Annotated in this window: 119 protein-coding genes and 1 pseudogene (2 of these 120 running past the window's edge); 82 read left to right on the top strand and 38 right to left on the bottom strand. The window is 57.8% G+C overall.

The genetic code is table 11. From position 1 onward, the window contains the following. Both ACZ445_RS18020 and ACZ445_RS18015 read left to right on the top strand, forming a co-directional pair. On the top strand, positions 1 to 1,566 hold the 3' portion of the coding sequence (locus ACZ445_RS18020) for a phage tail protein (protein WP_464707390.1). Its footprint begins 945 nt before the window's first position; the window shows 1,566 of its 2,511 coding nt (coding positions 946–2,511); the start codon falls outside the window, past its left edge; the stop codon is at positions 1,564 to 1,566. Positions 1,567 to 1,578: 12 nt separating this feature from the next. After that, the gene (locus ACZ445_RS18015; protein ID WP_464707389.1) at positions 1,579 to 3,636 is read left to right on the top strand and encodes an SGNH/GDSL hydrolase family protein; all 2,058 of its coding nucleotides are present in this window, start codon (positions 1,579 to 1,581) and stop codon (positions 3,634 to 3,636) included. Between the two features lie 157 nt (positions 3,637 to 3,793). Here the strand turns inward: ACZ445_RS18015 and ACZ445_RS18010 are convergent, their stop codons facing one another. Next, on the bottom strand, positions 3,794 to 3,976 hold the full coding sequence (locus ACZ445_RS18010) for a hypothetical protein (RefSeq protein ID WP_464707388.1): 183 nt from the start codon (positions 3,974 to 3,976) through the stop codon (positions 3,794 to 3,796). Between the two features lie 190 nt (positions 3,977 to 4,166). Here ACZ445_RS18010 and ACZ445_RS18005 point away from each other — a divergent pair, with 190 nt between their 5' ends. The 3 genes from ACZ445_RS18005 to ACZ445_RS17995 are packed head-to-tail and all read left to right on the top strand — an operon-like array spanning position 4,167 to position 5,502. Beyond that, positions 4,167 to 4,676, top strand: coding sequence for a glycoside hydrolase family 24 protein (locus ACZ445_RS18005; protein WP_464707387.1), 510 nt, complete (start codon positions 4,167 to 4,169; stop codon positions 4,674 to 4,676). Next, positions 4,673 to 4,981 (top strand): ubiquitination-like system serine protease family protein, encoded by a 309-nt coding sequence (locus ACZ445_RS18000; RefSeq protein WP_464707386.1) that lies wholly within the window; start codon positions 4,673 to 4,675, stop codon positions 4,979 to 4,981. The genes ACZ445_RS18005 and ACZ445_RS18000 overlap by 4 nt, the downstream gene beginning before the upstream one ends. A gap of 2 nt (positions 4,982 to 4,983) precedes the next feature. Next, entirely contained in the window at positions 4,984 to 5,502 is a 519-nt protein-coding gene (locus tag ACZ445_RS17995; protein ID WP_464708629.1) for a lysis system i-spanin subunit Rz, read from the top strand. Here ACZ445_RS17995 and ACZ445_RS17990 read toward each other — a convergent pair whose 3' ends face one another. Beyond that, positions 5,503 to 6,210, bottom strand: coding sequence for a hypothetical protein (locus ACZ445_RS17990; protein ID WP_464707385.1), 708 nt, complete (start codon positions 6,208 to 6,210; stop codon positions 5,503 to 5,505). It abuts the gene before it with no gap. Between the two features lie 20 nt (positions 6,211 to 6,230). Here ACZ445_RS17990 and ACZ445_RS17985 point away from each other — a divergent pair, with 20 nt between their 5' ends. Next, a complete protein-coding gene (locus tag ACZ445_RS17985; RefSeq protein ID WP_464707384.1) occupies positions 6,231 to 7,025 on the top strand; it encodes a DNA adenine methylase in 795 nt (264 codons plus the stop codon). 205 nt (positions 7,026 to 7,230) lie between these two features. Further along, positions 7,231 to 8,169, top strand: a complete 939-nt coding sequence (locus ACZ445_RS17980; protein WP_464707383.1) for a DNA cytosine methyltransferase — start codon at positions 7,231 to 7,233, stop codon at positions 8,167 to 8,169. Position 8,170: 1 nt separating this feature from the next. Here ACZ445_RS17980 and ACZ445_RS17975 read toward each other — a convergent pair whose 3' ends face one another. The 3 genes from ACZ445_RS17975 to ACZ445_RS17965 all read right to left on the bottom strand — a co-directional run bounded on the left by ACZ445_RS17975 (position 8,171) and on the right by ACZ445_RS17965 (position 11,269). Further along, positions 8,171 to 9,064 carry a hypothetical protein gene (locus ACZ445_RS17975; protein WP_464707382.1) on the bottom strand — a complete coding sequence of 298 codons (894 nt, stop codon included), beginning with the start codon at positions 9,062 to 9,064 and terminating at the stop codon, positions 8,171 to 8,173. Between the two features lie 3 nt (positions 9,065 to 9,067). Continuing rightward, positions 9,068 to 10,135: a hypothetical protein gene (locus tag ACZ445_RS17970; RefSeq protein ID WP_464707381.1), complete on the bottom strand. Its 1,068-nt coding sequence runs from the start codon at positions 10,133 to 10,135 to the stop codon at positions 9,068 to 9,070. Positions 10,136 to 10,273: 138 nt separating this feature from the next. Further along, a complete protein-coding gene (locus tag ACZ445_RS17965; protein WP_464707380.1) occupies positions 10,274 to 11,269 on the bottom strand; it encodes an HNH endonuclease in 996 nt (331 codons plus the stop codon). 388 nt (positions 11,270 to 11,657) lie between these two features. On the opposite strand from ACZ445_RS17965, the gene ACZ445_RS17960 reads away from it, so the two are divergent. Beyond that, positions 11,658 to 13,928 carry a hypothetical protein gene (locus ACZ445_RS17960; RefSeq protein ID WP_464707379.1) on the top strand — a complete coding sequence of 757 codons (2,271 nt, stop codon included), beginning with the start codon at positions 11,658 to 11,660 and terminating at the stop codon, positions 13,926 to 13,928. 404 nt (positions 13,929 to 14,332) lie between these two features. On the opposite strand, the gene ACZ445_RS17955 is transcribed toward ACZ445_RS17960, so the two are convergent. The 4 genes from ACZ445_RS17955 to ACZ445_RS17940 all read right to left on the bottom strand — a co-directional run bounded on the left by ACZ445_RS17955 (position 14,333) and on the right by ACZ445_RS17940 (position 16,860). Next, positions 14,333 to 15,397: a tyrosine-type recombinase/integrase gene (locus ACZ445_RS17955; protein ID WP_464707378.1), complete on the bottom strand. Its 1,065-nt coding sequence runs from the start codon at positions 15,395 to 15,397 to the stop codon at positions 14,333 to 14,335. A gap of 4 nt (positions 15,398 to 15,401) precedes the next feature. Beyond that, positions 15,402 to 15,638, bottom strand: a complete 237-nt coding sequence (locus ACZ445_RS17950; protein ID WP_464707377.1) for a DUF4224 domain-containing protein — start codon at positions 15,636 to 15,638, stop codon at positions 15,402 to 15,404. Between the two features lie 36 nt (positions 15,639 to 15,674). Next, a complete protein-coding gene (locus ACZ445_RS17945) occupies positions 15,675 to 15,923 on the bottom strand; it encodes a hypothetical protein (RefSeq protein WP_464707376.1) in 249 nt (82 codons plus the stop codon). A gap of 358 nt (positions 15,924 to 16,281) precedes the next feature. Next, the gene (locus tag ACZ445_RS17940; RefSeq protein ID WP_464707375.1) at positions 16,282 to 16,860 is read right to left on the bottom strand and encodes a hypothetical protein; all 579 of its coding nucleotides are present in this window, start codon (positions 16,858 to 16,860) and stop codon (positions 16,282 to 16,284) included. A 730-nt stretch (positions 16,861 to 17,590) separates the two neighbouring features. Between ACZ445_RS17940 and ACZ445_RS17935 the strand changes: the two genes are divergently transcribed. From ACZ445_RS17935 to ACZ445_RS17925, 3 genes are read left to right on the top strand one after another with little or no spacing between them, the layout of a single operon-like run. Beyond that, positions 17,591 to 17,869, top strand: coding sequence for a hypothetical protein (locus ACZ445_RS17935; protein WP_464707374.1), 279 nt, complete (start codon positions 17,591 to 17,593; stop codon positions 17,867 to 17,869). Then, positions 17,853 to 18,521: a hypothetical protein gene (locus ACZ445_RS17930; RefSeq protein ID WP_464707373.1), complete on the top strand. Its 669-nt coding sequence runs from the start codon at positions 17,853 to 17,855 to the stop codon at positions 18,519 to 18,521. The genes ACZ445_RS17935 and ACZ445_RS17930 overlap by 17 nt, the downstream gene beginning before the upstream one ends. Next, the gene (locus ACZ445_RS17925; RefSeq protein WP_464707372.1) at positions 18,514 to 19,038 is read left to right on the top strand and encodes a hypothetical protein; all 525 of its coding nucleotides are present in this window, start codon (positions 18,514 to 18,516) and stop codon (positions 19,036 to 19,038) included. The genes ACZ445_RS17930 and ACZ445_RS17925 overlap by 8 nt, the downstream gene beginning before the upstream one ends. A gap of 227 nt (positions 19,039 to 19,265) precedes the next feature. Here the strand turns inward: ACZ445_RS17925 and ACZ445_RS17920 are convergent, their stop codons facing one another. Then, a complete protein-coding gene (locus ACZ445_RS17920; RefSeq protein WP_464707371.1) occupies positions 19,266 to 19,559 on the bottom strand; it encodes a hypothetical protein in 294 nt (97 codons plus the stop codon). A gap of 22 nt (positions 19,560 to 19,581) precedes the next feature. Further along, the gene (locus ACZ445_RS17915; protein ID WP_464707370.1) at positions 19,582 to 19,962 is read right to left on the bottom strand and encodes a response regulator transcription factor; all 381 of its coding nucleotides are present in this window, start codon (positions 19,960 to 19,962) and stop codon (positions 19,582 to 19,584) included. Between the two features lie 499 nt (positions 19,963 to 20,461). On the opposite strand from ACZ445_RS17915, the gene ACZ445_RS17910 reads away from it, so the two are divergent. The 4 genes from ACZ445_RS17910 to ACZ445_RS17895 all read left to right on the top strand — a co-directional run bounded on the left by ACZ445_RS17910 (position 20,462) and on the right by ACZ445_RS17895 (position 22,428). Further along, positions 20,462 to 20,779 (top strand): DUF1654 domain-containing protein, encoded by a 318-nt coding sequence (locus tag ACZ445_RS17910; RefSeq protein ID WP_464707369.1) that lies wholly within the window; start codon positions 20,462 to 20,464, stop codon positions 20,777 to 20,779. Between the two features lie 232 nt (positions 20,780 to 21,011). Then, on the top strand, positions 21,012 to 21,194 hold the full coding sequence (locus tag ACZ445_RS17905) for a hypothetical protein (RefSeq protein ID WP_464707368.1): 183 nt from the start codon (positions 21,012 to 21,014) through the stop codon (positions 21,192 to 21,194). A gap of 1 nt (position 21,195) precedes the next feature. Further along, positions 21,196 to 21,681 (top strand): type II toxin-antitoxin system death-on-curing family toxin, encoded by a 486-nt coding sequence (locus tag ACZ445_RS17900; protein ID WP_464707367.1) that lies wholly within the window; start codon positions 21,196 to 21,198, stop codon positions 21,679 to 21,681. A gap of 18 nt (positions 21,682 to 21,699) precedes the next feature. Continuing rightward, positions 21,700 to 22,428, top strand: coding sequence for a type II toxin-antitoxin system death-on-curing family toxin (locus tag ACZ445_RS17895; RefSeq protein WP_464707366.1), 729 nt, complete (start codon positions 21,700 to 21,702; stop codon positions 22,426 to 22,428). 359 nt (positions 22,429 to 22,787) lie between these two features. On the opposite strand, the gene ACZ445_RS17890 is transcribed toward ACZ445_RS17895, so the two are convergent. Beyond that, positions 22,788 to 23,648 (bottom strand): XRE family transcriptional regulator, encoded by an 861-nt coding sequence (locus ACZ445_RS17890; RefSeq protein WP_464708627.1) that lies wholly within the window; start codon positions 23,646 to 23,648, stop codon positions 22,788 to 22,790. An 83-nt stretch (positions 23,649 to 23,731) separates the two neighbouring features. Here ACZ445_RS17890 and ACZ445_RS17885 point away from each other — a divergent pair, with 83 nt between their 5' ends. The 37 genes from ACZ445_RS17885 to ACZ445_RS17705 all read left to right on the top strand — a co-directional run bounded on the left by ACZ445_RS17885 (position 23,732) and on the right by ACZ445_RS17705 (position 55,372). Beyond that, complete coding sequence (locus ACZ445_RS17885; RefSeq protein WP_464707365.1) at positions 23,732 to 23,971, top strand: helix-turn-helix domain-containing protein; 240 nt, start codon at positions 23,732 to 23,734, stop codon at positions 23,969 to 23,971. A gap of 366 nt (positions 23,972 to 24,337) precedes the next feature. Next, a complete protein-coding gene (locus tag ACZ445_RS17880; RefSeq protein WP_464707364.1) occupies positions 24,338 to 25,045 on the top strand; it encodes a helix-turn-helix domain-containing protein in 708 nt (235 codons plus the stop codon). Further along, the gene (dnaB, locus tag ACZ445_RS17875; protein ID WP_464707363.1) at positions 25,038 to 26,405 is read left to right on the top strand and encodes a replicative DNA helicase; all 1,368 of its coding nucleotides are present in this window, start codon (positions 25,038 to 25,040) and stop codon (positions 26,403 to 26,405) included. Before ACZ445_RS17880 ends, dnaB begins: the two co-directional genes overlap by 8 nt. Further along, a complete protein-coding gene (locus tag ACZ445_RS17870) occupies positions 26,405 to 26,614 on the top strand; it encodes a hypothetical protein (RefSeq protein WP_464707362.1) in 210 nt (69 codons plus the stop codon). The genes dnaB and ACZ445_RS17870 overlap by 1 nt, the downstream gene beginning before the upstream one ends. Further along, positions 26,611 to 27,939 carry a tyrosine-type recombinase/integrase gene (locus tag ACZ445_RS17865; RefSeq protein WP_464707361.1) on the top strand — a complete coding sequence of 443 codons (1,329 nt, stop codon included), beginning with the start codon at positions 26,611 to 26,613 and terminating at the stop codon, positions 27,937 to 27,939. Before ACZ445_RS17870 ends, ACZ445_RS17865 begins: the two co-directional genes overlap by 4 nt. Before the next feature lie 296 nt (positions 27,940 to 28,235). Next, positions 28,236 to 28,625, top strand: coding sequence for an antiterminator Q family protein (locus ACZ445_RS17860; protein ID WP_464707360.1), 390 nt, complete (start codon positions 28,236 to 28,238; stop codon positions 28,623 to 28,625). Between the two features lie 536 nt (positions 28,626 to 29,161). Then, positions 29,162 to 29,986 carry a ParA family protein gene (locus ACZ445_RS17855; RefSeq protein WP_464708625.1) on the top strand — a complete coding sequence of 275 codons (825 nt, stop codon included), beginning with the start codon at positions 29,162 to 29,164 and terminating at the stop codon, positions 29,984 to 29,986. Then, positions 29,976 to 30,509 carry a hypothetical protein gene (locus tag ACZ445_RS17850; RefSeq protein WP_464707359.1) on the top strand — a complete coding sequence of 178 codons (534 nt, stop codon included), beginning with the start codon at positions 29,976 to 29,978 and terminating at the stop codon, positions 30,507 to 30,509. Before ACZ445_RS17855 ends, ACZ445_RS17850 begins: the two co-directional genes overlap by 11 nt. Continuing rightward, complete coding sequence (locus ACZ445_RS17845) at positions 30,502 to 31,221, top strand: hypothetical protein (protein WP_464707358.1); 720 nt, start codon at positions 30,502 to 30,504, stop codon at positions 31,219 to 31,221. The genes ACZ445_RS17850 and ACZ445_RS17845 overlap by 8 nt, the downstream gene beginning before the upstream one ends. 411 nt (positions 31,222 to 31,632) lie before the next feature. Further along, complete coding sequence (locus ACZ445_RS17840) at positions 31,633 to 32,019, top strand: hypothetical protein (RefSeq protein ID WP_464707357.1); 387 nt, start codon at positions 31,633 to 31,635, stop codon at positions 32,017 to 32,019. A 221-nt stretch (positions 32,020 to 32,240) separates the two neighbouring features. Beyond that, positions 32,241 to 32,585, top strand: coding sequence for a phage holin family protein (locus tag ACZ445_RS17835; protein ID WP_464707356.1), 345 nt, complete (start codon positions 32,241 to 32,243; stop codon positions 32,583 to 32,585). Between the two features lie 23 nt (positions 32,586 to 32,608). Further along, entirely contained in the window at positions 32,609 to 33,346 is a 738-nt protein-coding gene (locus tag ACZ445_RS17830) for a hypothetical protein (protein ID WP_464707355.1), read from the top strand. 198 nt (positions 33,347 to 33,544) lie between these two features. Further along, positions 33,545 to 34,099: a terminase small subunit gene (locus ACZ445_RS17825; RefSeq protein ID WP_046035594.1), complete on the top strand. Its 555-nt coding sequence runs from the start codon at positions 33,545 to 33,547 to the stop codon at positions 34,097 to 34,099. Continuing rightward, positions 34,062 to 36,125: a phage terminase large subunit family protein gene (locus ACZ445_RS17820; protein ID WP_464707354.1), complete on the top strand. Its 2,064-nt coding sequence runs from the start codon at positions 34,062 to 34,064 to the stop codon at positions 36,123 to 36,125. The genes ACZ445_RS17825 and ACZ445_RS17820 overlap by 38 nt, the downstream gene beginning before the upstream one ends. After that, a complete protein-coding gene (locus tag ACZ445_RS17815; protein ID WP_071491836.1) occupies positions 36,116 to 36,328 on the top strand; it encodes a primosomal replication protein PriB/PriC domain protein in 213 nt (70 codons plus the stop codon). Before ACZ445_RS17820 ends, ACZ445_RS17815 begins: the two co-directional genes overlap by 10 nt. Further along, positions 36,325 to 37,851 carry a phage portal protein gene (locus ACZ445_RS17810; RefSeq protein ID WP_464707353.1) on the top strand — a complete coding sequence of 509 codons (1,527 nt, stop codon included), beginning with the start codon at positions 36,325 to 36,327 and terminating at the stop codon, positions 37,849 to 37,851. The genes ACZ445_RS17815 and ACZ445_RS17810 overlap by 4 nt, the downstream gene beginning before the upstream one ends. Next, the gene (locus ACZ445_RS17805; protein ID WP_464707352.1) at positions 37,817 to 39,904 is read left to right on the top strand and encodes a ClpP-like prohead protease/major capsid protein fusion protein; all 2,088 of its coding nucleotides are present in this window, start codon (positions 37,817 to 37,819) and stop codon (positions 39,902 to 39,904) included. The genes ACZ445_RS17810 and ACZ445_RS17805 overlap by 35 nt, the downstream gene beginning before the upstream one ends. Positions 39,905 to 39,972: 68 nt before the next feature. Next, a complete protein-coding gene (locus ACZ445_RS17800; protein ID WP_464707351.1) occupies positions 39,973 to 40,287 on the top strand; it encodes a DUF2190 family protein in 315 nt (104 codons plus the stop codon). Then, positions 40,287 to 40,667 carry a head-tail joining protein gene (locus ACZ445_RS17795; protein ID WP_342307899.1) on the top strand — a complete coding sequence of 127 codons (381 nt, stop codon included), beginning with the start codon at positions 40,287 to 40,289 and terminating at the stop codon, positions 40,665 to 40,667. Before ACZ445_RS17800 ends, ACZ445_RS17795 begins: the two co-directional genes overlap by 1 nt. Then, positions 40,642 to 41,148: a hypothetical protein gene (locus tag ACZ445_RS17790; RefSeq protein WP_342307898.1), complete on the top strand. Its 507-nt coding sequence runs from the start codon at positions 40,642 to 40,644 to the stop codon at positions 41,146 to 41,148. The genes ACZ445_RS17795 and ACZ445_RS17790 overlap by 26 nt, the downstream gene beginning before the upstream one ends. Then, the gene (locus tag ACZ445_RS17785; protein ID WP_464707350.1) at positions 41,145 to 41,750 is read left to right on the top strand and encodes a phage baseplate assembly protein V; all 606 of its coding nucleotides are present in this window, start codon (positions 41,145 to 41,147) and stop codon (positions 41,748 to 41,750) included. Before ACZ445_RS17790 ends, ACZ445_RS17785 begins: the two co-directional genes overlap by 4 nt. Positions 41,751 to 41,788: 38 nt before the next feature. Beyond that, entirely contained in the window at positions 41,789 to 42,025 is a 237-nt protein-coding gene (locus ACZ445_RS17780) for a hypothetical protein (RefSeq protein ID WP_464707349.1), read from the top strand. Between the two features lie 5 nt (positions 42,026 to 42,030). Beyond that, a complete protein-coding gene (locus tag ACZ445_RS17775; protein ID WP_342307895.1) occupies positions 42,031 to 42,357 on the top strand; it encodes a GPW/gp25 family protein in 327 nt (108 codons plus the stop codon). Continuing rightward, positions 42,354 to 43,253: a baseplate assembly protein gene (locus ACZ445_RS17770; RefSeq protein ID WP_464707348.1), complete on the top strand. Its 900-nt coding sequence runs from the start codon at positions 42,354 to 42,356 to the stop codon at positions 43,251 to 43,253. The genes ACZ445_RS17775 and ACZ445_RS17770 overlap by 4 nt, the downstream gene beginning before the upstream one ends. Further along, entirely contained in the window at positions 43,231 to 43,836 is a 606-nt protein-coding gene (locus ACZ445_RS17765; RefSeq protein WP_342307893.1) for a phage tail protein I, read from the top strand. The genes ACZ445_RS17770 and ACZ445_RS17765 overlap by 23 nt, the downstream gene beginning before the upstream one ends. Further along, positions 43,833 to 45,815 (top strand): phage tail protein, encoded by a 1,983-nt coding sequence (locus tag ACZ445_RS17760; protein WP_464707347.1) that lies wholly within the window; start codon positions 43,833 to 43,835, stop codon positions 45,813 to 45,815. Before ACZ445_RS17765 ends, ACZ445_RS17760 begins: the two co-directional genes overlap by 4 nt. 3 nt (positions 45,816 to 45,818) lie before the next feature. Continuing rightward, entirely contained in the window at positions 45,819 to 46,490 is a 672-nt protein-coding gene (locus tag ACZ445_RS17755) for a tail fiber assembly protein (RefSeq protein WP_464707346.1), read from the top strand. Between the two features lie 101 nt (positions 46,491 to 46,591). Next, complete coding sequence (locus ACZ445_RS17750; protein ID WP_464707345.1) at positions 46,592 to 47,758, top strand: phage tail sheath subtilisin-like domain-containing protein; 1,167 nt, start codon at positions 46,592 to 46,594, stop codon at positions 47,756 to 47,758. 12 nt (positions 47,759 to 47,770) lie between these two features. Next, positions 47,771 to 48,274: a phage major tail tube protein gene (locus ACZ445_RS17745; RefSeq protein WP_464707344.1), complete on the top strand. Its 504-nt coding sequence runs from the start codon at positions 47,771 to 47,773 to the stop codon at positions 48,272 to 48,274. Positions 48,275 to 48,285: 11 nt separating this feature from the next. After that, positions 48,286 to 48,597 (top strand): phage tail assembly protein, encoded by a 312-nt coding sequence (locus tag ACZ445_RS17740; RefSeq protein ID WP_342307888.1) that lies wholly within the window; start codon positions 48,286 to 48,288, stop codon positions 48,595 to 48,597. A 148-nt stretch (positions 48,598 to 48,745) separates the two neighbouring features. Next, entirely contained in the window at positions 48,746 to 51,235 is a 2,490-nt protein-coding gene (locus tag ACZ445_RS17735; protein ID WP_464707343.1) for a phage tail tape measure protein, read from the top strand. Positions 51,236 to 51,244: 9 nt separating this feature from the next. Then, entirely contained in the window at positions 51,245 to 52,090 is an 846-nt protein-coding gene (locus ACZ445_RS17730) for a phage tail protein (RefSeq protein WP_464707342.1), read from the top strand. Next, positions 52,065 to 52,271, top strand: a complete 207-nt coding sequence (locus ACZ445_RS17725) for a tail protein X (RefSeq protein ID WP_017848158.1) — start codon at positions 52,065 to 52,067, stop codon at positions 52,269 to 52,271. The genes ACZ445_RS17730 and ACZ445_RS17725 overlap by 26 nt, the downstream gene beginning before the upstream one ends. Positions 52,272 to 52,365: 94 nt before the next feature. Then, entirely contained in the window at positions 52,366 to 53,415 is a 1,050-nt protein-coding gene (locus tag ACZ445_RS17720) for a phage late control D family protein (RefSeq protein WP_464707341.1), read from the top strand. A 57-nt stretch (positions 53,416 to 53,472) separates the two neighbouring features. After that, positions 53,473 to 54,006: a glycoside hydrolase family 19 protein gene (locus ACZ445_RS17715; protein WP_464707340.1), complete on the top strand. Its 534-nt coding sequence runs from the start codon at positions 53,473 to 53,475 to the stop codon at positions 54,004 to 54,006. Beyond that, on the top strand, positions 54,003 to 54,509 hold the full coding sequence (locus tag ACZ445_RS17710) for a lysis system spanin subunit (protein ID WP_464693764.1): 507 nt from the start codon (positions 54,003 to 54,005) through the stop codon (positions 54,507 to 54,509). Before ACZ445_RS17715 ends, ACZ445_RS17710 begins: the two co-directional genes overlap by 4 nt. A gap of 68 nt (positions 54,510 to 54,577) precedes the next feature. Continuing rightward, a complete protein-coding gene (locus ACZ445_RS17705) occupies positions 54,578 to 55,372 on the top strand; it encodes a DNA adenine methylase (RefSeq protein ID WP_464707339.1) in 795 nt (264 codons plus the stop codon). Here ACZ445_RS17705 and ACZ445_RS17700 read toward each other — a convergent pair. From ACZ445_RS17700 to ACZ445_RS17685, 4 genes are all read right to left on the bottom strand, one after another. Further along, positions 55,369 to 56,049, bottom strand: coding sequence for an SOS response-associated peptidase (locus ACZ445_RS17700; RefSeq protein WP_464707338.1), 681 nt, complete (start codon positions 56,047 to 56,049; stop codon positions 55,369 to 55,371). The genes ACZ445_RS17705 and ACZ445_RS17700 overlap by 4 nt on opposite strands. A gap of 25 nt (positions 56,050 to 56,074) precedes the next feature. Then, positions 56,075 to 56,413 carry a hypothetical protein gene (locus ACZ445_RS17695; protein ID WP_342307879.1) on the bottom strand — a complete coding sequence of 113 codons (339 nt, stop codon included), beginning with the start codon at positions 56,411 to 56,413 and terminating at the stop codon, positions 56,075 to 56,077. Positions 56,414 to 56,504: 91 nt separating this feature from the next. Further along, a complete protein-coding gene (locus ACZ445_RS17690) occupies positions 56,505 to 56,714 on the bottom strand; it encodes a hypothetical protein (protein ID WP_342307878.1) in 210 nt (69 codons plus the stop codon). Positions 56,715 to 57,262: 548 nt separating this feature from the next. Beyond that, complete coding sequence (locus ACZ445_RS17685; protein WP_058424033.1) at positions 57,263 to 57,463, bottom strand: hypothetical protein; 201 nt, start codon at positions 57,461 to 57,463, stop codon at positions 57,263 to 57,265. A gap of 217 nt (positions 57,464 to 57,680) precedes the next feature. On the opposite strand from ACZ445_RS17685, the gene ACZ445_RS17680 reads away from it, so the two are divergent. Further along, positions 57,681 to 58,031 carry a hypothetical protein gene (locus ACZ445_RS17680; RefSeq protein WP_179030222.1) on the top strand — a complete coding sequence of 117 codons (351 nt, stop codon included), beginning with the start codon at positions 57,681 to 57,683 and terminating at the stop codon, positions 58,029 to 58,031. Between the two features lie 68 nt (positions 58,032 to 58,099). Here the strand turns inward: ACZ445_RS17680 and ACZ445_RS17675 are convergent, their stop codons facing one another. Next, a complete protein-coding gene (locus ACZ445_RS17675) occupies positions 58,100 to 58,546 on the bottom strand; it encodes a hypothetical protein (RefSeq protein WP_058424032.1) in 447 nt (148 codons plus the stop codon). Positions 58,547 to 58,622: 76 nt separating this feature from the next. Between ACZ445_RS17675 and ACZ445_RS17670 the strand changes: the two are divergent. Both ACZ445_RS17670 and ACZ445_RS17665 read left to right on the top strand, forming a co-directional pair. Beyond that, positions 58,623 to 58,844: pseudogene (locus ACZ445_RS17670) on the top strand (putative metallopeptidase); the annotation flags it as partial. Between the two features lie 140 nt (positions 58,845 to 58,984). Then, entirely contained in the window at positions 58,985 to 59,551 is a 567-nt protein-coding gene (locus tag ACZ445_RS17665; protein WP_235594938.1) for a hypothetical protein, read from the top strand. Between the two features lie 146 nt (positions 59,552 to 59,697). On the opposite strand, the gene ACZ445_RS17660 is transcribed toward ACZ445_RS17665, so the two are convergent. After that, positions 59,698 to 60,561 (bottom strand): GGDEF domain-containing protein, encoded by an 864-nt coding sequence (locus ACZ445_RS17660; RefSeq protein WP_058424031.1) that lies wholly within the window; start codon positions 60,559 to 60,561, stop codon positions 59,698 to 59,700. A gap of 181 nt (positions 60,562 to 60,742) precedes the next feature. Between ACZ445_RS17660 and ACZ445_RS17655 the strand changes: the two genes are divergently transcribed. The 7 genes from ACZ445_RS17655 to ACZ445_RS17625 all read left to right on the top strand — a co-directional run bounded on the left by ACZ445_RS17655 (position 60,743) and on the right by ACZ445_RS17625 (position 66,763). Further along, positions 60,743 to 60,904, top strand: coding sequence for a hypothetical protein (locus tag ACZ445_RS17655; protein ID WP_179030221.1), 162 nt, complete (start codon positions 60,743 to 60,745; stop codon positions 60,902 to 60,904). A gap of 5 nt (positions 60,905 to 60,909) precedes the next feature. Continuing rightward, positions 60,910 to 61,227: a hypothetical protein gene (locus ACZ445_RS17650; protein ID WP_058424030.1), complete on the top strand. Its 318-nt coding sequence runs from the start codon at positions 60,910 to 60,912 to the stop codon at positions 61,225 to 61,227. A 420-nt stretch (positions 61,228 to 61,647) separates the two neighbouring features. Next, complete coding sequence (locus ACZ445_RS17645) at positions 61,648 to 62,397, top strand: hypothetical protein (protein WP_058424029.1); 750 nt, start codon at positions 61,648 to 61,650, stop codon at positions 62,395 to 62,397. 136 nt (positions 62,398 to 62,533) lie between these two features. Further along, positions 62,534 to 62,803, top strand: coding sequence for a hypothetical protein (locus ACZ445_RS17640; protein WP_058424028.1), 270 nt, complete (start codon positions 62,534 to 62,536; stop codon positions 62,801 to 62,803). A gap of 295 nt (positions 62,804 to 63,098) precedes the next feature. Beyond that, on the top strand, positions 63,099 to 65,210 hold the full coding sequence (locus ACZ445_RS17635) for a TonB-dependent receptor family protein (RefSeq protein ID WP_058424027.1): 2,112 nt from the start codon (positions 63,099 to 63,101) through the stop codon (positions 65,208 to 65,210). A gap of 81 nt (positions 65,211 to 65,291) precedes the next feature. Next, entirely contained in the window at positions 65,292 to 65,834 is a 543-nt protein-coding gene (locus ACZ445_RS17630; protein WP_058424026.1) for a sigma-70 family RNA polymerase sigma factor, read from the top strand. Beyond that, positions 65,831 to 66,763, top strand: a complete 933-nt coding sequence (locus ACZ445_RS17625) for a FecR family protein (RefSeq protein ID WP_058424025.1) — start codon at positions 65,831 to 65,833, stop codon at positions 66,761 to 66,763. Before ACZ445_RS17630 ends, ACZ445_RS17625 begins: the two co-directional genes overlap by 4 nt. Here ACZ445_RS17625 and ACZ445_RS17620 read toward each other — a convergent pair. Beyond that, entirely contained in the window at positions 66,760 to 68,577 is a 1,818-nt protein-coding gene (locus ACZ445_RS17620) for a sigma-54-dependent Fis family transcriptional regulator (protein ID WP_058424024.1), read from the bottom strand. The two genes, ACZ445_RS17625 and ACZ445_RS17620, sit on opposite strands and share 4 nt — an antisense overlap. A gap of 305 nt (positions 68,578 to 68,882) precedes the next feature. Here ACZ445_RS17620 and ACZ445_RS17615 point away from each other — a divergent pair, with 305 nt between their 5' ends. The 6 genes from ACZ445_RS17615 to ACZ445_RS17590 are packed head-to-tail and all read left to right on the top strand — an operon-like array spanning position 68,883 to position 74,806. Continuing rightward, complete coding sequence (locus ACZ445_RS17615; RefSeq protein ID WP_058424023.1) at positions 68,883 to 69,977, top strand: ABC transporter ATP-binding protein; 1,095 nt, start codon at positions 68,883 to 68,885, stop codon at positions 69,975 to 69,977. Then, positions 69,977 to 71,074, top strand: coding sequence for an ABC transporter ATP-binding protein (locus tag ACZ445_RS17610; protein ID WP_058424022.1), 1,098 nt, complete (start codon positions 69,977 to 69,979; stop codon positions 71,072 to 71,074). Before ACZ445_RS17615 ends, ACZ445_RS17610 begins: the two co-directional genes overlap by 1 nt. Beyond that, positions 71,071 to 71,937, top strand: coding sequence for a carbohydrate ABC transporter permease (locus ACZ445_RS17605; protein ID WP_010209674.1), 867 nt, complete (start codon positions 71,071 to 71,073; stop codon positions 71,935 to 71,937). The genes ACZ445_RS17610 and ACZ445_RS17605 overlap by 4 nt, the downstream gene beginning before the upstream one ends. Positions 71,938 to 71,947: 10 nt before the next feature. Next, on the top strand, positions 71,948 to 72,748 hold the full coding sequence (locus ACZ445_RS17600) for a carbohydrate ABC transporter permease (RefSeq protein WP_003174634.1): 801 nt from the start codon (positions 71,948 to 71,950) through the stop codon (positions 72,746 to 72,748). Positions 72,749 to 72,758: 10 nt separating this feature from the next. Continuing rightward, entirely contained in the window at positions 72,759 to 73,031 is a 273-nt protein-coding gene (locus ACZ445_RS17595) for a DUF2160 domain-containing protein (protein WP_003232363.1), read from the top strand. 32 nt (positions 73,032 to 73,063) lie between these two features. Further along, the gene (locus tag ACZ445_RS17590; RefSeq protein WP_058424021.1) at positions 73,064 to 74,806 is read left to right on the top strand and encodes an ABC transporter substrate-binding protein; all 1,743 of its coding nucleotides are present in this window, start codon (positions 73,064 to 73,066) and stop codon (positions 74,804 to 74,806) included. A 178-nt stretch (positions 74,807 to 74,984) separates the two neighbouring features. Here ACZ445_RS17590 and ACZ445_RS17585 read toward each other — a convergent pair whose 3' ends face one another. Continuing rightward, entirely contained in the window at positions 74,985 to 75,413 is a 429-nt protein-coding gene (locus tag ACZ445_RS17585; protein WP_058424020.1) for a hypothetical protein, read from the bottom strand. A 163-nt stretch (positions 75,414 to 75,576) separates the two neighbouring features. Here ACZ445_RS17585 and ACZ445_RS17580 point away from each other — a divergent pair, with 163 nt between their 5' ends. Next, entirely contained in the window at positions 75,577 to 76,578 is a 1,002-nt protein-coding gene (locus ACZ445_RS17580; RefSeq protein WP_179030403.1) for an ABC transporter substrate-binding protein, read from the top strand. Positions 76,579 to 76,580: 2 nt separating this feature from the next. Here the strand turns inward: ACZ445_RS17580 and ACZ445_RS17575 are convergent, their stop codons facing one another. Continuing rightward, entirely contained in the window at positions 76,581 to 77,369 is a 789-nt protein-coding gene (locus ACZ445_RS17575; protein ID WP_058424018.1) for an AraC family transcriptional regulator, read from the bottom strand. Between the two features lie 86 nt (positions 77,370 to 77,455). On the opposite strand from ACZ445_RS17575, the gene ACZ445_RS17570 reads away from it, so the two are divergent. The 4 genes from ACZ445_RS17570 (at position 77,456) to aqpZ (ending at position 81,029) form a co-directional block, all read left to right on the top strand. Further along, complete coding sequence (locus ACZ445_RS17570; RefSeq protein ID WP_058424017.1) at positions 77,456 to 78,454, top strand: bile acid:sodium symporter family protein; 999 nt, start codon at positions 77,456 to 77,458, stop codon at positions 78,452 to 78,454. An 86-nt stretch (positions 78,455 to 78,540) separates the two neighbouring features. After that, on the top strand, positions 78,541 to 78,900 hold the full coding sequence (locus tag ACZ445_RS17565; protein WP_310863881.1) for a type 1 fimbrial protein: 360 nt from the start codon (positions 78,541 to 78,543) through the stop codon (positions 78,898 to 78,900). A 140-nt stretch (positions 78,901 to 79,040) separates the two neighbouring features. Next, positions 79,041 to 80,225 carry a sugar transporter gene (locus tag ACZ445_RS17560; RefSeq protein WP_058424015.1) on the top strand — a complete coding sequence of 395 codons (1,185 nt, stop codon included), beginning with the start codon at positions 79,041 to 79,043 and terminating at the stop codon, positions 80,223 to 80,225. A gap of 90 nt (positions 80,226 to 80,315) precedes the next feature. Beyond that, positions 80,316 to 81,029 (top strand): aquaporin Z, encoded by a 714-nt coding sequence (gene aqpZ, locus ACZ445_RS17555; protein ID WP_058424014.1) that lies wholly within the window; start codon positions 80,316 to 80,318, stop codon positions 81,027 to 81,029. Between the two features lie 31 nt (positions 81,030 to 81,060). On the opposite strand, the gene ACZ445_RS17550 is transcribed toward aqpZ, so the two are convergent. From ACZ445_RS17550 to ACZ445_RS17510, 9 genes are all read right to left on the bottom strand, one after another. Continuing rightward, complete coding sequence (locus ACZ445_RS17550) at positions 81,061 to 82,260, bottom strand: NAD(P)/FAD-dependent oxidoreductase (protein WP_058424013.1); 1,200 nt, start codon at positions 82,258 to 82,260, stop codon at positions 81,061 to 81,063. A 125-nt stretch (positions 82,261 to 82,385) separates the two neighbouring features. Next, positions 82,386 to 83,381, bottom strand: coding sequence for a GlxA family transcriptional regulator (locus tag ACZ445_RS17545; protein WP_058424012.1), 996 nt, complete (start codon positions 83,379 to 83,381; stop codon positions 82,386 to 82,388). Then, entirely contained in the window at positions 83,378 to 84,301 is a 924-nt protein-coding gene (gene tal / locus ACZ445_RS17540; protein ID WP_310863879.1) for a transaldolase, read from the bottom strand. The genes ACZ445_RS17545 and tal overlap by 4 nt, the downstream gene beginning before the upstream one ends. Positions 84,302 to 84,323: 22 nt before the next feature. Further along, positions 84,324 to 85,277: a sugar-binding transcriptional regulator gene (locus ACZ445_RS17535; protein WP_464707337.1), complete on the bottom strand. Its 954-nt coding sequence runs from the start codon at positions 85,275 to 85,277 to the stop codon at positions 84,324 to 84,326. Positions 85,278 to 85,339: 62 nt separating this feature from the next. Then, positions 85,340 to 86,140, bottom strand: a complete 801-nt coding sequence (locus ACZ445_RS17530; RefSeq protein WP_179029440.1) for an SDR family oxidoreductase — start codon at positions 86,138 to 86,140, stop codon at positions 85,340 to 85,342. Between the two features lie 9 nt (positions 86,141 to 86,149). After that, entirely contained in the window at positions 86,150 to 86,929 is a 780-nt protein-coding gene (locus ACZ445_RS17525; RefSeq protein WP_341869319.1) for an SDR family oxidoreductase, read from the bottom strand. Between the two features lie 130 nt (positions 86,930 to 87,059). Continuing rightward, positions 87,060 to 88,571 carry a sugar ABC transporter ATP-binding protein gene (locus ACZ445_RS17520; RefSeq protein ID WP_464707336.1) on the bottom strand — a complete coding sequence of 504 codons (1,512 nt, stop codon included), beginning with the start codon at positions 88,569 to 88,571 and terminating at the stop codon, positions 87,060 to 87,062. A gap of 15 nt (positions 88,572 to 88,586) precedes the next feature. Continuing rightward, positions 88,587 to 89,519, bottom strand: a complete 933-nt coding sequence (locus ACZ445_RS17515; RefSeq protein ID WP_179029442.1) for a sugar ABC transporter substrate-binding protein — start codon at positions 89,517 to 89,519, stop codon at positions 88,587 to 88,589. A 50-nt stretch (positions 89,520 to 89,569) separates the two neighbouring features. Continuing rightward, positions 89,570 to 90,577, bottom strand: coding sequence for an ABC transporter permease (locus ACZ445_RS17510; protein WP_058424005.1), 1,008 nt, complete (start codon positions 90,575 to 90,577; stop codon positions 89,570 to 89,572). A 362-nt stretch (positions 90,578 to 90,939) separates the two neighbouring features. On the opposite strand from ACZ445_RS17510, the gene ACZ445_RS17505 reads away from it, so the two are divergent. From ACZ445_RS17505 to ACZ445_RS17495, 3 genes are read left to right on the top strand one after another with little or no spacing between them, the layout of a single operon-like run. Beyond that, on the top strand, positions 90,940 to 91,776 hold the full coding sequence (locus ACZ445_RS17505; protein ID WP_058424004.1) for a transketolase: 837 nt from the start codon (positions 90,940 to 90,942) through the stop codon (positions 91,774 to 91,776). Beyond that, positions 91,766 to 92,698: a transketolase family protein gene (locus tag ACZ445_RS17500; protein ID WP_464707335.1), complete on the top strand. Its 933-nt coding sequence runs from the start codon at positions 91,766 to 91,768 to the stop codon at positions 92,696 to 92,698. Before ACZ445_RS17505 ends, ACZ445_RS17500 begins: the two co-directional genes overlap by 11 nt. Before the next feature lie 5 nt (positions 92,699 to 92,703). Continuing rightward, positions 92,704 to 94,179 carry an FGGY family carbohydrate kinase gene (locus ACZ445_RS17495; protein WP_058424002.1) on the top strand — a complete coding sequence of 492 codons (1,476 nt, stop codon included), beginning with the start codon at positions 92,704 to 92,706 and terminating at the stop codon, positions 94,177 to 94,179. Between the two features lie 696 nt (positions 94,180 to 94,875). Here the strand turns inward: ACZ445_RS17495 and ACZ445_RS17490 are convergent. Next, complete coding sequence (locus tag ACZ445_RS17490; RefSeq protein WP_464707334.1) at positions 94,876 to 95,820, bottom strand: aliphatic sulfonate ABC transporter substrate-binding protein; 945 nt, start codon at positions 95,818 to 95,820, stop codon at positions 94,876 to 94,878. 245 nt (positions 95,821 to 96,065) lie between these two features. On the opposite strand from ACZ445_RS17490, the gene ACZ445_RS17485 reads away from it, so the two are divergent. Then, a complete protein-coding gene (locus ACZ445_RS17485) occupies positions 96,066 to 97,004 on the top strand; it encodes an aliphatic sulfonate ABC transporter substrate-binding protein (protein WP_058424000.1) in 939 nt (312 codons plus the stop codon). Next, positions 97,001 to 98,326, top strand: a complete 1,326-nt coding sequence (locus ACZ445_RS17480) for an LLM class flavin-dependent oxidoreductase (RefSeq protein WP_058423999.1) — start codon at positions 97,001 to 97,003, stop codon at positions 98,324 to 98,326. The genes ACZ445_RS17485 and ACZ445_RS17480 overlap by 4 nt, the downstream gene beginning before the upstream one ends. A gap of 42 nt (positions 98,327 to 98,368) precedes the next feature. Here ACZ445_RS17480 and ACZ445_RS17475 read toward each other — a convergent pair whose 3' ends face one another. Beyond that, positions 98,369 to 99,211, bottom strand: a complete 843-nt coding sequence (locus tag ACZ445_RS17475; protein ID WP_058423998.1) for an AraC family transcriptional regulator — start codon at positions 99,209 to 99,211, stop codon at positions 98,369 to 98,371. 110 nt (positions 99,212 to 99,321) lie between these two features. Between ACZ445_RS17475 and ACZ445_RS17470 the strand changes: the two genes are divergently transcribed. After that, positions 99,322 to 99,732 carry a hypothetical protein gene (locus ACZ445_RS17470; RefSeq protein WP_058423997.1) on the top strand — a complete coding sequence of 137 codons (411 nt, stop codon included), beginning with the start codon at positions 99,322 to 99,324 and terminating at the stop codon, positions 99,730 to 99,732. 336 nt (positions 99,733 to 100,068) lie between these two features. Continuing rightward, positions 100,069 to 100,977, top strand: coding sequence for a glutaminase B (glsB, locus tag ACZ445_RS17465; RefSeq protein ID WP_058423996.1), 909 nt, complete (start codon positions 100,069 to 100,071; stop codon positions 100,975 to 100,977). A 213-nt stretch (positions 100,978 to 101,190) separates the two neighbouring features. Here the strand turns inward: glsB and ACZ445_RS17460 are convergent, their stop codons facing one another. The 4 genes from ACZ445_RS17460 to ACZ445_RS17445 are packed head-to-tail and all read right to left on the bottom strand — an operon-like array spanning position 101,191 to position 104,652. Next, a complete protein-coding gene (locus ACZ445_RS17460) occupies positions 101,191 to 102,459 on the bottom strand; it encodes an NAD(P)/FAD-dependent oxidoreductase (protein ID WP_058423995.1) in 1,269 nt (422 codons plus the stop codon). After that, complete coding sequence (locus tag ACZ445_RS17455) at positions 102,456 to 103,208, bottom strand: amino acid ABC transporter ATP-binding protein (RefSeq protein WP_464707333.1); 753 nt, start codon at positions 103,206 to 103,208, stop codon at positions 102,456 to 102,458. Before ACZ445_RS17455 ends, ACZ445_RS17460 begins: the two co-directional genes overlap by 4 nt. Continuing rightward, positions 103,205 to 103,873 carry an ectoine/hydroxyectoine ABC transporter permease subunit EhuD gene (gene ehuD / locus ACZ445_RS17450; protein WP_464707332.1) on the bottom strand — a complete coding sequence of 223 codons (669 nt, stop codon included), beginning with the start codon at positions 103,871 to 103,873 and terminating at the stop codon, positions 103,205 to 103,207. The genes ACZ445_RS17455 and ehuD overlap by 4 nt, the downstream gene beginning before the upstream one ends. Next, positions 103,870 to 104,652 carry an ABC transporter substrate-binding protein gene (locus ACZ445_RS17445; protein ID WP_464707331.1) on the bottom strand — a complete coding sequence of 261 codons (783 nt, stop codon included), beginning with the start codon at positions 104,650 to 104,652 and terminating at the stop codon, positions 103,870 to 103,872. The genes ehuD and ACZ445_RS17445 overlap by 4 nt, the downstream gene beginning before the upstream one ends. Positions 104,653 to 104,867: 215 nt before the next feature. Between ACZ445_RS17445 and ACZ445_RS17440 the strand changes: the two genes are divergently transcribed. Beyond that, positions 104,868 to 105,647 (top strand): IclR family transcriptional regulator, encoded by a 780-nt coding sequence (locus ACZ445_RS17440; RefSeq protein WP_464707330.1) that lies wholly within the window; start codon positions 104,868 to 104,870, stop codon positions 105,645 to 105,647. 121 nt (positions 105,648 to 105,768) lie between these two features. On the opposite strand, the gene ACZ445_RS17435 is transcribed toward ACZ445_RS17440, so the two are convergent. Both ACZ445_RS17435 and ACZ445_RS17430 read right to left on the bottom strand, forming a co-directional pair. Next, entirely contained in the window at positions 105,769 to 107,013 is a 1,245-nt protein-coding gene (locus ACZ445_RS17435; protein WP_038846952.1) for a saccharopine dehydrogenase family protein, read from the bottom strand. A gap of 28 nt (positions 107,014 to 107,041) precedes the next feature. Then, the gene (locus tag ACZ445_RS17430; protein ID WP_464707329.1) at positions 107,042 to 108,139 is read right to left on the bottom strand and encodes a carboxynorspermidine decarboxylase; all 1,098 of its coding nucleotides are present in this window, start codon (positions 108,137 to 108,139) and stop codon (positions 107,042 to 107,044) included. A 356-nt stretch (positions 108,140 to 108,495) separates the two neighbouring features. Between ACZ445_RS17430 and ACZ445_RS17425 the strand changes: the two genes are divergently transcribed. Then, positions 108,496 to 109,382, top strand: the 5' portion of a protein-coding gene (locus ACZ445_RS17425) for a LacI family DNA-binding transcriptional regulator (protein WP_179040702.1). 133 nt of this gene lie beyond the right edge of the window; 887 of the gene's 1,020 nt are visible here — the first part of the coding sequence; it begins with the start codon at positions 108,496 to 108,498; its stop codon lies beyond the right edge, outside the window.

The following is a 109,382-nucleotide window of genomic DNA, read 5'->3' as shown; positions in this document are numbered from 1 at the left end:
GACGTGGTCCGTGCGCCTGACCAGGCTGCCATTGAGCAGTTTGGCTCCAAACCGATGGACACCATCAAAGCGTACGAGATCTGCAATATCGCCATCGGCGCCCATGCGGCGCAGTTGTTGGTGCAGCGCAAGCTGTACGTGCGCAACGAATATGAATTCTCCCTCGGCTGGCAGCATGTGCTCCTAGAGCCCATGGACCTGGTGACGATCACTGATCCTGGCTTGAACCTGCATCAGCGCCTGGTCCGGTTGATTTCGGTCGAGGAGGACGAAATGGGTAAGTTGGCGATCGTGGCCGAGGATGCGTTGCTGGGCGTCGGCAGCGCGCCCAACTATCCCGTGCAGAGCAAGAGCGGTTATCAGGGCAATCAAAACGTCGCGTCAGGCCCCGTCCTTCCGCCCGTCATGTTCAACCCACCCGAAAGCTTGCTGCCCGCCGGCACTTTGCAAATATGGGGAGGTGTTGCCGGCGTGGGTGAAGCCTGGGGCGGTTGTGAGATATGGATCAGCGCTGATGGTGACAGCTATCGGTTAGCGGAGACGATTTACGGCAGGGCGCGAATGGGGCAGTTGACCACGGCGCTCGCATCCGGAAGCGACCCCGATACGGTCAACACCTTGTCCATTCAGTTGGCAGCGGCGACCGAGTTGGCAGCCGCCACTACCGCTGAGGCAGATAGTGGCGCAACGCTGTGTTGGGTAGCTGGTGAATTGCTGAGTTACCGCGACGCGGTGCTCACCGGCGTCGGAGCCTATGAGCTGAGCTATCTGAGACGCGGACGCCTTAGCACTTCGGTGTCCAGCCACTCGGCTGGTTCACCCTTTGTGCGGTTGGATGATGCGGTTTGGAAGTACAGCTATACGTCGGACCAGGTCGGTAAGACCGTCTGGGTCAAGTTCCGCTCATTTAACGTGTTCGGCCGAGCGCTTGAGGATCTGGCGGATGTCACGGCCTACAGCGTCACGTTATCGCCAGCTAGGGTTGCGCCTGATACAGCGCAAAATCTCGCCCTGGTCGGTGCCTTCGAGGCGCCGTACTTCACCGTAAGCTGGGTGGCCGGAGCTCGTGCCGAGGATCGCTTGGTACGTGTTCGTCACGCGGGCAGCAATGCTCTCCTGCGAGAAGTGGCGACCACCAGCACGGCATTCACCTACCAACGTGAAGATGCGTTGGTGGATGGTGCGCTCATTCGCAGCTATCGGGTAGAAATCATCGAGCGAAACGCTGCAGGCCAGGCACCACTGGTGTCGCTGTTGGTCACCAATACGGCGCCTGTGCCTGTGACGGGAACCGCCGTCACGGTCACTGGAACCACCACAGCGGATGTCAGTTGCGCAGCCAGTGTTGAGCCAGACGCGGCCGGCTATGTGTTTGTGTATTCGACAGAGGAGGACTTTGATCCGGCAACTGCAGGAACGATCGGCTATCAAGGCGTATCACGCACCGGGCAGATCACGGGACTGACGCCAGACATCACGTATTACCTCTGCGCTGCAGCGTACGACACTTGGAGCAGTGTGCGCAGTCAACTCAACTTCGCTCCGGCGATCACCTTCATCACCTGACAGAGACTCATCATGCAACCTATTCAATTCTTTGCCGCAAGGGCTGAGGACGGCGTATTGCTGCCTGGAGCCACCGTTCACGTCTACAGCAGTGGTACCTCAATCCTTACGGCGTTGTTTAGCGACGCAGAGGCGACTGTCCCACTTGCCAATCCGACTCATGCGGATGCGAGCGCACGGGTGTTTTTTTATGCAAAAGAACGAAGGATTGACGTATCGATTGGTTACGGAGGGTATGTTGCGCCTTTGCTGAAGGACATCGTAACGACTGATCCCGAGGACATTTTAAATGTGGTGGTTGAGGCTGCAGATCGGGCTGAAATTGCGAGTAGTCAAGCTCAGCTATCTGCAGGAATCTTTGCGACTACGGCGCTCGGTTTAGCAGGTACGGTGTCGGGGAGATACTTCAGTGTGCCAACCGCCGATAACAATGAATATTTGATTCTGTACCAGAACAGTTCCGGGGTTGCGATTGAGGTCAAGCGCTACCCAAGCGCAGCGGCCGTGAGTGGTGTGACATCCCGGGTGGCAAGTATCGAGCCTCCGGTTAAGTCACTCAGTATCCAAGTCGGCAAAAACCTTTACAACAACGCCACGCAGGTTGCAGGTGGATCCTTCAATACGACAACTGGGGGAGATACGGCGCCGGGTGGGTCTTGGTATCGTAGCGAGTACATCCCAGTGGCAGCTGGCGCAACGTATAAGTTCTCTCTTGCTGCTGTCCCTGCAGCAGCGAATATGGCTTATGCCTTTTATACCGCCGCTAAAGCGTTTATTTCTGGCGCTGGAGGTGCCAACAGCGTGAGTGCTCCGGCTGGAGCTGCATACCTGCGGGTAAGCTTTAACTGGGCAGGTCCTATCACGGCAATCGTTGCTGCAGATGCGCTTCCTGGTCAGTACGTTCCATACCGGCTGGAGATGAACGGTAATAGCAGCGAGGCGGGGCTGTACATCGGTAAAGACCTGTTATCGAAAACGCTTGTTGAGACGGGGTCTGCCATAGTCGCCGGGTTGTCACCTCAATTGGATTATGTGACTGAGCGACATGCCTCTTTTATCGACACACCCTCTAATTTGTTTGATTACAGAGCACGGATAATCGGGAAAAATATTAGTTCGACAAATGGCTTAGAGGTTAACGTTGAAGGCTGGTGGGCGACCGGTTTTATTCCCGTTGCTAATGACGGGGCGACTTACCGATCAACAACAAAGTCATCAACCATCAACGTCATGCCCCAGCCGCAGTTCAGTACACAAGGTGTGACAGGGGCATGGTATGACGCCGACAAGCGTTTCTTGGCCGGAATAGTGAACTTGAACAGCATGACCGCGCCTGCAGATGCCGCTTACATACGTATCTCCTCCAACAGTGCTTCACCGGAGAAGATCATGTTTACCAAGGGCGCCGACTTGCCTATCAGGTATGAGCCCTATCATTCTTCGTTATCGCTAACACGTGTGACCAATATACTCCCACCGTTTTGGGGGAAGAAATGGTGCGCATTAGGGGACTCGTTCACTCAGCTGAATTTGTACGCGGCGAAGTTGTGTGAGGTTACTGGGTTGCAGCAAACTAAAAATCTGGGAGTTAGCGGCCAGCTGTTGCGTACGATGGCGGATAACTTGGCGGCCGGTGATTTGGACGGGATTGATGTGGTGACCACCTGGGGTGGCACGAATGACTACGGCCACGGCAACTGTCCATTGGGCACCCTGGCTGATCCGAAGGAAACGATCTCCATTCATGGCAACGTTCGGTATTTGATCGATAAGATCCTGACCATAAAGCCTACGGTTCAGCTGTTCTTCTTCACTCCAACCAATCGCGGACAGTTTGGCTCGGAGCCAGTACCGCCAACATTGAACAGCTACGGTCTGAGTATCCAGGCCATTGGCAAGGCCATGATGGACGTATGTCGGGAAATGGGCATTCCATGCTTAGACATAGGAGGTCTGTGCGGTATCAATAGCTACAATTTGTCCGTCTACACGGCTGACAACCTTCATCCAAATCAGCTCGGGGCTGACATCCTCGGCAGCCAAATGGGGAAATTTATTAATAGTCGCTAACGGAGTTTAAAGCGTTAAATAAGTTTATAGCTACTGATTAAATATTAGAGGTGCGTGGTTTTTGAAGTGTTATTAAAAAGTCGATGTTGATGGTTTAAGTGATTGGCTAAATGTTGCCTTCCATGGCGGTAAAGTGCGCGTGGCTTATAAGCGTGTGTCACTTTTTGAGGCGATACTTTTCCCATCTCGACTTGGATTCAATTCTTCCAGAATCACCGAAGACGGTATAGCGGGTGGCTCGGTAAAAAGCTGCAGTTCTAGAAAATCCAAAACCTCTCACTTTTCGATACGCCCACAACCAACCTTTTTTTTTCGGGTTTTCTACGGGGTGAGTGCTCATGCAACTGTCCTTCATGTTAATGCTAAAGTTTTCGGTGGATGATATCAAAGAGCTATAATTTGGAGTTTGACAAATAATAACCTTATTTTTTGAAGTTCCAGATTAGATGGTTGGGAGGTATAAGTTTATATATTGCAGTTTGTATAACTTCCCTGAAACTAGCCGCGTTGCGATTTTTGGAGTTAGGAAAATGTCACAACTTTCAGTTGCTCAGGCGGGCAGTTGTAACGCACTCGCCTTTCTCGACATGCTCGCTTGGTCTGAGGGGACCAGTAGATCGCCGATCACTGTATTGGATGGCTACGACGTCATTGTCACCGGAGTCGACAGGAAACCCGAGATCTTCAAGGACTTCAGTGATCATCCTTTCGCAAAAGGGCGTACGTCGAAAGTCATCAACAGCAAGGGCCTGACCTCAAATGCCTCGGGTCGGTACCAGCAAATGCTCAAGGACTGGCCGTATTACCGAACACTGTTGGCCTTGCCTGATTTCAGCCCGATCAGTCAAGACCTACTGGCTCTGCAGCACATCCGTGAATGCCGAGCGCTACCGGACGTGCATGCGGGACGGCTCGAAACCGCAATCGCAAAGTGTCGGAATATTTGGGCAAGCCTGCCTGGTGCAGGGTATGGCCAGCGTGAACACCACCTTGACGATCTGATCCAGCAGTACCGCCTGGCGGGTGGAGTGCTGCAATGACGGCATTAAGAAAAGTGTCCCGATGCTTGGCGCAGGCCGAAGAAGATCGTCTGTATTTTTTGTGCCATGGTTGCTGCATCGCCCATAGCGTTTCGCATGGGAACGGAGCGGGGCCACGCTGGGGCTGGAACGGCAATGTGGAGGCGCCGACTTTCACGTCGAGCATTTTGGTCCGATATACCTGGTCGGACGGTCCGAGGGTTTGCCATTCATTCGTGACCGGTGGTCGCGTCCAGTTTCTCCAGGACTGCACACACCATCTGGCAGGGCAGACCGTCGACCTACTGGATTGGGAGGATGAGTAATGCTGACCACATCACAAAAACTGGCAGTCTTGCTGATCGCGATGATCATTTCGTTCGGCGCGGCCTGGCAGGTGCAAGCCTGGCGTTACGCAGGGCAGCTCGCGAGTCAGATCGCGCTGCAGGTTGACGATCTAAACAATCTGACTCAGGCCGCGCTCCGCCAGCAGCAAGCCGACCAAGACAAGCGCCTGGCCACAGAGCAACAACTCGCCGTCTCCGATCAACAGCACATCCGAGAACTGTCCGATGCCAAACGTAATCAGGCTCTATTGCGTGACCGCCTTGCTACTGCTGATGTACGGCTGTCAGTCCTTATCGACGCCACGGACTCAGCCAGTGACTGCAACGTGCCTGCCACCCCCGGCGCCGGCGTCGTGGTTCATGGAGCCCATCGAGCCCAACTTGACCCAGCGCATTCTCAACGAATTATCGGGATCACCGATGCCGGCGATCAAGGACTGATTGCGCTCAAAGCTTGCCAAGCTTACGTGTTGACGATAATTCAGCAACCCCATCAATGATTATTTTAGTTTGGGACTCAGCTTAATAGCGTTTTTTAAAGATGGTCTGTTGGTATGTTCAATTAGGGTATCTTTCCCTAGGGCGAGTGCGCAATTAGCGAGGGTTAGAGAAAGTATCATGACGGTCATTGATAAGAGCTGTTTGTTGTTGATTGAAATAATCTCGGTGATCAGTCCTAATACTAAAACTCCAAAAACTGCCCCTAAACCTGTTCTCGTGATAGTAAGAAAGCCAGTTCCTATCTCTGCGATAATTTTATGGATAAAGTTAAAGGTTTCTATACTTTTGTCAGAGCTGAATCGTATTAAATATTTAATTAGGAAAACGAAGGCGTAAGGGCCAGCGAGATAGGCGGAGTATTCAATAAGCGGGCCGATAGCAAGCAATCCTTGAACTATATCATCAACATCTTTTTGGGTGGAACTGAAAAGTAAAATTGGCAGTGTTCCCAGTAGAAATGCTAAGACCCATTCACTAGGAAGTTTACTTATTAATGCAACTGTGTCCTTTTTGAAACTGCTGGGCTTTTTGTTCATTGGCATGTTCCTTGAGGGCACACGATGAATTGATATCGTTAAAAGGAGCGAGCCGGACGGATGCGCCAACATCACGTCCGGCCCTCCAAACCCGCAGACCAATCCTGCAAGTCCGGCCGTGGCTCCTGCCTTGTGCACAAAGCAAGGTGAGCCTAGCACCTGTTTATTCATACAGTAAAGGTCTTGCTCCCATGTCTATACCTATCATCCCTTGGATGGGCGGCAAACGCCGCCTGGCCGATCGCCTAATTCCGCTGTTCCCACCTCACGAGTGCTACGTCGAAGTCTTCGCCGGAGGCGCCGCACTCTATTTCATGCGTCCTCAGGCCGCCCCCGTTGAAGTCCTTAACGACATAAACGGCGACCTGGTGACGCTGTACCGTGTTGTGCAGAACCACCTAGAAGAATTCGTGCGCCAGTTCAAATGGGCGCTCAGTTCCCGCCAGGTGTTCGAGTGGCAGAAAATGACTCGTCCTGAAACCCTCACCGACATCCAACGCGCCGCTCGGTTCTTTTACCTGCAGCATCATGCCTTTGCCGGCAAGGTGACGGGCCAGACGTTTGGAACCGCGACCACTGGCCCGGCCATCAACCTGCTACGGATAGAGGAAAACCTCTCGGCCGCTTGGCAGCGACTGTCCGGAACTTACGTCGAAAACCTCCCTTGGCTTGACTGCGCTGAACGATATGACCGTGCGCATACCTTCCACTACATGGATCCTCCTTACTGGGGGACCGCTGGCTATGGGGTAGATTTTCCATTTGAGAATTACGAGCGTATGGCCGACTTTATGCGAAGGTGTAAAGGTAAGGTGATGGTCAGCATCAATGACCACCCAGACATTCGGCGCGTGTTTGAAGGTCTTTACTTCGAGACTGTCGACATCCACTACAGCACGTCTAACCAGCGGCATGGCAGAGCCGAGGTCAGCGGGGAATTAGTGATCATGAACTGGGAGCCAGTCGTGCTGGGGAGGTTGTTTTGATGTCGGAGAGCTGCGTTTCATCGGCGTTGGAGGTGGGTGAGCTTACGAGAGATTCTCGTATCTATGCCTTAATCGGCAGCAGCTAGCCAGAAATCCATCATCATGGCCCTGTTTCGTGGGCCGAATGAGCTAGGATGTCTCGAGCAAACGTAGCCGCAACCTGGGCGTATGTCTGTATAATGCGCGCGGTTAACCGGGGGTAAAAATGCCAACAGCTGTCTCGTTATTTTCAGGGTGTGGTGGATCTGATGCAGGGGTTCTACGTGCGGGATTCGAAGTCCTCATGGCTAACGACATTCTTCACTATGCTCGTGAGGTTTATTTAGCGAATCACCCTGAGACGGATTATGTAAGAGCTAGTGTCTCTACTATCGAACACTTTCCTGATGCTGATCTTCTTGTCGGGTGTTACCCGTGCCAAGGCTTCAGTCAAGGAGGGTTGAGAAATCCAGATAGAAAAATTAATACGCTATATTTAGAGTTTGCACGGGCGTTGAAAGTGATTAAGCCGAAGGCTTTTATTGTAGAAAACGTCTCTGGTATGTTTCGTAAGAATTTCCGCCATTTATTAGATGATCAGCTAAAAATCTTTAGCGAGCTTGGTTACAGAGTCAATGCGGAGATTTTAAATGCTGCTGAATTTGGAGTTGCTCAGGAGCGTAAAAGGATATTCATAGTAGGTGTACGGGAAGATTTTGGTATTGATTATGTCTTTCCCTCTCCAACCCATGGTGTTGAGGGGGGAGCTGCAAAGGTTTCAATTCGCGATGCAATTGGTGATATGCCTGAGTGGCCGGTAGGAGAGTTTTACGACCTAGACTTTCATTGGTATTACCTATCTAGAGACAGGCGTAATGGGTGGGATGAGACGTCTCGCACTATCGTGGCTAATCCCAGACATATGCCTTTGCATCCGATGAGTCCGGCGATGATTAAGCTGGAGCATAATGTCTGGAAGTTTGAAAGCGATTTGCCTGCGCGTCGATTCAGTTATAGAGAGGCGGCTCGAATACAAGGATTCGGCGACTTGATTTTTCCTGAGTCAAAAAATGGTTCACAGATGCAGCGATATACTGTAGTAGGGAACGCTGTCCCCCCGCCACTTTTTGAGAGAGTGGCTAGGGCATTGCCAGATATTTGGTGATTTAAACAAGTTCTAGTCGCTTTTCAAGGAACTCAAAAAACAATTTAGGAGGTGATATGATTTTCCAGTCTAGATCTCCTCCTATTTTTTTTATAATCCGTAATCTGTCGTAAATTATAGTGGCCGCTATTTCACCGTCTACAGCCCATCCGCCGTGATTGTTTCTAAAGCAGTGAGGGATAAATATTAGCTGCATCCAGGGATGGGTAGGATGAATCATCATGTTCAAGCGATCACGAGAGATCTCTGTTTGTTTGCTTACCCAATCAGTCCTTGAACAAGCGCATTGGCCTAACGCTGACGGTATGTTTCTGGCTTCATATTCGTCAAGTCCCATCCAAGCAACAAGATCAATTCCTCCATCGCCGCTGTCTCTGCCTCTAAACGTATCGTCATTACAAAGCCCAAAACCACCGATATCGGTTGCAAGCTTATTGATTCTCTCTGATTTTTTGCCAGTGTAAGTCGTTTCGTTTTTGCCGAAGGGCAGAATGCTCGAGTTCGATGGCCAACTTCTTTCAAGCGCAATAAGTGCGATACGTTCGAAAGCATCAGTAATAGTGCTTCGGTCATCTAAAAACGGGAGGTTTGCGCATAGCAAAAGCAGGGTGTACAGGTGGAAGCTATGATCAAGCTCTTCTGGTGCCGAAAAGGTTTTTGAGCTTTTATCGATAGAGAAAGGATAAAATCCTTCGAAACTTTTTGCTCTCCATTCAAGATGGCTGAAACAGTCGTCTAAAGCGGAGTCACTAATTTTTGAGTCGCCGACGTCTTTAATTTGATCAGCTATAGTCTCTCTTGAGCAAATACGGTCTTGAGTCAACAGGCACAAAAGTTCCGCGAAGTCGGCAAGCGTATGAATGTCTGAATCTCTCGGCTTATTCAAATTTATCATGGGCTACTCGATAGGATTCAAAAGGCCGTGTAGTGCCGCATGAAGAGCCGTGGAGGCTTTTTTAATTCTTCCCGCTTGCTCAACATCCGAGCTACTAATACCGTCCGCAACGCTAAGGGTGCTCAACGCACTTTCAACTCGTTCCTCTGTCTCACGAAGAAGATTACGCAGAGCTTCGAGAGGGCCGCTTGTATAGAGGTCTGCCATTTCAAGCGAGACTCCTCGGCGCAATTCGTTTAGCGCTTTATCATCATGTACTACGCGAGCGAGCTTTTCTAAATTACGAGATTCGCCAAGAGTTGTTGAGCCTCTGGATTTATCAAATACCCATGTGAAAAACTCGCTGAACTCTTGTTCTTTAAGGTTTTTTGCATCAACGTCTGATGCTGAGGCAATTCCAATAAACTCGCATATGTTCTTGTAGCCAATACCCGTGGTGAGAAGCGAGAATTGAATGTCGTCTTCTTCTAGCTTTATATTGGATAGTAGGCCGCTGTCACGTGCTCTTTCTACCAAAGTTAACCCTGTTAAGAGTTTTGCGACGTATGCAGCCTTACTACCAATTTCTTTTGCTAGTGCTTTATGAGCCTCCGAGTGGTCTGCGCCGTGGCGGGTACGTAGCTGTCTAAGATATCTTGCCTTTGCTAAGGCATCCCACTCTTTGATACCTGTAATATGTCGATAACCCAAGTAACTAAGGATTTCGTTTCGGTCATCAAACTGTAAGGTTGAAATTGTAGTTGGCGCATTATCCGTTATCTGGCGAGCTTCATTAACCTGAGATGGCTTCACCGGTGGAATAATATTAGGTTGCAACAGTTTAAGCGCCCCGAGACGCCTGTTGCCTTCTACAACCGTCCACCCACCTTCGGGTCTTGGTACGACCAGCAATGGCTCCCCAGCAAAAAAGCCGTGCTCACCTATTGATAGCATTAACTCAATCAGGTTGCATTCGAGCAGTAGGTAACGGATGACGTCTTCGTCACCCTTATGCTTCAAGTTATTAGGAAGTCGAGGGTTTTCAGGATCGAAATGAAGGTCGCTTAGCGGGAGGTCTGCAAATTTAGACATTTATCAATTCGCTGTAAGTGGCATTTATCGTTACCTTCACGTGGAGCCTAGACTACCGGACGCAAGCTTCATTTTGTGCGACGGGGTCCTAAGGTAGCACCCATCTTCGCAAAGCTCACTCCCGAGTCAGGGTAAAAACTACTCGTTCCTGATGGATTGAGGTGAAAATTGATCATTTTTGGCGTGTTCGCTGAAATCAGCGTCCTTCGGGGCGATCATCTCCGGTTCAAGCTTTCTGCAGCACCATTCTCGATGTGCTCGAATTGCGTCTATAGACAGACCTGGAGCACCACTCGTTCTTTCCCTAATTTTCTTGCCCGCGAGATCGGAATACTCAGAGGTTTCCAGGATCGGATTTACTTGTAGCGTGAGGTCATCGTGGAGATAGATCAAGCCCCTGTCCCATAGGGTGTGTAGGTCGCTACGCAGTAGAAGACCGTTACTAATATGGTTAGTCTTTGGCCCTAGAAAAGGGGTGACATGCGCTGCTTCCAGCACCGGCTTAACTGCGGAGCCAGTAACGGCGCAGCGCCCATCATAAGCGGTAAGCAGTCCACTTCGAAACGCTCCCTGCCCCTGACGCTTAGTAAGTTCCCTGAGTATGCGTTCGCGGCTATCCTCGACTCCTTTTGGCGAGTAGCTGGATGAGTCGACGACAAATGGGTTCGAACTGATGCCTGCTTCCGTCAGCGTGGTGCTCTCGAGAGAAAAAAAGCCGTTCTCCCATGAGATAACCTTGGCCAAACCTAACACCCGATAGGCAGTCACTTTAGGTTTTTTCGAGGTCTGCACAAGGACAGCTACAGGCACTCCGTCCTCCATGCATTTTTTAAGCCCTTGATTGGTAAACAGCCTAGCAGAGTCACCACGGGGAGTTTCCTCTTGGGCATATGTATAGTGCCAGCTTCCGTTCTCTTGATAGACAGGCGTTTGATCGCTATAGGGGCTATCCAGCCGCTGACTAATCGACAGCGCATACTTGAGCTCCTTGGGTTTGTAGATCCCTTTAGCCGATATTGCGACAATGCTCGGAGCTTTTTGCAGCTGTTTCCAGGTAAGTACTTGGCCGGTGTGTTGCTCAAACCATGCCAGCAACGCTGAATGGGCGCTGATCTGCAGAGGCGTTAGATTCATATTTAGTCGCACATAAAAGGTAATGGGAGGGCTGATTCATAGGGGTTGCAGTGTGGGCGACGGGTATCGAAATGCTGTCTGCATGACTCCGTGATCAGCCACTGTGAATCACCTCAACCTTGTGAGAAGCATCTTTCTGGATTTGCTCTCTACAGTTCGCTTGCATAATTGTCAATCATCGTCGACGAGTTTTTTTCTGGTAGCTCGGGGGAACAGAGACTCGCAGGTAGTGGCATTTTGATTGTGTTATGCATTATGGTTGCACCTCACCACCTTGGCGAACCGTTTGCCCGTACGTGGAACTGCTAGCTTTCAAGGAAGATGCTCGTAAGAGGTTATGCTGACGAGGCCTCTTGCATTATGAGAAAAGTTTAATCAAAGGATTTTCATGCAAAGCGGCGTTAAGGTTGAGGCTCAGAAAATGAAATTGGATTATGAACGTCCTCTCATTGCATATGCATACCTTGCTCAGTCTGGGGCTCAGGACGATATTTTGAGTGGCCTTATTCCCCTTGTAACTCCTATAGCGAAAGAAAAGGCTGGGAAATATTTCGATAGGGATTATTTGAGCGGCGAATTGAAGCGACTATATGGTGTTGACGTTCATCCTTGGGCGTTAGACGAATTGGTTCCAAGAATGGAAAAAGCGGGGGTACTTCTGAAAACCAGCGAGGTTAAAGCTGGATCTATTTATACCTATGCGAAATCGTTAGCAAATGAGTCTTCCGCTACAACTGAAGAAGATATTCAACAGATTCTTGAAGAATTCATAGGCTTTTCAAATGAAATTATTGATAAGTCAAAAATTGATGTGCCAGAAGAGATTTTAAGAAAGCACTTCTTTAATCAAATTGTGACTTCTGACTTCCAGACAAGATTGATACGTCCAGGGCAGCCTGTAAAAGATAATAAAAATATATTGCAGTTGCGTGAAAAGGCACCTATTGAAAAAGAGGAGGATGAAGAGGGATTGCAAGATGTAGGATTGCAAGTTTCCGAGCCCAGTCTGCAAAAACAGCTGGACCAGATGAAAATTATCTGTGCTTCATACATATTGCATACTAGTGTTAATAATCAAGATGTATTCAAACAGCTTATTAATATAGCAAGCGGCGCTATACTTGCAGAGTATATATTAAATCTTCGCGAGCCTAATAGTTCAATAACCTTGTCTGCTCTAAGATTGTATTTGGACGGACCTTTAGCTATGTCTTATTTGGATCTAAATGAGGAGAAAACCTCTCAGTATACTTCTATGCTGATAGAAAGTTTACGTGCAAAAGGCGCTAGCCTATATATATTTAAAGATCACGTAGATGAAGTCAGAGACAACCTAAGAGCTGCGTTGAATCAAGATGGGAGTGGTACTCGGCGCGCTACTCATCGTCGGATGCAAGGACCGACTTTTAAGGCTTATGCGCAAGGTATATTGTCAGACCTTGAAGGCGTTCTCCGGCGAAAGCAAATCATGATAATACCCACTCCTAAAAGTCCGTCATATTTTAACGATGAGCTTATGAGTGAGCTTACTCACGCCTTAGGCCAGTACGCATTCCACGCTCGCGAAAGAGACGCGCATGCTGTAGGTGGTGTTTTGAGGTTGAGAGCGGGGAAAATTAACTCTAGGAGTTACTTTCATGAATGTCAGCATATATTTGTTACCGAGAATAAGCGGGTTGCTTCTGCATCTTTTGAGTTTGCCATAAATAACATTGGTTACAAAGAGAATTACGTTCCGCCTGCTGTTACGGATAGATACCTGGCTGGGCTTATGTTTGTTTTGTATGGTGGTACTACTGCAAAGGAGCTAACTCATAAAAAACTTCTTGCTAATTGTGCTTCGGCGCTGGAGCCAAATCATGCTTTACTTTCTAAGGTTACGACTTTTCTTCATGATGCAAGCGAGCAGCGGGCAGGTGCGTTTGTAGAAATGATGACCAGCGCAAGATCATCACAGCATAGAGCTATATTTCTTTTAGATGAGTCTCGTGCAATATATGATTTGGCGGATGCTGAACAGGCTTTTATAGATTTTGAAGCAGAGATGACTCTTAGCTTGAGCGCTGATTTTCAGTTAGAAAGAGAAAAGCTTGATAAAGAGCATCAAGCAGAAATTGAGCGTGTACTCGCCTTGAAAATGGCGGTTGAACAAGAGAAGGAAGCAGATGCGTTATTGTTCAAGGAGCAGGTAGCGTCAAATCAGGACAGACTCAAAGACTTAGAATGCGTATTGAATGAGAAGGACGGTGATTTAAATATTTTATCTGAGCGATTAGCAAGTCAGGAAGCTGAAAGTGCAAGGCGTGAACTCAATGACCTTAAAGATTTGTTAGTTGAGAGTGTTGATGGCGCAAAACGTCATGGGAAATTATTGTCGCGCACCTGTGCCGCGCTAGGATTTATATTTGCTGCGCTCATAAATTACTGGTCGTTTGATTTGCTAGGGGACTTTCAGAAGAAGTCTTGTGCGTTGTTATTGGTTGTGGTTCCTGTTATTTTTTCAAAGTTGTCAACGGTCGTGATGAATAATGGGTTGGAACAGCGGGCCCGACACAATTTTTACTTGTTGTTAAAGAAGCGTGCAAATCTATCAAGGGTTGCAAGTAATTATTCATTTAACTTCAAAAGTGGAGAGGTTGAGCTGCTTTCTAATGAGTAACCACTAATCAGGTGGGGTCTGCTCCTCTCGGTATCAGCAGGATGATTTAGTTGACCTGGTCGACGAGTTCGTTTGGCGGGGCATGGGAGGAGCTAAAAGAGTTCCTAAACCTTGAGTTTACCCATTGTAAAATGCGGCCTGTGGCTTGGTAGACGATGTCGAGTAATGGAACGCTGACTGTTGTCAAACCCGCGCTCTGCATGAATTTGCATATCGGTCTTGAAAACCGGCGGACGTTAATAGCGTCTCCAGGGTTCGAATCCCTGGTTTCCCGCCAATATTCAAACAAAAGCCCCGCACTAGCGGGGCTTTTGCGTTTCTGGGCTTCGGCAGAGCTATCAGCGTACAGGCCGATCGTTTCCGCATCATTTCAGGCGGTTTCCGCAACTCGTTGCAAATTGGGCTCAGCGAGTCGGCTTCACGATCTCCCCGACGCGTCGATAAACGGTCTCGGTTATCCGCTTGTCCGTGTGGCCCAGGAGCCGGCTTGCATCTCCTAGGTCGAGGATCTCGCTTGCAGCCTTGGGGCGGATGTCGCGGAACTGGAACTTTCGAATGCTGGCTGCCAACACTCCATCGCCGTTTTCTCTTGCGATGGTGATCGCCTTGTCGCGAGCATCGTCGAAGCGGAGACGAAGCATGTGCTTTGTAACCTGCCTGCCGTCCTCTGTGACTATCAGGTAGGGGGTTCTGACCCCGCGCAAGCGTCTCTGCTCGATCAGTCTCGCCACCAGAGTGCCCAGGTCATTGAGCGCGCCGGCGGCGGTCAGCCGGATGCGCAGCTTCCTGGCCGTCTTGCCCTGAGCCACCTGCAGGAACTCATTGACTGCATCCACCTCACGCATCGACAGCACGTCGGCAGGGCGCTGCCCGGTGAGGTAGGCGAGGTCCATCGCGTCACGCAGTTCTGAGGCGGCAATGCCATACACAGCGTTCCAGATTTCCTCTGTCGCGTAAAAGTCCCGCGGTGCTTCCTTGTTCTTGCGCACGCCAGCGGCAGGGTTGTTTTCCGTTAATCCCCACTCCCGTGCAATGTTGTAGATGTGCGAGAGCAGTGATATCTCGCGGTTGGCTCGCACCTTGGCGGTTCGGCCGTCTCGGTACTGGGCGATGATCTGCGGCGTCACCGCATCGATAGGCGCATCGCAGAAGGCTTTGCGTAGTTTCTTCAGGCTCAGCAGGTTGTCGCTCTGCGTCTTTGGCGCCTTTCCCGGTATGATCTCCCGCTCGTACCGATCAAACACCTGGCCCAGCAGGGCGTTCTTCTTCGGCACTGGCTTGCAGTCGAGCTTTGCCCATTCAGTCTTGGCGATATCCAAATCACCCCCGAGCGGAATCTCAACCCGCTTCCCGTCTTCATTCCTCCCGTCGTAGTAGTAGCCAACCCACTGTTTTCCACATTTCAGCGTTCGTACACGCCGAATCATTCGCGGCGGCAGGTCCCTGTTTGCCGCCTTTTTCGCTCGCATCTTTTTATCCTACTCGTGACAAGTCCAGCGACCAGGCTTCGGTCGCAACGTTTTCAGCTGAAAGCTTCACGCCCGCCAGTTTCATCCGGGCGTAGACCCTGCCGACAACCGGACGGCGCGCTCGGGTTAGCACGTACTTCCAGCCGTTTCGGTTGAGCCATGCAATCTGGCCAGACGGGATCAAGTAGCCGGTGATGGCCGCCAGTTCTTCCTCCGCAAGCGTTTCGGTTTGAATTTCCATGTGGTGTCCTTACCGCGCTGGGCGGCATAAGGTGGGTTAGGAGGGGAGCAGGCCTTTAGCTTTCGCTTCTGCCAGGCACTCCGCTCGGAACTTCCGGGCAGACTCCTTGGCCTGTTGATTTGTGGATGCCTTCCAGGTGGGGCCGACTTGTACGAACTTCCCTCGCAGCTTTCCGCACCAGTAAGTGACGAAGTTGCCGTTCTCAATCTGGCTGATGATGCCCGCCGATACTTTCGGGGCGGTCGAGCAATCGACCAGTTTCTGTTCGTACGTTAATTCGGGCATGGGAATACCTCGCCCGCCGCTCACCGGCAGGCATGTAGGGGGGCATCAACGCCACCAGGCACGCCGCCGCGATTTGACGCCGCAGTTCCTGGCGTTGTTGAAGGTTGATCAAGTCGCGCCTGTATAGGCGGTTTGTCCATCTGTCGCATTCATGGAGGAAGCGATTCCTAGATTTTCGGTTGGTCACTGATGCACTGGCGATAATTGCTTGTGCGAACGCTCTCATAGGGCTCTCCTTTTTTGGTGAGCCTTAATGGTGGGCGCATTGAACTGTCGGCTTTCCGACTATTTGCAGTTGCAATTACTCATGGCCTGGGCCCCTTGTAGATGAAGACGTAGGCGAACCAGGGGGTGGCGATCACGGGGGCACTTCCTGCTGTTCCTGACGCAGCGCCTGTTGTACCGCGTGAATGATCCGCGCCAGGTAGACGTAGTCGGGGTTCGGCTCGGTGGCGTCATCGCTCACATGCCACCATTCATCACCGAACAGTTTGGTCATGAGCCCGCTGTGGGCTCCGTGGAGGTGGTCGATTGATGGCGATTCGCGCGAGTCCTCAGCGTCGGTGAACAGTTCGCGCGCCTCGTCCTGGCTGAGATCGCCGCGCCGGCGGTCTTTCAGCACGGCGATTTGCGCCTTGTTTGCAAGCGCTTCAGCACTGAACTGCCGAGGACTCATCGCCTGGTCGAAGTAGCCGATGATGTACCCGGTGTTCAGCTCGCAGAAGAATTGACCGATATTCAGGCCATCCCACATTCCGCCCCAGTAGGCCGCCCAGCTCTTGCCCCAGCAACTGACGTTGATCTTGCCCTTGTATTGGGCCAGGTCCTCGAGGAAGACCGTGATCGGGTCGAGATTCGGTGCGCCGGTGATGACCAGTTTCGTTACTGTCGAGCGCTCCACCTGCAGCGGCGTGGCGACTTTGTTTTCTGTAGGCATGGGGAGTCCTTGCCGGGCCATGCCCGGGCGGTGGAGTGCGGGGAGTCTGTGAATATCGGCTACAGTTGACCGATCAATCCGGGGGAGGTGTTTATGCTTTGTTTCATCTGTGGGACCGAGTCAGTCGACCATCACACGGCATACGACGGTCAGGATGTTGGTTGTCCTGAATGCGGGCGGCACGTTATCAGCGGGAACCTGATAGCAGCGATGGCACCAGGGTATGCAATGGGGATTCAGGAGGCTCGGGCAGAACTTAATCGAATGCGTGACCGTGATGAAGTACCGATACTTTCAGCCGCGAACATCAGGCTTCATCGGTTACCAAGTTGATCCAATAGGCCACCACCGATCCAGCGAACCACAGTGACGGCCTTGCTGTTGTCGATTGCCTTGTAGCGGAGGCCGCCTGGGCATTCGCTGGCAGGCTTGCCGCGCCAGGGAATCTGCGTGTAATCGTTGTACAACCAGATATCACGTTCCCGAGGCAACGATAAAAACCGTAAAATCATCATGTATGCGCAAAGCGGGGAAGGTAATTCGTCGTTTTTTTGACTAATACGGGCCTAAGGCTGCACCAATGCCTACGTAGGTCTCCAGGCCAATTTTGCTGCCAACATCCACACAGCAAACTTGAGATAGCAATTAATTATCGAATATCAAACATTGATAGGCCAAAGTTTTAAAGCTAAGCTTCAATTCTCATAAACGAATGGATGGATGGGTATCAATGGCTAAGCTGCCGGCAACCAGACAACGATCCAAGCAGTCGACTGCGACAGCACAAGTCTCGGGTTTCAAGAACCGTGCTAACCCTCCTATGTTGGCAAACGGTTTTGCTATCAGCATATTGAACGATGATGTGGTGGTATTCAGCTTTGCTGATGTCGAAAATGGAAGCGAGAACGTCTTCTCCAGCGTTGCGCTATCGAAGAAAACGAGTGTTCAATTTTTGCGTAACCTTGCCGAAGCTTTGGATTTGGAAGTAAGCGATGAGCAAGAAAACTAAGATTTTTAATGCGCAGGTTTATATAAACTATATAAACTACGCTACGCAATTAGAAAGCTCATCTAAGAAAGTAATAGATTCTGGAAGAAGCATGCGTGCTCACGGACACTATTACACTGATGTTTACAGTTCTTCCAAAAGTCCTGATCTAGAATTACAGAGTCGCGATGAGCTACTGCAAATATGGCAAAGATATATAGAAGGCTTAGTTGCGGCGCCATACGATCCTGAAGAGGTTCTCTGTAAATTTGCAAATCAAACAGCGACAAAATTCGACCGAGAGGATTGGATTTACCTTGTCCAGTCGACACGCCAGGCGACGTTAGCGTATTTAGCTGAAATGTCTTCTAATAAATCAACTATGGCGGCACCATCCTCATACTCATTACAGTACTTTCTTAGATATATACCCACATTGGCACCCCATAACTTGGAAATTTATATTGAGAATACAAGCGGGTTTTTTGGGGCAGTTATCAAGCATAAAAAAACAATTCTAAATTTTCAGATAAGTGATAATTCTGACGTTATTTTTTCTGTGGTAAATCCGGGCAAAAATAATCAGTTTCCTTCATTTACGGGGGAGGCAATTATTGTAGATGCGGCTGACACAGGGATGATGGAGAAAATTATAAGGATGGTCTATGACTGAGGTTAGCTGTCAGGAAAGTATTAGCGGCAATTCCGATATTAATTACTTGTTCCGTTTTATCAATCCTGATTTGCCTCAGGGAACATGGTTTGACTTGAAAGATGGTAAGCCACCGGAAACATATGTCTCGTTTTTCTCCGGGATTGGCACTGAGCGATCTAATCGCGTCTGTGACGCTATTCATAAGGCTATAGGGAGATATACGCCAAGCGCTTCAGGGAACGCCGCAGAAATGTTCGTACCTAAAGTGTTAGAGACTGTCAATCGCCGAAAGCTAATCATTGATTTTCATGCCGCCGGCGAGCCACACTATGGAATGACGTATGTCTCGCAGGAACTGAGAGATATAGTCTTCGCTAAGACGCTTTTGTGCTCTATGGCGGAAAGCAATATTACTAATTATGGTCATTGCGAGTCTCTCACTGCATCACTTGAGCATAAAAAAGCTATGCGAAAAAAACTCAAGCTAAAAAAGATGAATCAGAACAAAAGTGGAAATTCAGGATCAGAAAATTAAGCAGGTTCAAGCAGCCCTGTGCTCGTATAGGAAAAGCTAGAGCTTGTAGGATAAAAACAAAACTGGTAGCGCCTTGTAAGGTTGATAGTGTATCTGCCTAGATGGCTTAAATATTGAGAAATATGGCATCTAACAAGTTTCAAACAAGCTGCCGCAACCGAGCGGCAAATTGAATGTTTCATTTCACTCACCACTGACTATTGCAATGTGTCGTTTTTGCCACCGGCTTATCGTGCGTCTTCCAACCAGCCTTCGATGTTGATTTTCTTACCATCGGCGCGAGCCTCCAACACCTGGGCGCGATTGATCGCGGCTTTCCAGGTGAAGCATATGCCCAGCACCTTGCCGGTGGAGCGCTCTACTATGTGATAGGCGCCGCGGCCCTTATTGACCACCTGGAAGCGAACCTCTTGCACGGGCTGCTCTTTGCCGATCGAGGCATACATCGTGCTGGTGGCAATAGTTGCGCGGACACGGAGGACCGCGAGCCCTTCGGCAAGCTCTTGAATTGATGGGGTCATTTCTTTTCTCTCTGCGTTTGAGTTAGGCGAGGAGCATCGGTTGTTCGGCGCGGCGCACCATCCTGACCTCTGCTGTACGGCGTTCTGGCACCCGGCGATCACGACGCATTGACTCATCACCAATAATTGCGTGGATGGCTATTAAGGCCGCTAGGGCGAAGCACATCGGCGAGATGATCTGGCGGCGCATAGCTTCAGCAATCATGGCGGTCTGGCGGCTCACCCCTAGCTTGAACATGGCGCAGGAAAGGCGCTTGGCCACAGTGCAGGCTGCCACGTCGAACTGGCGGGCGATCTCTTTGGCCGTCATGCCCTGGGCCGCCGCCAGTAGGTACTGAAGCTCTTTGGGCGCAAGTCCTCTACCGAGGTGGCCCTTCCATGCGCCGTTGATGATTTCGTTCATCGCTGTGACTCCCGGTTGTTTTCCCGCTGCACCCGTCACCAGGTGCAGAAGTGAAATCTTCTGGTGTCGCTTGCCGGCTTCCCGCTACTGGCGTCGGTAGCCGGCCCCATTAAATTGTCTGTCCAGCCGCGGGCCTTTCGGCTTGTTCTCCCGCTGGATAACTCGTCTTGACGCTTTACGCTGCGCGCCCGGGTCAGTTGCCAACCCTCTGAACCGTTAAGGCCGGTTCATCGCTGCCTTTGAATCTGGGCCGGTGGTGATCCGGCAGGAGGTGAAACGAAAGAAAAGTGCGCGTAGGCCCTCCGCAGCTGTGTGTCCCTGCGATGGGTTCAATATGAACTATCGGTTCATATTTGGTCAAGTACCAAAAGTACGCAAATTATTGGTCCACGTTTGGATGGCACAAAACGGCGGATGAAATGTGATTTACGTTGAACCAACGGTTCGCTATGCTGGGTGTATTCCTGTATGTATATACAGTATTTGATTGGGGGATTTCATGATGAAAAAGCAGGCGGCACCGGCACCGGCGGCAGGGCAAGAGATGAGTGGCATGGAGCGCCTTGCGCTGCGCTTCTCATCGATGATCAATCACCCGGTGGCGCAGGCGCAGCGTTGGGTGACGATTCATCGCTTGGACACGGATGGAGATCGGGAGTGGGAAGAGGTGCTGGGCGTGATCGCCGAGACGGATGAGCTTGAATTGACGATCAATGACGACGGCAGCGCGACGGTGAGGTGGGAGCAGCAGGAAGCGGAGTCGGTGGGTCATGGGGGGCTGGAGTTTGAGCTTCAGAAAGAGGCAGCACCTTTCTGAGTAAATTTCAATTTCAGCCTAGGCAGCATGCGAGGCTGGATATGCGTACATGGGAAATGAAGCTTGTAAAGAATTTTAGGCTGTGCTGAGGATAAATTGCTGTCCAGATCTCGCGGTAAAGGATATAACACGGGCATACGGGCGCACGCGCGGCTCCCCGTAGACGCATGTCCGTGAAGCCAGGCAACCAGGCCAAGATCGGCCAAAGCTGTAAACTTATGGAGGAGCTCACATGCTGGAGATAGCTATGGCACACACTAATCGAGATGTTAAGCGTCCGAATGTGTCTAAAGGCGGACAAACGCTTGCTGCCAACCGGAGAAGCTATTCGGCGCGCTCAAAACAGGTGAATAACGCCTTCCTGATCATTTTTGATCAGTATGAGCGCGCATTTGAAGAATTGGCGAAAGTTTGAAATGATTCAGTCGACAACGCAGATTAAGTGGTTGAGTGAGTCAGATATAGCATCACTGAACGAAAGTCTAATAGATGCGCAAACTCCTATGGAGCCGGTGGGAGTCTTGAATCACTCAGGACTCTCATCCGCTCAACACAGGGCAATGCAGTATCAGAGCTATGCCTACGCTGACGATATATTCGTTCTAGGTGCGGTTTTCTCAGAAGCATTAGTACAAAACCATCCTTTTTTTAATGCCAACAAACGCACGGCCGCTGCGGCGGTAATGGTGTTTCTGTTGATAAATGGCGTTCGGCTAACTGCGCCATGGCAACAGGTTGTTGATATGTTCGAGGGGCTTGCGAAACATACCTATGATCTTGATGATTTTGGTTGCTGGTTAAAGCATTGGGGCGTGAAGTTTGATGTCGAGAGCATTGATGACTTGGCTTCTGACGCTTACGAAAATAACAATATTTTACAATCGAAATTTTTAAAGCTATAAACTTGGCTGGGGAGCCCGATGGACAGGGAGTTAGTTGAAAGTATTCATCAATATTTGGTTGATCATTTTGCTGGTTCTGAAGATCCGCTCGAACCTTCCGGTGTGAAGGATGGGCATTTGTTAGAGTCAGCCTGCGCTAGGCCATTCCAGACAATTAATGGTAAGGACGCGTACTCCACTGAGTACGAGAAAGGAGCTGTGATATTTCACGGGATAATATCGAACCATTGCTTTTATAATGGCAATAAACGTACCGGCCTGTTGAGTGCGCTTTACTATTTAGGCGAAAACAATATATGGGTAGATAAGTGCAATGATGACGATATGTTTGAATTCACAAGGCAAATCGCGGCTCATGAGATTTCTGAAAATCGGCAGGATGAAGTACCGGTTATCGTAGACTGGCTTCTGAGAAACTCCCGTCGGATCATGAAGTCTGACAAGTATCTTTCTTACAATGACCTTCGCGAAAAGGTTGGGAGATTCGGTTTCGAACTCATTGAACGTTACGGCATGATTGATGTTGTAAAAGGTGATGAAGTTGTTACCAGAATAATAAAAAAAGGTAAACAGGGTAGAGAAGAATATGATCCGGTTTACTTGGCAGATTTAAGGAAAAGGCTTCAGCTCACTGTAGAGTATGGCGTGGATTCTGGACGTTTTTATGGGCAAAAGGGAGTTTCAGAGGAGTTAAATGAATTTATGAAATTTCGTGGCGAAGTATTCCGGCGCCTAGCTTCAACTTAAAAATGCAGAGTTCGGGTTATGGAATTCCAAGCTCATAACCCTATTCAAGCTCAAGCCATTCAGCGTTAAAATCAATATGAGGTTGCCGCTCATTCAGTCAGTGAACCAGCCTCGCTACTTGTGCCGCTCAATCCTTCCCGCCTTCCCGCCTTCACCTCTTCTGCACACCCTGCCATCAGATCCTCGACCGCCTGAAACCTGGTCGCTATCTTGATCAGCTCCTGAGCATCACCTTCATGCCCGGCCTCTGACAGCTTTACAGCAGCCTGCATCAGATCTACGCCCAACCACTTGAGTAAGACTGCAGCCTCTTTCAGGTCGCGGCGCAGCTACTGGTTGGGTTTGGTAAGGGGCATGGGTTACACCGGCTGTCCATTCCAAACGTAAAGCACCCGCGCCAGGATGTACGTGTCGTCGACTCGGATATCCTCTGGATCGTGATGCTTGTTGTCCGAGATCATCTTGAAGCGGTCCTTGCCTTTCTTCTGCAAGCGCTTCACATACAGCATCTCGTCGTGGGAGAAGAGGTAGATGCCGTCGCCTGTGAACTCCCGAATCGTAATGTCCACGAGCAACGGGTCGCGATCCTTGATGGTGGGAGCCATCGACTGACCCCACCCGGTGATCATCTTCAGGTGAAAGTGTTCTTTGAACGTGACACCCAGGTCGCGCAGATGCTTGGGACTGACCCTTATGTCCTGGAGCATTTCCGGGTATTCGTGCGGGATTTGCCCGCCGCCCATCGCCGCGCGTACGTCGTAGTGCGCGATCCACACCTCGTCACCGATCTGGCCAGGGCGAGAGAAGTCGACGGGGATTACGTTGCTCACGGGGTCACTTGCCGCCACCGCGATGCGCTGGCGCACTTCTTTTGACAGTCCTTTTCCATGCTTTTCGAGCATGTCGCGTACTAGGTCGGCGGCGGACAGCGCATCTGCGCTCGATGGGTTTTTGCCCTGGCCTAAGCTGGAATGGCCCGGCTCATCACCTGAACCATGCTGCAGCCACTCAATTTTCACATCGAGAGCTTCAGCGATCGCCTGCATTTTGGCGGGACCAGGCATCGCCTCGCCGTTCAGCCATTTGCTCGCTGCCTTAGGGGTGACCTTGGCTATTTCAGACAGCCGAGCACCCGCGCCCCATTGGTCGATGCCCTTTGCGGCAACGGATCTTTTGAGGCGAGAGGCAAAGGCGGCGCGTATCTCTTCTATTTGAACCATAGGTTCAATATCGCACGGCCTTGCATGTACTTTCAGTTCCGACATAATATGTACCGACAGTTCATATTTCGCCTGGAGGCCACATGAGCCCGCTTAAGAAATCAATTGATGACGCCGGCGGCGTTCCGGTGGTCGCCCTCGCATGCGGGAAGACACCACGGGCCGTTTACAAGTGGCTTAGCGCTGACTGCCTGCCCCGCACCGAGTACACCGGCGAGACGAAGTACGCCAAGAAGATATGCGAGCTGGCCACCGCAAAGGGGAAGCCTTTCGACACGGCTTGGCTGCTTTCCGAAGCACATCCGAACAAGTCGGCTGCTTAGCGCCTTGTGAGCTTTGATTTTCCGCTCATTACGGATGGTTAAAAAGTGATTTGGATTAGCTGTTTATTCATCCAGTACCAGGATCGCAGACATAAAAAAACCGCCTGGCAGGGCGGTTCAGTACAGCTTTATTCCGAGGTCAATAGTGATCAATTACGCCCCCACAGTCAATGGCTCAGAAGATGTCTCGACACTTCCCGGTGAGTCCGAAAAGGTGTCTCGACAAGCAGTCACCAATCAATCCGCAGCGATGAGTGCCGCCCTGATGATCAGCGGCCAGTATTCGCGTGCTTCCAAGTCTCAATTCAGCCGGGAATGCCTCAATCACTTGAGGGCGTCCCTGGCACCTGCCCAGGATGTTCTCGCATGAGTACCATCATCATGAGCCTGTGTTGGCCGTTACAAGGCATGAGCGGCCCGCAAAAGGCTGTACTGATTTCGCTGGCTGATAATGCAAACGACGAGGGTGTCTGCTGGCCTTCGGTTGCGCGTATCTCTGAGCGGACATGCCTAGCGGAAAGGACTGTTCAGGCCGCCATAAAGTGGCTTGGTCAGGTGGGCATTCTGTCTGTCCGGGAACGGATGGGGCGGTCGACAATTTACACCCTAACCCCCGCATCTTATGCACCCCCGCAGGAGGCGCGCCCCGCAGCATATGCACCATCACCCCCGCAGCTCACGACACAAACCCCCGCAGCAGCCGCACCCAGAACCGTAATAGAACCATCAAGTGAACCGTCACCTCTTGTTGGCGCCGAGCAACCAACGAAAATTTCGAAACCGAAATGCCCAACCCAGGCAATCGTCGATTTGTTCAACGCAACGATCCCGGAGTTTCCCCGGGTCATGTTGTTGACGAAGGATCGTATTGCCAAGGTCAGCGCACGTTGGAACGAAAGCGATGTTCATCAGGATCTCAGTTTCTGGGCTGAGTACTTCGCACTGGTGCGCTCCAGCGAGTTTCTGATGGGTAAGGTTTCGGCTTCTGGCGGGAATCCTTTCCGCTGCAACTTCGATTGGCTGATTGCCCCGAGCAACTTCGTGAAGGTCGTTGAGGGTAATTACAATGCGTGATCCCTACAGCCTGGAAGCCGAACACGGTGTGCTGGGGGCGATGTTCCTGCGCCCTGAGCTGATCGACGTACTGGCCGCCGATCTGGTGCCCGAGGACTTTTACTACGAGGACAACGCCGAGCTGTATCGCGGGATTTTGGCTCTGCACGGTGATGGTCATCCCGTCGATATCGTGACCGTCGGGGTTTATGTGGGGGATCTGCCTGGTGGTGCTAGTTCGTTTGCCTATGCCGCAGAAATTGCCCGCAATACGCCAAGCGTTGCAAACGCCGCTTCCTACGCCGGAACGGTTCGTGAGCGCAGCCTGGATAGGTCGATCATCGAGCTGAGCGTGCGGATCAACGACATTGCCTACGGTGACCAGCCGGCGGCTGACAAGGTTGCAGCGGTACAGGCTGAGTCCCACGCCATTGACAGCCAATCGGCAACATCCGAAGTGGTCAAGGCTGAGGACTTTCTCAACGACTACATCGAGGTGCTGCAGGCCCGGGCTGATCGTGGTGATGAAATTGACGGCCTGTCCACGGGCATTCCTGATTTGGACGAGAAGCTGCAAGGCCTCAAGCCTGGCCAACTGATCATCATCGCTGGCCGACCGGCCATGGGCAAAACCACGCTCGCCATGAACATCGCATCTCACGCCGCTATCCGTGATGGGAAAAGCGTAATGGCGTTCAGTTTGGAGATGGATAACACGGGCCTGATGGATCGCTTCATGGCGTCCGAAGGGCGGGTGCCCTTACAGCTGATCAAAAATGGCAAAGCCCCGAATACCCACGGCGCCGAGCTTATGAGTGCCGCCGGCAAGCTCAAGAAGTCGAACCTGTTCCTGTCGGATCGCGCGTCGATGTCAATGAATCGACTGCGCTCGGCAGCCCGCCGCCATAAGCGTCGGTATGGCTTGGACCTCATCGTCATTGACTACCTGCAATTGGTTGAGTCCGACTCGCGAACGTCCAGCCGTGAGCAGGAAGTCAGCCACATGACACGCACCGCGAAGCTCATGGCCCGCGAGCTGGGCGTCCCGGTGATTTTGCTCAGCCAGCTCTCCCGCAAATGCGAAGAGCGTCCGAACAAACGCCCGCTGTGTTCTGACCTGCGCGAATCCGGCGCCATTGAGCAGGACGCCGACATCATCCTGTTCGTGTACCGCGATGAGGTCTACCACGAACACTCCGAAGCCAAAGGCATTGCCGAAATCATTATCGGTAAGGGCCGTGACATTGCCGGCGGCACCGTACGTGCCGCTTTCCTCGGTCAGTACAGCCGGTTCGAGCAATTGGCAGCTGGTTGGGTTGAGCCCGCCAAACCCGAAAAGGTCAACAGCCTGGCTGGCCGTTACAGAAAGGAAAAAAACTGATGGCACCGATTCGCCTGGCCGTTCCGGTCCCGGCCAATTACCGCTATGCGGTGCATTGCTGCGGCTTCAAGTTGGACATGGACGTCCTGCCTGACCATGCGGTGGCTTTGTTCGCTGATGAGGCCATGGCCAAGCGCTACGGCGATTGGATGTGGCCATCGACTTTTGAGGTCGTTGATCTCCGAGCCCGCAAGGAGGTCAATTCATGAATGCCCAAATCAAAACCCTGACGGTGAAATTGTCGGACGCCGAGATCGCGCGCATCGCCAAGCTTGAGCATGTGCGTGACCTGCGGGATGCAAGCCATCCAGCGCTTCACTTTCGGTACTTGAAGAATCGCGCGCGCGGCTCCTGGTACTTGCTCCACAAGCGCCAATGGCACCTGATCGGGCATTTTCCCGACCTCAGCAGCAAACAGGTGGTCGCCGCGCTCCCCGCGGTGAGGCTGCGTGTGGCGGCTGACGGCGCTGCGAGCGTTTCGGGCTGGGCGGCCGTGGGCGAGCTGCTCGACTGGTTTGGCGATCGCATGGCCAAATCGCGAGCGCTCTCGGACAAGCGTCGGGCGGCTATCAAATCTGCGATCAGCTGCCAGCTCAAGCCGCGCCTGGATGATTTGCTGCTGAACGACCTCAACGCCCAAACCCTGGACAAGCAGCTAATGTGGCCGGCGCAGGAAGAACTGTCGCTGTCCTACGTTCAGCAGTTGTTCCGCCTCGTCGCCATGGCCTTCCGCCAGGCGCGCAAGCTCGACCTGATCCCCTTCAACCCGATGGCTGAGCTCAAGTTCAGCAACTTCACCACGGCCCGCATCCTGCCCAAGCCTGCGCGCCTTCGTGACGTGCAGTTACCCGAGCTGGTGGCACTGCTGGCTGAGCGCTTCGACAACGTGCCGGGTGACGCCATGCTGGCCTTGATGATGCTTTGCCACGGCACCCGGATTGGCGAAACCCGACAAGCACGGTGGGCTGACATTGCACTGCCGGAGCGCGAGTGGTTCCTACCGGCCGAACACACCAAGACCAAGACCGAGCTTCGGGTGCCGTTGACCGACCAAGTTGTCGGGCTGCTGTGCCGCTACCGTGACCGCCAGGCTGCCCAGGGCTACACAGGCGCTTTCCTGTTCCCGTCGCGTCGTGGCAAGCCGCTGAGTGACCACCAAGCCAGCGCCGTATTCACCCGGCTAGGGAAGGGCGCCTGGACCAGTCACGATCTGCGCAAGGTGGCCCGTACCGCCTGGACTGACCTTGGCGTCGACGGCCACATTGGGGAGATGCTGCTCAATCACTCGCTGGGCAAGATCGCCTCGACCTACATCAACACCCAGGCCAAAGAGCAACGTCGCCTGGCCTTGGTGAAATGGCACAACTGGTTAGATGCGCGTGGCTTCAGGGCGATTCATGAGCAGACAGGCGTTAGATATGAAGATTCGCAAAACCTCGTACACGCCTTGAACGGCGGGGCCTGCGAGCCAGAACCACAATTTGTTAAGGGCGAGGTTTTAAAACGTGCAGAAACGACAGGGGCCTGGCTTTAAGCGGGAGCGGATCGAGCTTGAACCCTGCTCGATCTGCAAGGGTAAGGCGGTAGTGGCGGGGGTGTTTTATGAGCTGGTTTGCACGGATTGCAACGGCTCAGGTTGGGTTGTTAAGGGGACTAAGTTGGTGCTTTCTGTCGACGAGTTGGTCACCCAGTTGAGTTTCAAATTGCAGCAGGTACAGCGCGAAGTCTTGGCGTTGAAGACTGCTCCAACACCTATAGGGCCACAGAGCCAATACGAGCAACCAAATCGCCTGGGCGCAGGCGGAACAAATTTCACAGGGGATTGAGAGCATGATGATTCGTAAGCCGGCTGGCCGGCCATTGGGGGACACCGAATACCTGCTTGAACAATGGGGATGGTGGAGAATGGACGGGATGGGTGTGCCTGGTTACACGTCCCCTACTTTGGCGCTGATGCGGCAAGCGGTAGCACAGGTATCAGTTAGTAAGAATTACTGCATCACAGATGAGTGGGCCGTAGCTATCGATAATGCTGTGGCTAGGCTTACCCATCGGGATCAACAGATGGGAGACGTGATTTGGCTGTACTACGGCGAAAAGTGGCCAATGTTGCGTGTGGGGAAGTATTTCGGAATCAGTGAGGGGAAAGCACGTGAGTTGGCGAGGGCTGGGGCTGCTTGGGTGGATTGTGCTGTGAGTGAGATGAGGACGGTGGCTTGACCTCTGCGACGCCTTACTGACTGCTATCTGAATCGCCCCAGATTTCCTAGACACTATCCGACTGTCTACTTATGGCCGAAAGCACCCATCGAGATTGGCCGCGATTGGTTGATTGGTGACTTTCGCCAGGGTCTGCATTGCGTCGGCTCTTTTGAAATAATCCGAATTTCACGCCAGAAAAGCGCGAAGTTCGATTGCAGGGGGGCAAATAGTGTCATTTCGTCTGGGGGGCGCCATAGGAATAGCGGGTGTACTTGAGGGTAATCCTGTAAGGCTCCGTGCACCGAGGCGTTAGCCTGCGCGTGAGGCCTGCATAGTGACCGTAATAGTGGTGCCGCGACCTGAGACCATTCGAAAGCATTCATCACCACCGCTTTCAACCATGATTGGTAGCCGTTAGTGCATATGGACATCGCAAGGAAGACGCAGTAATTTACGCTCTCTGACAGGCAATGAGCATCCGCACTGGGACATTTCACTTGGTGACTACGGCGTCAGAGTAAAATACTAAATCTAGGGAGAGTATCTTGAAAGTCGTGAGCCTAATAAATATGAAAGGAGGCGTGGCTAAAACGACTCTTGCAATCAACCTCGCCGATTGTCTTGCAACCCGTCACAATTGTCGTGTTTTGATCATCGACGTAGATCCACAATTTAATGCTACTCAGTGCTTACTTACTCCCGAATCGTACATGAAGCATTTGCAGCAGGAGAAAGACACTGTTGTCAAGATTTTCGATAGAAAAAGAATAGTTCCAAGTGCGGTGAGAGCGAGCAAAACCGCACTGCCGAGAGATCTTGACGAAGTTGAGATTGTGAAGATTAAACGAAACTTAGATTTGCTCCCCGGTAGCCTGGAGCTTTACCGGCTAGAAATGGCTCCCGGAGATGGTAGAGAGAATCGGCTTAAAAATTATATTAAGACACTGGAAGGCAAATATGACTATGTCGTCATCGATACGCCTCCCACACCGTCAATCTGGATGACTAGCGCTCTTATAGCATCTGGGTATTATTTGATTCCAGTAAAGGCTGATCCGATATCTTTAACAGGCATTGATCTATTAAGAAGTATTATCGAAGAGAAGAAAGATAATTTCAATCTCGATATAAAGTGCGCTGGATTGGTATTGACTATCGCGGAAACTCAGACGAATGTCTTCCAAAATGCGAAAGCTTACCTGTTGAATGATAAAACCTGGAAAAATTTTCTCTATCCAAGCTATTTAGTCAAGCGAACGGCGATTGCAAAAAACCAACTCTCACAATATCAAATACTCGATGGTGACGACCCTGAGTCGAAAAGCGCCCTAACGGCCATCACTACAGAGTTTGTTAACCGAGTCTCGAATGATGCGTGAAACGAAGAAGTCAAAAAGCAAAGAGGTCACTGACGATACCAAAGTCAGATATGCGATTGATTTTATTGAAGAGCTGTCTTGGTTGCTTGATGCCAAGAAAAATCTCAAACTTAACGAAATACCAAATATACTTAGAAGTAAGTTGATTGTTTCTGATTCGACCGCTCAGACGGTAGATCGCTATATATCGCCCAATCCTAATATCCATTATCTTATAGGTGTATTGCCTAGACTATTTCAAGATGTGAAATTGTTTTCACGTAATGAGGACATAGCCGAGTTTGCCAACGAGGTCCTAGGCATTGCTATCTCTCGAATAGAGAAACGTTCTAAGTACGAGCTTATAGGCCTTATCGTCTGTGAGGCTAATGATCTAGATGATAATAAGCTAGCAAGCCTTGTTAACGCGCTGTCGCTAATAACTGGTAACGCCGAAAAACTAGATTTAGTGATCAGGGAAAAAAGCTCCGTTAGCTTCTCTTGGAACGAAACCATCCGGAAAATTGGTGCTATTGATGAGTAGGGAGTGCACTGCTGATTTTTCCGCCCTTAGAAATTATGTGGCTGCGTACTCTGTCGCGCCAAGTCTCGGCAAAAATTCATACATTGAATCGCTGAAGGCAATGCACAAGGTCTATTTTTCGGTAGTGTGCTGGCATGCAGAGATTATATCTTCAAAGGATGATATTTCTGCTTCTAAATCTTCATTCACAACTGATGTTTGGCTAAGAATTTCGGAAGCGGTATCGGATCTCAGTTCGTCCCTATTTAACTGGATTAATGGGAGCTACAAGGCGTGTCGCATCATGCTCAGGTCCTCTATCGAAAACTTTGTGCGTGCGATTGCAGCAATAGAGCAGCCTGAAATAATTAGAGAAAAAAACGTTTACAAGCTATTTGAATCTTCGGCAGGATTGCAAATATTTACGGCGCATTCGACAATAAAGCATTATTACGATCAGCTTCACTCCGATTATAAAGTGTTGTGTCGAGATACTCACACAGCTTCATTTGAAAATATGGAGCAAATAACATCATTAGATGGGCTTCCAGTCTATGCAAAAACAAAAGCAGTAAGTGCGAAAGATTTGTATGTAAGGGTGTCCCAAAGCTTTACGATAATAGTGTGCTTATTGCTCAATGCGGAGTTTCATAAAATGCATCACCGGAATCGAGAAAACATACTGAACATCGTGCCAAAGTCGATACGTCCGATTATCGCTGATTTCAATTAGCAATAGCGCTCGTCTGGAATTGCAGTGTCAATTTAAATTTGAGTCCGCAATGCTTTGGGGGACTAATGAACATGCCAATAAAATTCATTGTCTTCTACCCGGGCGGACTAAAGGCATTCTCAGCACAGGCCTTTTATAGAAAAGATGTCACACCTCCGCTCGGCGATTTGCTACGTGTGATGGCCGGCGATCGCCGGCCGCTGCCAGCGGCAGATGTCCCAGAGTGTGTACAAACTCGTGAGTATTGTCTGAGCTTAGCGCCAACAGTTGAACGACTGCTTTTGCAGTTCTCTCTGCCGATCATGATTTCAAGGCCTATTGGCCAAATTCCATGCAATCGTTGGTCAGAACGAAGGTGAACGGATGCTCAATTGGAGCTGAATTTCGAAATTTAATCACGGAGAAGGTCACATGGACGTCTATGTAAAAGTGGTGCTGATTGTTTCGGTTGTGGTTATCGTTGTGGTGCTTCGGTCTAGAAAAAAAGCCGCGCCCGTCGAGGCTAGTGATTGGAGAAAGGGGGAGCTAGAGCAGGTTGAACATTCGGTGCCATTGTCGACACAGACGCCCAAGGTCAGGCTGACAGAGATTCAAAGTGTTGCACTGAATTCTGCCTCCCTTGGTTACGTGCTTTACCCAGATAGTAAGTTTCAGCGTGAAAAAGAAGAGTTAGAAACCTACTCATTCAAGACTATCGACTCACTTGTTAAAAGGGGCTTTCTTGAGTCAAACGGTTCTGGTGGGTACGTCATTACTCCTGCTGGGAGTGACATCCTTAGGAAAAGTTACGGTTATTGAAATTAATGCTTTTCCGCACGGAATAGATTTGTTTTTATAGCAGCGTGTATTGCTGTGAACGCAGCGAGACGCCTTAAAAGCCCGGCCCCTGAGCCGGGTTTTTTGTTCCTAATTACAAGCCCTGCCACTGAGCAGGGCTTTTTTGTTTTCGGTCCCACGCCTGTCTCCTTGCCTAAAGCGGATGCCAGCTACGTGGAGGCCGACCTATTTGAGGACTCAAGATGAACTCCGAGCATCAGGCATTGACCGATGTGCCTTTGTGGTTGTTGGTTCTACTAAGCCTCGCCGGTTTGTCTGGAGAAATGCTTCGCGCATCAGGCAGTGACCTAGGCATTCGCCAAATCCTTCAGCGAGTGGCACTGCGCTTTCTAGCTTCAGGACTGTTAGGTATGGCCACGTTGCTGCTCGCAATGGCCGTTTGGAACAACCTCTACCTAGCCGCCGGCTTGGGCATTGTAATCGCGGTGATAGGCGCAGACGTCGCAGGTGGCTTGTATACGCAATTTTTGGCGCGCAAAGCGGGCGTTAGCGACCCGGCTTCAGGCCGCACCACTAACAGTCAGTAGATCGACAGAGCGGGGGAGAGACGATGTTCAAGGTCGACATGTCGCTGGACGCGTTCCCTGTTTCTGCGGGCATGCGTGAGTTAGAGAAACGACAAATTCCTTTCGTGATGGCTCGTACCGCGACCCTATTGGCTCAACGGGTCAAGAAGGGCTCCATCACGGTGATGCAGAAACGCTTGGACCGGCCCACCCCGACCACGCTGAATAGCCTGTTCGTGAAGATGGCCACCAAGACGCGAGCCGCCGAGGTCTATTTCAAAGACTCATGGGCGTCTGGCATCCCTGCTGATACTTACCTACAGCAGGCGGTGAGCGGGGGGCTGCGGCCTCACAAGCGTTTCGAAAAGTCGTTGATTGCGCGCGGCATCATGCGCAGCGGCCAATACGCAGTGCCCACCACAGCATTTATGAACCAATACGGCAACGTATCTCGCGGCACGATGTTGAAGATCCTATCGGGCCTTGGAGCTGCTGAGTCTTCGAGGGGCTATCAGGCGAACGCTACCGGTAGCGCCCGAAGTAGTCGCAAGGGCAATGCTCGTAGCTTCTTCGCTGGTGAGATCGACGGTACGCAGGGTGTGTGGGAGCGCAAGTCGCTGGGTAAGGGCGATGAGGTACGGCCAGTGTTTATCTTCAGTGATTCAGCGCCCAGGTATCGAACCATTTTCCCGTTCTTCAAGATCGGGCAGAACATCGTCAACGCGAACTATCAGGCTGACGCAGCCACCGCCTGGGCTGAAGCGATGGCTTCGGCTCGTTGATGGCTGTAGTCGACGGGAAGTCAGAGAAAAGGTGAAAAAAGTGGCCTTTTCTTCGATTTCATCGCCTTTTTCACTTGACAGGTCGGTCGATACGAAAAGACGAAGGTACTCCCGGACCCACACCCCTCATGGGGGTAATTCGGGCCCCGCGTCTTCGCTATATATGACCCATTTTCAAAGGTTGGTTGTTGTGTAGTTATGGCTAATCAATCGATCACCCGCAAACCTGAGTGGCTGAACAAGTCGCGCATGGCGGACAGCCTCGGGATTACCACGCAAGCCTTCGATAAATGGGGGGTGACGCCCATCGCCAAGATCGGCCGAGAGTCGTTTTACGACGTGCGTTCTGTGCTGGATAACCGGTTGGTTCACAAGGGCGAGAAACAACAACCGCTCGATGACGACGGCCAACCCATCGATCCGCTGATTGAGTACAAGCAAGCGCAGCAGAAACTGCGGTTGACCACTGAGCAAGCCGACGCCCAAGAAATGCGTAATCGGGTGAAAGCCAAAAAGCTGGTGCCGGTGGATTTCTGCCTGTTCGCCCTGGGCAAGTTGAGCGCGATGCTCGGCTCAACGCTGGACACCATTCACATCAAAGTGAAACGCAAGCACCCGGATATCGAGGTGCGTCACATCGAGGCTATCCAACGTGAAATAGCCGTTACGCGGAACGAAGCGGTCAACCTGGCCGACACCTTGCCGGAGCTTCTAGATGAGTTCGTCGAAGCCCTGGATGAGGGCGCTGATTGATAGCGTCCGTAAGGGCCTAACCGGTCTCTACAAGGAACCGCCACTGACGGCGGTTGAGTGGGCCGATAAGCATTTTTACCTGTCCTCCGAGTCGTCCTATCAGGAGGGGCGCTGGACCACGGCGCCGTTTCAGGTCGCCATTCTTAATGCGATGGGCAATGACCTGATCGCTGTAGTCAACGTGCTGAAGTCCGCACGGGTTGGCTATACCAAGATGCTGGTAGCCAATAAGGGCTACAAGATCCAGCACAAGAAACGCAACGTGTTGTCCTGGTGCCCGACCGATCCGGACGCCGACACCATGATGAAGCGCCACATCGAAACGATGATCCGCGACGTTCCCCTGGTGCGCGCTTTGGCGCCCTGGTACGGCGTGAAGCACCGGGATAACACCCTGGACGAAAAGCGTTTTGATAACTCGAAAATGCTTTGGTGCCTGGGTGGTAAGGCGGCGCGCAACTACCGGGAGAAAAGCCCTGATGAAGTGATCTACGACGAACTGTCAAAGTTCGACGCCGATATCGAGGGTGAGGGCTCCCCGACGATGCTGGGGGATAAGCGCCTTGAAGGCGCGACGTTTCCTAAATCAATACGTGGGTCTACTCCTGGGGTGATCGTTGCCGGCGGTGAGGATGACGAGTCAGTGGGCGAGGGCTGCCAAATCAGCCGAGCGGCTGATGAGTCGCCGCACTTCCTTCGGTTCAACATCAAATGTCCGTGCTGCGGCACAGAGCAGCATTTGAAATGGGGAGCCTTCGACAAGCCTTACGGCATGCGCTGGCGGCTCGATGGATACGGCCAGGTAGAGAAAGCCTGGTACTTGTGCGAGTCCGGCAACGGTTGCACGTTCGAATACCACGAAATGATTCAGGCCTCAGTTACTGGCCGCTACATCTGCGAGCGCCAAGGTATTTGGACCCGCGACGGCATGGAATGGTTTTCCGCCGATGATCAGCCGATCACCACGCCGCGATCTGTCACGTTCCACATCTGGACCGTGTACTCCGAGTTCGTTACCTGGGCTTCGGTGGTCAGTGAATGGCTGAAGGTCGGCAAGGACCGGGGAAAGCTCAAGACCTTTATCAACACCACACTGGGCGAAGCCTGGGAAGAAGACCAAGGCGAGAAACTGGAATGGGAAGTGCTGGCCAAGCGGCGTAGCAACTACCTGAAAGTGCCCGCCCGGGGTGTCGCGCTGTTCGGCGGGATTGACACGCAGGATGACCGTTATGAGGGCCGTGTTTGGGCTTTCGGCGCCGGTGAGGAAGCGTGGCTGGTTCACCGTTGGGTGCTGACCGGTGACCCTGCAAGCGTTGAGCTGCGGAAGAAAGTGGGCCAGGAAATACGACGCCAGTTCACCCGCGAAGACGGCACGCTAATGCGTGTAGAGCGCTGGTGCTGGGACTCCGGTGGTCACTACTCGGACGAAGTTCGCAAAGAAAGCAAAAAGCACGGCGTCACCTGGGTTATCCCGGTGTTCGGCGCTGCGACCTACGGCAAGAAGATTGCCACCTTCCCAAAGAAAAAGACCAAGGGCGACCGGGTTTACCTCACTGAGGTAGGCACGGACAACGCCAAGGAGCTGATCTACAGCCGCTTGAAAATCGAACCGGACGGCGACCGCCCAGTGCCTGAGTGCATCCACTTGCCGCTTAACGAGCTGGTGTGTGACGAAGACGAAATGAAGCAGCTGACCAGCGAGCGTAAAGAATGGATGGTCTCCAAAGGCCGCCGGGTTCAGCGCTGGACCAGCGGCCGCCGCCGCAATGAAGCCCTCGACTGTTTTGTGTATGCACTGGCCGCCCTGCGGATCAGTCAGGAGCGTTTTGGCCTGGATCTGGAGCAACTGGCCTTAGAGGCTCAGTTCGTTCCGGCCACGGGCGCGTGGGAGGTGCCGGAAGTGCCCGACCTGAATGAGCCAGAAGAATCAGAGCCGCCGATTGAGTCGGTGCGGCCTGAGCCCCCATCAACTCAAGCCGACGCCTCTGGCGACTGGCATAACGTGGAAAGTAACGGATGGCTATAAACGCGCAGGAGATGCTGGACAAGTATCTGGAGGCAGAGGCCGCCATTCTGCTGGGTAAAACGACCATTTTTAATGGCCGCACCCACACCATGGCCGAACTGCCGCAAATCCAAGCAGGTCGACGCGAATGGGAGCGCCGTGTTAGTGCCCAGCGCGCCGCCGCGCAGGGCAGTCCGGGTTATGCCCTGGCTGAGTTTCGTTGAACTTCCTCGACCGCTGCATTGCAGCGGTTAGCCCGGGTGCGGGTTTGCGGCGCCTGGCGGCACGTAGCGGAATCCAAGCCTTTGAGGCTGCCGAGGTCACGCGCACACACAAAGCGAAGAGACAAACGCGAAGCGCAGACAGCTCATTGCAGCGTGACGCGGAATCGTTGCGCGGCCAAGCTCGAAAGCTGGACGAAGACCACGACCTGGTGACGGGTATTTTCGACCGGTTGGAAGAGCGGGTAGTGGGTGGAGCCGGGATTGCGGTGGAGCCGTTGCCACTGGATCACGCCGGCAATATTCACCTGGCGTTCGCGGCGCAAATCAAAGACCTTTGGGCCGAGTGGTCCTTGCGGCCGGAAACGTCAGGGGAGTTGACCCGGGCACAAATGGAACGCCTGGTTTGCCGCACCTGGCTACGCGACGGCGAATCGTTGGCCCAGCAGTTGTTGGGCAAGGTGCCCAACTTCAAGCACTTGCACAAAGTGCCTTTTACGCTGGAGTTGCTGGAGCCTGATTACCTGCCCTGGAGCTACAACGACGAATCGAAAGGGATTTGCCAGGGCATCACACGCGACGCCTGGCGCCGGGTCGTCGGATACAACCTGCTGAAACGTCACCCCGGCAGTGCTTTGGGTTTCAGCATGTCGGTGGATACCAAGTTCGTGCCGGCTGATCGGATGTTGCACATCGCGTACCGCAAGCGAATTGGGCAGAACAGGGGCCAGCCTCTGTTGCACGCCGTGTTGACGCGCTTGGCGGACATCAAGGATTACGAAGAAAGCGAGCGCGTTGCTGCGCGTATCAGCGCGGCTCTGGCGATGTTCATCAAGAAGGGCTCTACCGACGACTACGTGGTTGCGCCTACGACTGCGGGCAAGGACGGCCAGGCCACCGGTGCCCGAAGTATTCCCATTGCCCCCGGCATGGTGTTTGACGGGCTGCTGCCCGGCGAAGACGTGGGGATGATCGAAAGCAACCGGCCCAGCCAATTTGTGGAGAGTTTTCGCAACGGTCAGTTGCGCGCGGTTGCGGCGGGTACGCGTATTGGCTACTCCACGGCGACGCGCAGTTACACGGGCACTTACTCGGCTCAGCGTCAGGAACTGGTGGAGTCACAACTGGGTTACGACCTGCTGCAGCACGAATTCATCGACTACTGGTCGCGCAAGGTTTACCGGGCCTTTATCGAAATGGCGTTGGTCAGCGGCGTACTTGTGCCGCCAGGCGACGTAAACATGGATTCGGTGTACGGAGCGGTTTATCAGGGGCCGGTGATGCCCTGGATTAACCCGGTGCATGAGGCGACCGCCTGGGATGCGCTGGTGCAGGGTGGTTTTGCCGATGAGGCCGAAGTGATCCGAGCGCGCGGGCGAAACCCGCAAGAGCTTAAGCGTTCGCGTCAGGCGGAAATCGAAAGCAACCGGGCTAAAGGGCTGGTGTTCAGCTCCGACGCCTATCACAAGTTCTACGGGAAAGTGACCGTCAATGCAGACCTATCAAGCGAAAAAGAGAAAGCGTGAAGCGCCGCCGCTGACGATGCCCAGGGCGTCGGTTCAGTCGTCGGTTTCGTCCGTGATTACGGCGGCAAACCAGCCGGTGGAGAGTTGGTACTCAATGCGCGCCATGGCGCGCGGTAGTGTCGAGATCCTGCTGTATGACGAGATCGGCGGATGGGGTATCACCGCCAAGCAGTTTGCCCAGGATCTGGCCGCCTGTGGTGACGTGTCACAAATCAACCTGCGCATTCACTCGCCCGGTGGCGATGTGTTCGCCGGCATGGCGATTTACAACACGCTCAAGGCCCACCCGGCCCGCGTAGATGTGTACATCGACGGTCTGGCGGCTTCCATGGCCAGCGTGATCGCGATGGCGGGCGACAAGGTGTACATGCCGACCAACGCAATGATGATGATCCACAAGCCCTGGGGTGCGCAGGGCGGCGATGCGGATGACATGCGCCGCTATGCCGACCTACTCGACAAGGTTGAAGGAACGTTGGTGCAGGCCTACGTCAGCAAGACCGGCAAGAGCGCGGAAGAAATCCACGCGCTGTTGAAGGATGAAACATGGATGGATGGCAGCGAGGCGGTGGCAGCCTGCTTCGCTGATCAGTTGATTGATCCGCTGGTAGCTGCCGCACAACTCAAATCGAAACGCATGCAGGAGTTTGAACACATGCCGCCAGAAGCTTTTAACAGCCTGATGAACCCGCGTAACCAAGTGCCTGCCCCGGCTCCAGCAACCGCACCTGCACCGGCTCCGGCAAATTCCTTGTCAGCTGATCAGATTCGCGCCCAGGTCATTGCCGAGGAAGGCGCGCGCCGTACCGGCATCACTGCCGCGTTCGGCAGCTTTGCGACTGCCCATCCTGAGCTTTTGCAGGCTTGCGTAGCTGACATGGCATGCACTGTTGAAAGTGCCCGGGCGCAGCTGTTGGCCAAGTTGGGTGAGCAGACCACGCCGTCCAATGTCCCGGGTCTGCACGGTCATATTTCTAACGGCAATTTGGTTGGCGATTCGGTGCGTGCTTCCCTGGAGGCGCGTATCGGCATTGCCCAAATCGAAGCCAGTAATGGGCTCAATCACATGCGCCTGAATGAGCTGGCGCGTGCCTCCCTGACCGAGCGCGGCATTCTGGTGGCCACGCTCAATCCGATGCAGATGGTCGGCCTGGCCTTCACTCACAGCTCCAGCGACTTCGGGCAAATCCTGTTGGATATTGCCGGAAAGTCGGTTTTGACCGGCTGGGAAGAAGCCCCAGAGACGTTTCAGCTCTGGACCAAAAAAGGCCAGTTGAGCGACTTCAAAACCTCTTCGCGGGTCGGCCTTGGCGAGTTCCCGAGCTTGCGCGAAGTGCGCCCGGGCGCCGAGTACAAGCACATCACTTTGAGTGATCGCGGCGAGCCGATCACGCTGGCCACCTACGGTGAGCTGTTTTCGATCACCCGTCAGGCGATCATCAACGACGACCTGTCGTTGTTGAGTGACGTGCCTTACAAGATGGGCCAGGCGGCGCGTGCAACCATCGGCGATTTGGTCTATGCAGTACTGACCAGTCCGCCGAAGATGCGCGACGGCAAGTCGTTGTTTGATTCGTCGCGCAAAAACAACGCGGCCGGTCCGGCGTCTGAGCTGTCCATTGCCAGCTTGATCGCTGGTAAGACTGCAATGGCCTCGCAAAAAACCCAGGTTGAGGGTGGCAAGCCTCGCACCTTGAACATTCGCCCAGCATACGTGCTGACCCCGGTGGCCCTGGAAGACAAGGCCAACCAAATCATCAACTCGGCCTCTGTGCCGGGCGCTGATGCTAACTCTGGCATCATCAACCCGATCCGTGGCTTTGCCAAAGTGATCGGTGAGCCGCGTCTTGATGATGCGTCGGCAACGGCCTGGTACATGGCCGCCAAGCAAGGCAGCGACACCATTGAAGTGGCTTACCTCAACGGTATTGATACGCCGTATGTGGAGCAGCAAAACGGCTTCAGCGTTGACGGCGTGGCCAGCAAGGTGCGTATCGACGCAGGCGTTGCGCCTGCCGACTTCCGTGGCCTGTACAGCGCCGCTGGCAAGTAAATCCTGCTGTTCCTGATAACCCTGCCCAGTGCGGGGTTTGTTGTTTTTGAGTTCTGGAGAATTGAACGATGTCGAAGAATTATCAAGGCGCCGGGCAGACGGTCACCTTTACTTCGCCAACTGGCGGTACGACGTCCGGCGTTCCGCTGGCTATCAACTCCCTGGTGGTGGTCCCGTTGGACACCACCAAAAAGGGCGATCCGTGCGTGGGTGCCCTGGGCGGTTCGTGGCTGCTGCCGGTTACTGGTGCGCTGAAGCAGGGCGTCAAGGTCAGTCTGTTGGCCGGAGGGCTGGTCGCAGACGGCACGGCTGACGCAGTTCCATTCGGCAAGCTGCTGACTGACGCGTCTGGCGGCTTCGCTGAAGCCCTGTTGATTCAGTAATGGCCGGCGGCTTTCGGGCCCTGGCTGATCGCATGGACGCCCTGGCCGTAGAGCGCCTGGGCGATCCGGCGACGCTGGCAGACGGTCGTGGAGTCTTCGGTGCATTTGCCTCCCCCTTTGTCGGAGCCGAAATCGGCGGTGGCAAGGGCGGCGCTGTGCGGTTGGGCGGTGCGATCAATGCCGACGAGGTGTTAGAGCCCACCCTGACCGCGCGAGTGGTCGACGTGCAAGGCGTCAAAAAAGGCGACTTTCTTACCATTGAGCTGCCTCCCGCGTTGGGTGGTGGCCGCTACAAGGTCGTGCGCCTGAAGCCTGACGGCTCTGGCATGGTTGACCTGGTGCTGAGCGTGCCCAATGAGCGAACTGACGACATTACATGATGCGATCACTCGCATTATCAGCGAGCGTATGCCCCGGGTGCTTCACGTCGAGCAGTTCCCCGAGCTGGATGCCCAGGTAAACACACCGGCATTGCTGTACGGCATTACCGATATGACCCTGGGTACTGATCGAGGGGAGGGGAAAACGGCTCTGATTGGCCGTTTCCAATCCTGCATTTTGGTTGACGCAGACCGCCCCAAGGCATCGTTACAGGCCGCTATCTTGGCGGCTCAAATGACGACAGTGCTTAAGGATCAGTGGTGGGGTTTGGATTTTGTTACCGGCCCGCCGGAGCAGGTCCACGCCCAGCCGGAAGCTCCCACGCTTGAGCTTGAACAGTTCGTCATGTGGTCGGTTCAATGGGTCCAGACTTTCGAATTGGGGGAATTCGCTTGGCCATGGCCTGATGAGCCGCCAGGCTCGCTCGTTTTTAACATCGAGCCGGGCGACGAGCCGGTGGCGCCCGAGGCTCTTTCGTGAGTTACGCCGATGCGGAACACGACCGCATGATCGCGGCCATGCTGATGCCATGCGTGGTGGTCGGCGTGGATCTGGCGGCACCGGCGGTGCGCGTCAGCAATGGCGAATGGACGAGCGCCTGGGTGCGCTGGCACAGCCTGGCGGCCGGTAAGGCGCGACACTGGCGCGCCCCAAGCCTGGGTGAGCAGGGGGTTTTGTTCAACCCCAGCGGCCAGGCGGGCATGGGGACGTTTATTCCCGGGCTGTACGGCAACGCCGGCGGGCCGCCGGATAACCGGGACCATGTAGAAGTCTGGCGTTTTGACGATGGCGGCTCCCTGGTTTACGACTGGGAGGCCAAGACGTACACCATCACGCTGCCCACGGGTACGGTCACCATCAAAGTGGGCAGCACAGTGGTTACCGTTACGGATAACGCGATGAATGCCACGGTGGGCGGTACCGAGTTCGATCTGGCGCCCGGCTGGGCCGCGATCAAATCGCCGCAGATAGCATTGATCGGCGCGGTAGAAATCGACGGCCCGTTACACGTAACGCAAAGCATCACCGGCGACGCCGATATTCTGGCGGCCGGTAATAGCGATAACCACCACAAGCACTAACCCTATTCACCTACAGCCCGCCGCGTGCGGGTTTTTTCATGCCCGGAGAAATCATGGCCAAGACCATCGAAAAGCCCGCAACCGAAGAACAAGCCACCGCTGCGCCGGCGTCTTTGACGTTCCGCGATCTGGTCTACACGTCGCGCACGCTGGTTGTGCCCGGTACTGATCGTACTTATCCGGTGGCCAAGCACCTGGTGGTGGTGCCGGAGTCCGATAAAGAGGCTGTGGCATTCCTGAAGGCTCATAGCGAATACGCCGCCCAGGAGGGCTAAGCCAGATGATCGGAATGGATCGCCACACCGGGCAACCCATATCCGGCATCGAGCATTTGCGACAGTCCATCGCTGACATCTTGAGTACGTCCCTGGACAGTCGCCGGCACCGGCCGTTGTACGGCAGCAAGCTGCGTGGGTTCGTTGACTTGCCAATCAACGCCGGTTGGAAAAGTGCGGTTCAGGCCGAAGCCGCGAGGGCCCTCGGACTTAACGAGCCGCGGCTGAAGCTTGAGCGAGTGACGGCGCTGTCGCTGCTGGATGGAAAAATAAACTTACGCGTTGCCGGCGAGTACCTGGGCGACAGCTTTGTCTTGGAGGTAAGCGTATGAGCATCGTGGACTTGTCGGCCTTGCCGGCGCCGGAGGTGCTGGAGCCGCTGGACTTCGAAGAGGTCTACGACGAAGGGCTGTCGGCGTTTCGCGCCTATATGGGCGACAACTGGAATGCCGCGCTCGAAAGTGATCCGGTTTCCAAATTGCTGGAGGTTGGGGCTTATAACAAGGTTGGTAACCGCGCCCGGGTTAACGATGCATGCAAGGCGCTGCTGTTGGCTCACGCCATCAAGGGCGACCTCGATCAGTTGGGCGCCAACGTCAATCTGAAACGCCTGGTTATTCAGCCCGAGGATCTGCTGGCGGTTCCGCCTGTGGCTGAAGTCCTTGAGGATGATGATCCGTATCGTGAGCGTATCCAGTTGGCCTACGAGGGGCTGACCACGGCGGGACCGCGTAACAGCTACATCCTGCACGCGCGTAATGCGTCCGGTCTTGTGCTGGATGCCACGGCGGAAAGCCCATCTCCGGCGAGCGTTACCGTAACGGTGCTGAGTACCGAAGGAGACGGGACGGCCACGCCGGAGCTGTTGGCCACGGTGGCTAAAGCCCTCAATGACGACGACGTGCGGCCGCTGGGGGATCGGGTGGCAGTTCAGGGCGCCGAAATTCTGAATTACCGAATTGACGCGATCCTGCACATGAACAGCGCCGGACCAGAAGGTGACGCCGCTCTGGCCGAAGCCTTGAGCCGTCTGTCGAAATGGGTCAACCCTCGTAAACGTCTTGGCGTTGAGGTGGCGCGGTCTGCTGTGGACGCCCAGGTGCATGTTGCCGGCGTTTCGCGTGTCGAGCTGCCCGGGTGGGTTGACCTGGCCCCTACTAAAGCCCAGGCCGCGTACTGCACCGGTTACGACGTGAGGTTGGCGGATGAAAAGCCTGCTGCCCAGTAATAGCACCCAGCTAGAGCGGGCCATTGAGGCCGCGTTCTACGAAAAAACCATTGTTCCGTTGCGCACGCTCTACAACGCCGATACATGCCCAGCCCACTTGTTACTACATCTGGCGTGGGCCTGGTCGGTGGACCGCTGGGATTACCGGTGGAGCGAGGCGACCAAGCGGGCCGCCATCAGGGCCTCGTACTACATCCACAAGCACAAAGGCACGATTGGCTCATTGCGTCGTGTGGTGGAGCCGCTGGGCTACCTGATTGAGGTCATGGAGTGGTGGCAGACGGTTCCCGAGGGTGTGCCAGGTACGTTCGCCCTGAAGGTCGGTGTTCTGGATACCGGCATTACCGAAGAAATGTACGAAGAGCTGACCCGGCTCATTGATGACGCCAAGCCCGTCAGTCGGCATATGACCGGCCTGGCGATCAGCCTGGAGACCACCGGTTACATCGGCATCGGCGCCTGTGTAAGCGAGGGTGAAGTGATCGACGTCTATCCACCAACTCCCCGCGATATCGAGGTGACCGGCACTTATGGCCAGGTCATGTGTATTGATGAAATTGACACCCTGGACGTGTATCCATGATTGATCAGAACAGTCAGTTCTTCGCCATCCTCACGGCAGTGGGGGAGGCGAAACAGGCAAACGCTACGGCCTTGGGCCAGCCCTGGACCTTTTCGCAAATGGGTGTGGGTGATGCCAATCTCACGGACCCTATCCCCAACCGCACACAAACGCGCCTGATCAATGAATGGCGTCGTGCGCCGGTCAATCAGGTGCGAACCGATCCGGCCAACCCGAACATCATCATCACCGAGCAGGTTATCCCGGCCGACGTGGGCGGTAAGTGGATCCGGGAAATCGGTCTGTATGACGCCGATGGCGACATGGTGGCGGTGGCCAACTGTGCCCCAAGCTTCAAGCCTTTGCTTGTGCAGGGGACCGGCAAGACCCAAATCATTCGGATGAATTTCATCGTTGCGAATACCGCGAGTGTCGTCCTTAAGATTGACCCTGCGGTTGTGCTGGCCACACGTGAATGGGTGGATCTGCAAATTATCGAGGCGTTGGCCAAGCTGGATTATAAGCATTCGGTTTTGGTGGCCACGACGGCCAATATCGTCTTGAGCGGAATTCAGACCGTCGACGGTGTTTTGTTGCCGGCGGACTCTCGGGTGCTGGTAAAGGACCAGACCCAGGCCAAGGATAACGGTATTTACGTTGTGCCCCCTGGCGGTGCCTGGAAGCGCGCCCAGGATGCAGATGCCAGTGTGGAAGTAACGCCGGGGCTATTTGTCAGCGTTGAGAAGGGCACAGCTAATGGCGACAGTGTTTGGCAGTTGGTCACGGATGCCCCCATCGTCCTGGGCACCACGCCGCTGACGTTTGAGGTCGTCGCGGGCCGCACGGGGATTGTGGCGGGCACCTACCGTAGTTTGACTGTAGATAAGCTCGGTCGCGTGATTGCGGGAACGAATCCGACAACGTTGGCTGGCGCCGGCATTACTGATGCCGTAAGTTCAAATAACGATGTTGCCATTGTCGGGAAAGTTTCCGATTTAAGTAGTGCGCGGTTTATTAACGGGAACCCGACTACTACGGACTTGCCTACTGGAATACAGTATTTTTCTGGTATTCGCGCCAAGTACAATGGCGGCAAGCTTGGGTTTGACTTCGGTTGCTCAATGACTGCTCGTAGGTCATTTGGGCGTTTGACCTTGGCTGACGGCACTGGAGAATGGTTTGAGTATTATACGACCGCAAACTTTAACCCATCCGACTACATGCCTAAAAATGGCGGGCCTTATGCTCCTAAGCTTTACGGGTTGTCTTTTAACTCTGAGGTGGGCGGTTATAATGAGCAGGGTGGCTATATAGGTTGGGGTTCGGCAGGCACAGGGACGGCGCAATTTATTTGCAATAAGGGAGGCGGAACCACAGGTGGCTTCGTTTGGGGAACGGTTGCGGCTGACAATAAAACTCTCCTTCCGCTGATGTCTTATAGCGCTGATGGCGCCCTAACTGTCCCGAAATCGTTGTCTGTACCTGCTATTGCAGGCAACACGACTGTTTGGGATCAGCCCGCCGGATACGCAGGTGCCTATATCGCAAACTGCGCATACGTTGTTGCTGCTGTTCAATACAAGATAGGTGGAAACAATTGTTTTGAGGCTGGGTTTATTGGCGGGGATGTTGCCGCCCCTTATATGAAAAATGTCAATGGGACAGTTGTTCGTCTTCAGGTGGACCGTCCTAAAGATACGGCGCTATTGGCTACGAATGGGTGGAGCAAAAACGCGGATACGGGAGAAATAATTCAATGGTTGGAATACAGTCTTGGCGACTTTGGTCAGACTACTTTGATAAATGTCACTTGGCCTTTTCGATTCCCTAATCAGTTTCTGAATGCAAGAGTTAGCTTCAAACTTGCGGCCAATGCTCAGTGCGGTACTCAGGGGTCGTATTCACTCGCTACTGTGGATGGTTGTACGTTACGAATCGAGGAATGGGCAGGGGTAGTGCAAACCGGGCTCGTTGTGGTGGTGGAGGCTAGGGGGTTTTAATAAGTGAATATATTTTATAGCGCAAAAGAGAATGCGTTCTTCAATGAAGAATTCCACGGCACTCGTACTATTAGGGTTCCTGATCCGAAATGGGTGAGGCCAACCATTCCAATCCAAGACCCAGCATGGAATCGCCCCAATATTCAGGTTGAAAACCCGGATTGGAGTGAGGGGGATACGGTGACGCCTGAAACCATTTGGGTTCCTGACATTGATGCAGTGGCCCCGATGATTGAGGTGCCGGATGACAGCGCTTCTCCCCCGTTGATTGTTGTGCCCAACCCTAAGTGTTTGCTCCCCCCGGAATCTGAACTGGTGGACGTTCCCCAGGAAGAACATGACGAAATTTACCGGGTGCTTTCGCTGGGTGGTTCGATCCTGACGCCTGGTAAAAACGGCCGTCCAAGTACTGCCCCAGCGCCGGGTCCTACACTGGATGAGCTGAAAGCCCGGGAACGCGCTGTTCGTGACCGAGCGTTGTTGCTGACTGATCCGATGATCGCCCGTCACCGTGACGAGCTGGAGGCCGAGCGCCCTACAACTCTCACTGGCGAGCAGTACAAGCAGTTGCAGGGCTACCGCCAGGATCTGCGCGACTGGCCCGAGTCGGAGCATTTTCCGGCAACCGAGTACAGACCTACGCAGCCGGCATGGCTGGCTGAGCTGATCCAATAACGCCCCGTACTGACGGGGCGTTTTCTTTTCCGTTACGCGTAACACGAACAACCTACGGCCTCGCTTATGCGGGGCTTTTTCGTTTCTGGAGATTGAGCCCTATGAGTTTCTTTCACGGCGTCACTACCTCGCTGATCGACAACGGTGCGCGCACTATTTCGCTCCCGTCGTCCTCGATCATCGGTCTGTGCGACACCTTCACGCCGGGCGTACTCGGTGGCGGTAACGCCAAGGCGGGCGAGCTGAAGTTGATCACGTCTGAGCGCGAAGCCATTGCCGCATTCGGCACTGACTCGGCGATCACCCGGGCGTGCCAGGCGATCTATGTACGGGCTAAGGCTGTAATCGTCGCCATTGGTGTCCCTAAGCTCGCTGACGCCGCGCTGCAAACGTCCGCCATCATCGGTGGCGTACTGGCGGATGGGCAGCGTACGGGGCTCCAGGCGCTGCTGGACGGCAAGAGTCGGCACAACGCCCAGCCTAAATTGCTGATTGCCCCGGGGCACTCGGCCATCCAGGCGGTGGCCGCGGCCATGGATGCGCTGGCCGGCAAGTTGCGCGCGCTTGCCATCATTGATGGCCCGAATACCACGGACGAGGCCGCCATGGCCTATGCGTTGAACTTCGGCAGCAAGCGGATCTATCTGGTGGATCCGGGCGTGCAGTTTTGGAGCACCGTCGACAGCGCGACCGTGGATGCACCGGCCTCGGCCTGGGTGGCGGGCTTGTTTGCCTGGACCGATGCCGAGTACGGCTATTGGGCGTCGCCATCGAACAAGGAGTTTGTTGGCATCACCGGTACCACTCGGCCGGTGGAGTACTTGGACGGCGACGCCACGTGCCGGGCCAACCTGCTCAATAACGCGAATATCACCACGATCATTCGCGATGGCGGTTATCGCTTGTGGGGTAACCGCACGTGTTCGGCCGATGCCAAGTGGTCGTTTGTTACCCGTGTACGCACCTGCGACATCCTCATGGATGCGATCCAGGCGGGCCACAAGTGGGCTGTAGACCGTTCGATCACGAAAACCTATGTGTCGGACGTGACCGAAGGGCTCCAGGCCTTTATGCGCGACCAGAAGAACGCCGGCGCAGTGATCAACTTCGAAGTCTACGCGGACACCGAGCTGAATACGGCCAGCCAAATCGAGCAGGGCAAAATCTATTGGCGCATTCGCTTCACCGATGTGCCGCCGGCCGAAAACCCGAATTTCCTGATTGAAGTCACCAACGAGTGGCTGACCGAAGTACTTGAAGCAGCCTAAGGGGGCCGAGCAATGATTCCTGAAATGTTGACCAACTGCGCCATGTTTCTTGATGGCGTGAGCTTTTCCGGGGATGTGCCGTCTATGACGCTGCCCAAGCTGGCGATCAAATCCGAGGAATACCGGGGCGGCGGTATGAGTGGCCCCATTGACCTTCCCACTGGCCTCGAAAAGATGGAGGCGGCATGGGTCACCAATGGCGTACGTAAAGAGTCGCTGAAGTTCTTCGCCCTGGCGGATCAGACGGCGTGCAATGCCGTTTTTCGTGGTGCGTTCAAGGGCCAGAAAGGCGTCGTCAAGGCGGTAATTGTGACCTTGCGCGGCTCGCTCAAAGAATTGGATATGGGCGAATGGAAGCCAGGTGACAAGGCTGAAATCAAGCACGCCATGGCCGTCACCTATTACAAGCTCGAAATTGACGGCCGTGTGATGTTCGAAATCGACTTTGCCAACATGGTGCAGGTGATCAACGGTGTTGATCAGCTGGCCGCTGAGCGTTCGGCCCTGGGCCTTTAAGGATTGATGACATGACCAACGTATCTCTCGCTGCACCGCTCCCGTCCTGGCTCGCCCTGAGCGACGATGGCGTTACCGTAACGCTCAAGCACAAGGCCAATCTCAATGGGGTTGTGACCGACAAGTTGATGATGCGCGCGCCCAGCGTCAAGGATGTTATGGCCGCCAAGCTAGCCGGCAATGGTGACCATGAAAAGCATGAGTTGAGCTTGTTTTGCAGCCTGCTCACGGCCACCGAGGCGGAACTCATGGCCCTCAAATACAAGGATTACATGCGCCTTCAGGCGGGCTATTTTCGCCTGGTTGAAGAAGACGACGTGTAACGAGGGCACGCTTAAGGCGCTGGCCAAACGCTTGGCAAAAGAGACGGGTTTCTCGTCTGCCGAGATACTGGCCATGCCCTTTAACGTGATGGTGTGGTGGCTCACGGATTGAGCCGCTGTTGATCTTCCCGACGTATAGGGCGCGCACATGGCAAACAAACTTGCTCTCGGCCTGGTCATTGGCGGGGCCGTCAGCTCGACGGTAGGGGCGGCGTTCAAGGACGTCAGCAACAAAATCAAGAAGCTGGAGGAACAAGGTTCCCGGGCGCGGGTGCTGGAAAAGACCATCGGCGAAACCATGCGCTTGCGCAATGAGTGGCGCAAAGCGCACATGGCCGGCGACAAAGGCGCGGATGCGCTACGGCGAAAGCTGGAGAACAATCTGGACGGCCTGCGTAAGCAGGGCGTGGAAGTTCGTAACCTGACCAAGGCATACGCGGCCATGGGGCTGGCGGCAACTAAGGCCGAGTTTAAAGCCAAGGGCCATATGCAGCTCGATGCTGGTAAGCAGCAGATGAAAAGCAGCATTGGCCAGGCGGCGGCCGCCACGGCAGCGATGGCCATTCCGACTAAGGTTAGCGCGGACTTTGGCGCGATTGTCCGTGACATTGCGATCAAGGCGAACATTGCCAACAAGCCCGAAGAAGCGCAGATGGCCAAGACGATTATTGGCACGTCGCGCGATACCGGCATGGCCCGTAATCAGGTGGCCGAGGTGGTCAACGCCCTGGTAGGGGCTGGCATGGAGCTGGATAAGGCGCTGTCGTACGCGCCTGTGGCGGCCAAGTTTGCGGTGGGCCAGGGATCGGACGGCGGCGAAACGGCTCGTATGATCAACGCCTTGGGGCAGAACGCCAAAATCTCCGACCCAGCCGTGATGCAAAAGGCACTGGAGGCCATTGCCTATCAAGGCCAGGCGGGCAGTTTTGAAGCGGCCGACATGGCGCGTTGGTTCCCCGAGCTGCTGGCTGGTATGGGCAAGATCGGTATCACCGGCATGGATGCGGTGACGCAACTGGGCTCAATGCTTCAGGTGCAAATGAAGACCGCCGGCGGTGCCGACGAAGCGGCCAACAACCTCAAAAACTGGATGGAGAAAATCGGTTCTGGCGATACGGTCAAGGCCTACAAGGACGCCGGGATTGATTACCAAGGGTCTATGAATACCGGCCTGCAGAACGGTAAATCTACCCTGGAGTCCAGCTTTGAGCTGGCCCAAAAGTACATTGCGGCAACGGATCCGAAGAAGGCCGCCGCGATGGCCGCCGCTACGGCGAAGATCAGTAAGGAAACGGACCCCGAGAAAGCCAAGGCCATGATTGCGTCCCTGGAACAGGCTTTGCGCACGGGTGATCTGTTCGCGGACATGCAGGTTAAGGGCGCTTTGACGGCCTACATGCAGAACAAAGAGCTGTACGCGCAGCTCAAGAAAGACTCGGCCAGTGCCACCGGGATCCTTGATAAGAACCTTGAGGAGCGCCGGCAGGCGTCAGCGCAAAAATGGGCGGAAATGGCCCAGGGCATGGACGAAGCCATGCGCGCCATTGGTGATGCATTCCGGCCAGTCACTGACAAGGTGGCGGATGGGTTGGCCTATGTCACCCAGGGGCTGGCCAAGCTGTCGGACGAGTCGCCCCGGGTTGTGACCGGCATCGGCGCCGCTGTTGCTGCTGTGATCACGTTTCAGACCGCTATGAGCGGATTCAAAATTGCCAAGGGCCTGCTCAACCTTGGACGCGGCTCGCTGATGGGTAATCCGAACATTCCGCAAAAAGTCATTGTCACCAACATGCCCGTGGGCGGATCTGGTGGCATGGGAATGGGCGACCTCGATGACACTGGCGTAAAGGACGGCAAAGGCAAAGGGAAGGGCGGCGGCCGTGGTGGCCGAAGTCCAGGGCGCGGCATTGGGGCAGGCATGAAGGGACCGGCGGTATTGGCCCTCATTGATGCCGGTTTTAAGGTCAAAGACACTTACGACAACGCTGAAACCCAGGACGAAAAAGCCGAAGGCTATGGTGCGGCGGCTGGCGGTCTTGCTGGCACGCTCGCCGGTGCGGCGGCCGGTGCAGCCATTGGTTCGGCGGTGCCGGTAATCGGCACCATTGTGGGCGGCATGATCGGGGGCTATCTGGGTAGCTTAGGCGGTGACGCCCTGGGCGGTGCCATCGGCAAGTCGATGTTTGGCTTTGACGAAAGCAAGAAGGTCATGCCCGTGGCTGGGCCGCTGATGATGAAGGATGCCGGCAAGGACGTCCCGCCAGTGCTGGGGGATATTGCCAAGTCTTTTGCCCCATCCCGTACGGGGCCGCTGATGTTGGCCAATCCAGGCCAGGGCGCGTTGCCGGCAACGCCAAACGCCCTTAATCAGGGTGATGTTGCGCGCGCCATGATGATGCCCCAGGCCGCCGCAGACGCAACGGCTGGGCCGCTTGCGGCGGCCGTGGTCGCCAAGGTGCAGCCGGCGAAGATTGAGCCCAAGGTGGACATTAGCGCGCCGTTCACGCTGACGGTGCAAGGCGATGTGAAGGACCCGAATGAGCTTGCTGCCCGGTTACAGCCGCTGCTGGAGCAGCATCGGCGGGAAATCGCCCAGCAGCTCGAAAGCCGACAGCTCTACGACGCGCCGCATCTCTAAGGGGGGACTATGGAATCACTGGCACAGTTACAGTCTGGCCTGAAGTACCTGGCCTCGGCCGGCGAAGCGGGCCGGCGCAGTATTGATGGGATGATGGGGCCGGTAAACGGTGCGATCAGCGAAATCACCGGCGCGGCCAACGAGCTGGAGGATCTGCCGTTTATTGGCCCGGCCGTGGGGGCAAAGCTTCAGCGGGTCATGCGTGGGATTGCCACCGCCCAGGCCAAGGTTGGCCAGGTGGTGGCCACCTACAACCGTGCCACGCGTGCCCTGTCGCAGATTGACGAGCGCCTGGGCACGTTGAAAGAGCAGGCCGGCCGGGCGGCTACGGCGATCAACAAGATCGCCGGCAAGATTGACCCGTCGTTGGCCAACATCCTGCCCACCGGTGCGTTTGCTACGGATGGCACGCCGGCGAAAGAGGCGGTGAAGCCTTTTCCCCATCTGCTGATCATTCAGCCGCTGGACCCGAAGGCGCAACCGTATTACTTCAACCTCGATACGGCGGCCTTTGATTCGCTGCGCCGCTCGACCGAGTACCGCTGGGCCTCCCAGGAGCGCCTGACGCGTCGGTCTGCCCAGCAGGCCGTGGGCATGGGGGACGAGAAAATCACGCTCAAGGGCGATATTTTCCCGGGCTACCGTGGCGGGCTGGAACAGCTAAACACGCTGCGCTCGATGGGCTCCCAGCTCAAGCCTGTAACCCTGACCACGGGCTATGGCGTTGTGCTGGGCACCTGGTGCCTCAAGACGATTGACGAAGACCAAAGCGCGCTAATGCAGGGCGGTATCCCCCGCAAACAGGCGTTTACCTTGGAGTTTGTGCGCTATGGCGACGACATGCAGAACATCTGACGGGGATCTGCTCGATACCATTTGCCATAACTTCTATGGCCATCTGGTGGGCAGTGTCGAGGCGGTGCTGGCAGCCAATCAGGGCCTGGCCGATGAGGACCAGCCTTACCGTGCCGGCGTGGTGATTGTCTTGCCGGATCTGCCAGGCCCTGTGGATGAGCAAGTGGCCCTGTGGGATTGATCCAGTTCTATCGGCTGCGACCTTGCTCCGTTATGCGTAACGCCTCCTTTCCCTAAAGCCCGCCCAGTGCGGGCTTTTTATTGGCTAATGCCCTATGACTCCACGATTCAGAATCGTCGCGAACGGTTCCGACATTACGTCGCTGATTAACGATCGGCTTTTGCTGTTGCGCACTACGGACAAGCCCGGCATGGAGTCGGACGAGTTTGAGTTGCGCATTGATGACCGCGACGGCCTGGTAACGCTGCCCAAGCGCGGCGCCGGGATCGAGGTCTACCTGGGCTATGCCGAAACGTCCCTGGTGCGCCTGGGGCGCTATGTGGTCGATGAAATCGAGGTTTCCGGCCCGCCGGACACCATCGTTATCCGGGGCAAGGCCAGCGACATGCGCGGCACTGGCAAGTCGATCCGTAGCGGTAGCTGGGAAGACGTGCCGCTGTCGAAAATCGTTTCCGATATCGCGGCACGCAATGGCTGGACGCCGGCCTGCACCATTGCCACGAAGGTCGCCCGCGCTGACCAGCTCCACGAATCTGACTTCAGCTTTGTCACGCGCCTGGCCAAGCAATACGACTGCACCGCCAAGGTGGGCGACGGGAAGTTGATGGTGATGCAGCGCCAAGCGCGCCTGAGTGCCAGCGGTAAGGTGATTGGCGCGATCACCATCACGCGCAGCGACGTAAGCCGTTGGCAATTCCGCCTTGGCGACCGTAACGCGCACAAGACCGTGGCGGCCAAGCATCAGGACAAGAAGACGGGCATGTTATCGGTGGTCTCCCTGGAGAACGACGACGTGCCTGATGGCCTGCCGGCGGTGCACACCGACCGCCATATTCACCCGAACAAGACCGCCGCCGAATCCGCGGCTAAGGCGCGCTTGGCTGCGTTCAATCGCTCCACGGCTGGTGTGCGCCTGGAAATGCCCGGCCGTACTGATTTATTCGCGGAACGATCTATCAACGCCCAGGGCTTCAAGGTGGGGCTCGATGGCGAGTATTTGGTGGATTCAGTCGAGCAGACATACACCCAGGCCGGTTGGTCCACCACCGTCGAGTGCAACGGCGGCAAAAAGGGCAAGGCCAAAGCGAAAGGCAAGAAAACGAAGAAAGCCGCGAAGCCCGTCAAGGTCGTCAGCCTGGCGTAGCGGGGCGGTGCACCATCCATACCCGCCGCGTGCGGGCTATTCACGTTAGGAGCTTGTATGCCGATTACTCAGCAGCAGTTGCTGCAGATCCTCCCGAACGCCGGCCGCCAAGCCGGCGTTTTTGTTTCCGCCCTGAACACGGCCATGAACCGTTACGGCATTGTCGGCGCAAGGCGCGCAGCCGCATTCATCGCCCAGGTCGGACATGAGTCAGGCCAGTTGCGCTACGTGCGCGAGATTTGGGGGCCGACGGCGCAGCAGGCCGCCTACGAAGGCCGCGCCGACCTCGGCAATATTGTGGCGGGTGATGGCTCCAATTACCGTGGCCGGGGACTGATCCAGATAACGGGCCGTGCGAACTATGCGGCGTGCGGTGAGGCGCTGGGCTTGGACTTGATCAATCAACCAACACTGTTGGAACAGCCGCAGTACGCCGCGATGTCGGCGGCCTGGTTCTGGTCTACCCGAGGGCTGAACACCCTGGCGGATCAAGGAAAGCTCGTGAAGATAACCCGGCGTATCAATGGCGGGCTCACCGGCCAGGAAGACCGCCAAGCACTGTACGACAAGGCGCTGAAGGTGTTGCCATGACCCTGGGACAGAAGCTGGTATGCCTGATATCAGTACTGGCCATTGCTTGTTTTTCGACATGGAAGGTGCAGGACTGGCGATACGACGGGAGGCTGGCCAGGCAGGCAGCCCAATTCCAATCCGACCTGGGCCTGATCAGTGCGGTAGCTGCCAAGCAGGCGCGCGATGATACGGACAAGCGCCTGGCGCTCGAGCAACTGCTCGCCGGCCAAGACCAACTACACAGCAGAGAACTATCCGATGTCCAACGCAACCAGGCTCGCCTGCGTGACCAGCTTGCTACTGCTGATGTGCGGCTGTCAGTCCTTCTCGACGCCACGGATTCAGCCAGTGGCTGCGACGTGCCTACCGCCTCCGGCGCCGGCGGCTTGGTTCATGCAGCCCGTCGAGCCCAACTTGACCCAGCGCATGCTCAACGAATTATCGGCATTACCGACGACGGCGACCAAGGATTGATCGCGTTGCGGGCATGCCAAGCGTACGTCAGGGAAATTGCCCGCTGACCTAAAATCGTGGCCGCTAAAAATTAGAATGACCTCAATGAAAACCTCACTTGCAAAGGATTGCAAAAATGACAACCCCAATTGTTCCATGGATGGGTGGCAAGCGCCGCTTGGCCGATCGCTTGATCCCTCTCTTCCCCCCACATGAGTGCTATGTCGAGGTCTTCGCCGGCGGCGCCGCCCTTTACTTTATGCGGCCCCAGGCGGCCCCCGTTGAAGTTCTCAACGACATCAATGGCGACCTGGTTACGCTGTATCGGGTAGTGCAGAACCATCTGGAGGAGTTCGTGCGCCAGTTCAAATGGGCGCTCAGTTCTAGGCAAGTATTTGAGTGGCATAAGATGACCAGGCCGGAAACGCTCACCGACATCCAGCGAGCTGCTAGGTTTTTCTACCTGCAACACCATGCCTTCGCCGGCAAGGTGAGTGGACAGACCTTCGGCACAGCAACAACTGGCCCAGCCATTAACCTATTGCGGATCGAGGAGAATCTTTCTGCAGCTTGGCAACGGCTGTCCGGCACCTATGTCGAGAACTTGGGCTGGCTTGAATGCGCTGAACGATACGATCGACCGCACACCTTCCATTACATGGACCCGCCTTACTGGCAGACCGCCGGATATGGCGTGGACTTCCCCTTTGAAAACTATGAGCGGATGGCCGGCTTCATGCGCCGTTGTAAAGGCAAGGTTATGGTGAGCATCAACGACCATCCAGATATCCGGCGGGTTTTTGAAGGGTTCCACTTCGAAACGCTCGACATTCGGTACAGCACCACCAATCAGCGTCAGGGAAAGGCTGAGGTCAGCGGTGAGCTCGTGATTATGAATTGGAAACCCTTCGACTTAGGCGGGCTGTTCTAAGGGGCCGGCTGTATCAGCTTGGGCCCCTGGTTTCGCACATTGCCCACGGCGGTATCGACCTTGAACCATTCGAAGGTCTCGGCCGGTTCGCCCTGATGCAGCACCATCTGCTCGGCGCGCTCTTTTGGCGTTGCCGGGTCCAACCATTCCCGAGCCAAATCCGGCGTCAGCACCACGGGCCGACGGTCGTGGATGTCCACCATGCCGCCGGCGCTGTCGGCGGTGATGATCACAAAGCCGTCATGTTCGCCAGGTCCTTCGTCTGCGTCTGGCAGTTGGCTAATGGCCGCGCACAGCACGGGCGCGCCGTCCCGCCGACGGATCAGGTAGGGCTGTTTTTTCGCCCCGCCTTCATCCACCCACTCGAACCAGTTGTCGACGGGTGTGACTGCTCGATGCGGCCAGATCTTGCGGAAAAATGGGCCGTGGGCCACCTTCTCGACGCGGGCATTGATTGGTGCCGCGCGGTCCTTTGCCCAGTGGGGGCGCCATCCCCAAGGCACCAGATCTGCGTGCAGCGTTTCGCCCTGAAGGTGGAGTATGGCGACCTGGGTTGTCGGTGCTACGTTGTACCGCTCAAGCTGGGCGTCACCCACCGAGTTCGCCAGGGCATTGGGCATGCTCAGCGCCGCAACAAAGTCGTGGATTCCTCTGTACTGCGACAGTCTTCCGCACATGGCCAAGCCCTCTTTCCGTTTCACTTTAGACAATCGTGGTCGGCTGAGGTCTCATTTCATTGACGATTCGCTTCAGGGCTTCGGTATCACGCCGGCTTGAATTGAGTGCGGTAGTCAGAATGTCGATCTGTTTGCGCATTTCCGCTGCTTCGCCACCTCGCTGACGGAGGTATCCGGCAAACTCTGCGTTCTTGGCCTGGGTCTCCAGCAGCATTTGGCTGATGCCGAAAACGTCAGCCCGCGCTTTGCGTAGCTGCAGGTTCAGCTCTTGGATCTCGTTTTCCAAAAGTCTGCAGTGCTGGCGATACATTTCCAGAGGCGGGGGAAGGCCGAGCCACCCGCAGGTGTCTTCATCGATGGGCATGGTTGGATTTCCGATTACTGTATGCGCATACAGTAATCGAGGTTTGATGGTGCCGCGATTTGAGGCGACGAGCTGCAGGTTTACCCGATGATCAGTCGGGCGCCATAAGGACGGCTAGGGTCAGTTTGATGAACTCTTCATTCTCATCAATTGTGTACAGCGCACCTCGGATGTTCTCGGCTACATCTGCGGAGCCGCGCTGCTCCACCCAGTTCGACAGCTCCATGATGGAGGCTTCAAGTGCCAACTGGTTTTCGTAGAGTTTGGATAGCAGTGAGGGGAGTAGGTCTGAGCTGGACATCGGCGTTCCTCTGATTGAGTGAAAAGCTTAGCAGCCGTTGTTCTTCGGGGAGTTTGTGTTCGGTCGGCAGGATGCCGGGGAGGGGGGGAATCATTTCCGCAACGTCATATGCACCCCTTGATCTGCGGGGCTTGTAAGGCACAAAAAAATACTCAAGTGCGGAAACGATGAGTTTATAAGCTATTGATTTATATGGTTAAATCGGCAGTCTTGAAAACCGGCGGACGTTAATAGCGTCTCCAGGGTTCGAATCCCTGGTTTCCCGCCAAGATTCAAACAAAAGCCCCGCACTAGCGGGGCTTTTGTGTTTCTGGTTTCTGGGTAGGTAACGCCGGTTTTTGATAGGCGTTCCGAAACTTTGCCTATTTTGATGGTTTGGCAGTGGCGCCAATCCTTCTGTAAACCCGTTTGGTGATCTCCTGCTCGCTGTGTCCCTGGAGTAGGCTGGCGTCGCCGATATCGATGATTTCCGATACCACCTTGGGTCTTGCCGCTATAGCGGCTGACGTTTAAGGGGAGGGATAAAAGGAAAGCGCATGAGTGAGACGCTAATTCCAGCGAACGTCGAGTTCTGAAATTTGTTGCTGCAGCTGCTCTATGCGCTCAAACCAAGAATCGAAACCATTTGATTCGTCCTGCACCATGAACAGGTAATAACCACCCGTTTCACCTGCGCGGTCATCCTGAATTTCTATTGTCCAACCAGCGTATTCGCCAATTAAAACCGTTCCAGTGCGGATGATCTGCATGTGTTGGCCTGAATCCAGTGAAGGCTTGCAAGGGCAATAGTACTTTTTTACATCAGCTTGGGAGATGTTGGTACCGCAGCATACTTCCTTGCCACCAGTTCATGGGCACTCGCAACCATGATGCAGAGTGGTGACCACGCCCGCGGTCCTGAATACCCGCTACCAAGCTGATGTGTCATTCTTCGGGAAATTTAGCCGTACCTGATAGGTCATTTCCATGCTGCGATTCGAAGCTTTCAGTAATGGGCAGCCTATCGGTTGGTCCGATTTAGAGCTCGGCGATCCGCCCATGGGGGTGGCGTTCGGCGTATTTGTTCCTGCTCCTGGATATTCCATTATCCAGGAGCAAGTCAGAGCCTTTGCTCAGCGTGATCAGAGACATTTTAATTTTACAGTGCGTATTGTGGGCGGAGAGGCGATTCGTGCTGCCGGTGTGTGCATTGCGGACTACTCGTCTGATTGCGGGGAAGACGCAATAGAGTTGAGCGTTCTAGGTATCGAGTATCCACCATACGGTGGTGTCTTTCCTGAGCACGTCGCGGCCTATAACCAGCAGTGGGGAGCGTAAGCCGGTTCGGGCTACTGAAAACTGTGTAGATTTAGGTGTGCCGCAGGTGAGTGCGGCACGGGTGATTGTCACATGCCACCAAACAGTATCTTAGCGCTGACCAGTTTCTGGCCGTTGACCGTGAGAGTGCAAAAGCTCTCAGGTATTGTCCTGCCAGGCTCAGTCTTCATAGGTTCGCATTTCAGAACTCCCTTCTTGTCGCCAAATGGTAGTTCAAACCCCGCAAGCGTCTTGCTGAATTCCAAAGTGTATTGCTGCCCATAGCCCATTCTTGCGATTACGGTTGGCTCGCCGTCGCTCAGGAATCCGGACGTAGGAAACGCGCACAATGTGCCTTCCACTCGCTTCCCGTCGATGATGTTTGCGTCTGTGTAGCAGGCGATTTGGCTGCGTTTGGTTGCTATCCCACCGGGGCCCAGGTTGGTCCACGTTGCTTGAGGGCCCACGGTGCATCCGCTGAGCGACGCAGCGCCCAAAAGGCATACGAAGAGTGAGACGGCTTTGACGAATGACATGAGTATTAGCGTCCTTACCTTTTGAAGTCGCCATGAATGCCGGCAATGAGCCACTATTTCAAGCTCAAGATAACTTATGGGCAGGCCATACCCTCCATCGTCAGAGCTTGAGCTGTCCGACCTATCCAACTTCGGCATTCGCCTAGCCCCAGCTCCCGAAGTATGGGAATGACTCCAAGCCGAGATCCTCACCGACACCGGCAGTATTCACAACGAAGACCATGCCCAATTACCGGGTGCAGGCATCCGAGTGATGTGGGCGTCGTCGAACTTAGAGAAGCAAAGCCGCACAGTCATTATCCCATTGGGTTTGTGCACTTCCCGCCAAGCTTTTCCTCGTCATCTCTTTGATTTTTTACTACTATTGCTCACCTGCGCACTCAAGGAAGAGCGGCTGAGCGCCTTGAGTCTGGTAGAAAATGTACGCTCGATCATTGATTGAGTGATGACTTTTACCCAGAACCTAACGACTCAGCCAACCCCAAATACCTCTTGGTGAAACCGATGAATAAAATGTGTGGCATCGTTGTAGTGGTAGGTCTTGCTCTCTCGGGATGCGCTACGAAAACTCCAGAAAAACCTAAAGAGACTCCCCCTCCAGCCGTCGTCCATGAGGCACCCGCTGAAGCCGCACCTTCGACACCACCAGAAAATTTCACTGTACGGTATGAGGCTGCACCTGCGAACCCACGTCCTGTAGCCCCAATCCATGTCTCCCAGGAGGCAGCTCAGGAAGAGTCTGAAACAAACTTGAACCAGAATCGCGCTGAGCAATGCCGTAAAGAGCTGGATGTTCTAAGGGTGTACAACAAAGCGTCGTACGATAAATACGAGGCGCAATACCAGGCCATTGCTGCCAAGACCGCTAAGTACATGGAAGTCAAAGACTCGTTGGGTCCTGATTTGAACTACATGGTCATGCCGGCTTATCAATTTCAAATTCGTGAGTTCTGCTTCCGGGTCAAGACTCGTTTGACGGAGCTTGTGCTTCGCCAAGCCAAATAATGATTCCACGTTAGGATGAATCTTTTGCCAGTTGAAACTTCTGAAAAGATGTTCGTTTCTGGTTGATTTGCCCATGACTACAAAAGCCAATGCCCCGACACGTCGGGGCATTGGCTTTTAATCGGCGCGCGCGGTGTTGATCGGTCTCAATCCGTCGCAAACCGCTGCCTTTTCACCCGGTACATATCCCCATCCGCGTGACTCAACAGCGTGTCGGCATCCAGCCCGTTCCGTGGATAGAAGGCCACGCCGATACTGCAGGACGGCATTTTCACCCCGCCAAACTCCGGCCCCAGCGGCTCGGCCATTACCGCGAGCAAGTGCGCGACCTTGCCGGTCACCGCATCCTGTGAGGGGATGTCGGTCATCAGTACGGTGAATTCATCCCCGCCCATCCGGGCCACTAGGTCGCTTTCGCGTACGCAGCGCTCCAGTCGTCGTGCAATCACGCACAGCAGGCGGTCGCCCATGGCGTGGCCATGCACATCGTTGATGCCCTTGAAATCATTAATGTCCAGGAACAGCAGCGCCAGGGGCTGGTTGTGAAGCCGTGCGGTATGCAAGGCGTCATCCAGCCGGGCATTGAACAGCGAACGGTTGGTGAGGGCTGTCAGCGGGTCATGGTGGGCGAGGAAGCGCAGCTCCTCTTCGGCCTGGGTGAGTGCGGTCACGTCCCTTGCGACACCGATGCGCGCGCCCACTTCTTCGGACCAGAACGCCGCCCACAGGATGTGCACGACGCTGCCATCTTTGCGGATATAACGATTGCGGAAGTCGACATGGGGTTGGCCGTTCATGACCCGGACAATGGAGGCTCGGGTGCGTGCCAGGTCGTCAGGATGCATGTAGTGGGTGATGGGTGTGCCCACCAGTTCATCGGCGCTGTAGCCGAGCAGTGCCTCACAGGCATCGCTCACGAACACAATCTGGTTGTCGCCGTCGACGACGAAGACCGTATCCAGCATCAGGTGGATCAGTTTGGGATAGAGGGCTTCCAGGTCAACGGGCATGGGCAGTCAGCCTTCTGGTTCATAGGGGGCCGATCATAGCCTGAACAAGACGAGTGGCGGCTAGGCGTCTTGTGAATTTTGGATGCCCTGCACAAGTTGTTTAAAGCGCCTGCCCAAACGTATGATCAAGCCGGGCGCCTCTACGGTCGCTGGGACTCACCCCCTTTTCAAGGACACGAGCATGCAAAAGCACTTCGGTAATTCAGGCCTGTTCAAGGCTGCTTCGTATCGCTGCAACGAAAACCTCGGCAACGGCATCGCCCGCTGGGAGTTGAAAAACAGTGCGTTGAATACGAAGGAGTTTTTGATATGTCCAAAGAACTACTCGGAGTTTCTGCTCTAGGGTTGATGGTCGTTGGTGAATTCTGTGCAATCTACAGCGAGGTAATCACCGCCAGGCTGGCTCAGGCCGGCGACGGTTCATGGCAGGCGTTCATCATGCCGGTGGTGGTCATGTGTTTTGCCGGGCTGTGTCTGCTGGGGGCTTACTGGCTGGGGTATCGGGCGGTCGGTGATATCTGGGTGGTGACGGTCGTATCCATCACCTCATTATTGCTGCTGGAGCCTGTGGTGATCTGGGCGCTGTTCCACGAAATGCCCGGGCGGGGTGCCCTGATCGGGTTTTGCCTGGGGGCTCTAGGCATGCTGGCCACGGTCTTGTTGTAGTTGTACGTTCTGGCCCGGCCAATGGGGGCGGGCCAGTTGCTGAGGAGGTTGCAGGCAATACCTTCCAGCGCCGCAACCACGGCTGAATTTGACACCGGTGACACGTTGTTCAGCAAAAAAGCTGAGCCACCGAAAGCAGGCAAATCATCTGAACAACCATTTGCGCCCGAATTGGATGTTTCATTGCCGTCACCTCCTATACAGCTGCTTATGAGCAAATGCGCAAAAAACACACGCAGCTGTTGCTCTCAGTATAGGCCCTGAAACGAATCCTTCACGATTGCGCCGATTCACCTGCCCGGTGGTCTCTGCTTACAACTATCTGCCGGGGGCCACTGCACTTTTTTGGATTTCTCCGCTCTATCCTTGTCCCAGCCCTGCCGACTTCCCGCATGGGCAGATGAATCAGATCGGGTGCCGATGGATCGCACGTTTCTTCGTTTCAACCTTCCACGCTGTTGCCCGCCCTTGCTGCTGGCCGCGGTGTTGATGCTCTGCGCTGGCGGTTGCAGCCAGCAACAGGGGCGGGATATCGCCAAGCAGTTCAGCAACGGCAAGCCCGATGAATTCTTCCAGACCAGTGTCGACCGCATGGCCACGCTGGGCATGCGCGACAACCTGCAAAGCCTGTATCTGCTGATGAGCAAGCTCTACCTGCGCAACCCCAGCCAATGGCGTCAGTCGGGCTATCCGGATGCAGTCACCGCTGCGCGCGAGATCCGCCAGGCTATCGAGCAGCGGCGATCGCTGCCGGCCCTGGGTGATCGGCGTGACCTGGCGGCGCTGAGTTATTCCCTGAGTCCGGAGTTCAAAGGCGATCGCGTCGGCGCGTTTATCTATGCCATCGGCAGCATGCTCGTGACCGCCCACGGGGGGCGCACCGAGTTCTACATCACCGATTCGATCAACCCGCAGTTCGTCAGCAACGCCGCGCGCAACATCGAGAAGGCCACTTGGCTGCTGAGCCAGCGCCAGGACGCCAATGGCGTGCTGCTGTTGTTCTCCAACGAGATATCGGAGGAGGGCAGCAACCTTAGCTTTGCGGTGGAGTTCGGCAAGATCGTGGCGCGCCTCGACTTGCTCACCCAGATGCTTGACGAACGCTACCGGCGAATCGGTCTCAACTATGCGCAGAGCTTGTTGCTGATGAATTTTCTGCCGGTGCAATAAAGCTCGGCTTCCTCTGATAACGGGTACGGTGTTTCGTTTTCCCTTGTAGGAAGCGGCCTATCTTGCACCTCGATGGTTGAAACGCCCTGTACTCATCAATAGCCTCGGATTTTTCCGAAAACCCGAGGCCTCTACCATGGGAAAGCAAAAAACGGTTTGGCCCACTGATCGCGAAATACGTTTGCGTTTTATCCTTTTCGCCGTGATCGATGCGGCGAGTGTCCAAGGCGTTTCTGCCGAGTTGTTACTGCCAGCGCACAAGTTATTGCGAGACTCGCCGACCGAGGCCCAATTACTGGAAGTGCTGGGCGAAATTCTCAGTACTGATGAAATGTATGGATTCCGCTTTGCTCCGGGATCAGAAGCAGACGAACTGATGCAAACCTGGCTGATACCCTCCCATTAAGAACGAACACTGCAACTGTGGCGAGCGGGCTTGTCCCGCGTTGGGTTGCGAAGCGACCCTGGAAGGACGAATTCGGTGAGTCAGGTACTCTTCGGCTGCTGGTTTTGGGGCTGCTTTGCAGCCCAACGCGGGGCAAGCCCGCTCGCCACGTCCTGCTGCTCTGCCACCCTCTTGCTGCGAATAGTCTCGGTCCGACGTTGGTGTGGGAAGGGTCTGGTCCGTTAATAAGGAGTGACCTGGCGGGCGCCCCTGTCTTCCCACCACGTGCCCCCCCCGAATTCCAAGGACCTGCCCGATGCTGCTGCGCCAACCTCCGCTCCTGTTTGCCGCCCTGACCTTAAGCTCACTGGTGCACGCCGAAGACCTGCAATTGGCCCCGGTCGAAGTCACCAGCAGCCAAGCCAGCGACGGTGAAATGGCGAAGGCGCAGCTCAAGAGCGTGCCCGGCGCCACCAACTATATCGACATGAACAGCGTGCAGCAGGGAAGGGTGAGCACCAACGAAGACGTGTTCAAGTACCAGGCCGGGGTATATGCCAAGGCGGCCAACAATGAAGGGGTGAAACTCTCTATTCGCGGCTCGGGCCTGAACCGTAGTCCCGGTTCCCATGCTTCCGGCTTGTATGAAATGTTCGATGGCCTGCCACTCACCGGCCCCGGCGGCACGCCCTATGAGCTGAAAGACCCCCTGTGGCAAAGTCGGGTCGAAGTGCTGCGCGGCGCCAACGGTTTTGATCAGGGCGCGCTGGCCTTGGGCGGCGCGGTCAACTACGTGACCCGCACGGGCTATGACGCGCCCAAGCTGCAACTGCGTTACGAAGCGGGCAGTAAAGGTTATGCCCAACGCGAGATCAGTTCGGGCCAGGTACTGGAGGATGCCGATTACTACATCAGCCTTACGGACTCCGAGTCCGACGGCTACCAGCGCCAGAGCGCCGCCACCGGCAAGGGCGTGGCCGCCAACTTCGGCTACCGCTTCAACCCGGCCCTTGAAACCCGCTTCTACTTCCGTTACCGCGAAACCACCAACGATACCCCAGGCAAGCTCACACGCAGCCAGATCAGCCACGACCCGCGCGCGGCCAACAGCCTCAACGCCGCCCGCGATTCCAAGCGCCTGCAACCGGGCTCCACCTGGATCGCCAACAAGACCACCTTGCAATTGGACGACAACGCCCGGATCGAAGTCGGGCTGGCCTACCACGACTACCCGATGGACCTGCGCGAAGGCACCAACCGCCTGAAAGTCGCCTACACCGATATCAGCAGCACCCTCAACTACATCCGCCAGGACACCCTGTTCGGCCATGACAGCAAAACCACTGTCGGCCTGCGTACCACCCAGGCGATGCCGAACAACGGCGCGTCGGAATACGTGCGCACGCCCGCCGGCAATACTGCCGGCTACGCTCCGGGCACCAAGACCCGCGACTACAGCTACCTGGGTTCCGACACCGTGCTGCATATCGGCAACGACCTGGAGCTGGTGCCTGACCTGTGGCTGACCACCGGCCTGGCCGCGATCTACACCCGGCGCGAAACCCAGGTCACCTACCCCGAAGGCCAGGCGCCGCTCAGCCAGCACGACTGGGACTACGCACCACGCATCGGCCTGCGCTACGACTTCACTCCGCAACTGCAGGTGTACGGCAACCTGAGCCGCTCGGTCGAGCCGCCACATGCGTGGTCGATGATCTGGGGTTCCAACAAATACTTTACCGGTGGTCCAGCCAAAGGCCTGGCACGGGAGGGCGTGAGCCTGAAAAACCAGACCGCCACCACCCTGGAGATCGGCGGGCGCGGTGAGGCCTGGCTCGGCCAGTGGGACCTGGCCCTGTACCGCTCCGAAGTGCGCCACGAACTGCTCACCGTGGAAACCCAGGCGCAAACCTCTACCAGCAATGCCATCGTCGCCGAGTCCAATGCCAGCCCCACCGTACACCAGGGCGTCGAACTGAGCCTGCTCAGCCCGTTGTGGGACGGCGGCCGCAACGGCCAGCTTGCCCTGCGCCAGGCCTACACCTTCAGTGACTTCCACTACCGTGACGATGACCGCTTCGGCGACAACACCTTGCCGGGCATCCCCAAGCACTACTACCAGGCACAAGTGCGCTACAGCCATCCGACGGGTTTCTACACCAGCCTCAACACCGAGTATTCCTCGCGGGTGGCGGTGGACTACGCCAATTCCTACTATGCCGCGTCCTACACCCTGCTCGGCGCCACGTTCGGCTATGACGCGCCCAAGCAGGACTGGCAAGCCTGGGTCGACCTGCGCAACCTGACCAATCACCGTTACGCCAATACCGTGACGCCGGGTTATGACGACAAGGGGTTGGATGTAGCACGTTCTACGCCGGCGGAGGGTCGTGGCATCTATACGGGCGTGTCCTGGAGTTGGCGTTAAAGACAGGCCCTTGCCCCAGGCAGGTTTTACTGGCATTGTTCGCGCAATTGGTAACTCTTCCCATTTGAGATCTTTTTGCGCATGCATGACATTCCGGCCGCGCTGGGCGACTCCGTTCGCCAGCAGACCCTCACGGCGATGTACAGCGAGCACCACGGCTGGTTGCATGGCTGGCTGCGCAAGAAACTCGGGTGTTCCCAGCATGCCGCCGACCTGGCCCATGACGCGTTCATCCGCGTGCTGATGTTGGCCGAGCCGCAAAGTATCAAGGAGCCTCGCGCATTCCTCGCTACTACGGCGGGTCGGTTGTTGATCGATGGCGCCCGCCGTCGCCGTATCGAAAAAGCCTACATGGAAGCCCTGGTGATCCAATGTGAAGACGCCGGCATGCCCGACCCGGCCGCGATTCATGTGGCGCTGCAAGCCCTGGAACGCATCGCCGAGATGCTCGCCGGCCTGCCTGTCAAGGCCCGCGAAGCGTTTCTGTTGAGCCGCCTCGACGGGCTGACCTACAGCGAAATCGCCCTGCGCCTGGACGTTTCCTCCAGCACCGTCAAAAACTACATTTCCAGCGCCCTGGTGCATTGCTACCACAGCCTGCACCCGGTAGACCCGCTGGCATGAGTTCCGAGCAGATCATCCAGCAAGCCGCACAGTGGCTGACTCGCCTGCACGACGAAGACGTGACCGACGCCGACCGCCAGGCGTTCAACGCCTGGCGCCAGGCCGACCCGCGCCACGCCGTGGCCATCGAGCGCATGAGTGCGTTATGGGGCAGCCTCGATGCCTTGCCCGCCAAGCCCGCGCGCATGGCCCTGAACCGCGCCTTCACCCCGCGACGCCCACGTGGCGCGCAGGTGATGGGCGTGCTCGGCCTGGTTTTGTGCGGCTGGCTGGGCCTGCAACACCTGCCGGTGTGGATGGCCGACCAGCGTACCGGTGTCGGTGAGCGTCGGCAGATCGCCCTCGAAGACGGCAGCCAGTTGCAGCTCAACAGCAACTCGGCAGTGGATGTGGAGTTCGACGGTCATCAACGGGTGATCGAACTGCTGCAAGGCGAGCTCTGGGTCGAGGTGGCGAAGGATGCACAAAGACCGTTCGTGGTCCGTACCGACCAGGGCACGGCCACTGCGCTGGGCACGCGTTATCTGGTCAAGCGCGCGGCAGACGGCACCACGCTGGTCACGGTGATCGAATCCACGGTAGCGGTCAAAGGTGCAAGCAACGAAGGAGTCAAGGTCACAGCCGGCCAGCGCTCGGTGCTCGACCACGGTCGTGCCCAGCCGCCGCAAGCGATTGGCGACAGCGACCCCGACGCCTGGACCCGGGGCCTGCTCAAGGTCAACGACCAACCCCTGAGCGAAGTCCTGCAAACCCTCGCCAGCTATCGCCACGGCATGCTGCGTTTCGACCCCCAGGCCCTGCAAAACGTGCGGGTATCCGGGGTGTTCAAACTGGACGACACCGCGGCCGCGTTGTCGTCGCTGGCCGATAACCTGCCGATCCAGGTGGAGTACTTCACCGACCTGCTGGTGGTGGTCAAGCCGCGCTAGTTTTCGTTCTGGCGCAGGCGTTTGTACAGGGTGTTGCGGCTCACCCCCAGCTCTCGCGCCAGGTGGGAGATGTTCCCGCCGGCGGCCTTCAAGCGCTGGTTCAGGTCAATGCTGTCATCCAGGTACTCACTGGTGGGCAGCGGCGCCGTGACTTTCAGGTCCACGAAGAAATCATCCGGCAGATGCTCGGCACGGATCGGCTGTTCCTCGGCCATGGCCAGTGCCACCTGCAACACACTGCTCACCTGGCGCAAATTCCCCGGCCACGGGTGCTGCTCGAACAGCGCCAGCACGTCGGCGCTCAGGCCCGCCCATTGAGTCGGCTCGCGGTGCTGCTGCCACAGTTGCTGAAACAGCGCCTGTTTGTCAGTGCGCTCGCGTAACGGCGGCAGCTCCAGGGTCAGGCCGCCGATGCGGTAGTACAGATCCTCACGGAAACGCCCGGCCTGCACCAGATCCCGCAGTGCACGGTTGGTGGCCGAGATGATGCGCAAATCCACCGGGAACAATTCGCTGCTGCCCACCGGTTGCACGCAACGCTCCTGCAACACCCGCAGCAAGCGGGCCTGGGTGGGCAGCGGCATATCACCGATCTCGTCGAGAAACAGTGTGCCCTTGTCGGCCTTGCGGATCAGGCCGATGCTGCCTTTCTGGTTGGCGCCGGTGAACGCACCTTTTTCGTAGCCGAACAGCTCCGATTCCACCAGCTCGGCGGGAATCGCCGCGCAGTTCACCGCGATAAATGCCTTCTGGCTGCGCGAACTGGCCTGGTGCAGGGCTTTGACGAACACCTCCTTGCCCACGCCGGTTTCTCCGTGGATCAGCAGCGGGATGTCCTTCTCCAGCAGGCGCTCGGCCTGGCGCACGGCTTTCTCCACGCGCGCGTCGCCGAAGTGCAAGGTCTTGAGGCCAATCGGCGCCGGTTTGGACGGTGCCGGCGCGGTGAACACGCGCGCCTGCACCGGCGTCTGCTTGGGCCGCTTCAACAAGCATTGGAAGCGGTTGCGTCCCGCCGCTTGCAGGGAGAAGGGCAGGCCTTCCGGTTGGTTCAACAACTCCAGCAACGACACCTTGAACAGGCTGTCGATCATTACCCGCGACAGGCTGATGCCCAGCAGGTTGTCGGCACGTCGATTGGCCGAGAGCACCTGGCCGCTCTCATCAAAGATCAACAGACCAGCCCACTGGCTGTCGAGGTTGCTCAGGCCGGTGTTGAAGGTCAGCTGGAAATGTTCGCCGCGAAACAGGTTGAGGATCAGCCGGTTCTCCACGGTCTGGCTCATCATCTTGACCATGCCCAGGGTGTGGGAGGGCGGCAGGTAGCTGTCGCTGGACACGTCCAGCACCGCGATGATCTCGCGCTGGGCATCGAAGATCGGCGCCGCCGAGCCGGTCATGAAGCGGTTGGCCTTGAGAAAGTGTTCATCATGTTCGATATGCACCGCCTGGGCGCAGGCCAGCGCGGTGCCGATGGCATTGGTGCCGCTGGCGCGCTCCATCCAGCTGGCGCCGGGGTTGAAACCACGGGCCAGCTTGGGCTCGATAAAGCGCTGGGTGCCCCAACTGGTCAGCACCTGGCCCTGGTTGTCGGCCAGCATGATCAGGCAGTTGGAATTGCTCAGGATGTTCTCGTAGTAGGGCAGCACTTCCTGGTGGGTGGTCTGCACCAGCGAGTGCTGGCTCTCCAGCAATTGGCTGATGCCCTCGGCAGGGAGTTGATCGAAGCTGGGCGTGCTCTGGTGGTCCAGGCCAAAGGCGCGGCAACGGCGCCAGGATTCCTGGATAAGGGTGTCGTGAGCCAGTGGTTCGGCCATGGGGTGACCTTCGTTTTTATTGTTATGGGGTCTTGCACTATTTAACGATTGGAACCGGGTCAATGTGGGAGGGGCGGTGCGACGATTCGACTTGCCCCCTCCCACATTTGCCCTGTGTTGGTCATGAGAGTGTTGTTCAGAACTGTTCATTGTCAACCCCCGGATTGTTCAGTTGTTCAGTCAGATTGTTCACTCCCGAACATCCCATTTACCCCATTTCCTTGCACATCAATAACTTGCCGTTTTGGCACGAAACTCGCTCTGACACCTGGCCAGATTCATTCCAATAATAAAAAGGTCGTGTCATGTCATTGACCCTGGAACATGTCTCCCGCGTTGTCGAAGGCCAGACCTGGATCGACAACGCCAACCTGCGTTTCGAAGCCGGTTCCTTCAACGTCTTGCTCGGTCGCACGCTGTCCGGTAAGACCAGCCTGATGCGCCTCATGGCCGGCCTGGACAAGCCCGACAGCGGCCGCATCCTGATGAACGGGGTGGACGTCACGCAAAAACCGGTGCGCCTGCGCAACGTGTCGATGGTGTATCAGCAGTTCATCAACTACCCGACCATGACCGTGTTCGAAAACATCGCCTCGCCCTTGCGCCAGGCCGGTGTGTCCAACGAACTGATCCAGAGCAAAGTGCTGGAAACCGCAAAAATGCTGCGCATCGAGAAATTCCTCCAGCGTCACCCGCTGGAACTCTCCGGTGGCCAGCAGCAGCGCACCGCCATGGCCCGCGCGCTGGTCAAGGACGCCGAACTGATCCTGTTCGATGAGCCGCTGGTGAACCTGGACTACAAGCTGCGCGAAGAGCTGCGTCAGGAAATGCGCGAGCTGTTCGCTGCGCGCCACACCATCGCCATCTACGCCACCACCGAGCCCAACGAAGCCCTGGCCCTGGGCGGCACCACCACCATCCTGCACGAAGGCCGGGTGATCCAGAGCGGCAAGGCGGCCGAGGTGTATCACCAGCCGCAGACTGTGCTGGCCGCGGAGTTGTTTTCCGAGCCGCCGATCAACCTGATGCCGGGGCGCATCAGTGGCAACGAAGTGAGCTTCGCCAATTTCGTGCACTTCCCACTCAACGTCGACCTGCGTCCCATCGGCGAAGGCGAGTTCCGGTTCGGCGTACGCCCCAGCCATATCAGCCTGGTGCCGAGCAACGATGACGACCTGGAACTGGCGGTCACCGTGGAAGTCGCGGAGATCAGCGGTTCGGAAACCTTCCTGCATGTGCGCAGCGAGCACTTCCTGCTGGTGCTGCACCTGCCGGGGGTGCACGAGTACGACGTCGACGCGCCGATCCGCGTGTATATCCCCACCCATAAACTGTTTGTGTTCGATGGCCAGGGCCGTTTGGTCCAGGCCCCCGGACGCCGTGTCGCGAGGGTTGCCTGATGGCCGAGATCCATTTGCAGAACCTGGCGCACAGCTACAGCCCTACGCCGAAAGGGCCCGAGGACTACGCCATCCGGGCAATGAACCACGTGTGGGAGCAGGGCGGGGCCTACGCCTTGCTCGGGCCGTCGGGCTGCGGCAAATCAACCTTGCTCAATATCATCTCCGGCCTGCTCAGCCCGTCCGAAGGCCAGGTGCTGTTCGACACCCAAGTGGTCAACGACCTCACCCCGGAAAAACGCAATATCGCCCAGGTGTTCCAGTTCCCGGTGGTGTACGACACCATGACGGTGTTCGACAACCTGGCATTCCCGCTGCGTAACCAGGGCATGGCCGAGGCGAAAATTCACAGCAAGGTGCAGGAAATTGCCGAAGTCCTCGACCTGCAAAACCTGCTGACCAAAAAAGCCCGCAACCTCACTGCCGACGAAAAACAGAAAGTCTCCATGGGCCGTGGCCTGGTGCGCGACGACGTGTCGGCGATCCTGTTCGATGAACCGCTGACGGTAATCGACCCACACCTGAAGTGGAAACTGCGGCGCAAGCTCAAGCAGATCCACGAGCAGTTCAACATCACCATGGTCTACGTGACCCACGATCAGTTGGAGGCCTCGACCTTCGCCGACAAGATCGCGGTGATGTACGGAGGGCAGATCGTGCAGTTCGGCACGCCGCGTGACCTGTTCGAGCGGCCGAGCCACACCTTTGTCGGCTATTTCATCGGCAGCCCCGGGATGAATCTGATCGAGGTGCAGGCCGAGGCGGGCGGGGTGCGCTTTGCTGGCACCCATCTGCCCTTGTCCGAGGCCTTGCAGCAACGCATTGCCACGACCGACTACAAGACATTGCAGGTCGGCATCCGCCCGGAATTCATCCACGTCTGGGACGAGTACAACCCTGACGCCCTGCAGGCCGATGTCACTCACCTCGAAGACCTCGGCACCTACAAGATCATCACCCTCAACCTCGACGGCGCGCTGCTCAAGGTGCGCCTGGCCGAAGACAAGCCGGTGCCCGAAGGCAAGGCGTCCATCAGCTTTCCGGCGCAATGGCTGATGGTGTATGCCGACGACTACCTGCTGGAGGCGCAGCCATGAACAAGGTGCAGAACAACAAGGCCTGGTGGCTGGTGTTGCCGGTGTTTTTGCTGGTGGCGTTCAGCGCGGTGATCCCGATGATGACCGTGGTCAACTACTCGGTGCAGGACATCTTCGACCAGTCCAGCCGCTACTTCGTCGGCGCAGATTGGTACAAACAAGTGCTGCTCGACCCGCGCCTGCATGACTCGCTGCTGCGTCAGTTCATCTATTCGGCCTGCGTGCTGCTGATCGAAATCCCGCTGGGCATCGCCATCGCCCTGACCATGCCGACCAAGGGCCGCTGGTCATCGCTGGTGCTGATCATCCTGGCGATTCCGCTGCTGATCCCGTGGAACGTGGTGGGCACCATCTGGCAGATCTTCGGGCGTGCCGATATCGGCTTGCTGGGTTACAGCCTCAATGCCCTGGGCATCAGTTACAACTACGCCGCCAACACCATGGACGCCTGGGTGACGGTGTTGGTCATGGACGTATGGCACTGGACCTCACTGGTGGCGCTGCTCTGCTATTCGGGGTTGCGGGCGATTCCGGATGTGTACTACCAGGCTGCACGGATTGATCGTGCATCGCCCTGGGCAGTGTTCCGACATATCCAGTTGCCGAAGATGAAAAGCGTGCTGCTGATCGCGGTGATGTTGCGGTTCATGGACAGTTTCATGATCTACACCGAGCCCTTCGTCCTGACGGGCGGTGGACCGGGTAACGCCACCACGTTCTTGAGTCAGACGCTGACCCAGATGGCCGTAGGCCAATTCGACCTGGGCCCGGCCGCGGCGTTTTCCCTGGTGTACTTCCTGATCATCCTGTTGGTGTCCTGGCTGTTCTACACCGCCATGACCCACTCCGACGCCAACCGCTGAGGCCGCCAACATGAGCAAGCGCAAGGTTATTCCGCTGCTGATCTACATCCTGTTCCTGCTGGTGCCGATCTACTGGCTGCTGAACATGTCCTTCAAGAGCAACACCGAAATCCTCGGCGGTCTGACGCTGTTTCCGCAGGACTTCACCCTGGCCAACTACAAGGTGATCTTCACCGACCCGAGTTGGTACACCGGCTACCTCAACTCGCTGTACTACGTGAGCCTGAACACGGTGATCTCCCTGAGCGTGGCGCTGCCGGCGGCCTACGCGTTTTCGCGCTACCGCTTCCTCGGTGACAAGCACCTGTTCTTCTGGCTGCTGACCAACCGCATGGCGCCACCGGCGGTGTTTCTGCTGCCGTTCTTCCAGCTGTACTCGTCGATTGGGCTGTTCGACACGCACATCGCGGTGGCCCTGGCCCACTGCCTGTTCAACGTGCCGTTGGCGGTGTGGATCCTGGAGGGTTTCATGTCCGGCGTGCCCAAGGAAATCGACGAAACCGCCTACATCGACGGCTACTCGTTTCCGAAGTTCTTCGTGAAGATTTTTATCCCGTTGATTGGCTCCGGCATCGGTGTGACGGCGTTTTTCTGCTTCATGTTTTCCTGGGTCGAGCTGCTGCTGGCGCGCACCCTGACCTCGGTCAACGCCAAGCCGATTGCGGCAGTGATGACGCGCACGGTGTCGGCGTCGGGTATCGATTGGGGCGTGCTGGCGGCGGCGGGGGTGTTGACTATCCTTCCGGGCATGCTGGTGATCTGGTTTGTTCGCAACCACGTGGCCAAGGGCTTTGCCCTGGGCCGGGTCTGAGGAGTCGATGATGGAATGGATGGCCTGGACCACCCCCACCGCGCTGTTCTTTGGCGGCATAGCCCTGATCCTCGCGGGCATGACCACTTGGGAACTGCGCTCGCCGAGCATCCCCCGGCGAGGCTTTTTGCCGATCAGCACCACCCGTGGTGATCGTTTGTTTATCGGTCTTCTCGGCAGCGCCTACCTGCATTTGCTGGTGATCGGCGTTACCGACTGGAGCATCTGGGTAGCGTCCGCGCTCTCCCTGGTATGGCTGTTGAGTGTGATGCGTTGGGGCTAGTGCCCTTATGAATAAACAACCAGGAGGTCTCTATGTTGAATAAGAACAATAAGCTGCGACATAGCATTTCATTGGCCGCCGTACTGGCTATGAGCGGTTTGAGCGCTTCGGCCTGGGCCGATGCGTACGAAGATGCCGCGAAAAAATGGATCGGCAGCGAGTTCAAACCGTCCACCCTCACGGCCGAGCAGCAACTGGAGGAATTGAAGTGGTTTATCAAGGCCGCCGAACCGTTCCGTGGGATGAAAATCAACGTGGTGTCGGAAACCCTCACCACCCACGAGTACGAGTCCAAGGTGCTGGCCAAGGCCTTCACGGAAATCACCGGGATCAAGCTGACCCACGACCTGCTGCAGGAAGGCGACGTGGTGGAGAAGCTGCAAACCCAGATGCAGTCCGACAAAAACATCTACGACGGCTGGGTCAACGACTCGGACCTGATCGGTACGCACTTTCGCTACGGCAAGACCGAGTCCATCACCGACCTGATGGCCAACGAAGGCAAGGACTTCACCTCGCCGACCCTGGATATCAAGGACTTTATCGGCATCTCCTTCACCACCGCGCCGGACGGCAAGATCTACCAGTTGCCTGACCAACAGTTCGCCAACCTCTACTGGTTCCGCGCCGACTGGTTCGAGCGTCCGGAGCTGAAAGCCAAGTTCAAGGAAAAATACGGCTACGACCTCGGCGTGCCGGTGAACTGGTCGGCCTATGAAGACATCGCCAAGTTTTTCAGCGAAGACGTCAAGGAAATCGACGGCAAGCGCGTGTATGGGCACATGGACTACGGCAAGAAAGACCCGTCCCTGGGCTGGCGCTTCACCGATGCCTGGTTCTCCATGGCCGGTGGCGGCGACAAGGGCCTGCCCAACGGCTTGCCGGTGGACGAGTGGGGCATTCGCGTGGAGGACTGCCACCCGGTGGGCTCCAGCGTCACCCGTGGCGGCGACACCAACGGCCCGGCTGCGGTATTCGCTACGCAGAAATACGTGGACTGGATGAAAGCCTATGCGCCACCGGAAGCGGCCGGCATGACCTTCTCCGAATCCGGCCCGGTGCCGTCCCAGGGCAACATCGCCCAGCAGATCTTCTGGTACACCGCGTTTACCGCCGACATGACCAAACCGGGCCTGCCGGTGGTGAATGCCGACGGCACGCCGAAATGGCGCATGGCGCCGTCGCCTGTGGGGCCCTACTGGGAAAAGGGCATGAAGAAGGGCTATCAGGACGTAGGCTCCTGGACCTTCCTCAAGTCGACGCCTGAGAAACAGAAACTCGCGGCCTGGCTCTACGCGCAGTTTGTGACCTCGAAAACCGTCTCGCTGAAGAAAACCATCGTCGGCCTGACGCCGATCCGTGAGTCCGACATCAACTCCCAGGCCATGACCGACATGGCGCCGAAACTCGGTGGCCTGGTGGAGTTCTACCGCAGCCCGGCCCGCGTCGAGTGGACCCCGACCGGCACCAACGTGCCGGACTACCCACGCCTGGCGCAACTGTGGTGGAGCAACATCGCCGCCGCAGCCAGCGGCGAGAAAACCCCGCAGCAAGCGCTGGACAACCTGGCCAAGGAGCAGGACGCGATCATGACGCGCCTGGAACGCTCCAAGGTGCAACCGGTGTGCGGCCCGAAAATGAACCCCGAGCGTGACGCGCAATACTGGTTCGACCAGCCGGGCGCGCCTAAACCGAAACTGGCCAACGAGAAGCCGAAGGGTGAGACCGTGGCTTACGGCGACCTGCTGAAGCAGTGGGAGGCGGCGCGTAAGTGATCACTTCAGTGTAATTGTGGTGAGCGGGCTTGCCCCGCGCTGGGTGGCGAAGCCACCCCATGACAGGGATCGATTTCCTTCAGGTGGAACGTGCTTGCCTGGTTATGGGGCTGCTGCGCAGCCCAGCGCGGGGCAAGCCCGCTCGCCACAACCATCTGCCTGCTCGACAAACTGTGGCTTACGCCACCTGCGGCTGAACCTGCAACGCCCCCTCCACATCCTTGACCAACCCACTGGCCAAAAACAGCGGTATCAACCGCTTGTGCAACTGCGGCTCGACAAACTCCTTCACCGTATCCAGCGCCAGCACACCGCTCAACGGCAGCTCGGCCTTGGTGTACGACAACCAGGCCTTCTTCAACACCTGCAACACATCGCTGCCTGCCGTGGTGGCGAAGCGGCGCTGGGTGGGTTTGCCGTCGAAGGTGAAGCTGTGCTGGAACTCATAGCCGTTTTCATCGCCGTTACCGCTGGTGCAGCGGATGCAGCTGCACGGGCCGTCGCCGAACGCGCTGCGCAGGTAGGCGTTGAAGTCCACCACGGGTTTGAGTGACAGGCGCTTATCCACCTCGAACAGGTCCCCGGTCATTTTTTCGTCAGTGTTCAACGTCCATTTCCTCGCTGGTTCGGCAGTTTTTCAAAGCGCGGCACAATAGCAGCCGAGCGTTGGTTTGTGGGCCATTTGCATAACAATAGATCCAGATATTCTTTTCCAGTCTAAAAAAACGTCGCTAGGCTCCATCACCTTCTTAAAAACGCGGCAGACTCCCATGACTTTCAAGCGTTCCTCCCTGACCCTGATGGCGGCTGCGACGGCCCTGATCAGTATCGGCGCCCAGGCCGAAGGCAAGATCAGCATCGCCCAGCAATTCGGCATCGGCTACCTGATCCTCGACGTGGTGCGTGACCAGCACTTGATCGAAAAACACGGCAAGGAACAGGGCCTGGATATCCAGGTGGAGTGGAACAGCATTTCCGGCGCCACCGCCATGAACGAATCGCTGCTGGCCGGTGCGCTCGACGTGGTCTCTGCCGGTGTACCGCCGATGCTGACCCTGTGGGACCGCACCAAGGGCAAGCAGAACGTCAAGGCCATCGCCTCCCTGGGCTCGATGCCCAACTACCTGCTGACCAACAACCCCAACGTGAAGACCCTCAAGGACTTCAGCGAAAAAGACCGCATCGCCGTACCCGCCGCCGGCGTGGGCTTCCAGTCGCGCACCTTGCAGATCGAGACCGCCAAGCAGTTCGGCGATGCTCACTACAAGAAGTTCGACGACATCTCCATCAGCCTGGCTCACCCCGATGCCACCGCTGCGCTGATTGCCGGTGGTTCGGAGATCAATGCGCACTTCTCCAGCCCGCCGTTCCAGTACCAGGAATTGCTCAATCCGAATGTGCATAAGGTGCTCAGTTCCTACGACATCCTGGGTGGGCCGGCCACGTTCAACGTGCTCTACACCACGCAGAAATTCCACGACGAAAACCCCAAGACCTACAAGGCGTTCTATGCCGCGCTGGCCGAAGCCGAGACGATCATCAAGGCCGATAAACCAGCGGCAGCCAAGGCCTATATCCGCGTAGAACAGTCGAAGTTGCCGTTGGACCTGGTGGAAAAAATCGTCCAGGACCCGGAGATCGACTTCACCATCGCGCCGCAGCGTACCTACATCTATGCCGAGAAATTGCAGGCACTCGGCGTGCTGAAAAACAAAGCCGCCAGTTGGAAGGACTACTTCTTCGAAGAGGCCCATGGCGGCAATGGCAGCTGATGTCAGCGGAAGAATTCACCAGGCGTCGCCTCGAATTGCTGGCGAAACGCATTGATAAACGCCGACGTTGATTCATAGCCGCACCCCAGTGCCACATCCGTGACCCGCTCACCTTGCTCCAGGGCGGGCAGGGCGCTCAATAAGCGCAGGCGCTGGCGCCAGGCGCGGAACGTCAGCCCGGTGTCGCTCAAGAACAACCGACTGAGGGTCTTCTCGCTCACCTCCAGTTTCTGGCTCCACTGGCCCAAGGTCGTCTGCTGTTCCGGGTGCGCACTCAGGCTGCGATAGATCGGGCGCAAGCGCGGGTCCAGCGGCAGTGGCAGCATCAGGTCGACGTGCGGCGCCGCCGCCAGCTGGTCCAGCACCACCTGGGCCAGGCGCCCGTCCGGCCCGTCCTCGGCATATTCCACCGGCAGTTCGCTGAAGCTGCGGATCAACTCGCGCAGCAGGCTGCTCACCGCCAGCACATGACAGCGCTCTGCCGCCCAGGTAGTGACACTGCAATCCAGGTACAGGCTGCGCATTTCGGTGTGGGGCGAACTGAACACGCGGTGCGGTACACCGGCTGGAATCCACACCGCGCGCTGGGGTGGCGCGACGAAGCGGCCGACGCTGGTCTGGATCTCCAGCACCCCGGAAATCGCGTAGGACAATTGCACCCACGGGTGGCTGTGCCGGCGGGTCAGCGCACGGTTGGGCAGCGATTCGGTGCGCCCGTACACCGGCCGTGGCAGGCTGGAAAGCCCTGGCACGCTACGGCGCACCGTGTTGGCATGTCCTTTAGGCGGCATTTGTTGGCTCATTGGCGTTAGTCGGTAACAAGCCGTTACGTTAGAGTCGCGATGACGCTCTTGGCAACCCCCGGAAGATCCTGCTTATGACTCGCCCCCGTTTCCTGCCCGACAACTTCACCCTGACCCTGATCGCCACGGTGATTCTCGCTTCCCTGCTGCCCGCCAGCGGCCAGACCGCCGTGGCCTTCGGCTGGGTCACCAACCTGGCCATCGCGCTGCTGTTTTTCCTGCACGGCGCGAAGCTGTCGCGCCAGGCCATCGTCGCCGGCGCCGGGCACTGGCGCCTGCATCTGCTGGTGTTCAGCCTGACCTTTGTGCTGTTCCCGCTGCTGGGCCTGGCGCTCAAGCCGGTGCTCTCACCCCTGATCGGCAAAGACCTGTACATGGGCATGCTCTACCTGTGCGCCTTGCCGGCCACGGTGCAATCAGCGATTGCATTTACATCGCTGGCGCGGGGCAATATCCCGGCGGCGATCTGTAGCGCGGCGGCGTCCAGCCTGTTCGGCATCTTCCTGACACCGTTGCTGGTGACGCTGCTGCTCAATGTGCACGGCGACGGCGGCTCGACGGTCGACGCCATCCTCAAAATCAGCGTGCAATTGCTGCTGCCGTTTATCGCCGGGCAGATCGCCCGCCGCTGGATTGGTGAGTGGGTCGGGCGCAACAAGTCCTGGCTGAAATTCGTCGACCAGGGCTCGATCCTGCTGGTGGTCTACGGCGCGTTCAGCGAAGCGGTAAATGAGGGCATCTGGCACCAGATCCCGCTGTGGGAGCTGGGCGGCCTGGTGGTGGCGTGCTGCGTATTGCTGGGCCTGGTGCTGGTGGCGTCCACGGTGCTCGGCAAGGCGTTCGGTTTCAATCAGGAAGACCGCATCACTATCCTGTTCTGCGGTTCGAAAAAGAGCCTGGCCACCGGTGTGCCGATGGCCCAGGTGCTGTTCGCCGGGGCGAGCATGGGCGTGCTGATCCTGCCGCTGATGCTGTTCCACCAGATCCAGTTGATGGTCTGCGCGGCGTTGGCCCAGCGTTATGCGAATCGGCCGGAGTCGATTCCGGAATTGATGGGGCAGGTGGACCCGTAACTTTTCTTTCAGACACCGACGAATAACCTCAAGTAAACGCCGGGCCAGACGACTTACTTCTTAACAGCCCAAGAAGGAGCGTCGACATGAACGTTTTACGTTTGTCACTGGTTACCGGTGTTCTTGCGGTATGGGCGGGGGCATGCCTGGCGGCATCTTCCGGTGTCATTCAATTTCACGGCAGCATCGTCGAGCCCGGTTGCAACCCCAGTACGTCGGGCGGGGCGACAGTGGAGTTCAATGGATGCCCGCAAGCCCTGCGTGGCAGCCAGTTCGAGGCACAGTCGGTGCGCAGTGTGACCGCGCTGGGCAATGCGGCGGTCAACGTCAAGTTGGTGGCCGACAGCCCCAACGGGCGCTATTTCGACCAGCGGTATGTGCTGGTGGATGCCCTCGGCAAGCCGGTTCAGTCGGGGGCCTACGTGGTCACCATGACGGCACCCTGACCCGGTTGAGGTCATTTTGAGCGGGATGAGCGCCAACAGTCGGGCCGGAAACCTATAGAATGCTCGGCGGCGGCGCTTGTCCTGGGTGGCCGCTCGATCACCGCCCCCGCTTGATCACAGCCAGAGTACCGCGCCGTTCCATGAGCATTTCAGCCGCAACGCCCCAAGCCAATTGGCAACCGGTCTTCGCTCTCGCGTTGGCCGCGTTTGTGTTCAATACCACCGAATTCGTGCCCGTCGGGCTGCTCAGTGCCATCGGCGCCAGTTTCGACATGCCGGTGTCCAGCGTCGGGCTGATGCTCACCATCTATGCCTGGATCGTGTCCCTGACTTCATTGCCGGTGATGCTGCTGACCCGCAACGTGGAACGGCGCAAGCTGCTGATCGTGCTGTTCGGCCTGTTTATCGCCAGTCACATCCTTTCCAGTGTCGCCACCAGTTTCGGCATCCTGATGCTCAGTCGTATCGGCATCGCCCTGTCCCATGCGCTGTTCTGGTCGATCACCGCCTCACTCGCGGTACGCCTGGCGCCGGAAGGCAAGCAGGTGCAAGCCCTCGGCCTGCTGGCTACTGGCACTTCCCTGGCGATGGTGCTGGGTATTCCGTTGGGCCGCTTGCTGGGCGAGGCCATGGGTTGGCGCACCACGTTCCTGGTGATCGGCGCGTTCGCCGCTGCGCTGGTGTTCTGGCTGGCGCGCACCTTGCCGCTGTTGCCGAGCCAGAACTCCGGCTCGTTGCGCAGCCTGCCGCTGCTGTTCAAGCGTCCGGCGCTGGTGGCGCTGTATGTGTTGACCGCGATGACGGTCACTGCGCAATTCACCGCCTACAGCTACATCGAACCCTTCGTCGAAGGCGTGGCCGGCATGAGCGGCAGCGCGGTGACCCTGATCCTGCTGGTGTTCGGCGGCGCGGGCATCATCGGTTCGCTGCTGTTCAGCCTGGTGCACCGTTTCAACCCGCATCTGTTCGTGGTGGGCGCAGTGTTTATCCTGGCCGCCTGCCTGGCGTTGCTGCTGCCCTTGAGCGGTGCCGAGTCTTATCTGGTGGTGCTGAGCGTTTTCTGGGGCATGGCGATCATGGGCTTTGGCCTGGCGATGCAATCCAAGGTGCTGGTGCTGGCACCCGACGCCACCGACGTGGCCATGGCGATGTTCTCCGGCATCTACAACATCGGCATCGGCGGCGGCGCGCTGATGGGCAGTTGGGTCGGCAGCCAGTTCGGCTTCGCCTGGATCGGCGCGGCCGGTGGGTTGCTGGCGGCGGTAGCGTTGATCGGTTACTGCCTGGCGATCAGGAAATTTGGGCAGGGCGTTGTAAGCCGTTAAAACCAGACAAGTCTTACAGGACATATTGATACCCATTGCTACCGTCGCCCCGGACCGCCCACCTCCCGTGGTGACGGCACTTGAGCAGCAATGGAGTTGATTGTGCAAAAACGTTTGACTGCAGAGTTCATCGGTACGTTCTGGCTGACCTTCGGCGGCTGTGGCAGCGCCATCCTGGCGGCTGCTTTCCCCGGGTTGGGCATTGGTTTTGTGGGTGTTTCGCTGGCGTTTGGGCTTACGGTGTTGACCATGGCCTATGCGCTGGGCGGTATTTCCGGCGGGCATTTCAACCCGGCGGTGACCATCGGCCTGTGGGTGGGGCGTCGTCTCGAGGGCGCTGATGTGCTGCCGTACATCGTGGCGCAGGTCGCGGGGGCGATTACGGCCGCTGCCACGTTGTTCCTGATTGCCAACGGGCAGCCGGATTTCGCGGTGGGTGGTTTTGCCGCCAACGGCTATGGTCCGCTCAGCCCCGGTCATTTCGACATGAAGTCCGCGTTGCTGGCTGAACTGATCGCCACGTTTTTCTTTGTCTTCATCATTATGCGCGTCACCGCACCCGGCGCGGTGCCTGGCTTTGCCCCGATTGCCATTGGCTTGGCACTGACCTTGATTCACCTGGTCCTGATCCCCGTGACCAATACCTCGGTCAACCCAGCACGCAGCACCGGGCCGGCGTTGTTTGCCGGGGTGGATTACCTGGCACAGCTTTGGCTGTTCTGGCTGGCGCCGATGGTGGGCGGGGTGATGGGCGCGGTGGCAGCTCGATCAATGGATGAATGCCGCAAAAAAATGCCCGCCTGAACAACAGCGGCGGGCGCCCGGGAGCAAGGGGTCAAGCCACCGGAATCAACGGGTCGGCCGCCGCCAGCGCGCCAGCACGCTCGGCGGCCGGTGGGTAGATCCACACGGTATTGATCTGATGCTTGAGGTCCTTGGCTTCCTGACCAACCAGCTTCAGTTGGCGATCCCAACCTTCGGTGTACACGGCACCCCAGGCGCCGAGGTCGAGGCAGGTCACGTATTTGGGTTGGCGGTAGGTCATCGGCGCCACGCCGATCAGGTCGGCGGCGACGTTATTGCCGGCATAGCGGCCCAGGGCGATGGCGTGCTGGCAGGACATGCCGGCAAAGTTGCCCAGGTCATCGGTGGCGGCGTAGGCCACGTCACCGGCGGCGAACACGTCGGCCTGGCCCTTGACCTTGAGGGTGCCGTCTACATGCAGGCGGCCCTGGGGATCGCGGGCACCGCTGACCTGCTCGGTGAGCGGGTTGGCCCGGAAGCCGATGGTCCAGATCACGGTTTTCGATTCAATGCGTTGTCCATCCGCCAGGGTAACGCCGCCGGCATCCACTGAAGCCACCGACGTGTTCAATATCCATTCCAGGCCCAACGCGTTGCTGGCTTCGATGATTGATGGGCGGATGCCATCCCCCATGGAGGCGGCAATCTGCGGGCCACGGTCGACGACGATGACGCGGATATCGGCATCGTCACCCAAGGCTGCCCGCAGACGCGCCGGCATTTCGGTGGAGGTCTCGATGCCGGTGAAACCACCGCCAGCGACCACCACCGTGTTGCGCGCGGGACTGTCAGGCAGGTTTTTCAACGCGGTGATATGAGCTTCCAGGCGCGTGGCATCCTCGATCTGGTCCACATCGAAGACATGCTCAATGCCTGGCATCTGCGGACGGTTCAGACGGCTGCCGGCGGCGAGCACCAGGCGGTCGTACGCGATCGTGGTGCAGATGCCGGCCGTATCGCGGTAGGTCACCTGTTTGGCGTTTTCATCGATGCTGTCAGCCGCGCCTTGAATGAACTTGACGTTCACGGCGTCGAACAACGGACCCAGTGGCGCCTGCATGGTGTGTACAGCGGGCTCGTAGAAACGTGGACGGATGCGCAGTTCCGGCTGTGGGGCGAGGAGGCTGATCTGCACGTCGTGGCGATCATGTTTGTCCAGCAGGCGCGCAGCGCTCAACGCGCTCCAGACGCCACTGAACCCGGCGCCGATAATAAGGATGTGCTGTTTCATGGGATGCTCCAGAGACCAGGTCAATTCGTTTGCTCAAGCGGTGAGGCGTTGCCGGCTCACTGTAAAAGCAGCGCTGCTTGTCTGGTAGGACACATAACCCTGAATTACTGCCAGGCCGCAGGCGCTCAGCGTGAAAAGCGCTCGCGATAGTTGCGGGGAGAGATCGAAAGGTGACGCTGGAAGGTATAGCGCATGCGTTCTTCGTCGCCGAAGCCGCACAGTTGCGCGACCTGGTCAATGTTGCGCTGGGAGTCTTCCAGCAGGCGCCGCGCCGCCTCCAGGCGAAACAGCTCGATGGCCTTGGCCGGCGTGCGCCCGGTTTTCTGCTTGTAGACCCGGGCAAAGTTGCGCGGGCTCATGCGGCTTTGTTCAGCCAGGCGCTCCACGGTGAGGTCGCTGTCGCTGAGGTTGTCGGCGACCCACAGGTGCAACGCATCGAAACCGGCGGTGTCGTCGGTTTGCGCTTGCAGCAGTTGGCTGAATTGCGCCTGGCCTCCGGGGCGCTTGAGAAACACCACCAGTTCCCGCGCCACTTGCAGGGCGACGGGCCGTCCGCAATCGGCCTCTACCAACGCCAGCGCGAGGTCGATACCGGCGGTCACACCCGCTGACGTCCACACATTGCCCTGTTGGATAAAGATCGCGTCCATGTCCACGATAATGTCCGGGAAACCCTGCTTGAGCATGTCGCACATGGCCCAATGCGTGGCGGCGCGGCGGCCGTCGAGCAAGCCGGCCATGGCCAGCAGGAAGGTGCCGCTGCACACCGACGCGGTGCGCCCGGCGCTGGCGGAGGCCACGCGCAGCCATTGCACCAGCTCGGTGTTGGCGGCCATCGCCTGTTGGATCGCTGGCGCGCCGGGTACGATCAGGGTGTCGATGGCGTGCGTGTCCAGGTGTTCCAGCGCCAGCGTGTCCACGCTCAGCCCCTCGGCGGTCTGCATCAGGCCGCCGGCCAGGCTGGCGGTGTGCATCACGTAGCCCGGCAAGCCACGCTCGGCCATGGCCTTGGTGGCGGCCCAGAACACGGTCTGGGCGCCGGTCAGGTCGAGCAGGCCCATCTGGGGGTAGGCCAGGAACACCAGGGTGCGAGGCTGGCTCAGCGACAGGGCAGGGCTCATAGGGCTGCGAGGACCGCCTCGAGTTTTTCCTGGTCGCGGGCGAACTGACGAATGCCTTCGGCCAGTTTCTCGGTGGCCATCGCGTCCTCGTTGGAGCCCCAGCGGAACTGCGCTTCGTTGAGGGGCTGGCGCGGCTCGCCAACCGCGCCCGGATTCAATCGACGTTCCAGCAGGCCCTGGTCTTCATCGAGCTTTTGCAGCAGCTCGGGGCTGATGGTCAGGCGATCGCAGCCGGCCAGTTGTTCGATCTGGCTGAGGGTGCGGAAGCTGGCGCCCATGACCACGGTGTTGATGGCGTTGGCCTTGTAGTAGTTGTAGATCCGCGTCACGGACTGCACGCCCGGATCTTCGGCGCCGGTGTAGTCCAGGCCGGTATTCTTGCGGTACCAGTCATAGATGCGGCCTACGAACGGCGAAATCAGGAACACCCCGGCGTCGGCGCAGGCGGCGGCCTGGACGAACGAAAACAGCAGGGTCAGGTTGGTCTGGATCCCGGCCTTTTCCAGGCGCTCGGCGGTGCGAATGCCTTCCCAGGTAGAGGCCAGCTTGATCAGCACGCGGTCGCGGCCGACGCCGGCCTGGTCGTACAGCGCGATCAACTGGTTGGCCTTGGCCCATAATGCGTCTGCGTCGAAGGACAGGCGCGCGTCGACTTCGGTGGAGATGCGCCCCGGAATCACCTTGAGAATGCCGCAGCCCACCGCCACCGCAAAGCGGTCACAGGCCAGGTCCACATCGCCCTTGGACTGGCCCACCGCGCTGCGCAGCAACTCGGCATATTCCGGGATGGCAGCGGCCTTGAGCAGCAGCGACGGGTTGGTGGTGGCGTCCACCGGGCGCAAGCGGCTGATGGCTTCCAGGTCGCCGGTGTCGCACACCACGGTGGTGAATTGCTTGAGTTGTTCGAGCTTGGACGTCATGAGCGGCAGTCTCCAAAAAGGGTTATTGGTTGAGGGCCTGTGCGGTGTCCAGGTCGGTGATCAGGATGTCCAGGTAGCCGCCCTGCAGCGCGCCACGAATGGCCTGGACCTTGTTCAACCCACCGGCCAGGCCGAGCACCCGGTGGATGGCGCGCAGTTTGTGCAGCGCCACCGACACCACGAATTCTTCATCTTCCTCCAGCACCGGCTGGCCCTGGGCATCGAAGTAGCGCAGGCAGATATCGCCCACCGCGCCGCGTTCGGCGAGCAGGCGCAGCATGTCTTCGGTGTAGTAGTTGCCGCTGTTGCGCAGCAGTTGCGAGGGCTCCAGGTCGCCGATGCCGACAATCGCCAGGGTGATGCTGTCAAAGCGCTGCAGCACTTCCTTGACCTCTTCCATCTGCACGATGCGCTGCTTGCTCTCCACCGATTGCTCGATGCTTTGCGAGGGCAGCAGAAACGCCGGGCAGTTGAGCAGGGTCGCCAGGCGCTGGGTCAGCAACGTGGCTTCAAACGCGCCCTTGTGGCCGACGCCGCCCAACAGTTGCACCACTTCCTGGGCGGCCTGTTTGCCGGGTTGCGCGTGCAGGTGGCTTACCATGGCGCGAATGGTGCTGCTCCACGACGAAATACCGATATGGTCCTGGGGCGACAGGCTGGTTTCCAGATAGTGGGCGGCAGCCGAACCGATGGCCTGCTTGATGCTCTCGTCATTGCCCGGCTCGGTGGCTTCCACCACGATCACCCGGCGCACGCCGTAGCGGCGCTGCAACTGGGTTTCCAGTTCCAGGTGCAGGCCTTGCAGGCGCATCACCGTGATCTTCACCACGCCTTCCTGCAGCGCCCGGCGCAGGGCGCGGCTGATAAAGGATTGGGACAGGTCCAGTTGCGCGGAAATCTCGGACTGCTTGAACCCTTCTTCGTAATAGAGGCTCGCGATCTTGGTGATCAGGCGCTGTTCTTCGATCTGGCTCATGAAGGCCTCAGGGCTCTTTATAGTAAAAGGCATGACTCAATGGCCGTGAGGATACCAAACCCTTACGACATGATCAGGCCGCCGTCGATATTGATCGCCTGGCCGGTCAGGTAGGCCGCATCGTCCGAGGCGAGAAACGCCACCAGGCCTGCGACATCCGAGGGTTTGCCGGCGCGGCGCAGGGGGATGTTGTTGACCCATTCGGCCATCAATTCACCCTTGCCGTAGCGTTTCTCGTCGGTGCTGAGGATCTCGCCCCACACCCGGTCGTTGTAGTCCCACATCTCGCTTTCGATGATGCCGGGGCAAAACGCGTTGACCGTGATGTTATGCCGCGCCAGTTCCAGCGCCAGGCTCTGGGTGATGCCGATCACGCCCATTTTGCTGGCGGCGTAGTGGGGCGTGTAGATGAACCCCTGGCGACCCTGGCCAGAGGAGGTGTTGATCAGCCGGCCGCTGCCTTGCTTGACCATGTACTTGGCCGCCTCCCGGCAACCGAGCCACACTCCAGTGGTGTTGACCTGCAGCACCTTGTCGAAATCGGCACGGGGCATCTTGTCGTAATGGTCGATGGTGATGATGCCGGCGTTCTGCACCGACACGTCGATGCTGCCAAACCGCGCGTGGCCTTCGCGGTAGAGCGTTTCGATATCGTCTTCGCGGGTGACGTCGATGGCCAGGGCCAGGGTGTCGACCTGGTATTCCCGGGCCAGTTGGTCGGCGGTGAAGGTGACGCGCTCCAGGTCGTTGGAAGCCAGTACCAGGTTGGCGCCTTCCTGGGCGAAGCGCTCGGCAATGCCGGCGCCGATGCCCCGGCAGGCACCGGTGATGACCACAGTTTTACCGCTGAATCGTTGGGACATGACGAACTCCTACCAGCACACAAAGCCGCCATCGACCAACAGGTCGACACCGGTGCAGAAAGACGAGGCCTGGCTGACCAGGAAAATCGCCGGGCCGACCATTTCTTCCACGCTGGCCATGCGGCCCATGGGCGTGGTCTGTTCAAAGATCTTCACTTGGTCGGCGACTTCCGGGCGCGAGTTCATCGGCGTGGCGGTGTAGCCGGGGCTGATGCAATTGACCCGCAAGCCCTTGTCGGCCCATTCCATCGCCAGGCTCTTGCTCAGGTGAATCACGCCGGCCTTGGAGGTGTTGTAGTGCGCTTGCAGCAAGCCACGGTTGACGATGCTGCCGGACATCGAGGCAATATTGACGATGGCGCCTTTGCCCCGGGGCAACATCACGGCGGCCTGGGCCTGGCAACTGAGGAAAATGCCGGTGAGGTTGATGTCCAGGGTGGTTTGCCAGCGTTGCAGTTCGAGGTCTTCGGCGGCCTGGGCATTGGCGATGCCGGCGCAATTGACCGCGACGCTCAGTTCGCCCAGCTCGGCTTCTGTGCGTGCCACCGCCGCGTCCAGTGCGGCGCGCTCGGTGACCGTACCGCTCAAGGCCAGGGCGCGACGGCCCAGGGCCTGGATGCGTTCGACGGTGCTGGCGATGCCGGGGCTGCCCGGTAAGTCAAAGCAGGCCACATCCGCGCCGGCTCCGGCCAGCCCCACGGCAATCGCCTGGCCAATGCCGCTGCCGGCGCCGGTGACAAAGGCCACTTGGCCTTCAAGACTAAAAAGCTGCATGGATAACTCCGTTATTTGAAATCACAGCTGACCCCTGTGGGAGGGGGCTTGCCCCCGATGGCAGTGGTTCAGTTGAAAAGTGTGTGACTGATACACCGCTATCGGGGGCAAGCCCCCTCCCACAAAAAGCAGCGGTGTTCTCTGGTTAAGCAGTCGCCATTTCCATCACCGAAACGGGGGTGGCCGCGCCACGCTCCAGAATCCCCATCTGCCGGCCCCGGCTCATGACCATCACCCGATGGGACAAGCCCAGCACCTCATCCAGGTCCGAACTCACCACAATCACCGCCATGCCCTTGGCCGCCAGGTCCGCGATCACTTCATAGATCGCCGCCCGCGCACCCACGTCGATGCCGCGTGTCGGTTCATCCAGGATGAATACCTTGGGATTGCGCGCCAGCCACTTGGCGATGATCACCTTCTGCTGGTTGCCGCCGGACAAACTGGAAATCCGCGACTGCGGCGCACCTTTCACCCCCAGCCTGGCCACCGCCGTACGGGCGAATTCGCGCAGCGGGGCAGGGAATACCCAGCCGCGTTTGTCCAGCAGGTCGGTGTTGCCGTAGATCAGGTTGTCTTCGATGCGGTGCTCCACCACCACGCCTTGCTGCTTGCGGTCCTCGGGCACCAGCACCACGCCGGCCTGGATTGCCTCGAAGGGCGAGCGCAGCTGGCGTACTTCACCGTCGAGCACCAGGTGGCCCTGGATATCCCGCGCCGCGCCGGCAATCGTGCGTACCAGCTCGGTCCGCCCGGCGCCGACCACGCCGGCAATGCCGAACACTTCGCCGGCGCGCACGCTGAAGTCGATGCCGTGCAAGGCAAACTCGCGGCAGCTGAGGTCCTTGACCTGCAACATCACGCGATCCTGTGGCGCTTGCAGGGTGGGGAAAATCCGCTCCAGGCTGCGCCCGACCATCTGTTCCACCAGCTCGCGCACCGGCACCTGGGCGGTGGCGTGCAAGGCGATCTGGCGCCCGTCGCGCAGCACCAGCACGCGGTCGGCGATGCGCGCAATTTCTTCCAGGCGGTGGCTGATATAGATAAACGACACACCCTCGGCCTTGAGCCGTTCCACCTGCTTGAACAGCAACTCGGTTTCTTCGCCACCCAATGCCGCAGTGGGTTCATCCAGAATCAACAGGCTGGCCTTGAGGGTCAGCGCCTTGGCGATTTCCACCAGTTGCTGGGCCGCCACGCTCAGGCCTTCGACCTTGCGCGACGCCGGCACCTTGAGCCCCAGGCGCTCCAGTTGGATCTGCGCCTGGGCCTCCATGTACGCGCGGTCCACCCGCCCATGACGCATGGGCAGGCGGCCGACGAAGATATTCTCGGCGATCGACAATTGCGGCAGCAGGCGGATTTCCTGGTGGATCAGACCGATCCCGGCGCCCAGTGCCGCACCGGGCGACGCCGGTGCGTAAGGTGCGCCGAGCCAGGTCATGCTGCCCCCGGCTTCAGGCTGTACCAGCCCGGCGATGATCGACGACAAGGTCGACTTGCCCGCACCGTTCTCACCGAGCAGGGCCAGCACTTCGCCGGGGCGGATGTCCACGTTGACCTGCGACAGTACCTGCACCGGCCCGTAGGCCTTGCTGATATTGCGCAGGCACAGCACCGCGTCGGCGCGAGCGGTGTCCGGGGCTGCTGCTTGCATGACGACCTCCAAGGCTTACGGGTGCTGTTGCAGGAACGGCGCGACGTTTTCTTTGGTGGTCAGCACGGTGGGCAACAGTTGCTCCTTGGGCACGCCCTTGCCGGCTTTCAGGTCGACGGCCGACGCCACGGCCAGGCGGCCCATCTTCTGGGTCTGCTGGGTCATGGTCGCGTTCAGCACGCCACTTTCCACAGCCTTGAGCCCGGCGACGTCACCGTCAAAACCGACCACCACGACCTTGTGGTCGAGGTTGCCGACCTTCACCGCCTGGGCGGCGCCCAGGGCCATGGCATCGGCACGGCCGAAGAACACCGTGATGTTCGGGTCACGCTGGAGCAGGTCCTGGGCCACGGCGAAGCCTTTGTCCTGGGCCCACTCGGCGGGTTGCTGGGCGACGACCTTGAGGTCCGGGAAGGCCTTCAAACCTTCTTCGAAGCCCTTGGCGCGATCGTTCTCGGGGGTGGTGCCGAGTTGGCCTTGCAGGATCGCGATGCGGCCTTTGCCGTCGGTGATCTTGCCAACGTATTCGGCCAGGGTCTTGGCCCCGGCGACGCTGTCGCTGGCGATAAACGTATCGCCCGGTGCATCGGGGGCGTTGCGGTCCACGGCGATCACCGGGATGCCGGCGGCCTTGGCGGCCTTTACCGGCACACCGGCTGCTGTTGCACCGGCAGGGATATAGATCAGCACATCGATCTGGCGGGTGATCAGGTCTTCAATCTGGCTGACCTGGGTGGAGGAGTTGCCCTGGGCATCCACGGTGATCACCTTGATGCCCTTGGCCTTGCCCTCGGCTTCCACCGATTGCTTGATCTGGTTGAAGAAGTCGGCCTGCAGGTTGGCCACGGCCAGGCCGATGGTCAGGTCCTTGGCCCAGGTGGTGCCGGCAGCGGTGAGGGTGGCGGCCGCGAGGGCGGTGGCCAACAGCAGTTTCTTGGGGCTGAACATGTCGGTGACTCCTGGTTTTATTGTTGGAGGGTGTCAACTGTCGAACAGGTTTAACGGGCAGTGCTGGAGCGGCGTCGCAGGGTGTCGATGGTCACGGCGAGGGCGATGACCACGCCGATCACCACTTGTTGAATGAAGGGCGAAACGCCAAGCAGGTTCAGGCCATTGCGCAGGACGCCAATGATCAGTACACCGACCAGGGTGCCGCCGATGCTGCCGACGCCGCCGCTGAGGCTGGCGCCGCCAATCACCACGGCGGCGATGGCGTCCAGTTCCAGGCTCAGGCCGGCGCTGGGTTGGGACGAGTCCAGGCGCGCGGCCAGGGTCACGGCGGCGATACCGGCCAGTGCACCGCTGACGGCATACACCCACAGGGTGATCGCCCGCACCTTGATCCCGGACAGGCGCGCCACCTCCGGGCTGCCGCCCATGGCGTACAGGTTACGGCCACCGGCACGAAAGCGCAGGAACACCCAGGCCACCACCAGCATCACCAGGAACAGCCCGACCGTTGCCGAGAGAAAACCGAAGTGACGCACCGTGGCCAGGCTGGTGAACCAGTCGGGGTAACCAACGATCTGCCGGCCTTCGGTGAGGATGTTCGCCAGGCCACGGGCCACCGACATCATGGTCAGCGTGGCAATGAACGGCGGCAGCTTGGCATAGGTGATCAAGGCGCCGGACACCAGCCCGGCGAGCATGCCGCTGGCAATCGAGATCGGGATCGCAAACCCCAGCGGCACTGCCTGGTCCTGGTACAGCCAGCCGAGCATCATCATCGCGAAGGCCAGTACCGAGCCCACCGACAGGTCGATGCCGCCGATCACGATCACGGCGGTCATGCCAATCGCGAGAATGCCCAGCACCGTGACCTGATCAAGAATGTTCAGGCCATTGCGCAGCGAGAAGAAGAATTCGGAACTGAAGGAGAAGACCAGCACCAGCAACACCAGGCCGATCAGCGGGCCGCCGATATTGCTGGGGAGCAGTTTCACCAACCGGGGGCGGTGGGGCGGCTTGAGTTCCGCCGGGTGCTGGACAGTAGCTTTGGCGTCCACAGTGTTCTCCTGATTTATTTTTTTTGGAGTGCTTTCAAGCGCTTTGAATATTTATGCGTGCTTGACTGTTAATTCAGATTCCAGTGCCACCGTGGCAATGTCAAGCGCTTAATTTTTCCAGTAGGCCTCTGGATCGCGACTTTCATCCGGCGCAAAGCCACGGGATAGAAGAGCGCGTGTGGGATTTTGGCCGTTTGTCCGAGGGACATTTCCAGGTTTTATTTCATTTTTCCACCGGTCATTCACTTGACCTGTCGAGCGTTCGGCGTCTAAATAGAAATATATTGTCACTGCTGAATAAATATTCAAACACAGCTTTGCACACGTTCACCCCGCGTGGTCAGCCTCAAAGGAGCCGCTGCATGAATGCCTTCCAGTACGACGCCCACCAGATCAAAGAACAGGCCCGCCTGATCCGGCGCCATGTGATCCGCCTGAATGCCGACTCACCGGCCGGCGGCCACACCGGGGCCGACCTCTCGGAAACCGATATTCTCGCGACCCTGTATTTCCGCATTCTCAATACCGGCCCGGAACGCACCGACGACCCTGAGCGCGATATCTATATCCAGAGCAAGGGCCACGGTGTCGGCGGTTTGTATTGCTGCCTGGCACAGGCGGGCTACATCCCCGTCGACTGGCTGCCCACCTACCAGCACTTCAACTCCCACCTGCCGGGCCACCCGGTGCGGCAGAAAACCCCTGGCATCGAACTGAACACCGGCGCCCTCGGCCACGGCCTGCCGGTGGCGGTGGGGCTGGCGCTGGCGGCGAAGATGTCCGGCAGCAAAAAACGCATCTACGTGCTGACCGGCGACGGTGAACTGGCCGAAGGCTCCAACTGGGAAGCGGCGATGGCGGCGGCCAAATACGGCCTGGATAACCTGTTCGTGATCGTCGACAAGAACAAGCTGCAACTGGCGGGCTTGACGGCTGACATCATGCCGCTGGACCCGCTGGACGTGAAATGGGCGGCCTTCGGTTTTCGTGTCAGCGAGTGCGATGGCAACGATGCGGGCCAGTTGATCGAAGCCCTGGAAAACATGCAGGCCAGGACCGGCGCGCCCCAGGTGCTGATCGCCCACACCATCAAAGGCAAGGGCGTGTCGTTTATCGAAGCCCGTCCCGAATGGCACCACCGCGTGCCCAAGGGGGATGAAATCAACGCGGCCCTGGAGGAGTTGAATCATGGCGAGTGAACATCTGGCGAGCGTCATGGTGGAAGCCTTTATTGCCGCCGTCGATGCCGGGCTGGACGTGGTGCCGGTGGTCAGCGATTCCACCTCCACGGCCAAGATCGGGCCGTTTGTGCAGCGCTTTCCCGAGCGCCTGATCAACGTGGGCATTGCCGAGCAGTCGCTGGTCAGCGTCGCGGCGGGCCTGGCCCTGGGCGGCAAGATCGCCGCCACCTGCAACGCGGCGCCATTCCTGATTTCGCGGGCCAATGAGCAGATCAAAGTCGACGTCTGCTACAACCAGGCCAACGTGAAGATGTTCGGCCTGAACGCCGGCGCCAGTTACGGCCCGTTGGCCAGCACCCACCACAGCCTTGACGATATTTCGGTGATGCGCGGCTTTGGCAACGTGCAGATCTTTGCCCCGGCCGACGCGCTTGAATGCCGGCAGATCGTCGACTACGCGCTGCGTTACCACGGCCCGGTGTATATCCGTCTCGACGGCAAGGCGTTGCCGGACGTGCACACGGGCGACTATCAATTTGCCCCGGGGCAGGTGGATATCCTGCGCCAGGGTTCGGACGTGAGCATCGTCGCCCTGGGCTCGGTGGTGCATGAAGCGGTGGACGCGGCACGGGTGCTGGCAGAGCAGGGCATCCAGGCGCAGGTGATCAACCTGTCGTCGATCCGGCCGTTGCAGCGTGACGTGTTGCTCAGCGCTCTGCGTGGCACGCGGGCGGTCATCACCGTTGAGGAACACAACATCAACGGTGGCATCGGCAGCCTGGTCGCCGAAGTGCTGGCCGAAGCCGGGCTGGGGATTGCCCTGGTGCGCCTGGGCATCGGCGATGGCGAATATGCCGCGGCCGGCGCCCGCGAACCCACTCGTGCCTTGCATAACATCGACGCGGCTGGGATTGTGGCGGCTGCCACTCGGTTGCGGTGAAGGCGATGACAGACAACACTCCGTTGATCCTGGCGATAGATGAAGGCACCAGCAACGCCAAGGCGGTGCTGGTCAACGAACACGGGCAGGTGATTGCGCGGGGCTCGCGGGCACTGAGCATCACCCATCCGCAGCCGGGGTTTTCCGAGCAGGACCCATTGCTGATCTGGCACAGCACCCTGGCCGCCATTGAGGAATGCCTGGCCCAGGTGGACCGGCCGATCACCGCGCTGGCCATCAGCAACCAGCGTGAATCGGTGGTGGCCTGGGACCGGCATACCGGCGAGGCGCTGTCGCCGTGCATCAGTTGGCAATGCCGGCGCTCCACCGCGTTGTGTGCCCAATTGCATGAGCAGGGGCATGAGGCGCTGATCCTGGAAAAAACCGGGTTGGCGTTGGACCCGATGTTCTCGGCCGGCAAGTTCCGCTGGATTCTCGACCACCTTGAGGATGGCCACGCACGCGCCGCTGCCGGTGATATCTGCCTGGGTACGGTGGACAGCTGGTTGCTGTGGAAACTCAGCGGCGGCCAGGTGTTCGCCACCGACTACTCCAATGCGGCGCGCACGCAACTGTTCAACCTGCACACCTGCACCTGGGACCCGGTGCTATTGGACCTGTTCCAGATTCCACTGGCCGCATTGGCGCCGATCCAGCCGAGCGCCGGTTTCTTTGCTGAAACCATCGCGGCGGGTGGTTTGCCCGCCGGCATCCCGGTGATGTCGATGATCGGCGACTCCCACGCTGCGCTGTACGGGCAGGGCGGGTTTGCGCCGGGGCTGGTGAAGGCGACACTGGGCACCGGTTCGTCGTTGATGACCCCCATGGGCGGCCCGATTGCCTCGACTCACGGCTTGTCCACCACCCTGGCCTGGCATGACGGCGGGCGAGCGACCTTTGCCATGGAAGGCAACATCGTCCATACGGGCGCCGCCGTGCAGTGGGCCTCGCGCCTGGTGGCGGGGGAATCCTTGGATGCCCTCACCGAACAGGCCGCGCAACTGCCCGACAACGGCGGCGTGTATTTTGTGCCCGCGTTGTCCGGGCTGGGTGCGCCCCACTGGCAGGCCGATGCACGGGGCCTGATCTGCGGGCTCACCGAGGCCACCTCTGGCGCGCATATCCTGCGGGCGTCGCTGGAGTCGATTGGTTATCAGATTCGCGATGTATTCGACGCCATGCAGCAGGACATCGGCAGCCCGTTGAAAGAGCTGTGGGTGGACGGCGGCGCGACGCGCAACCGTTGGCTCATGCAGTTCCTGGCCAACCTGTTGCAACGCCCTGTGGTGCGCAGCCTGTCACCGGAAGTCTCGGCACTGGGCGCGGCGCACTTGGCGGGCAGGGCGTTGGGCTTATGGGCGAATGATGCAGCGCTGGGTGCGCTGGAGCGGCAGCGGGAGCGGTTTGAGCCGCAGGATGATCCTGCTATGGCGGGGCGTTATGCTGCGTGGAAAAAGGCGCTGGAGCGCACACTGTTGTGACCGGCGGCCTGACAGCCGACCGCCCTCCAACTGTAACCCCGCGATCCAAATGTGGGAGCTGGCTTGCCTGCGAAGACGGCCTGACAGCCGACCGCTCTCTAACTGCCACCCCACAATCCAAATGTGGGAGCTGGCTTGCCTGCGAAGACGGCCTGACAGCCGACCGCTCTCTAACTGCCACCCCACGATCCAAATGCGGGAGCTGGCTTACCTGCGAAGACGGCCTGACAGCCGACCGCTCTCCAACTGTTGCCCCGCGATCCAAATGTGGGAGCGGGCTTGCTCGCGAAGGCGGCCTGACAGCCGACCAGAATGTTGGATCAGACCAGGTACATATCCGTTATTTAGGTAACGGCTGCTAATGGTTCCGCCCTTACGGCGGCTCACTTTTGAAAAGCGCAAAAGTAAGCAAAACGCTCTTGCCCCAACACTCGGCACCTCGCCTAGGCTCGGTGTGCCCGTAATCCGACAGGTATTTGGGGGGCCGCCGCCACGCGCCATCCATGGCGCGGGGCGGCTAAACCGGCATCCCTGCCGGTTTACCCCCCAAATCCCTGTCGAATTCCGGCCAGCGTGTTTGACGGGGCGCCTTAGATCAAAAGCAGGATCAAGAGCAACAGCGACTCGCTTCGCATCGTGGATGCCGGGGGGGGGGGGCACCTTTTTTGTCTGCGAATGACGCCTCCTGTAGGAGCCTCAAGGCTTCCAGGTCTGTACATCCTTGGCATCCACGGCCTTGGGCAATAACCCCGCCTTGAAGAACGCATCGGCGATTTTCTGTTGTTCGCCCAACTGATCAATCGTCACAGGCTGCACTTGATAGCTGCGGTGCGCATTGGCTGCTTCAACCGTCGCGACATCCAGGTTGCCCCACAGCGGGCCAAGTACTTTGGCCGCGTCTTGTGGGTGGGTTTTCACCCATTGGCCGGTCTTTTCCAGTTGCGCGTACACCACGTTCAACACTTGCGGGTGGGCCTTGGCGTACGGCGTACCCGTCAGGTAGTAGCGCTTGTAGCTGGCCAGCCCTGCGCCGTCCGCCAGGGTGCGTGTGGGCAATTGGCGCTGCACGCTGGTGAGGAAGGGTTCCCAGGTGACCCAGGCGTCCACCTTGTTGTTCTCGAACGCCGCGCGACCGTCGGCGGGTGACAGGTAGGCGGGTTCGATATCCGAAAAGACCAGCCCCGCCTTGGCCAGTGCGGCGATCAGCAAATAGTGGGTGCCGGCGGCCTTGGTCACGGCGATCTTCTTGCCCTTGAGGTCCGCCAGGTTCTGGATCGGCGAGTCCTTGCGCACCACGATGGCCTGTGCCGCAGGCGAGGGCGCTTCCTGGGCGAAGTAGGTGAGTTTGGCCTGGGCCGCCTGGGCGAAGATCGGCACGGTGTCGGCCACGTCGGCGCTGATGTCCACATTGCCCACGTTCAGTGCTTCGAGCAGCGGCAGGCCGCTGGGGAACTCGTGCCAGCTCACGTCGATGTTGTCGGCCTTGAGGGCTTTTTCCAGGGTGCCCTGGGTTTTCAGCAGGGTGATCAGGGTTGAGGACTTCTGGTAACCGATGCGCACGGTTTCCTGGGCCTGCGCGCTGATCGCGACGGAAAAGGCCAGCAACCCGAGGACTGCGGCGAAGGGGCGACGTAGGGACATGGTGGGCTCGGTCTCTGAAGAAATAGCCCTGAGCTTAAAGTTCTAAAAACTATTCGTTAAATACTCTTTAGATCTGAGCTTAGGACGCTTTGCCTGCCCTCCTATGAATTGGGCATAACCATAGAATTATAAGATTCTTTCATCATTCCTAATCATTAATATAATCGAATTAACTTCACTGCCAGGCCTTACGCGCTTTTTTGGCATAAGCAGCGCCCTCCCTTTCTTCCACGCCAAGGCCTCCCATGACGTTCAAAAAACTAATCGTCGCCGCCAGCCTGCTGTTCGCCGCCACGGCGGCCCAGGCCGAGCAAACCCTGGACATCAGCTACCAGCGCTCCTCCACCCTGTGGATCCTGCTCAAGCAAAATGGCCAGTTGGAACAGCGCCTCAAGCCCCTGGGTTTCACGGTGAACTGGCATGAATTCAGCACCGGCCTGCTCAGTTCGCTGAACGCCGGCAGCGTCGACCTGCACGCCGATGTGGCCGACGCCTTCGCGCTGTTCACCCAGGCCGCCGATGCACCGCTGACCTATTACGCCCAGGAAAACGCATCGCCGGGCGCCCAGGCGATCATCGTCCAGGACACGTCGCCGATCCACAGCATCGCCGACCTCAAGGGCAAGACGGTTGCCGTGTCCAAGGGCTCGGGCAGCCACTACCTGCTGATCTCGGCCCTGAAAAAGGCCGGCCTGACCCTGGCCGATATCACCCCGCGTTACCTGGAAGCTCCGGATGGCGGCGCGGCGTTCGCCAATGGCAGTGTCGACGCGTGGGTAATCTGGGACCCGTTCCTCGCCACCCAACAGCTGGATCACCACGTACGGGTGATCGCCGACGGCAAGAACGGCCTGGCCGACTACAACCGTTTCTACCTGGCGACGACGACGTTCGCCAAGGCCCACCCGGACGTGTTGCAGGTGACCTTCGACACCCTGCGCGAGACCGGCCAATGGGTAAAGGCCCATCCCAAGGAAGCCGCCGCCATCCTTGGCCCGCTGTGGGGCAATATCCCCCCGGCCACGGTGGAGCGCGCCAATAGCCGCCGCAGCTACGACATCATCCCGGTCAAGCTGGACCACCTCGCCGAGCAACAGCGCATCGCCGACACCTACTACGCCGCCAAGCTGATCCCCAGGGCTTTGAAGATCAACGACATCAACGTGTGGACGCCCAAGCCATGAGCCGCCAGATCCATTTATCCGCGTTCCTGTTGAGTGGGCCGGTGGTGCACAGCCATGCGGTGTGGCGCCACCCGCAAACCGTCGGCAATTACCTCGACCCCGAGTACTACGCGCGCGTGGCCAAGGTGGTGGAGGAGGGGTTGTTCGACTTCCTGTTCTTCGCCGACCGCCTGGCCGTGGGCGACCAGATGGGCGGCTCGCGCGAGTTGGCCTTGCGCTACGGCGCCCAGGACGCCACGCGCCTGGACCCGTTGCCGATCCTCTCTTATCTGGTTGGCAAGACCAGCAGGCTGGGCCTGGGCGCAACGCGGTCCACCACCTATTACGAACCGGCGCACATCGCCCGGGAGTTCGCCACCCTCGACCACCTGTCCAAGGGCCGTGCGGCGTGGAATATCGTCACCTCGATGAACGACAGCGAGGGGCGCCTGTTCGGCAAGGACAAACACCTGGAGCATGACCTGCGCTATGACCGCGCCGATGAGTTTGTCGAAGTCGCGCTGAAACTATGGAACAGCTGGGGCCAGGACGCGCTGAAACTCGACCGCGAAAGCGGCGTGCTGGCGGACCCTGGATTGATCCGATCGGTGCAACACCAGGGTGAATGGTTCAGGGTTGAAGGCCCGCTGAATATCCCGCGCACGCCCCAGGGCCGACCGGTGCTGATCCAGGCCGGTTCTTCCGGGCGTGGCCGGCGCTTTGGTGCGCGTTGGGCCGAGGCGATTTTCACCATTCACCCGCACCTGGCGGCCATGCGCGCGTTCCGCGATGACGTGCGTGCCCAGGTGGTGCAGCAGGGGCGTGACGCCGACAGTTGCAAAGTGCTCACGGCGGTGATGCCGTTCATTGGCGGCAGCGAGGCCGAGGCCCGTGCCAAGCGCGATCAGCACAATGCATTGGCCCGTCCGGAATTGGGGCTGGTGACCTTGGCTTCGCAGTTGAATGTGGACCTGTCGCCATTCCCGCTTTCGGCGACGCTGGCCGAGATCGCCCAGTCGCCGTTGATCCACCCGGCGGCGGCTGAAAAGCTGTTGATGCAAGGCCCGCAAACCACTTTGGAGCAGCTGGGGCGCATCTTCGCCAGCAGCGTGCGTGTGCCGCAATTGGTGGGTACCGGCGCGCAGATTGCCGATCAACTGGCCGAGTTGTTCGAGCAGGGCGGTTGCGACGGGTTTGTGATCTCTCCGGGGTATTTGCCGGGCTCGTTCACGGAGTTTGTCGAGAGCGTGATTCCGCATTTGCAGCGCAAGGGGCTGTTCCGCACCGCGTATGAAGGGGCGACGTTGCGTGAGCATTTGGGCTTGGCTGATCTGGACAGTTGACTGTGTGGCGAGCAGGCCTGCAGGTCCGGGTAGCCAGCCCCTTCAGTTCAGCGCAATCGTCGCCGGCGCCAGCGAGCTCAAGGCCCCGGCGCGGTCCGCCAGGTAACGCGCCGGCGGCTGGCCCACGGTCTTGCGGAACATGGTGATAAAGCCGCTGGCGTTCTCATAGCCCAGGTCCAGGGCCACGCGCTGCACGCTCTCACCCCTGGCCAGGCGTTGCAGCGACAGGATCACATGCAACTGCCGGCGCCAACGGCCAAAACTCAGGCCCAGTTCCTCCAGTAGCAGGCGCGTCATGCTGCGTTCGCTCATGCCGATGCGCACCGCCCATTGGCTGAGGGTGGACTTGTCCGCCGGTTCAGCCAGCAGGCTGTCGGCCAGGCGACGCAGGCGCGGGTCTTGGGGCATGGGCAGGTGCAGGGCTTCAACGGGGGCGACGGCCAATTCATCCAGCAAGGTACTGATCAAACGGCCCTGGGCGCCGTGCTCGTCATACAGTTGCGGGAAACTCACCGCTTTGCTGATCAGCTCATGTAACAGGGCCGACACTGCCAGCGTGCAGCATTGCCGGGGCAGGGCGCAGGCGGCATCGGGGTCGATCAGCAGGCAATAGACTTCCGCAGCGCCAGCCCCCCGTGCCGCGTGGGGCGTGCCGCCGGGAATCCACAGCGCGCATTGCGGCGGCACGATCCAGATACCGGCCTCAATCACGCAATGGATGACCCCGCGCAAGGTGTACATCAGTTGGCCTTTGCGATGGGCATGCTGGGTATGTTCCCAGGTATCCGACGTGGCGGTGGCCCCTACGGCCACTACGGCGCGGGGGAATACGTCGGCGTCCCTGGACAGTGACGGGTCGTGCATTTCCAGGCGATGGTGTTTCATGGCAGGAATCGCAAGTTGGCTGAATTGCGAAACAGTCTGGCTATTCTGTGCAATGCCGTCCAGTGGCTTGAGTCTTATAGTGAGATCAATTCTCAACAAGGAGCTCGGCCATGCGACTCGACAGTTCAACATTCCCGGTGGTGAAAATCGTCTTTGATGCGCCCAATGAAGGCGGGCCGGAGGATGCCTTCGCCGTGTTCGAAAGCCTGCTGGCCCGCCAGCAACCCTTCCTGCTGCTGCACGAAAAATCCGTGGACGAGAACAATCACGAACACTCCCACGAAGAGCGCAAGCAAGCGTCGATCTGGATGAAGAAAAACAAGCAGGCGCTGCGCACCTATGTCAAAGGTATGATCCAGGTGGAACCCAGTGCCGCGCAGCGCCTGGCACTCAAGCCGTTTGCCGCGATGTTCGGCAAGGCCTGGGGCTATCCGCTGCTGGTAGTGGAATCCCGGGACCGGGCCTGGGCGCTGGCGCGGGATGTGCTGGATGAGCGGGTGTCGGATGTGGCGCACTTTTGAGCGCACGCAACATCGAGCTGTGGCGAGGGAGTCCCCACTCCCTCTGTGGCGAGCGGGCTTGTCCCACGTTGGGGTGCGAAGCGCCCCTGAGGACGGCGATGCGGTGTATCAGGCACTCCTCTGCGCCTGGTGTTGGGGCTGCTGCGCAGCCCAACGCGGGACAAGCCCGCTCGCCACAGGGGTAGGCCTATGTCGCCGGTCGGCGAGCGGTGTAGGGGCAGTTGACCGGGACGAGGAAGGGCTTCACGTTCTGTAGTACGCCACCTGACCTGCGTGTTTCAGGTATCCTCCGCGCCCCGCTTACCAACGATTCAAAGACAGATGACTGGACAAGACATGCAGGCGCTGCTGGAGTCGATCCTCGACGAAGTGCGCCCCCTGATCGGCCTCGGCAGAGTCGCCGATTACATCCCGGCATTGGCCGATGTGCCTGCCAACCAATTGGGCATCGCCGTGTACGGCAACGACGGCTCGGCCTATTGCGCCGGTGACGCCGACACGCTGTTTTCGGTGCAGAGCATTTCCAAGGTGTTCAGCCTGGTGCAGGCCATCGACCATGGTGGCGAAACCATCTGGGAACGTCTGGGCCATGAGCCTTCCGGGCAGCCGTTCAACTCCATGGTGCAGCTGGAATTCGAACGTGGCCGCCCGCGTAATCCGTTCATCAATGCCGGTGCGCTGGTGATCTGCGACATCAACCAATCGCGCTTCGCCGTGCCGATCTTGTCGATGCGCGATTTTGTCCGGCGCCTGTCGGGCAACCCGCAGATCCTGGTCAACAGCGTCGTCGCCGAATCCGAGGCCCAGCACGGCGCCCGCAACGCGGCCATGGCCTACCTGATGAAATCCTTTGGCAACTTCCACAACGACGTGGACGCGGTGCTGCACAGCTATTTCAACTACTGCGCCTTGCAGATGAGCTGCCTGGACTTGGCCAAGGCATTCAGCTTCCTGGCCAACGAAGGCACGAGTGCCCACAGCGGCGAACAGGTCCTCACGGCGCGCCAGACCAAGCAAGTCAACTCGATCATGGCCACCAGCGGGCTGTACGACGAAGCGGGCAATTTTGCCTATCGCGTGGGCTTGCCGGGCAAGAGCGGGGTAGGGGGCGGGATAGTCGCGGTGGTGCCGGGGCAATTTACGGTGTGCGTGTGGTCGCCGGAGTTGAATACGGCGGGGAACTCGCTGGCGGGGATGAAGGCGTTGGAATTGTTGAGTGAGCGGATTGGGTGGTCGGTGTTTTGAGGGCGCGCCCCGTTCATGGGAGCGACCGCCGTTGGCGATTGAGAATATTGATCGCTTTACGTGTGCAATAGGTTCTCCCGGAAAAGGAGATCCAGTGTGGGAGCTGGCTTGCCTGCGATGGCGGTACATCAGCCAGCACATCCAGCGGCTGACACACCGCTGTCGCGGGCGAGCCCACTCTCACATCGGGAGTGGTGTGAGTGAGGGCTCTGTTCAGCTCACATTGAGCCGATCCAGCAAGCTGTACCACGCCACCCCCGCCCCAATGTAAAACCGCTGCAACCCATGCATCGGCAAGCGCTGCAACGGTGTTACCGGGTAGGCGAACTCCGCGGTGCTGTCGCACAACCGCCCCGCCAATTGCTGCCCCAGGCTGGTACACAGTGCAATCCCTCGGCCATTGCAGCCCAGCGCTAATGTCAGCCCCGCTGCGGGCTGGTGCACATGGGGCATGAAGTCCCGCGTGATCGCAATACGGCCCGCCCAGCGATACTCGAAGTCCAGTGGCCCCAATTGCGGAAACAGCAGTGCCAGCGAGCGTTCCAGGTGGGCGAAATCCGTGGGTGAGGTGGGGTCGTTGAACAGTCCGCGTCCGCCCATCAGCAAGCGGCCATGGCTGTCTTTGCGAAAGTACAGCAGCAGCCGTTGTGCGGTGGAGACGGTTTCCTGGCCCGGCAAGATGCTGTCTGCCGCTCGCCCGCTCAAGGGTTTGGTGGCGACGATAAAACTGTTCGCCGCCAGGATGCTCTGCGCCATGCCTGGCCACAGGTTGCCGCTGTAGCCGTTGGTGGCCAACACCACTTGATCAGCCGTGACCTGCGCACCGCCAGCCGTCTGCAATTGCCAGCCGCAACCCTGGCGCTGCAACCCGGTCACCGCGCTTTGCCCATGGATCCGCACACCCGCCGCCAACGCCGCACCCACCAAGCCACGGGCATACGCCAACGGCTGAATCGCCCCGGCGCGACCGTCCAGCCAGCCACCGGCAAACGCCTCACTGCCCATGCGCGAAGCCACCGCTGCGGCATCCAACCGCTGCACCGGTACACCGCGCCTGGCCCATTGATCTGCCCGTGCGTGCAACCCGGCGACGCCTTTTTCGCTGTACGACACTTGCATCCAGCCTTTGCGTACCGGCGTGCAATCGATGCCGTGTTTTTCGATCAGCTTGAACACCAGGTCGGCTGAATTCGAAACGGTTGAGATCAACGGTTCGGCACGCTCCGGTCCGAACATCTGCACCAGTTGCTGCGGGTCGTATTTGAGCGTCGGGTTGACTTGCCCCCCGTTGCGTCCGGATGCGCCCCAGCCCGGCTCGTTGGCCTCCAGTACGCACACGCTGACGCCGCGCTCGGCCAAATGCAGCGCCGTCGACAAGCCGGTATACCCGGCACCGACAATCGCCACGTCCACCGTCACTGACTCGCTCAACCCAGGCGTCGGCACCACAGATGGAGCCGTGGCTGACCACAACGACTTCATGACAGGCTCCGCGTGTTACCGGTGGGGTGCAGCACCCGCCGCAGGAAGTCCTGGGTCCGCGCATGCTGCGGGTTGCCCAGCACCTGTTCGGCGGGGCCGCTTTCGACGATGTAGCCGCCATGCAGGAAGCAGACACGGTCGGCCACTTCCCGTGCAAAGCCCATTTCATGAGTGACGACGATCATGGTCATGCCCTCATCGGCCAGGGTGCGCATCACCGCCAGCACATCACCGACCAGTTCCGGGTCGAGGGCCGAGGTGGGCTCGTCGAACAACATGGCTTCAGGTTTCATCGCCAGGGCGCGGGCGATGGCCACGCGTTGTTGCTGGCCGCCGGAGAGCTGCTCCGGGTAGGCGTCGGCCTTGGCACTCAGGCCGACTTTTTCCAGCAATACCAGCGCCTCTGCGCGGGCCTGCTGGGGCGGCTCGCCTTTGACGTACACCGGGCCTTCCAACACGTTTTCCAGCACGCTGCGATGGGGGAACAGGTTGAAGCGCTGGAACACCATGCCCATGCGGCTGCGCAGGGCGTGTACGGTCTTGCTGCCGCGCTGCACGGTTTCGCCGAACACGTTGATGTGCCCGCCGTCGTAGGCTTCCAGCGAGTTGATGCAACGCAGCAAGGTGGATTTGCCCGAGCCCGACGGCCCGATCAGGCACACCACTTCGCCCTTGGCCACGTCGAGGTCGACGCCATGCAGCACGCGGTGGCTGCCGTAATGTTTTTGCAGTTGGCGAATCTCGATCATGCTTTTTTCCTCCGGCCCAGGTGCTGTTCCATGCGACGCAGGCCATACACCAGCGGCAGGCTCATCAACAGGTAGAGCAGGGCGACCAAGGTGTAGACGGTCATGTTCTGGAAGGTCGACGAGGCGATGAGTTGGCCCTGGCGGGTCATCTCGGCGACGGTGATGGTGGACACCAAGGAGGAGTCCTTGAGCATCATCACCAGCGTGTTGCCATAAGGCGGCAAGGCGATGCGAAACGCCTGCGGCAGGATCACCCGGCGCATCATCAGCGCCGAGCGCATGCCCAGTGCTTCGGCGGCTTCACGCTGGCCCTGTTCGACGGCAATGATGCCGGTACGGAAGTTCTCGGCCTGGTACGCCGAGTAGGCGATGCCCATGCCGATCACGCCCGCGTAGAACGCGGTGAGGTGCACGCCCATGTCCGGCAGCACGAAGTAGATGTAGAACAACTGCACGATGATCGGCAGCCCACGGATCACGTTGATGATGGTGCTCGCCGCCCACGACAGTGCACGGATCGACGACAGCTTGAGCAACGCCAGCACCAGGCCGATGGCACTGCTGAGCAGGAAGGACAGCAAGGTGATCTGGATCGTCACCCAGGCGCCTTGCAATAGGATCGGCAAAAAGTCCTGGGCGTTTTGCAGGAACTCCGCCGGGTTCATGGGCGCACCTGGGTATCCAGGCCCCACTTCTTGAGGATGTTGTCGAGGGTGCCGTCCGCCTTGATGCTGGCGATGGCGGTGTTCAGGCGCTCCAGGGTTTGCGTGTCACCCTTGCGCACCACCAGGCACACTTCGCCGACGTTGGTGGGCATGTAGTCCGGCGCCAGTTTCACGCCTTTGAACAGCTTCTGGCGGATCTGGTAGGCGGCCACCGGCTGGTCACCCACGGCGGCCTTGATACGGCCCAGGGACAGGTCGCGGACCATTTCGCCGATGGAGTCGTAGGTACGAATCTCCTTGAAGATGCCGAGCTTGTTCAACTGGTCATAGAAGACGGTGCCGGCCTGCACGCCGACCACTTGGTCCTTGAGAGGCATGAGGTCAGGGTAGGCGGTGTTGTCGTCGGCGTTGATGATCAAGCCTTCGCCGTAGGCATACACCGGGGCGCTGAAGTCGACGACCTTGGTACGTTCTTCGGTCTTGAGCATGCCGGCGGAAATAAAATCCAACTTGCCGGAGGTGAGAGAGGGGATCAGCGCAGCGAAGTTGGTCTGCTCTATCTGGCTGGTAAAGCCGCCGGCCTTGCCCACCGCCTCGGCCACGTCGACCATCACGCCCTGGATGCTGTTGCTCTTGATGTCGAGGAAGGTAAACGGCGAACCACTGGCCGTTGCACCGACTTTGTACGAGGACGCACTTTCTGCGTGCACCGCGGTGACGCAGAGCGTGGCGCAAAGACCGAAGGCGAGGCGGCGAAACAAGGGCGAAAGACTGTTCATCGGGTTACTCCAGAAGGAAAACGGATAGTCAGTACCGCAAGCGGCTGCCGATGAAATCGCAAGCTCTGTGCCATTTCGATTGATTAGAATCGAATAACGCTATAAAAAATCTACAAAATGAACTATTCGTATCGATATGCGATATTTAATGGTCTATTTCTGTGATTTGGGGTAGAAATATCGCCACGCCTGATCGACCTGACCGTGAGTCCGCCATGTCTGAAGAACGCAACAGTCTGCACAACCAATCCCTGGAAAAAGGCCTGTCGGTGCTCAAGGCATTCAGCGCACAGCGCCGCAGCATGAGCCTTGCAGAGGTGGCTGAGGCCGCCGGCATGACCAAAAGCTCGGCCCAGCGCATGGTGTTTACCCTCGAAAGCCTGGGTTACCTTCGGAAACACTCCCGCACCCGGCATTACCAACTCACACCCCGGGTGCTGGAGCTGGGCTTCAGTTACCTGGATGCGCATTCGTTGATCGAGGTGGCGAATCCGTTCCTGTCGGAGTTGACCCGGCTGACCGGCGAGACCTCGTGCCTCACCGAGCCTGCGGGCTACGACATGACCTACATCGCACGGTTCGTCAGCGCGGGCTTTGTGCCGGTGCACATGCCGATCGGCTCGCGGGTGCCGATGTACTGCACGGCGTCGGGGCGGGCGTATTTGAGCGCGTTGCCGCAGGAGGAAGCGCTGGTGTTGATCGAGAACAGTCAGCGCATTGCGCATACCAGCCAGACGCTGACGGAAGTCGATCAAATCATGGCGTCGTTGCAGCAGGTGCGTGAGCAGGGCTATGCAGTGAACGGCCAGGAGCTGTTCCTGGGCGATATGACCATCGGTGCGCCGGTGCTGGGTGCCAATGGTCGACCGGTGGCGGCGGTGCATGTGGTAGCGCCGACCAGTCGGTGGAGTAGGGCGGATGCGGAGAAACAGTTGGCGCCGGCACTTCTGCAGTGCTCACGGGCGCTGAGCAACTCGGCCCGTAACCTGGAATAACAGACACCCTGAAACCCAATGTGGGAGGGGGCAAGCCCCCCGATTGCAGTGTGTCAGTCAATACAGCTGTGACTGATCCACCGCTATCGGGAGCAAGCCCCCTCCCACATGCAGCTGCCTATCAGGCAATCGCATCCCAAGCCCGATCACCGTTCTCGTCTTTGATCCGAGTCGGCAACCCCATCACATCCAGCGCCTTCAGGAACGGCTCGGCCGGCAGTTCCTCGACGTTGGCCATGTGCTTCACATCCCACTCGCCACGGGCCACCAGCAGCGCTGCGGCAACGGGCGGAACACCTGCGGTGTAGGAGATGCCCTGGCTGTCGGTCTCGGCAAAGGCTTCTTCATGGCACGCCACGTTGTAGATGAACATCTCGTGGGGCTGGCCATTTTTGGTGCCTTTGACCAGGTCGCCGATGCAGGTCTTGCCGGTGTAGCCCGGTGCCAGCGAAGACGGGTCGGGCAGCACGGCCTTGACCAGTTTCAGCGGCACGACTTCCAGGCCTTCGGCGGTGGTGACCGGTTTTTCGGAGAGCAGGCCGAGGTTTTTCAGCACGGTGAACACGTTGATGTAGTGTTCGCCGAAGCTCATCCAGAAACGCACGTTGGGCACGTCGAGGTTTTTCGACAGCGAGTGCACTTCATCGTGGCCGGTGAGGTAGAGGTTCTGCGAACCGACGACCGGCAGGTCATCGGTGCGTTTGACTTCGAACATGGTGTTGCTGGTCCACTGGCTGTTCTGCCAGCTCCACACCTGTCCGGTGAACTCGCGGAAGTTGATTTCCGGGTCGAAATTGGTGGCGAAGTATTTGCCGTGGGAGCCGGCATTGACGTCGAGTATGTCGATCGAATCAATGCGGTCGAAATGCTGTTGCTGCGCCAACGCGGCATACGCGTTGACGACACCCGGGTCGAAGCCCACGCCAAGGATGGCGGTGATGTTCTTCTGCTTGCACTCTTCCAGGTGGTTCCATTCGTAGTTGCCGTACCACGGCGGGGTCTCGCAGACCTTGCCCGGCTCTTCGTGGATGGCGGTGTCGAGGTACGCAACGCCGGTGTCGATGCAGGCCCGCAAAACCGACATGTTGAGGAACGCGGAACCGACGTTGATGACGATCTGCGATTGGGTCTCGCGGATCAGGGCCTTGGTCGCTTCCACGTCCAGGGCGTTCAGCGCGAAGGCTTGGATATCGGCGGGCACCTTGAGGCTACCCTTGGCCTTGACGCTGTCGATGATGGCCTGGCATTTGGAGATGTTGCGCGACGCGATAGCAATACGACCGAGTTCGTCGTTGTGCTGCGCGCACTTGTGGGCCACCACCTTGGCGACACCTCCTGCACCAATGATAAGAACGTTCTTTTTCAATTGCTTTATCTCTCCTTTATCCGCCAGCTTACGAAAGGCTGGACAGGTAGTCGTCGTAACCAAATTCACGAACCACCTCGACAGTACCGTCGAGTTGTTTCACTACGATGGACGGCATTTTCAGGCCGTTGAACCAGTTTTTCTTGACCATGGTGTAGCCTGCGGTGTCGATGAACGACAGCCGATCGCCGATGGCCAGCGGACGATCAAATTGATACTCGCCGAAGATGTCCCCGGCCAGGCAGGATTTGCCGCACACCATGATGGTGTGTTCACCGTCGCTCGGCGCCAGCTTGGCGTTGAGGCGGTAGATCAGCAGGTCCAGCAGGTGGGCTTCGATGGAGCTGTCGACCACTGCCAGGTTCTTGCCGTTGTAGAGGGTGTCGAGCACGGTGACTTCCAGGGAAGCGCTGTTGGTGATCGCCGCTTCGCCGGGTTCCAGGTACACCTGCACGCCGTACTTCTCGGAGAACGCCTTCAAGCGGGCGCAGAACGCGTCCACGGCATAGTCTTCACCGGTGAAGTGGATGCCGCCGCCAAGGCTGACCCATTCGACCTTGTGCAGCAGCGCGCCGAAGCGCTCTTCGATGGTACCAAGCATCTTGTCGAACAGGCTGAAGTCGCCGTTTTCGCAGTTGTTGTGGAACATGAAGCCGGAGATCTGCTCAATGACGCCTTCGATCTTCACCGGGTCCCATTCGCCCAGGCGGCTGAATGGACGCGCCGGGTCGGCCAGCAGGTAGTCGGAGCTGCTCACCTGTGGGTTGACGCGCAGGCCGCGGGTCTTGCCCTCGGAACGTTCGGCAAAACGCTGCAGCTGGCTGATGGAGTTGAAGATGATCTTGTCGCAGTTGTCCAGCATCTCATCGATTTCATCGTCGGCCCAGGCCACGCTGTAGGCGTGCGCTTCACCTTCGAACTTCTGGCGGCCGAGCTTCAACTCGTACAGCGACGACGAGGTGGTGCCGTCCATGTATTGCTGCATCAGGTCGAACACCGACCAGGTCGCAAAGCACTTGAGCGCCAGCAGGGCCTTGGCGCCGGACTGTTCGCGCACGTAAGCAATCTTCTGCATGTTGACCAGAAGCTTCTGTTTATCGATGAGGTAGTACGGCGTTTTGATCATTTTTGAGAGCCTGCGGCGGTGCCTGCCAAAAAAGGACACGCATTGTGCCCGCACTTGGATCGAATCGAAAGGTTAGTGGGCGGATTTTGCGCGCCCGGTTTGTGACCCTACCCTGCGAGTATGACCATCTATGGATGGGTACCGGTCCAATGTGGGAGGGGGCTTGCCCCCGATAGCAGTGTGTCAGCCAACCAATCCAGTACTGACCCACTGCCATCGGGGGGGCAAGCCCCCTCCCACAGTTTGGCCCCTGTCTATCGGGTCCACCGACATCAAACTGTCATCACCTTACCGCCGAACTGCCACATTTCCCCATTACTGTCCTCGCCAATGAGATCGATCTCAAGCGAGTGACAATGACTGACTTGAAAGACGTAGCACGGTTGGCCGGGGTATCCCGCGCCACCGCCGCCCGCACTTTTGCTTCCCCCGACCAGGTGCGCCCGACCACCCGTGAGCAGGTGTTCGCCGCTGCCCGTGAGTTGGGTTTTCGCCCCAATCTGCTGGGCCGCCAACTGCGCCTGCAAACCACCCAGTTGATCGGCGTGGTGGTGCCCAACCTGCTCAACCCGGTGTTCGCCGAACAGTTCCAGGCCATGGAGCGCGCGGCACGGTTGCGTGGTTATAGCCTGTTGCTGGCGACCACCGACTACAGCAGCGAGCGCGAAAGCATTGTGGTGGAAGAGCTGTTGCGCCAGCGCGTGGACGGCCTGGTGCTGACGGTCACCGATGCTGAAAGCAACGTGGTGCTCAGCAGCCTGAATACTGAGAAAACCCCGTTTGTGCTGGCCTACCACCAACCCAGCAACCCCAACTACAGCGCCGTGTCGGTGGACAACCGCGCCGGCATGGCCCTGGCCACGCGTTACCTGCTCGAAGCGGGGCACCGCCGCATCAGCATGGTCGCCGGCCCCGCGCTGCAGTCGGACCGTGCGCGCCTGCGCTACGCCGGGTATTGCGATGCGATGCGCGAATATGGCCTTGAGCCCCGCACAGTGATCGAAATGCCGGCCCATACCCAGGCCGAATTCGCCGCCATCGAACCTTGTCTCCAAGGCAATGAAGCACCCACGGCACTGGTGTGTTCCAACGACTTCCTGGCCATCAGCCTGATCGCCGAGCTGCGTCGCAACGCCTGGAACGTACCCGGGCAACTCTCGGTGATGGGCTTCGATGGCATCAGCCTCGGCACCCAGATGCACCCGACCCTGTGCAGCGTGGTGCAGCCGATTGCGCTGCTCGC

Source organism: Pseudomonas allii, from assembly GCF_055380095.1.
Note: the sequence above shows the minus strand (reverse complement) of the source record. Positions and strands in the feature narration are given on the sequence as shown.

What these genes read in the sequence shown, in the direction of transcription:
- ACZ445_RS18015 (WP_464707389.1), top strand. Translation starts at nt 1,579, where the DNA reads ATGCAACCTATTCAATTCTTTGCCGCAAGGGCTGAGGACGGCGTATTG.
- ACZ445_RS18010 (WP_464707388.1), bottom strand. Translation starts at nt 3,976, where the DNA reads ATGAGCACTCACCCCGTAGAAAACCCGAAAAAAAAAGGTTGGTTGTGG.
- ACZ445_RS18005 (WP_464707387.1), top strand. Translation starts at nt 4,167, where the DNA reads ATGTCACAACTTTCAGTTGCTCAGGCGGGCAGTTGTAACGCACTCGCC.
- ACZ445_RS18000 (WP_464707386.1), top strand. Translation starts at nt 4,673, where the DNA reads ATGACGGCATTAAGAAAAGTGTCCCGATGCTTGGCGCAGGCCGAAGAA.
- ACZ445_RS17990 (WP_464707385.1), bottom strand. Translation starts at nt 6,210, where the DNA reads ATGAATAAACAGGTGCTAGGCTCACCTTGCTTTGTGCACAAGGCAGGA.
- ACZ445_RS17985 (WP_464707384.1), top strand. Translation starts at nt 6,231, where the DNA reads ATGTCTATACCTATCATCCCTTGGATGGGCGGCAAACGCCGCCTGGCC.
- ACZ445_RS17980 (WP_464707383.1), top strand. Translation starts at nt 7,231, where the DNA reads ATGCCAACAGCTGTCTCGTTATTTTCAGGGTGTGGTGGATCTGATGCA.
- ACZ445_RS17975 (WP_464707382.1), bottom strand. Translation starts at nt 9,064, where the DNA reads ATGATAAATTTGAATAAGCCGAGAGATTCAGACATTCATACGCTTGCC.
- ACZ445_RS17970 (WP_464707381.1), bottom strand. Translation starts at nt 10,135, where the DNA reads ATGTCTAAATTTGCAGACCTCCCGCTAAGCGACCTTCATTTCGATCCT.
- ACZ445_RS17965 (WP_464707380.1), bottom strand. Translation starts at nt 11,269, where the DNA reads ATGAATCTAACGCCTCTGCAGATCAGCGCCCATTCAGCGTTGCTGGCA.
- ACZ445_RS17960 (WP_464707379.1), top strand. Translation starts at nt 11,658, where the DNA reads ATGCAAAGCGGCGTTAAGGTTGAGGCTCAGAAAATGAAATTGGATTAT.
- ACZ445_RS17955 (WP_464707378.1), bottom strand. Translation starts at nt 15,397, where the DNA reads ATGCGAGCGAAAAAGGCGGCAAACAGGGACCTGCCGCCGCGAATGATT.
- ACZ445_RS17950 (WP_464707377.1), bottom strand. Translation starts at nt 15,638, where the DNA reads ATGGAAATTCAAACCGAAACGCTTGCGGAGGAAGAACTGGCGGCCATC.
- ACZ445_RS17945 (WP_464707376.1), bottom strand. Translation starts at nt 15,923, where the DNA reads ATGCCCGAATTAACGTACGAACAGAAACTGGTCGATTGCTCGACCGCC.
- ACZ445_RS17940 (WP_464707375.1), bottom strand. Translation starts at nt 16,860, where the DNA reads ATGCCTACAGAAAACAAAGTCGCCACGCCGCTGCAGGTGGAGCGCTCG.
- ACZ445_RS17935 (WP_464707374.1), top strand. Translation starts at nt 17,591, where the DNA reads ATGGCTAAGCTGCCGGCAACCAGACAACGATCCAAGCAGTCGACTGCG.
- ACZ445_RS17930 (WP_464707373.1), top strand. Translation starts at nt 17,853, where the DNA reads ATGAGCAAGAAAACTAAGATTTTTAATGCGCAGGTTTATATAAACTAT.
- ACZ445_RS17925 (WP_464707372.1), top strand. Translation starts at nt 18,514, where the DNA reads ATGACTGAGGTTAGCTGTCAGGAAAGTATTAGCGGCAATTCCGATATT.
- ACZ445_RS17920 (WP_464707371.1), bottom strand. Translation starts at nt 19,559, where the DNA reads ATGACCCCATCAATTCAAGAGCTTGCCGAAGGGCTCGCGGTCCTCCGT.
- ACZ445_RS17915 (WP_464707370.1), bottom strand. Translation starts at nt 19,962, where the DNA reads ATGAACGAAATCATCAACGGCGCATGGAAGGGCCACCTCGGTAGAGGA.
- ACZ445_RS17910 (WP_464707369.1), top strand. Translation starts at nt 20,462, where the DNA reads ATGATGAAAAAGCAGGCGGCACCGGCACCGGCGGCAGGGCAAGAGATG.
- ACZ445_RS17905 (WP_464707368.1), top strand. Translation starts at nt 21,012, where the DNA reads ATGCTGGAGATAGCTATGGCACACACTAATCGAGATGTTAAGCGTCCG.
- ACZ445_RS17900 (WP_464707367.1), top strand. Translation starts at nt 21,196, where the DNA reads ATGATTCAGTCGACAACGCAGATTAAGTGGTTGAGTGAGTCAGATATA.
- ACZ445_RS17895 (WP_464707366.1), top strand. Translation starts at nt 21,700, where the DNA reads ATGGACAGGGAGTTAGTTGAAAGTATTCATCAATATTTGGTTGATCAT.
- ACZ445_RS17890 (WP_464708627.1), bottom strand. Translation starts at nt 23,648, where the DNA reads ATGGTTCAAATAGAAGAGATACGCGCCGCCTTTGCCTCTCGCCTCAAA.
- ACZ445_RS17885 (WP_464707365.1), top strand. Translation starts at nt 23,732, where the DNA reads ATGAGCCCGCTTAAGAAATCAATTGATGACGCCGGCGGCGTTCCGGTG.
- ACZ445_RS17880 (WP_464707364.1), top strand. Translation starts at nt 24,338, where the DNA reads ATGAGTACCATCATCATGAGCCTGTGTTGGCCGTTACAAGGCATGAGC.
- dnaB (WP_464707363.1), top strand. Translation starts at nt 25,038, where the DNA reads ATGCGTGATCCCTACAGCCTGGAAGCCGAACACGGTGTGCTGGGGGCG.
- ACZ445_RS17870 (WP_464707362.1), top strand. Translation starts at nt 26,405, where the DNA reads ATGGCACCGATTCGCCTGGCCGTTCCGGTCCCGGCCAATTACCGCTAT.
- ACZ445_RS17865 (WP_464707361.1), top strand. Translation starts at nt 26,611, where the DNA reads ATGAATGCCCAAATCAAAACCCTGACGGTGAAATTGTCGGACGCCGAG.
- ACZ445_RS17860 (WP_464707360.1), top strand. Translation starts at nt 28,236, where the DNA reads ATGATGATTCGTAAGCCGGCTGGCCGGCCATTGGGGGACACCGAATAC.
- ACZ445_RS17850 (WP_464707359.1), top strand. Translation starts at nt 29,976, where the DNA reads ATGATGCGTGAAACGAAGAAGTCAAAAAGCAAAGAGGTCACTGACGAT.
- ACZ445_RS17845 (WP_464707358.1), top strand. Translation starts at nt 30,502, where the DNA reads ATGAGTAGGGAGTGCACTGCTGATTTTTCCGCCCTTAGAAATTATGTG.
- ACZ445_RS17840 (WP_464707357.1), top strand. Translation starts at nt 31,633, where the DNA reads ATGGACGTCTATGTAAAAGTGGTGCTGATTGTTTCGGTTGTGGTTATC.
- ACZ445_RS17835 (WP_464707356.1), top strand. Translation starts at nt 32,241, where the DNA reads ATGAACTCCGAGCATCAGGCATTGACCGATGTGCCTTTGTGGTTGTTG.
- ACZ445_RS17830 (WP_464707355.1), top strand. Translation starts at nt 32,609, where the DNA reads ATGTTCAAGGTCGACATGTCGCTGGACGCGTTCCCTGTTTCTGCGGGC.
- ACZ445_RS17825 (WP_046035594.1), top strand. Translation starts at nt 33,545, where the DNA reads ATGGCTAATCAATCGATCACCCGCAAACCTGAGTGGCTGAACAAGTCG.
- ACZ445_RS17820 (WP_464707354.1), top strand. Translation starts at nt 34,062, where the DNA reads ATGAGTTCGTCGAAGCCCTGGATGAGGGCGCTGATTGATAGCGTCCGT.
- ACZ445_RS17815 (WP_071491836.1), top strand. Translation starts at nt 36,116, where the DNA reads ATGGCTATAAACGCGCAGGAGATGCTGGACAAGTATCTGGAGGCAGAG.
- ACZ445_RS17805 (WP_464707352.1), top strand. Translation starts at nt 37,817, where the DNA reads ATGCAGACCTATCAAGCGAAAAAGAGAAAGCGTGAAGCGCCGCCGCTG.
- ACZ445_RS17800 (WP_464707351.1), top strand. Translation starts at nt 39,973, where the DNA reads ATGTCGAAGAATTATCAAGGCGCCGGGCAGACGGTCACCTTTACTTCG.
- ACZ445_RS17795 (WP_342307899.1), top strand. Translation starts at nt 40,287, where the DNA reads ATGGCCGGCGGCTTTCGGGCCCTGGCTGATCGCATGGACGCCCTGGCC.
- ACZ445_RS17790 (WP_342307898.1), top strand. Translation starts at nt 40,642, where the DNA reads ATGAGCGAACTGACGACATTACATGATGCGATCACTCGCATTATCAGC.
- ACZ445_RS17780 (WP_464707349.1), top strand. Translation starts at nt 41,789, where the DNA reads ATGCCCGGAGAAATCATGGCCAAGACCATCGAAAAGCCCGCAACCGAA.
- ACZ445_RS17775 (WP_342307895.1), top strand. Translation starts at nt 42,031, where the DNA reads ATGATCGGAATGGATCGCCACACCGGGCAACCCATATCCGGCATCGAG.
- ACZ445_RS17770 (WP_464707348.1), top strand. Translation starts at nt 42,354, where the DNA reads ATGAGCATCGTGGACTTGTCGGCCTTGCCGGCGCCGGAGGTGCTGGAG.
- ACZ445_RS17765 (WP_342307893.1), top strand. Translation starts at nt 43,231, where the DNA reads ATGAAAAGCCTGCTGCCCAGTAATAGCACCCAGCTAGAGCGGGCCATT.
- ACZ445_RS17760 (WP_464707347.1), top strand. Translation starts at nt 43,833, where the DNA reads ATGATTGATCAGAACAGTCAGTTCTTCGCCATCCTCACGGCAGTGGGG.
- ACZ445_RS17750 (WP_464707345.1), top strand. Translation starts at nt 46,592, where the DNA reads ATGAGTTTCTTTCACGGCGTCACTACCTCGCTGATCGACAACGGTGCG.
- ACZ445_RS17745 (WP_464707344.1), top strand. Translation starts at nt 47,771, where the DNA reads ATGATTCCTGAAATGTTGACCAACTGCGCCATGTTTCTTGATGGCGTG.
- ACZ445_RS17740 (WP_342307888.1), top strand. Translation starts at nt 48,286, where the DNA reads ATGACCAACGTATCTCTCGCTGCACCGCTCCCGTCCTGGCTCGCCCTG.
- ACZ445_RS17735 (WP_464707343.1), top strand. Translation starts at nt 48,746, where the DNA reads ATGGCAAACAAACTTGCTCTCGGCCTGGTCATTGGCGGGGCCGTCAGC.
- ACZ445_RS17730 (WP_464707342.1), top strand. Translation starts at nt 51,245, where the DNA reads ATGGAATCACTGGCACAGTTACAGTCTGGCCTGAAGTACCTGGCCTCG.
- ACZ445_RS17725 (WP_017848158.1), top strand. Translation starts at nt 52,065, where the DNA reads ATGGCGACGACATGCAGAACATCTGACGGGGATCTGCTCGATACCATT.
- ACZ445_RS17720 (WP_464707341.1), top strand. Translation starts at nt 52,366, where the DNA reads ATGACTCCACGATTCAGAATCGTCGCGAACGGTTCCGACATTACGTCG.
- ACZ445_RS17715 (WP_464707340.1), top strand. Translation starts at nt 53,473, where the DNA reads ATGCCGATTACTCAGCAGCAGTTGCTGCAGATCCTCCCGAACGCCGGC.
- ACZ445_RS17710 (WP_464693764.1), top strand. Translation starts at nt 54,003, where the DNA reads ATGACCCTGGGACAGAAGCTGGTATGCCTGATATCAGTACTGGCCATT.
- ACZ445_RS17705 (WP_464707339.1), top strand. Translation starts at nt 54,578, where the DNA reads ATGACAACCCCAATTGTTCCATGGATGGGTGGCAAGCGCCGCTTGGCC.
- ACZ445_RS17700 (WP_464707338.1), bottom strand. Translation starts at nt 56,049, where the DNA reads ATGTGCGGAAGACTGTCGCAGTACAGAGGAATCCACGACTTTGTTGCG.
- ACZ445_RS17695 (WP_342307879.1), bottom strand. Translation starts at nt 56,413, where the DNA reads ATGCCCATCGATGAAGACACCTGCGGGTGGCTCGGCCTTCCCCCGCCT.
- ACZ445_RS17690 (WP_342307878.1), bottom strand. Translation starts at nt 56,714, where the DNA reads ATGTCCAGCTCAGACCTACTCCCCTCACTGCTATCCAAACTCTACGAA.
- ACZ445_RS17685 (WP_058424033.1), bottom strand. Translation starts at nt 57,463, where the DNA reads ATGCAGATCATCCGCACTGGAACGGTTTTAATTGGCGAATACGCTGGT.
- ACZ445_RS17680 (WP_179030222.1), top strand. Translation starts at nt 57,681, where the DNA reads ATGCTGCGATTCGAAGCTTTCAGTAATGGGCAGCCTATCGGTTGGTCC.
- ACZ445_RS17675 (WP_058424032.1), bottom strand. Translation starts at nt 58,546, where the DNA reads ATGTCATTCGTCAAAGCCGTCTCACTCTTCGTATGCCTTTTGGGCGCT.
- ACZ445_RS17660 (WP_058424031.1), bottom strand. Translation starts at nt 60,561, where the DNA reads ATGCCCGTTGACCTGGAAGCCCTCTATCCCAAACTGATCCACCTGATG.
- ACZ445_RS17655 (WP_179030221.1), top strand. Translation starts at nt 60,743, where the DNA reads ATGCAAAAGCACTTCGGTAATTCAGGCCTGTTCAAGGCTGCTTCGTAT.
- ACZ445_RS17650 (WP_058424030.1), top strand. Translation starts at nt 60,910, where the DNA reads ATGGTCGTTGGTGAATTCTGTGCAATCTACAGCGAGGTAATCACCGCC.
- ACZ445_RS17645 (WP_058424029.1), top strand. Translation starts at nt 61,648, where the DNA reads ATGGATCGCACGTTTCTTCGTTTCAACCTTCCACGCTGTTGCCCGCCC.
- ACZ445_RS17640 (WP_058424028.1), top strand. Translation starts at nt 62,534, where the DNA reads ATGGGAAAGCAAAAAACGGTTTGGCCCACTGATCGCGAAATACGTTTG.
- ACZ445_RS17635 (WP_058424027.1), top strand. Translation starts at nt 63,099, where the DNA reads ATGCTGCTGCGCCAACCTCCGCTCCTGTTTGCCGCCCTGACCTTAAGC.
- ACZ445_RS17630 (WP_058424026.1), top strand. Translation starts at nt 65,292, where the DNA reads ATGCATGACATTCCGGCCGCGCTGGGCGACTCCGTTCGCCAGCAGACC.
- ACZ445_RS17625 (WP_058424025.1), top strand. Translation starts at nt 65,831, where the DNA reads ATGAGTTCCGAGCAGATCATCCAGCAAGCCGCACAGTGGCTGACTCGC.
- ACZ445_RS17620 (WP_058424024.1), bottom strand. Translation starts at nt 68,577, where the DNA reads ATGGCCGAACCACTGGCTCACGACACCCTTATCCAGGAATCCTGGCGC.
- ACZ445_RS17615 (WP_058424023.1), top strand. Translation starts at nt 68,883, where the DNA reads ATGTCATTGACCCTGGAACATGTCTCCCGCGTTGTCGAAGGCCAGACC.
- ACZ445_RS17610 (WP_058424022.1), top strand. Translation starts at nt 69,977, where the DNA reads ATGGCCGAGATCCATTTGCAGAACCTGGCGCACAGCTACAGCCCTACG.
- ACZ445_RS17605 (WP_010209674.1), top strand. Translation starts at nt 71,071, where the DNA reads ATGAACAAGGTGCAGAACAACAAGGCCTGGTGGCTGGTGTTGCCGGTG.
- ACZ445_RS17600 (WP_003174634.1), top strand. Translation starts at nt 71,948, where the DNA reads ATGAGCAAGCGCAAGGTTATTCCGCTGCTGATCTACATCCTGTTCCTG.
- ACZ445_RS17595 (WP_003232363.1), top strand. Translation starts at nt 72,759, where the DNA reads ATGGAATGGATGGCCTGGACCACCCCCACCGCGCTGTTCTTTGGCGGC.
- ACZ445_RS17590 (WP_058424021.1), top strand. Translation starts at nt 73,064, where the DNA reads ATGTTGAATAAGAACAATAAGCTGCGACATAGCATTTCATTGGCCGCC.
- ACZ445_RS17580 (WP_179030403.1), top strand. Translation starts at nt 75,577, where the DNA reads ATGACTTTCAAGCGTTCCTCCCTGACCCTGATGGCGGCTGCGACGGCC.
- ACZ445_RS17575 (WP_058424018.1), bottom strand. Translation starts at nt 77,369, where the DNA reads ATGCCGCCTAAAGGACATGCCAACACGGTGCGCCGTAGCGTGCCAGGG.
- ACZ445_RS17570 (WP_058424017.1), top strand. Translation starts at nt 77,456, where the DNA reads ATGACTCGCCCCCGTTTCCTGCCCGACAACTTCACCCTGACCCTGATC.
- ACZ445_RS17565 (WP_310863881.1), top strand. Translation starts at nt 78,541, where the DNA reads ATGAACGTTTTACGTTTGTCACTGGTTACCGGTGTTCTTGCGGTATGG.
- ACZ445_RS17560 (WP_058424015.1), top strand. Translation starts at nt 79,041, where the DNA reads ATGAGCATTTCAGCCGCAACGCCCCAAGCCAATTGGCAACCGGTCTTC.
- aqpZ (WP_058424014.1), top strand. Translation starts at nt 80,316, where the DNA reads ATGGAGTTGATTGTGCAAAAACGTTTGACTGCAGAGTTCATCGGTACG.
- ACZ445_RS17550 (WP_058424013.1), bottom strand. Translation starts at nt 82,260, where the DNA reads ATGAAACAGCACATCCTTATTATCGGCGCCGGGTTCAGTGGCGTCTGG.
- ACZ445_RS17545 (WP_058424012.1), bottom strand. Translation starts at nt 83,381, where the DNA reads ATGAGCCCTGCCCTGTCGCTGAGCCAGCCTCGCACCCTGGTGTTCCTG.
- tal (WP_310863879.1), bottom strand. Translation starts at nt 84,301, where the DNA reads ATGACGTCCAAGCTCGAACAACTCAAGCAATTCACCACCGTGGTGTGC.
- ACZ445_RS17535 (WP_464707337.1), bottom strand. Translation starts at nt 85,277, where the DNA reads ATGAGCCAGATCGAAGAACAGCGCCTGATCACCAAGATCGCGAGCCTC.
- ACZ445_RS17530 (WP_179029440.1), bottom strand. Translation starts at nt 86,140, where the DNA reads ATGTCCCAACGATTCAGCGGTAAAACTGTGGTCATCACCGGTGCCTGC.
- ACZ445_RS17520 (WP_464707336.1), bottom strand. Translation starts at nt 88,571, where the DNA reads ATGCAAGCAGCAGCCCCGGACACCGCTCGCGCCGACGCGGTGCTGTGC.
- ACZ445_RS17515 (WP_179029442.1), bottom strand. Translation starts at nt 89,519, where the DNA reads ATGTTCAGCCCCAAGAAACTGCTGTTGGCCACCGCCCTCGCGGCCGCC.
- ACZ445_RS17505 (WP_058424004.1), top strand. Translation starts at nt 90,940, where the DNA reads ATGAATGCCTTCCAGTACGACGCCCACCAGATCAAAGAACAGGCCCGC.
- ACZ445_RS17500 (WP_464707335.1), top strand. Translation starts at nt 91,766, where the DNA reads ATGGCGAGTGAACATCTGGCGAGCGTCATGGTGGAAGCCTTTATTGCC.
- ACZ445_RS17495 (WP_058424002.1), top strand. Translation starts at nt 92,704, where the DNA reads ATGACAGACAACACTCCGTTGATCCTGGCGATAGATGAAGGCACCAGC.
- ACZ445_RS17490 (WP_464707334.1), bottom strand. Translation starts at nt 95,820, where the DNA reads ATGTCCCTACGTCGCCCCTTCGCCGCAGTCCTCGGGTTGCTGGCCTTT.
- ACZ445_RS17485 (WP_058424000.1), top strand. Translation starts at nt 96,066, where the DNA reads ATGACGTTCAAAAAACTAATCGTCGCCGCCAGCCTGCTGTTCGCCGCC.
- ACZ445_RS17480 (WP_058423999.1), top strand. Translation starts at nt 97,001, where the DNA reads ATGAGCCGCCAGATCCATTTATCCGCGTTCCTGTTGAGTGGGCCGGTG.
- ACZ445_RS17475 (WP_058423998.1), bottom strand. Translation starts at nt 99,211, where the DNA reads ATGAAACACCATCGCCTGGAAATGCACGACCCGTCACTGTCCAGGGAC.
- ACZ445_RS17470 (WP_058423997.1), top strand. Translation starts at nt 99,322, where the DNA reads ATGCGACTCGACAGTTCAACATTCCCGGTGGTGAAAATCGTCTTTGAT.
- glsB (WP_058423996.1), top strand. Translation starts at nt 100,069, where the DNA reads ATGCAGGCGCTGCTGGAGTCGATCCTCGACGAAGTGCGCCCCCTGATC.
- ACZ445_RS17460 (WP_058423995.1), bottom strand. Translation starts at nt 102,459, where the DNA reads ATGAAGTCGTTGTGGTCAGCCACGGCTCCATCTGTGGTGCCGACGCCT.
- ACZ445_RS17455 (WP_464707333.1), bottom strand. Translation starts at nt 103,208, where the DNA reads ATGATCGAGATTCGCCAACTGCAAAAACATTACGGCAGCCACCGCGTG.
- ehuD (WP_464707332.1), bottom strand. Translation starts at nt 103,873, where the DNA reads ATGAACCCGGCGGAGTTCCTGCAAAACGCCCAGGACTTTTTGCCGATC.
- ACZ445_RS17445 (WP_464707331.1), bottom strand. Translation starts at nt 104,652, where the DNA reads ATGAACAGTCTTTCGCCCTTGTTTCGCCGCCTCGCCTTCGGTCTTTGC.
- ACZ445_RS17440 (WP_464707330.1), top strand. Translation starts at nt 104,868, where the DNA reads ATGTCTGAAGAACGCAACAGTCTGCACAACCAATCCCTGGAAAAAGGC.
- ACZ445_RS17430 (WP_464707329.1), bottom strand. Translation starts at nt 108,139, where the DNA reads ATGATCAAAACGCCGTACTACCTCATCGATAAACAGAAGCTTCTGGTC.